Genomic DNA, 115343 nt, shown 5'->3' with positions numbered 1-115343 from the left:
TGTAATCAGCCATTCGCCCTTCGGCGACGACCGCCTGGCCAGTTGCCTGCGTTTGCTGGACACCCAGGACGCGCTGCTGCTGTGCGGCGATGCAACCTACGCCCTCAAGCCTGGCAGCGAACCTTACCGGGTGTTGCACGCTGCAGGCCTGGAGCAACGCCTGTTCGCCCTCGAAGAAGACCTACAGGCCCGCGCAATCCCCAGCGAGTTGGCAAAGGCCGTGGACTATCCCGCCTTCGTCGAGCTCTCGCTGCACTACGACAAGGTCAACACCTGGCTATGAGCAACCTGACTGTCGGCGATCGCTCGATCGCCCTGGACAAGGACGGCTTCCTGGTCGACTTGCAGGACTGGTCCCACGAGGTCGCCCAAGCCCTGGCCGCTCGTGAAGCGATCGCATTGACCCCGGACCATTGGGAAGTCCTCGAACTGCTGCGTCAGTTCTACGACGAATATCAGCTTTCGCCAGCGACTCGTCCGCTGATCAAGTACACCGCCCTGAAGCTGGGCCCGGACAAGGGCAACAGCCCGCACCTGAACCGTCTGTTCAACGGCACCCCCGCCAAACTGGCCGCCAAGCTGGCGGGCCTGCCCAAGCCGACCAACTGCATATGACCGAGCCGATGACCGACAGCCCAAGCCCCCTGACCCTGGAAACCCCGGCCGAACACCCCTTCGCCGAATTCGTGCGCATTCTTGGCAAGGGCAAGCGAGGGGCACGGGGCTTGACCCGCGAGGAAGCGCGCGCGGCGATGACACTGCTGCTCGAAGGGAAAGTCGAAGACACCCAACTGGGCGCCTTCCTGATGCTGCTGCGGCACAAGGAGGAAAGTGCCGAGGAACTGGCTGGTTTCACCGAAGCCCTGCGCAGCCACCTGCAAGCACCATCGATCGCCGTGGATATCGACTGGCCAAGCTATGCCGGCAAGAAGCGCCACCTGCCCTGGTACCTGCTGGCCGCCAAGTGCCTGGCTGGCAACGGCGTGCGTATTCTCATGCATGGCGGCGGCGCCCACACGGCCGGGCGCCTGTACACCGAACAGTTGCTCACCCTGTTGGACATCCCCCTGTGCCGCGACTGGCAAGCGGTGGCCAGCAGCCTGGACCAGCAGCAACTGGCCTTCTTCCCGTTGCAGGACTGGGCGCCGCAGTTGCAGCGGATGATCGACCTGCGCAACACCTTGGGCCTGCGCTCGCCGATCCACTCCCTGGCCCGTGTACTCAACCCACTCGGCGCCCGCTGCGGCCTGCAAAGCATCTTCCACCCCGGCTACCAGGCCGTGCACCGCGAAGCCAGCCGCCTGCTCGGCGATCACGCCCTGGTGATCAAAGGTGATGGCGGCGAGATCGAGGTGAACCCCGATGTCCTCAGTCACTTGTACGGCACTACTGGCAGCGAGGCCTGGGACGAAGAATGGCCCGCGCTAAGCGCACAACGCCACGTCAAGCCGGCAAAGCTTGAGCCTGAGCATCTGTTGGCGGTATGGCGCGGCGCGGCGCAGGACAGCTATGGCGAGCTGGCAGTAGTCGCGACCATGGCCCTGGCGCTGCGCGGTCTGGGCCAGGATCGCGAACTGGCGTTCAGCACCGCGCGCACGTTCTGGTCAAACCGAAACATCTAATCACTCGATCAATGACCGGCGATATTTGCGCTATTTATTCGAACGGTATGCCCTAGACTGAGCTCCAACGACAAACGACTTGTAATTGGAGCTCCACATGGGCCTTTTGATCGACGGCCGCTGGCATGACCAGTGGTACCAGAACAGCAAGGATGGCGCCTTCCGCCGCGAAAACGCCCAGCGCCGAAATGCGCTACCTGCGGCCGAAGCAGGCCGTTACCACCTGTATGTTTCGCTGGCATGCCCATGGGCGCACCGCACCCTGATCCTCCGCGCACTCAAGGGCCTGGAGCCACTGATCGACGTCTCTGTAGTGAGCTGGCTGATGGGCGAGCATGGTTGGACCTTCGACACCGCACAAGGCTCGACCGGCGATCATCTCGACGCTCTCCGGTACCTGCATCAACGCTATACCTTGGATGATCCGCACTACACCGGACGGGTGACGGTACCCGTGCTGTGGGACAAGCAAGAGAAGCGCATCGTCAACAACGAATCAGCGGAAATCATCCGCATCTTCAACAGCGCGTTCGACGAGTTGACCGGCAACCGTCTGGACCTTTACCCCGAACCACTGCGCGCCACCATCGATGCACTCAACGAACGCATTTACCCGGCGGTGAACAACGGCGTTTATCGCGCAGGCTTCGCCACCACCCAGGAGGCGTACGAGGCAGCGTTCGATGAGGTGTTCAATGAGCTGGATCACCTGGAGGCGCTGCTCGACACACAGCGCTACCTGGCAGGCGAATACCTGACCGAGGCGGATGTAAGGCTGTTCACCACGCTGGTGCGCTTCGATGCGGTGTATCACGGACACTTCAAGTGCAACCTGCGACGACTGGCGGACTATCCGAACCTCTCCAACTGGCTGCGCGAGCTTTATCAGTGGCCGGGGGTGGCGCAGACGGTGAATATGGAGCATATCCAGAAGCACTACTACATGAGCCACAAGACCATCAACCCGAACGGCATCGTGCCCAAGGGGCCATTGCAGGACTTCACGCTGCCCCATGATCGTGAGCGGTTGGCGGGCAAGGGAATATGGCAGGGTTGAAATCGCTGGGGCTGCTTCGCAGCCCATTCGCGGGCAAGCCCGCTCCCACAGGTTTAAAGCGGCGCCTTACCTGTGGGAGCGGGCTTGCCCGCGAATGGATCACAAAGTGGTCCCAGTGATCAGCTGTTCTGCGCCCCTTCGAACCAGGCCAGCTTGTCACGCAACTGCACCACTTCCCCAACGATCACCAGGGTCGGCGCATGCACTTCATGCCGGGCGACCAGGTCCGGCAGGTCTGCCAGGGTCCCGGTGAATACGCGCTGATTGCGGGTAGTGCCCTGCTGCACCAGCGCTGCCGGCGTGCTTGCCGCACGACCATGACGGATCAACTCGGCGCAGATGGTCGGCAAGCCAACCAGGCCCATGTAGAACACCAAAGTCTGGGCTGGCGCCACCAGGTCATTCCAGGGCAGGTTGCTGGTGCCGTCCTTGAGGTGGCCCGTGACGAAGCGCACCGACTGGGCGTAGTCGCGGTGAGTCAGCGGAATACCGCCGTAGGCCGAACAGCCGCTGGCCGCCGTGATACCCGGCACCACCTGGAAGGGGATGCCCTCATCGGCCAGTTCCTCGATCTCCTCGCCGCCACGGCCGAAGATGAACGGATCGCCGCCCTTCAGGCGCAACACACGCTTCCCTTGGCGGGCCAGATCGACCAACAGGCGGTTGATCTGGTCCTGGGGCACGGCATGGTCAGCGCGACGCTTGCCGACATAGATGCGCTCGGCATCACGCCGGCACATCTCGATGATGGCCGGAGCCACCAGACGGTCGTAAAGCACCACGTCAGCCTGCTGCATCAGGCGCAAGGCACGGAAGGTCAACAAGTCGGGATCACCAGGACCGGCACCGACCAGATAGACCTCACCGCCCTGTTGCACAGGGGCGCCATCGACCATGGCCTGCAACAGGCGCTCGGCTTCGGCGCCCTGCCCGGCCAACTGGCGCTCGCCGATCGGCCCCTGGAACACTGTCTCCCAGAAGCCGCGCCGCTGGTTGACGTCCGGGTACAGCGACTTGACCTTGTCCCGAAAACGCGCGGCCAGGCCTGCCAGCTCGCCATAGGTGGACGGAATCCAGGCCTCGAGCTTGGCCCGGATCAAGCGTGCCAGCACCGGCGCATCGCCGCCACTGGACACCGCCACAACCAACGGCGAGCGATCGACGATGGCAGGGAAGATCACTGTGCACAGGGCCGGTGCATCCACCACGTTGACCGGCAGGCTGCGCGCTTGTGCGTCTGCCGACACCTGCGCGTTGAGCGCCGGGTCATCGGTGGCAGCGATCACCAGACGGCACCCCTCCAGGTCAGCGACCTGATAGCCACGCACCAGCACCTCTCCGCTGCCTTCCCTGGCCAGCGCGGCCAACTGGCCGTCGACTTCCGGCGCGACCACCCGCAGCACACCCCCGGCATCAGCCAACAGGCGCGCCTTGCGCAGAGCGATCTCACCGCCGCCGACGACCAGTACCCGGCCGCCCTGCAGCTTATGGAACAGCGGCAGGTACTTCATTTAGCGGATAACCTCGACGCCGCCCATGTAGGGCTTGAGCACTTCAGGGACGCGAATCGAACCATCGGCCTGCTGGTAGTTCTCCAGCACCGCAACCAGCGTACGGCCCACCGCCAGGCCCGAGCCGTTGAGCGTGTGCACCAGCTCCGGCTTGCCGGTTTCCGGATTGCGCCAGCGGGCCTGCATGCGGCGGGCCTGGAAGTCGCCACAGTTGGAGCAGGAGCTGATTTCACGGAACTTGCCTTGGCTCGGCACCCACACTTCCAGGTCGTAGGTCTTCACGGCGCCGAAGCCCATGTCGCCGGTGCACAGGGCCAGCACGCGGTACGGCAGCTCGAGCAACTGCAGCACGCGCTCGGCGTTGGCGGTCAGGCCTTCAAGGGCTTCCATCGACTTGGACGGCTCCACCACCTGGACCATCTCGACCTTGTCGAACTGGTGCTGGCGGATCATGCCGCGGGTGTCACGGCCCGATGCGCCGGCTTCGCTGCGGAAGCACGGGGTGTGGGCGACCAGTTTCAGCGGCAGCTGCTTGGCGTCGAGGATCTCGCCCGCCACCAGGTTGGTCAGCGACACTTCGGCGGTCGGGATCAGGTAGAAGTCGGCCTCGCCTTCGCGGGTGATCTTGAACAGGTCTTCCTCGAACTTCGGCAACTGGCCGGTGCCCTGCAGGGCCGGGGCCTGTACCAGGTACGGGGTGTAGTGCTCCTCGTAGCCGTGCTCGCCGGTGTGCAGGTTGATCATGAACTGCGCCAGGGCGCGGTGCAGACGGGCGATCGGCCCACGCAGCACGGCAAAGCGAGCGCCGGACAGCTTGGCCGCGGCCTCGAAGTCCAGGCCACCGCTGACTTCACCCAGGGCAACGTGGTCCTTGATTTCGAAGTCGAAGGCCTGCGGCGTGCCCCAGCTGCGCACTTCGACATTGTCTTCTTCGCTGGCGCCGACCGGCACGCTGGCGTCCGGCAGGTTGGGGATGGTCAGCAGGATGCCGTCGAGCTCGGCCTGGATCTCGTCCAGCTCGGCCTTGCCGGCCGCCAGCTCGTTGGCCATGCGCTCGACGTCCGCCATCAGCGGGGCGATGTCTTCGCCCTTGGCCTTGGCCTGGCCGATGGATTTGGAACGGGCATTACGCTCGGCCTGCAGCTGCTCGGTGCGGGTCTGCACCGACTTGCGGCGCTCTTCCAGTGATTCGATGCGCGCGACATCCAGGCTGAAGCCACGGGAGGCCAGGCGTTCCGCCACTTCCTGAAGTTGGCCGCGTAACAGTTTGGAATCGAGCATATCGTTCTCTCGTTGTGTTTAGGTGTTGGTTCAGATTCGGGTCAGGGCCAGGCCAGCCCAGGTGGCGAGCAGCCCGCCCAGCACGCTGGCGGCGGCATAGCCGAAGGCCAGGGGCGCCTGTCCGCTTTCGAGCAGGCGCACGGTATCCAGTGAAAAGGATGAAAAGGTGGTCAACCCGCCGACGAAGCCGACGATCAGCCCCGCACGTACCTCGATCGGCACGCCGGGCTTGTTGAGGAACAGGCCGTACAGCACACCAATGATCAGGCAGCCCACCAGATTGACCGCAAGCGTAGCGAGATAGAAGTGCCGTGGCCAGTGGGCATTGACCCAGTTACCCACCGCAAAGCGAAGCAAGGTGCCAGCAATACCTGCGGCGCTCACCGAAGCGATCAGGGCAATCACGTTTTTCTCCGTTGACGGGGGCTGTTGCGGTCCAGTTCGGCAAGGTGGCGCAGTTTCTCGCCAATCTTCAATTCCAGGCCACGTGGCACTGGCTGGTAATAGGGGCGTGGCTCGAGCTCGTCGGGGAAGTAATCTTCGCCAGCTGCGTAGGCATCCGGCTCGTCGTGGGCGTAGCGGTACTCATCGCCATAGCCCAGTTGCTTCATCAGCTTGGTCGGTGCGTTGCGCAGGTGCAGTGGCACTTCGAGCGAGCCATGCTCGGCAGCCTCGCGCAAGGCGGTCTTGAAGCCCATGTAGACGGCGTTGCTCTTGGGTGCGCAGGCAAGGTAAGTGATGGCCTGGGCCACCGCCAGCTCGCCCTCGGGGCTGCCCAGGCGTTCCTGGACATCCCAGGCTGCCAGGCACAGACTCAGTGCACGGGGGTCGGCGTTACCGATGTCCTCGCTGGCCATGCGCACCACGCGACGGGCGATGTACAAGGGATCGCAACCGCCATCGAGCATGCGCGCGAACCAGTACAGCGCACCGTCAGGATTGGAGCCGCGCACCGATTTGTGCAGCGCTGATATCTGGTCATAGAACGCCTCGCCACCCTTGTCGAAGCGGCGGCGGCTGTCGCCAAGCAGGCTTTGCAGCATCTGCACGTCGATTTCGCTGCCATCCTCGGCAAGGTCGGAAGCGTTCTCGAGGAAGTTGAGCATGCGCCGACCATCGCCATCGGCGGCAGCCATGAGCATTTTGAACGCCTCATCGCCGATCCGCAGGTTGCGCTTGCCCAGCCCACGTTCTTCGGTCAGCGCACGGTTGACCAACTTGCGCAGGGCCGCTTCGTCCAGGCTCTTGAGCACATAGACCCGAGCCCGCGACAGCAAGGCGTTGTTCAGTTCGAACGAAGGGTTTTCGGTGGTGGCGCCGATGAACAGCAAGGTGCCGTCTTCGACGTAGGGTAGAAAGGCATCCTGCTGGGACTTGTTGAAGCGGTGCACTTCATCCACGAACAGGATGGTACGCCGACCATACTGGCCGGCCTGCTGCTTGGCCACCTCGACGGCCTGGCGGATTTCCTTGACCCCCGCCAGCACCGCCGAGACCGTCTCGAAATGTGCATCGCAAAACTGCGCAAGCAGCCGGGCCAGCGTCGTTTTGCCAACCCCCGGCGGCCCCCAGAAGATCATCGAGTGCAGCGCACCCTGCTCCAGCGCTTCACGCAGCGGCTTGCCGCGTGCCAGCAGGTGCTCCTGGCCCACGTACTCGTCCAGGTTGGACGGACGCAGGCGAGCAGCCAGGGGCTGGGCAACGGGTTCGCTTCGAAACAGGTCCATGATGCCTCGCGTTACTCCTGGATGACGTCGGCGCCTTCCGGGATCTTGAACTGGAACGTGCTCGCCGGGACAGCCTGGTTGGCCTTGACCCCGTTGAACAGGATGTTGGTGCGCTGACCGACGCTGTCGATCAGTTGCATGTCATTGATCAGCCCTTTGCGGAACGAGATGCGCAGGGAGTCGAACAGCGTGTCCTTGGTCTTGGGCTTGAGGGTGAAGTCCATGACCTCCCCCTGCTCCTTCGACGCGATGTCGAAGCTCTGGCTGATCTTGGAGACATCGCCGGACAGCAGCAGCGCCGGGGTCTGGCTCAAACGCACGTCAAGCTTCTTGACCGTGGCCTGTTCCAGGTCCGGGTCCCACAGGGTGACTTTTTGCCCATCGGACACCACCACCTGCTCCTGCGGAGCATCGGTGTGCCAGTAGAACAGCCCCGGACGCTTGACCGTCATCTTGCCGGTCGTTTCCTGCAAGCTGGTGCCGCTGGCATCCAGGGTCAGCTGGGAGAAGTTGGCCTCGATGGTCTGGGACTTTTCCAGCAATTGGGTCAGGCGCTGTACGTCTTGCTCACCGGCATGAGCCGTAACCGAGCCCAGGGTCAGGGCAGAAACCAACAGCATGCGAATCGCGCGCATGGGAATCCTCATTGAGCAGTGAATAGGCCGAACGCCGTCGTTGGCGCCCGGCAAAGTGATCATCAATCGCGCGGGCCACCCGGGGCAATCACTTCCCGCGAGCCGTTGCTGTTCATCGGGGTGACTACGCCGGCCATCTCCATCGCCTCGATCATCCTCGCGGCACGGTTGTAGCCGATCTTGAGCTTGCGCTGTACCGCGGAGATCGACGCCCGGCGGCTCTCGAGCACGAACTGCACCGCTTCGTCGTACAGGGCGTCGGTTTCCGCATCGTCACCATCGCCACCACCGCCGCCACCTTCGAAGCCGCTGCCGGCCTCTTCGACACCGTTGAGGATGTCGTCGTTGTAGTCCGGTGCGCCACGCAGCTTCCACGCCTCGACCACGCGATGTACTTCATCGTCGGAAACGAAGGCACCATGAACACGGATCGGTAGGCTGGTACCCGGCGGCATGTAGAGCATGTCACCATGACCGAGCAGCTGCTCGGCACCGCCCTGGTCGATGATGGTCCGCGAGTCGATCTTGCTCGACACCTGGAACGCCATGCGGGTCGGGATGTTGGCCTTGATCAGGCCGGTGATCACATCGACCGACGGACGCTGGGTGGCGAGGATCAGGTGGATACCGGCCGCCCGCGCCTTCTGGGCGATACGCGCGATCAGCTCTTCGACCTTCTTGCCGACGATCATCATCATGTCGGCGAATTCATCGACAACCACCACGATGGTCGGCAGGGTCTTGAGCGTCGGCGGCTCGTCTTCCATGCTCTCGCGACGGTACAGCGGATCGTGGATGACCTCACCCGCTTCCTGGGCGTCCTTGATCTTGCGGTTGAAGCCCGCCAGGTTACGCACGCCCATGGCAGCCATCAGCTTGTAGCGGCGCTCCATCTCGGCGACGCTCCAGCGCAGGGCGTTGGCGGCGTCCTTCATGTCGGTGACCACCGGGCACAGCAGGTGCGGAATGCCTTCGTAGATCGACAGTTCGAGCATCTTCGGGTCGATCATGATCAGCCGCGCATCTTCAGGGCCGGACTTGAACAGGATCGAAAGGATCATCGCGTTCACACCCACCGATTTACCGGAACCAGTGGTACCGGCCACCAGCAAGTGCGGCATCTTGGCAAGGTCGGTGATCACTGGCTTGCCGCCGATGTCATGACCCAGCGCGAGGGTGACCGGCGACTTCTGCTCGTCGTACTGCGGGGTCGACAGCACTTCGGAGAAGCGCACCATCTGGCGGTTCTCGTTGGGGATTTCGATACCCACGGTTGTCTTGCCGGGGATCACCTCGACCACCCGCACGCTGGTCACTGCCAGCGAACGCGCCAGGTCCTTCGCCAGGTTGGCGATGCGGCTGACCTTGACACCTGCAGCCGGCTGGATTTCGTAACGGGTAATCACCGGGCCCGGATGGATGGAGTCCACCGACACCTCGACACCGAACTCCTTCAGCTTGATTTCCAGCAGGTGACCGACGCCAGCCAGCGACTCGGGCGAATACTCGATCTTCTTCTGCTCGGCTGGGTCGAGAATGGAGATCGACGGCAGCGTGCCTTCGACGGCGCTATCGACGAACAGCGGCGCCTGCTTCTCCTTCATCACCCGCTTGCTCGGTTCGGGGGCCTTGGGCGGCGGCGTGGGTATGTTGATCACCGGGGCCGGCTGTTGCTCGCGCTGGGCCACGTGCTTGGTCAGTGCCTCGTCGCGCTCGATGATGCGCTCGCGGGCCTTGATCTGCTCGCGTTTGTCCGCGACCACAGGAGCAACCACCTCATCGACCTGGTCATCTACCTCGCGCAGTTGCGCCACCAGGCGCTTGCGCTCGTTGCGCGCCTCCCACCAGCGAGTGGCTGCGCCCTGCACCAGTTCGAACAGATCGAGGGTGATCTTGCCGGTGACATCCATCACCTTGAACCAGGACAGATCGGTGAACACGGTCAGGCCGAACAGGAACAGGGCGATGAACATCAGCGTGCTGCCCTGCACATTCAGCAGGTTGCGCGCCAGGTCACCCAGGCTTTCACCCAGGGCACCGCCCGCGGAGAACGGCATGCTCGCAGTAGGGTGGAAATGGATATGCGCCAGCGCCGCGCCCGACAGCACCAGGAACACCAGGCCGATCAAGCGCCAGGAGAACAGCCAGCCGCTCCATTGCCAGGGCTGATGGCGCTCGCGGAAGATCTGCCAGGTCTTGATTGCCAGCAGCAACGGGAAAATGTAGGCGAAGTAGCCGAGCACCATGAACAGGATGTCGGCGAAGAAGGCTCCGGCGCGCCCGGCAGCATTCTGCACCTGGTCGACGTTGCTGGTGTGGCTGAAGCTCGGATCGGACGTGTCGTAGGTCAGCAGCGCCATCCACAGGTACAGGCACAGGGCACCGACGGCGATCAGCGCGCCTTCCTTGAGGCGATAATGCAACTGCTGGCGCCACAATGGCACGGGCAAAGGGGTCGGGGTTGCGGTGGATTTCTTCAAAACGCGTCTATTCCTGCGCTCGCTGCGCGTTAAATAGTGATCGAGCCGATGACTGGCCGACGAACCACTACTTTTATCATTACTGCCCGCCTGCCGCCATGGCGGCACGCCGCATGGCGCATGAACGGAGGGCCGATTTCCATGGGTGCAATTTGAGCATGCATTTTGTTCTGTGACAAAGGCTTATGCTGTATTTTTGCACAGGTATGACAGCAAATGTCCGGGTTGGTGCCGGATGGCTCATTAATGCGTAGGAAACCGCCGTATACGCTGTGCCAAAACCACCCATGGCGGGCAGGAACCAATCCCATTCGCTGGCGGCCCCTCAGGCAGCACAAGGCCAGACGTTGACCACGTTTCTTTCAGCCGCCATGCTGCCCTCTCCCCTCCCCTACCGCCGAAAGACCATGCTCACCTGGCTGACCCGCGACTCGCTGACCTTCCCACCCCTGGAAAAAGCCCTGAACGAGCCCAACGGCCTGCTCGCCGCCGGTGGCGACCTGACGCCAGAGCGCCTGATCCAAGCCTATCGTCATGGCTGCTTTCCCTGGTACCAGGACGGCCAACCCATCCTCTGGTGGTCACCGGACCCGCGCACCGTACTCTTCCCGGACGAGTTGCACGTTTCGCGCTCACTGGCCAAGCTCCTGCGCCAGGGTCGCTATCAGGTCAGCTTCGACAGCGACTTCGAACGGGTCATCGCCGCTTGCGCCGCTCCGCGCGACTACGCCGACGGCACCTGGATCACCGACAGCATGCAGGCCGCGTACTGTGAACTGCATCGACGCGGCATCGCCCATTCGGTGGAGGTGCGCCAGGATGGCGAGCTGGTCGGCGGCCTGTATGGCTTGGCCATGGGCCAGCTGTTCTTCGGAGAGTCCATGTTCAGCCGTGCCGACAACGCTTCGAAGGTCGGCTTCGCGACCCTGGTCGAGCACCTGCGCCAGGCCGGCTTTGCCCTGATCGACTGCCAGATGCCGACCAATCATTTGCACAGCCTCGGTGCTCGCGCCATCAGCCGCGCCGAGTTCGCCCGTTATCTCGCGCGCCACCTCGACCAGCCCAGCAAGGCAACCTGGGTTCGCTAGGCGAGTTCCCATTGCTGGCATACACTTAAGACAACGTCTTGCCGAGGGGTCGATCATGACAGAGTTGGCGCGGTTGAAGTTCTATGCCACTCAACCTCACTCCTGCAGCTATCTGCCGGAGGAGCAGGCGACCACGCTGTTCCTGGACCCCAGCCAGCCGATGGACGTCCATGTGTACGCCGACCTTTCTGAAATGGGTTTTCGTCGCAGCGGCGATCATCTCTATCGCCCGCACTGCCAGAATTGCAATGCCTGCGTGCCGGCGCGCATCCCCGCGGCACGCTTCATCCCCAACCGCCAGCAGCGGCGCATCCTCAAACGCAACGCCGACGTCACCGTCACCGCTGCGCGCCCAGCGTTCAAGGAAGAGTACTTCGACCTGTATCGACGCTACATCGAACAGCGCCATTCGGACGGCGACATGTACCCGCCCAGCCGCGACCAGTTCTCCACCTTCCTGGTACGCGACCTGCCATTCTGCTGGTTCTACGAGTTCCGCCTCGAAGGCCGCCTGCTGGCGATCGCCGTGTGCGACCTGCTGCCCAACGGTCTTTCGGCGGTCTACACCTTCTACGAGCCCGATGAAGAACGTCGCAGCCTGGGGCGCTTTGCCATTCTCTGGCAGATCACCGAAGCGCTGCGGCAGAATCTCGAGGCTGTCTACCTGGGTTACTGGATCAAGAACTGCAAGAAGATGAACTACAAGACCCAGTATCGCCCCATCGAATTGCTGATCAACCAGCGCTGGGTCAGTCTCAACTGAAAGCATTGGCTTGAAACACAGTTTTCGGGCATAATCCACGCCACTTTTTTTGCCCGGTGCAGTCGTGCGTCGGGCCATCACTGGATACCGAGGGCTTTACTGCATGTCGAAAGAAGACAGCTTCGAAATGGAAGGCACTGTCGTCGACACCCTGCCCAACACCATGTTCCGCGTGGAGTTGGAAAACGGGCACGTCGTTACCGCGCACATCTCCGGCAAGATGCGCAAGAACTACATCCGTATTCTCACTGGCGACAAGGTTCGCGTCGAACTGACGCCATACGACCTGAGCAAGGGCCGCATCACCTACCGCGCCCGCTAAGCTCCAGCCATGAAAAAGCCCGGCCTATGTGCCGGGCTTTTTTGTATCTGCTTGAATGTAGACCGGCTGTGCCTGTGATCGCGACCAAAGCCGCTCCCACAGGCACAGCGCGACACCGCTGTTACGCAACCTCGGCCGTGGTCTCGAAATCGAAGACCAGCTCACCGTCACGCAACTCGACATGCACCACGCCACCGTGCTCGGACAGCTCGCCGAACAGGATCTCCTCGGCCAGCGGCCGCTTGATCTTGTCCTGGATGAGGCGTGCCATCGGCCGTGCGCCCATCTGCACGTCGTAGCCCTTGACTGCCAGCCAGCCGCGCGCCTCGTCGCTGACCTCCAGCAACACGCGCTTGTCTTCCAGCTGGGCCTGCAGCTCGATGAGGAACTTGTCGACGATACTCTTGATCGTCTCGTGACTCAGGCGGCCGAACTGGATGATGGTGTCCAGGCGGTTGCGGAACTCCGGCGTGAAGCTCTTGCGGATGACTTCCATGGCATCGGACGTATGATCCTGCTGGGTGAAGCCGATCGAGGCACGCGCCGCGGTTTCGGCACCCGCGTTGGTGGTCATGATCAGGATCACGTTGCGGAAGTCGGCCTTGCGCCCGTTGTTATCGGTCAGCGTCCCGTGGTCCATCACCTGCAGCAGCAGATTGAAGACTTCAGGATGGGCCTTCTCGATCTCATCGAGCAGCAGCACACAGTGCGGTTGCTTGGTGATCGCCTCGGTCAGCAGACCGCCCTGGTCGAAACCGACATAGCCGGGCGGCGCACCGATCAGGCGCGACACGGTATGCCGCTCCATGTACTCGGACATGTCGAAGCGCACAAGCTCCACCCCAAGCGCCTTGGCCAACTGACGGGCAGCCTCGGTCTTGCCGACACCGGTAGGCCCTGCGAACAGGAACGAGCCGACCGGCTTGTCCGGCGCCTTCAGGCCTGCACGCGACAGCTTGATGGCGGTGGACAGCGAGTCGATCGCCGCATCCTGACCGAACACGGTCAGCTTGAGATCACGCTCCAGGTTACGCAGCAGCTCCTTGTCGGAACTGGTGACGTGCTTCGGCGGAATCCGCGCGATCTTGGCGACGATGTCCTCGACCTGCGGCACCTCGATGCGCTTGACCCGGCTGGCTTCCGGCTGCAGGCGCTGGTATGCACCCGCTTCATCGATCACGTCGATGGCCTTGTCCGGCATGTGGCGGTCATTGATGTAGCGAGCAGCCAGTTCTGCAGCCGCGCGCAGCGCCTCATCGCTGTACTCGATGTTGTGGTGGCTTTCGAAACGCCCCTTCAGGCCACGCAGGATACCGACGGTATCTTCCACCGACGGCTCGCTGACATCGACCTTCTGGAAACGCCGCGCCAGGGCACGGTCCTTCTCGAAGATGCCACGGAATTCCTGGAAGGTGGTCGAGCCGATGCAGCGGATATCCCCGGAGGACAGCAACGGCTTGAGCAGGTTGGACGCATCCATCACCCCACCGGATGCCGCACCGGCACCAATGATGGTGTGAATCTCGTCGATGAACAGGATTGCCTGCGGACGCTTGCGCAGCTCACCGAGCAGCGCCTTGAAGCGCTTCTCGAAATCGCCGCGGTATTTGGTGCCGGCCAGCAGTGCACCCAGGTCGAGCGAGTAGACCACGCTCTGCGCCAACAGGTCCGGCACCTGGCCATCGACGATGCGCTTGGCCAGGCCTTCGGCGATGGCAGTCTTGCCGACGCCCGCCTCCCCGACCAGCAGCGGGTTGTTCTTGCGGCGGCGGGCCAGGATCTGCGCGACGCGCTCGACCTCCTGCTCACGCCCCACCAGCGGATCGATACGACCGGCACGGGCCAGTTCGTTGAGGTTGCTGGCATAGGCGTCCAGCGGGTTGCTTGACGAAGACGCCTCGCCTCCCTCCTCATCCTGCATTTCCTGGTCGCTGTCGGCATGCGGACCGTGCCCCGGCACTTTGGAGATGCCATGGGCGATGTAGTTGACCACATCGATGCGCGCCACGCTCTGCTGCTTGAGCAGGAACACGGCCTGGCTTTCCTGTTCGCTGAAGATCGCTACCAGCACATTGGCACCGGTCACTTCACGCTTGCCGGAGCTTTGCACGTGGAAAACGGCGCGCTGCAGCACACGCTGGAAACCGAGCGTAGGCTGGGTTTCGCGGTCCTCGTCGTGGACGGGAATCAGTGGCGTGGTCGAATCGATGAACTCCTGCAGGTCATGCTTGAGCTTGTCGAGATTGGCGCCACAGGCGCGCAGAACGGTCGCGGCGGCCTCATTGTCAAGGAGTGCCAGCAACAGGTGTTCGACGGTCATGAATTCATGACGCTTCGAACGGGCCTCCTTGAAGGCCAGATTGAGGGTGACTTCGAGCTCGCGGTTTAACATAGCTTCACCTCATACCCAAGTGGTCGGCGATTAACCGTCCTTCTCGATTTCACAGAGTAGCGGATGCTGGCTTTCTCTTGCGTATTGATTGACCTGCATGGCCTTGGTCTCGGCGATGTCGCGGGTAAACAATCCGCACACTGCCCGGCCCTCGGTATGGACGGTCAGCATGATCTTGGTCGCCAGCTCGCGGTTCAGACTGAAGAACGTCTCGAGCACTTCGACGACGAAATCCATCGGCGTGTAGTCATCATTGAACAAAACCACCTTGTACATCGGTGGCGCCTGCAGGATCGGCTTGGCTTCCTGCACTGCCAGACCTGCACCGTCGTCCTCATCGGACTTCGGATGATCCTGATTGAATGTTAGTCGAATCTGCCTGAGTGCATGCATGGAAAGAATTTCATCATATCGACAGGTTAGGGTAATGGATTGACCGCGCAGTCACCGCAGGAGCGGCCGCCGCATGACCTTGACTATCGGCAAAACGGTGTTACAACCAATAAGAACCCACCGTGGTCTATAAAGATCCGCGCAGTCAACCAGATTTTTCGCACGGTTCGTATGCGGATGAAGTGGATGATACTCCAGTGATGGAGTCCTTTGCAGAGGGACATAGGGATGGCAAGCGGTAAAGTCAAGTGGTTCAACAATGCCAAGGGCTATGGGTTCATCAACGAAGAGGGCAAGACAGACGACCTGTTCGCCCACTATTCGGCGATCCAGATGGACGGCTACAAGACATTGAAGGCCGGCCAGACAGTCTCCTTCGACATCGTCCAAGGCCCCAAGGGACTGCACGCGGTCAATATCTCCAGCCCCAGCACCACGGTAGGCACCTCGCAGGCGAACACGGCTGCCGAGGCCTGACCCCGACTCCTGTCCTATACGAAAAAACCGGCCGCCTCTTTAATATGAAGAGACGGCCGGTTTTTTTGTTACCTCACATGTGCTTGATCATCTCATCGCCGAAGCCCGAGCTGCTCACCAGCCTGGCGCCGTCCATCAGGCGCTCGAAGTCGTAGGTCACGGTCTTGGCGGCGATCGCGCCGTTGGTACCCTTGATGATCAGGTCGGCCGCTTCGGTCCAGCCCATGTGCCGCAACATCATTTCGGCAGACAGGATCACCGACCCCGGATTGACCTTGTCCTGCCCGGCATACTTGGGCGCAGTGCCATGGGTCGCCTCGAACATGGCCACGGTATCGGAAAGGTTGGCGCCCGGCGCAATACCGATACCGCCCACCTCCGCCGCCAGCGCGTCGGACAGGTAGTCGCCATTGAGGTTGAGCGTGGCAATCACGTCATACTCGGCCGGACGCAGCAGGATCTGCTGGAGCATGGCGTCGGCAATGGCGTCCTTGACGATGACTTCGCGGCCCGATTTCGGATTGCGGAACTTCATCCACGGGCCGCCATCGAGCAGCTCGGCGCCGAATTCGTCTTTCGCCACTTCGTAACCCCAGTCCTTGAAAGCACCCTCGGTGAATTTCATGATGTTGCCCTTGTGCACCAAGGTCAGCGACTCGCGATCGTTATCCACCACATACTGCAGGGCCTTGCGCACCAGGCGCTTGGTGCCCTCGCGCGAGACCGGCTTGACCCCGATGCCGCAGTCCTGGTCGAACCGGATCTTGGTGACGCCCATTTCCTCCTTCAGGAACTTGATCACCTTGTTGGCCTCGGGCGAGCCAGCCTTCCACTCGATACCGGCGTAGATATCCTCGGAGTTCTCGCGGAAGATCACCATGTCGACATCGCCAGGCTTCTTCACCGGGCTGGGCACGCCCTGGAACCACAATACCGGGCGCAGGCAGACGTACAGGTCGAGCTGCTGGCGCAGGGCGACGTTCAGCGAGCGGATACCGCCACCCACCGGCGTGGTGAGCGGGCCCTTGATCGACACCACGTAGTCGCGCACCGCATCGAGGGTCTCCTGGGGCAGCCAGGTATCCTGGTCATAGACCTGCGTGGCCTTCTCGCCGGCGTACACCTCCATCCAGGCAATCTTGCGCTTGCCGCCGTAGGCCTTCTGCACGGCGGCATCCACCACCTTGATCATGACCGGAGAGACATCGACACCGATGCCATCGCCCTCGATGTAGGGGATGATCGGGTTGTCGGGAACGTTGAGCGAATGGTCTGCATTGACGGTGATCTTGGCGCCATCCGTCGGAACCTTGATTTTCTGGTATCCCATGCTTGCACTACTCCGCTGTCGGGGGTGGTTGGACATCATGCGATCCAATGAGCCTAAACCACATCCGCCGACCTGCAAGCCGGACAGCCCCGACACCCTGCGGCATCACGCCACATTGCCCGTACATCTTTGGTCTTATAAAGGCGTCGATATCACTTCGCCTTGCTGATTAGCCCAAAGGGTTTGATATACTCCGGCCCTGACCGCAGGGTCATCGGGGCGAACCCTTGGAAAATGCGGCTCGCCCTCGGCCAGGAAAGGCCAGAAAGCCTGGGCTGTTACCGCATCCCAGCATTTGACGCTCGACTGATGCATCCACCATCACCGCTCGCAGCCTCTCGACCATCCGCTCATGGCGTCGCCAGGGCGAAGCGCCTACCCTGCGCACCTCGAGACTCGAGTACGCTCAGCACATAGAGAGTTAACCCGCATGCCCACCCGTTCCAAGATCATCTACACCTTCACCGACGAAGCCCCCGCCCTCGCCACCTACTCGCTGCTGCCGATCATCGAAGCCTTCACCGCTTCGGCTGACATCGCCGTCGAAACCCGCGACATTTCCCTGGCTGGCCGTATCCTCGCGGCGTTCCCGGAACAACTGGGCGCAGAGAAGCAGGTAGGCGATCACCTGGCGGAACTGGGCCAGCTGGCCACCACCCCTGAAGCCAACATCATCAAGCTGCCGAACATCTCCGCTTCGGTTCCACAGCTGAAGGCGGCGATCAAGGAACTTCAGGCCAAGGGCTTCAACATCCCCGACTACGCCGACGAGCCGGCCAGCGCCGAAGAGAAAGAGTCCCGCGCGCGCTACGACCGCATCAAGGGCAGCGCCGTGAACCCGGTACTGCGCGAAGGCAACTCCGACCGTCGTGCACCGCTGTCGGTCAAGAACTACGCTCGCAAGCACCCGCACAAGATGGGTGCCTGGGCCGCCGACTCCAAGTCGCACGTTGCCCACATGACCCAAGGCGACTTCTACGGCAGCGAGAAAGCCGCGCTGATCGAGGCTGACGACAGCCTGCGCATCGAACTGGTCGGCAAGGACGGTTCCACCAGCGTCCTGAAAGAGAAAACCGCCGTCAAGGCCGCCGAAGTCATCGACTGCGCCACCCTGAGCCGCAAGGCCCTGAAAGCCTTCATCGCCGAGCAGATCGCCGATGCCAAGGCTTCTGGCGTACTGCTGTCGGTACACCTGAAAGCCACCATGATGAAGGTTTCCGACCCGATCATGTTCGGCGTCATCGTCGAAGAGTTCTACAACGACGTGCTGACCAAGCACGCGGCTGCGCTGGCCGAAGTGGGCTTCAACGCCAACAACGGCATCGGCGACCTGTACGCCCGCATCAAGGACCTGCCAGCCGACAAGCAGGCCGAGATCGAAGCCGACATCCAGGCCCTGTACGCCGTTCGCCCGGCCCTGGCCATGGTCAACTCCGACAAGGGCATCACCAACCTGCACGTACCGAGCGACGTCATCGTCGACGCTTCGATGCCAGCGATGATCCGCGACTCGGGCAAGATGTGGAACGCCGCAGGCGAGCTGCAAGACGCCAAGGCGATCATTCCGGACCGCTGCTACGCCGGCATCTACCAGGCCACCATCGAAGACTGCAAGAAAAACGGCGCCTTCGATCCGACCACCATGGGCAGCGTACCGAACGTTGGCCTGATGGCGCAGAAAGCCGAAGAGTACGGTTCCCACGACAAGACCTTCCAGATCAAGACCGACGGCGTCGTACGCGTGGTCGATGGCAAGGGCAACGTCGTTCTGGAGCAGAACGTCGAAGCCGGTGACATCTTCCGCATGTGCCAGACCAAGGACGCACCGATCCAGGATTGGGTGAAACTGGCTGTCAACCGCGCCCGCCTGAGCAACACCCCTGCGGTGTTCTGGCTGGACCCGGCTCGCGCCCATGACGGCGTGATGATCGAGAAGGTACAGAAGTACCTGAAGGATCACGACACCACTGGCCTGGACATCCGCGTCCTGGCACCGGTCGACGCCATCAAGTTCTCCCTGGCTCGCATCCGCGAAGGCAAGGACACCATCTCGGTGACCGGCAACGTGCTGCGCGACTACCTGACCGACCTGTTCCCGATCATGGAACTGGGCACCAGCGCCAAAATGCTGTCGATCGTGCCACTGATGAACGGTGGCGGCCTGTTCGAGACCGGCGCCGGCGGTTCGGCACCCAAGCACGTGCAGCAGCTGGTCGAAGAGAACTTCCTGCGTTGGGATTCGCTGGGTGAATTCCTGGCCCTGGCTGCCTCCCTCGAGCACCTGGGCAACACCTACGACAACCCACGTGCCAAAGTACTGGCCAACACCCTGGACCAGGCCACTGGCAAGTTCCTCGACACCAACAAGTCGCCTTCGCGCAAGGTCGGCGGTATCGACAACCGCGGCAGCCACTTCTACCTGACCCTGTACTGGGCCCAGGCCCTGGCTGCCCAGAGCGACGACGCTGCCCTGCAGGCACGCTTCGCCCCACTGGCCAAGACCCTGACCGAGAACGAAGCGACCATCGTCGCCGAGCTCAACGCCGTCCAGGGCAAGCCGGCCGACATCGGTGGCTACTACGCGCCTGATGCCGAGCTGACCGCCAAGGTGATGCGCCCAAGCCAGACCCTGAACAGCGCCATCGCCGCCCTGTAAGGTTCGCTTGAAGTAACAGCACAAACCCCGGCCACGCACCGGGGTTTGTGCTTTCTGGATAAATGATATCTAGCGGCCAATGCGAACCCTTAGGGAGCTGTTCATGACCTGGCAACCCCACATCACCGTCGCCACCATCGTCGAACACGAGGGCAAATTCCTCTTCGTCGAGGAGTTCAAGGCTGGCAAGCACGTCTTCAACCAACCCGCCGGCCACCTCGAAGCCAACGAAACCCTGCCCCAGGCCGCCCTGCGCGAAACCCTCGAGGAAACCGCCTGGGAGGTCGAATTGACCGGCGTGGTCGGTATCTACCTCTACACCGCGCCGAGCAACGGCGTGACATACCAGCGTATCTGCTTCGCCGCCCGCCCCCTGCGCCACCACCCCGAGCGAGTCCTGGACAGCGACATCACCCGCGCCCTGTGGCTGACCCGCGACGAACTGCTGGCCGACCCCACGCGCTGGCGCAGCGAGTTGGTGCCACGCTGCCTCGACGACTATCTCGCAGGCCCGCTGCACAGCCTCTCGCTGCTGCGCGACTGACGCGGATGCGCCGTCCTGATAGAATCGGAATTTTTCCCCCAGATACACATCGGTAGCCATGACCAGCCCAACACCCAAAGACCCTTCCAGGACCCGCGTCATCGTCGGCATGTCCGGCGGCGTGGACTCTTCCGTCTCCGCCCTTCTGCTCATGGAGCAGGGCTACCAGGTGGAAGGTCTGTTCATGAAAAACTGGGAGGAGGATGACGGCACCGAGTACTGCACCGCCCGCGAAGACCTCGCCGACGCCCAGGCCGTGTGCGATCGCATCGGCATCAAGCTGCACACCGCCAACTTCGCCGCCGAATACTGGGACAACGTGTTCGAGCACTTTCTCGAAGAGTACAAGGCCGGCCGTACACCCAACCCGGACATCCTCTGCAACCGCGAAATCAAGTTCAAGGCCTTCCTTGACTACGCCCTGTCGCTGGGTGCCGACCTGATTGCCACCGGTCACTACGTGCGCCGCCGCGATACCGGCGAGCTGACAGAACTGCTCAAGGGCCTGGACCCGAACAAGGACCAGAGCTACTTCCTGCATGCCGTGGGCGGCGCGGAAATCGCCCGCACCCTGTTCCCCGTTGGCGAGCTGGAAAAGCCCGAAGTACGTGCCATCGCCGAAAAACACGGCCTGGCCACGGCGAAGAAAAAAGACTCCACCGGCATCTGCTTCATCGGCGAGCGTCGCTTCAGCGACTTCCTCAAGCAGTACCTGCCCGCCCAGCCTGGCGAGATCCAGACCACCGACGGCGAAGTGATCGGCCAGCACCACGGCCTGATGTACCACACCATCGGCCAGCGCCAGGGCCTGGGCATTGGCGGCCTGAAAGACGCCGGCGACGAGCCCTGGTACGTGCTGGAAAAAGACCTGGCGCGCAACGTGCTGGTGGTGGGCCAGGGCAACGAACACCCGTGGCTGTTCTCCCGCGCCCTGCTCGCCTCGGACATCTTCTGGGTCAACCCGCTCGACCTGAGCAGCCCACGTCGACTCACCGCCAAGGTGCGCTACCGCCAGAGCGACCAGCACTGCACCCTGGAACGCACCGCGAACGGCTACCGCGCGGTGTTCGACGAACCGCAACGCGCCGTGACGCCAGGTCAATCGGTGGTGTTCTATGATGGCGAGGTATGCCTGGGCGGCGGCGTGATCGAGAGCGCCGAGCCTTGGAGCCCACGCGCATGAGCAATCTGCAGGAGCAACTGATCGCCCTTGGCGGCGTGTTCCAGGCCGCAGTGCTGGTCGATCGCATCGCCCGCACCGGGCAGGCCAGCGAAGCCAATATCGGCTGCATGCTCGGCAGCCTGCTGGTACGCGACCCGAACAGCACCCTGGAAGTGTTCGGCGGCGACGACCTGAACCTGCGTGACGGCTACCGCGCACTGGTCGGCGCCCTGGAGCGCGACCCCAGCAGCTTGCAACGCGAGCCGCTGCGCTACGCCCTTTCGATGCTGGGCCTTGAGCGTCAACTGGCCAAGCGTGGCGACCTGCTCGACACCATCGGCAACCGTCTGCCGCAGATCCAGTCGCAAGCCGATCATTTCGGCCTGGTTCACGAAAACGTCATCGCTTCCAGCGGAGCCTTGTACCAGGACACCCTGAGTACCCTGCGTCAGCGCATCCAGGTGCACGGCGACATGCGCTTCCTGCAGCAGGCCAGCAACGCCTCGAAGATCCGCGCCCTGCTGCTGGCGGGCATCCGCGCCGCACGCCTGTGGCGCCAGCTGGGCGGGCATCGCTGGCAGTTGGTGTTCAGCCGACGCAAGTTGCTCAATGAACTGTACGACATGATGCGCGCGCCTTCCTGACCTGTAGGAGCGGGCTTGCGCGCGAATGCGATGCCGGACTCACCGCCGCATTCGCGGGCAAGCCCGCTCCTACAGGAACCGCGACACGCGTTTCGACGGCCGACCTTTGGTCAGCCACCCGACCCAGGCGCAATTTTCATGTATGATATGCGCCCTTCCAAAAGCCTGACTGTCCGAGAACACCCCATGCAGCTCTCTTCGCTCACTGCGGTTTCCCCTGTAGACGGCCGTTACGCCGGCAAAACCCAGGCCTTGCGCCCCATCTTCAGCGAATTCGGCCTGATCCGTTTCCGCGCCCTGGTCGAAGTACGCTGGCTGCAGCGTCTGGCCGCCCACCCGCAGATCGGCGAAGTGCCGGCGTTCTCCGCCGAAGCCAACGCTCTGCTGGACAGCCTGGCGACCGACTTCAAGCTCGAGCACGCCGAGCGTGTGAAAGAAATCGAGCGCACCACCAACCACGACGTCAAGGCGATCGAATACCTCCTCAAGGAGCAGGCCGCCAAGCTGCCTGAGCTGGCCAAGGTCAGCGAGTTCATCCACTTCGCCTGCACCAGCGAAGACATCAACAACCTGTCCCACGCCCTGATGCTGCGCGCCGGTCGTGACGAGGTGCTGCTGCCACTGATGCGCCAGATCGCCGAGGCCATCCGCGCCCTGGCCCACCAGCACGCCGACGTGCCGATGCTGTCGCGCACCCACGGCCAGCCGGCCTCGCCGACCACCCTGGGCAAAGAGCTGGCCAACGTCGTCTACCGCCTGGAGCGTCAGATCGCCCAGGTCGCCGCCGTGCCGCTGCTGGGCAAGATCAACGGCGCCGTGGGCAACTACAACGCCCACCTGTCGGCCTACTCGCAGATCGACTGGGAGCAGAACGCCCGCGCCTTCATCGAAGACGAACTGGGTCTGCAGCTCAACCCGTACACCACCCAGATCGAGCCGCACGACTACATCGCCGAGCTGTTCGATGCCATCGCTCGCTTCAACACCATCCTCATCGACTTCGACCGCGACGTCTGGGGCTACATCTCGCTGGGCTACTTCAAGCAGAAGACCGTCGCCGGCGAAATCGGCTCCTCGACCATGCCGCACAAGGTCAACCCGATCGACTTCGAAAACTCCGAAGGCAACCTCGGTATCGCCAACGCGCTGTTCCAGCACCTGGCCAGCAAGCTGCCGATCTCGCGCTGGCAGCGCGACCTGACCGACTCCACCGTGCTGCGCAACCTGGGCGTGGGCTTTGCCCATAGCGTCATCGCCTATGAAGCCAGCCTGAAGGGCATCGGCAAGCTGGAGGTCAACGAAGCGCGCATCGCCGCCGACCTCGACGCTTGCTGGGAAGTACTGGCCGAGCCGATCCAGACCGTCATGCGCCGCTTCAACATCGAGAACCCCTACGAGAAGCTCAAGGAGCTGACCCGTGGCAAGGGCATCACCCCTGAAGCGCTGCTGACCTTCATCGACGGCCTGGACATGCCGGCCGACGCCAAGGCCGAGCTCAAGCTGCTCACCCCGGCCACCTACATCGGCAACGCAGCCGCCCAGGCCAAACGCATCTGACCTGCGCCCTGCGTACAACGCCCGGCTCAGCCGGGCGTTTTTATTCCCGGACGAAAATTACGTTTTTTCAATAGGTTGAACATGAATCCTGATACTCCACTGCAGCTGCTTGGCGGCCTCACCGCTCGTGAATTCCTGCGCGACTACTGGCAGAAGAAGCCCCTGCTGGTGCGCCAGGCCTTCACCGACTTCGAAAGCCCGATCGATCCGGACGAGCTGGCCGGGCTGGCCCTTGAGGAAGAGGTCGAATCGCGCCTGGTGCTGGAGCACGGCGAACGCCCATGGGAGCTGCGCCGCGGCCCGTTCGAGGAAGACACCTTCGCCACCCTGCCCGAGCGTGACTGGACCCTGCTGGTCCAAGCCGTGGACCAGTTCGTTCCGGAGGTGGCCGAGCTGCTGGAGAACTTCCGCTTCCTGCCCAGCTGGCGTATCGACGATGTGATGATCAGCTTTGCCGCCCCCGGTGGCAGCGTCGGTCCGCACTTCGACAACTACGACGTATTCCTGCTGCAGGGCCATGGCAAGCGCAACTGGAAAGTCGGCCAGATGTGCAACAGCGACAGCCCGCTGATCGAACACGCCGACCTGCGCATCCTCGCCGATTTCGAGCAGAGCGACGAATGGACCCTTGAGCCGGGCGACATGCTCTACCTGCCGCCGCGCCTGGCCCACTACGGTGTGGCCGTGGACGACTGCCTGACCTACTCGGTCGGCTTCCGCGCCCCAAGCGCTGCCGAAGTGCTGACCCACTTCACCGACTTCCTCAGCCAGTTCCTGCCTGACGAAGAGCGCTACAGCGACGCCGACGCCCAACCTGTCAGCGACCCACACCAGATCCAGCACGACGCCCTCGACCGCCTCAAGGCCCTGTTGGCCGAGCACATGGGTGACGAGCGCCTGCTGCTGACCTGGTTCGGCCAGTTCATGACCGAGCCGCGCTACCCCGAGCAGGTGGCAGGCGAGGCGCTGAGCGAAGAAGAGCTGATCAATTATCTCGAACAGGGCGCGATCCTGGTGCGCAACCCGAGCGCACGCCTGGCCTGGTCGGACGTCGACGACAACCTGCTGCTGTTCGCCAGCGGCCAGAGCCGCCTGCTGTCCGGTCATCTGCGTGCTCTTTTGCAACTGATTTGTTCAGCCGACGCCCTGCACAGCGAAAACCTTGTAGAGTGGCTGGAAGACGAAGAAGGCCTCACGCTTGTCTGCCAGTTGGTTCAACAAGGAAGCCTGGGATTTGCCAATGAATAAGATCCGCGTTCGCCTCGCCGACTGGCATAAAGACAACGCCGATATCCATCGTATCCGCAGCGCGGTATTCGTCGCCGAGCAGCACGTGCCGCCAGAGCTGGAGTTCGATGCCGAAGATCCGACCGCGGTCCATTTCCTGGCCATGGAAGGTGACTACCCGATCGGCACCGCGCGCCTGTTGCCAGACGGCACCATCGGTCGAGTGTCGGTGCTCAAGGACTGGCGTGGTCTGAAAGTCGGTGACGCGTTGATGAATGCGGTCATCATCGAAGCGCAGAACCGTGACCTCAAGCAGCAGATGCTCAGCGCCCAGGTACATGCCACACCCTTCTATGAGCGCCTGGGTTTCAAGGTGGTCAGCGAAGAGTTCCTCGAGGCCGGCATCCCGCACGTGGACATGGTCCGCGATTCGCGCGAGATCGCCTGATCGGAAGGGGCCGGCACTGCCGGCCCCTCCGTTGCTCAGGCAATCACGATCTGCCCATCCCCAAGCTCCTGCCCCGCAATCCCCACCAACGTCACGCTATCGCGCCCGAACGACAGCACCAGGTCATCCCCCGCCCGACTCAGGTGGTCACGCCAATCCGGCGCTGCCGTCCCGCCTTCGACGCCCATGAACACCAACCGGTCCTGCCCGGTGAAGTCCAGCACCCGGTCCTGCCCGAAGTGCCCGCTGAACAGAAAGGTGTCTCGTCCACCGCCGCCACTGAGCACATCATTCCCGGCACCGCCCACCAGCACATCGTCGCCTGCCCCACCCACCAGACGATCATCGCCACCCAGGCCGAACAGCCACTGGCCCTGGTTGCCGGCCACCAACTGATCATTGCCTTGTCCGCCGCTGACCGACAGGGCGTAGGGATCCAGCTTGCCGCTGCTGAGCAGCCCATTGACGGTCACTGCGTGACTGACGTCCTTGCTGAAGAACACCAGGCTGCTTTCCTTGCTCACCAGCGCCTCGACATTGCGCACCTGGCTGATCCCACCCTCGGCATCACGCACATACAGCGTGCCCTCGCCATCCCGGGCTATCGAGAAGCGCGCCAGCGCATCCCCCAGATGCAGGGTGTCATGCCCGGCGCCACCGTCTATCAGGTTGAAACCGCCGTCGTCGCGGAAGGTGTCATTGCCGGCACCGCCATACAGGTAGTCGTTGCCGCGCCCGCCGCGGATCAGGTCGTCCTGGGCCGAACCGACAATGAAGGTACTGCCAATGTGCGGCTCGGCGTTGCGATTGAGGTCCTCTACCCAGGTCGAGCCACGGGTGGCGTCGGACAGGTTGCTGACCACCACGGTCGAGTCCCGGCTGGTCCAGGGGTAGAACGGCGAATCCACTACCCGACCCAGGCCATCGGCGTAGGCTGCCGGCAGGTGCGAGAGCCAGGTGGCGATATTGCCGATGGAAAACGGCAGCAGGTTCCACGCGTCGGAGGCGTAGTGGTCATTGAAATTGACGATGTTGTCAGTGGTCGAGGGCTTGGCGGCATCGTGCACGCCCAGGGTCGCCCAGGTCAGCGCCGTGCCGTCGAGCACACGGAACACAGGATCGTTCTCGTAACCGATATTGAGCACCTTGTCGGGGTCGGCAGCCTGCGTGGGCGAGGCGAAGGCAACATAGCGGGCATCCTGGTAGAAGCCGCCCCATCGCGAAGCACTGAGGTCGGCCAGGCTGTTGACCGCCAGCCCGCCAAGGCTGTGGCCGCTGACGGTGATATCGGCACCTGACAAGCCGTGGGCCCTGGCGAACGTCGCGACATCGCCCAGCAGGCGGTCGAAGGCATTACCGGCGTAGTTGCGTGAGTAGTCGGCTGGCCCCAGCGCTGCCAGCAGGTCGTTGATGGCATCGCCGAGGGTGTCGCCAATCAGATTCTCCCGCGGGCCGCTGGTGCCACGAAAGGCGATACCGAGGCCAATAAGCTGGCCATCGCCGGCATAACGGCCGAGCACCTCGACCTGCGCCGAGGTGTAGCCCGGTGCCTCGCCATGGAAGGTGCCACGCGCATCGGTTTTGCCCTGGTAACCCAACTGTGCGGCGCTGATTGGCGTCCAGCCAGCCGCCTTGACCTGCGCCAGGGCCTTGGCCTCGGAGTCGGGATTCCAGGGGATGCCGGGAATCACGCCCTGGCTGTCGGTGCCACCGATCAGAGCCTTGACCAAGGTTGCCGGCAACCCGAGGCCGAAGCCGTGCTTCTGGTAGCCAGCAGAGAAACCGTCGTCGATACCATGATAGGCATAGACCGCCAGGGCCATGGCATCCTTGTAGAGCGCGTAGGAGGCAGCACCGTCGAGCTGACGGTAATCGAACAAAGGCATGATCCGACTTCCTTGTTGTGATTGGAGTGAAGGCCCACAAGCGACATCGTCCATTGACACATCTGGCAGGCGAACGACAACGCTGGCACGGTACCGGCCGGTCATCCAAGCCCGATGTCGGGGCATTCATGCCAAACCTGCGGACATATTTCCTGGCAATAACCTGTACATGCATACAGATAAATCTTGCCTGCACGCGCTGTCTTGCGCATCCTAGTCGCCATCAACCTCGATGAAGCGTTCACGGCCATGCGCCTTTTTCTCTGTGAAAAGCCCTCTCAGGCAAAAGACATCGCCAAGGTACTGGGTGCCAACCGCAAGGCCGACGGCTGCTGGCAAGGCACTGATGTCTGCGTCACCTGGTGTATCGGCCACCTGCTCGAAACCGCACCGCCCGACAGTTATGACGCACGCTACAAACGCTGGTCGCTCGATGATCTGCCGATCATTCCGGAAAAATGGAAAATGCTGGTCAAACCCAAGACCGCCAGCCAGTTCAAGGCGGTCAAGCGTCTGCTCAGCGAAGCCCGGGAGCTGGTGATCGCCACCGATGCCGACCGTGAAGGCGAGATGATCGCTCGCGAACTGGTCGAGCATTGCCGCTACCGCGGGCCGATCCAGCGGCTGTGGCTCTCCGCGCTCGATGACGCCTCGATCCGCAAGGCGCTGGCCCGCCTGCTCCCCGGCAGCGAAACCTTCAGCCTCTATCACTCGGCCCTTGGTCGCTCGCGGGCCGACTGGTTGATCGGCATGAACATGAGCCGCCTGTTCACCCTGCTTGGTCGCCAGTCCGGTTATCAAGGCGTGCTGCCGGTAGGAAGGGTACAGACACCGACACTGCGCCTGGTGGTCGACCGCGACCGCAGCATCGCCGACTTCGTACCAGTTCCCTACTGGGCGATCGAGGTGCAGCTAGCGCATTCGGACCAGGTCTTCAACGCCCAATGGCGTGCACCACAAGACACCTGCGACGATCAGGGCCGTTGCCTGAACCAGGCAATCGCCCAGCAGGCCGCCACCCAGATGCAGGGCGCAGGTAGCGCACAAGTGCTCAAGGTACAGACCGATCGTGTGCGCGAGGCCGCACCCTTGCCTTTTGACCTCGGCACCTTGCAGGAACTGTGCTCGAAGAAGTTCGGCCTCGGCGCCCAGGAAACCCTCGACATCGCCCAGGCGCTCTACGAAACCCACAAGCTGATCACCTACCCGCGCAGCGACTGTGGTTACCTGCCGCTCAGCCAGCACGCCGAGGCGCCCGCCGTTCTCGCCGCCCTGCAACGCGCCGACACGAGCCTCGCCCCCTTGCAGGCGCATCTGGAGCCACACCGCCGCTCCCGTGCCTGGAACGACGCCAAGGTCAGCGCCCACCACGGCATCATCCCCACCGCCGCCGCCAGCGATCCTGCGCGCCTGCCACCCAAGTACAAAGCGGTCTATACCCTGATCCGGGCGCGATACCTGGCGCAGTTCCTGCCCAATCACGAGTACGACCGCACCCAGGCCGAACTGGACTGTGCCGGGCACGCCCTGCGTGCAGTGGGCAAGCAGATCGTCGAACCCGGCTGGCGCCGCGCCCTGCCCGAGGCACTGACCCCAACCAAGGGACGCGAAGCGCCACCCGCGCAAGTCCTGCCGCAACTGCGCGAAGGCGACGACTGCAGGGTCCAGGACCTGCAATTGAAAGACCTGTGGACCCAGCCACCGAAGCCTTTCACCGAGGGCGACCTGATCAAGGCGATGAAGAACGTCGCCAAACTGGTCGACGACCCGCAGCTCAAGCAGAAGCTCAAGGAAACCACCGGCATCGGTACCGAAGCGACCCGGGCCAGCATCATCCAGGGCCTGCTCGACCGCGGCTACCTGGTCAAGCACGGCAAGGCACTGTCCGCCACCCCCGCGGCCTTCAGCCTGATCGACGCCGTGCCACGGGCCATCGCCGACCCCGGCACCACTGCGATCTGGGAACAGGCACTGGACATGGTTCAAAGTGGCGAAATGAGCCTGGAAGAGTTCGTCACCCGGCAGTCGGCCTGGATGGGCAAGCTGGTGCAACGCTGCGCGGGAATGCGCCTGACCATCAGCGGCCCGCCCCTCGCTGCCGGTGGCAAAGGTGCACCCTGGAAGAAAAAACGCCGCAGCAGCGGTAAGGGCAAAACCGCCGGCAGCAAAGCCGCACCTCGTGCAAGCAAATCTCCAAGACGGCCTGCGGGGAAGTCCAGCTGACGATCACATCCTGGGGTGTGTCGCCGCCTCGCCAACGCTCGTCTTGTACAGCATACAAACCCTGAACCCGCTCCGCGCAGGCCCCCATGCAAGCATTACTGCAAGAAATCCTCGATCAGGTCCGCCCGCTGCTCAGCCAGGGCCAGGTCGCCCAGTACATCCCCGCCCTCGCCCAGGTCGACCCGCAACAACTCGGCATCGCCGTACAGAGCCTGGACGGCCAGCTGCATTGCGCCGGGGATGCCTATACGCCCTTCTCGATCCAGAGCATCTCCAAGGTCTTCAGCCTGGTCCAGGCGATCAACCACAGTGGTGAGGATATCTGGTCGCGCCTGGGCTACGAGCCCTCCGGGCAGGCGTTCAACTCGCTGGTACAGCTGGAAGTGGAGAAAGGTCGCCCACGCAATCCTTTCATCAATGCCGGCGCGCTGGTGATCTGCGACATCAACCAGTCGCGCTATGCCACCCCGCCCTTGTCGATGCGCGACTTCGTCCGCCGCCTGGCAGCCAACCCACGCATCGTCAGCGACCCGGTCGTGGCCGACTCCGAATACCAGCATCGCGCCCGCAACGCCGCCATGGCCTACCTGATGCAAGCGTTCGGCAACTTCCACAACGATGTCGACGCCGTGCTGCGCAGCTACTTCCATCATTGTGCGCTATCGATGAATTGCGTCGATGTCGCCCGTGGCTTTGCCTTCCTGGCCAACAGCGGCTACTGCCCGCACAGCGGCGAGCACGTGCTCAGCCCGCGCCAGGCGCAACAGGTGAATGCGATCATGGCCACCAGCGGGCTGTACGACGAGGCGGGTAACTTCGCCTATCGCGTGGGCCTGCCGGGCAAAAGCGGAGTGGGCGGCGGCATTGTCGCGGTAGTGCCGGGGCGCTACAGCATCTGCGTGTGGTCGCCTGCACTGAACGCCTCGGGTAACTCACTGGCGGGGCTGCGGGCACTGGAGCTGCTCAGCGAGCGGATCACCGGCTCGGTGTTTTCCGCGGTGCTGTAGGCCTGACGCTTCAATCGCAGCGCACCTTGAAAAACAAACCCCACCAGGGCGGTCCCTGGTGGGGTTTGTTTTACTACAACTACCCGTAGCCGGGCTGACCCGATGTCAGAAGAAGTTGTAGGTGTAGCTCACGATCAGGCGGTTTTCGTCCTGGTCACGCTGGCCCGATACGTCGGTGCGCAGCGCAGCGTTACGCCACTGCAGGCCCAGGCCCTTGAAGGTACCTTCCTGAACGACGTAGGCCAGGCTGAAGTCACGCTCCCACTCCGAACGGTCCGAGCCCGCCGAGTTGACGTTGGTGCCCTTCAGGTAGATGGCGTTGGCGGTCAGGCCGGGTACGCCGAGAGCGGCGAAGTCGTAGGCGTACTGCGCCAGCCAGGTGCGCTCGCCGGCACGCAGGAACTTGCCGATCTGCACGTCGGTGATCAGGTAGGCACTTGCACCGTCGCCCTGGTTCAGGAATGGGAAGTCGCTGGTGCCGTTGACACGCTGGTAACCGGCGCTCAGCGCGTGGCTGCCCAGCGAGTAGGTGAACTTGGCGCTCCAGGTGCGGTTGTCCACTTCACCGTTGTTCTGGTAGCCCGATGCGCGATAGCCAGCCAGGCGGCCTTCGGTGCTGGCGTTCTTGCCATCGGAATCGCTGTAGAAGTAACGCAGGTCGGACTTCAACGAACCCACTGGCAGCGCCAGGTTGTGGGTCAGACCCAGGAAGTGCTGTTTGTAGAAGTCGTCCAGGTTGCCGTAGTAGTACTGCAGCAGCAGGTCCTTGCTCAGCTTGTAGTCGGCACCGGCGTAGTAGAAGGCGTTGCTGCGACGGTTGGAGGTGGCGGTGGCCGGGTTGCCGTTGGAGCCGGCAATGGTCAGCGATTCCATGTTGGTGCTGTTACGGCCCTTGGCATGCTCGAGCTTGCCGCCGATCAGGGTCAGGTTGTCGATCTCGTTGGAGGTGATCTGGCCACCTTCAAACGTTTGCGGCAACAGACGACCGTCGTTGTAGGTGACTACTGGCAGCTTGGGCTGCAGTACACCGAGCTTGGCTTCGGTCTTGGAGATCTTGACCTTGCCGGTTACGCCCAGGCTGCTGAAGTCGTCAACGGCGCGGCCATCGGAATCGGTCGGGAACACAGTACCGCCCTTGGCGGTGCTAGTCGGGTTGTAGTGGGTACCCTTGCCCGAATCCAGACGGAAACCGGTCAGGCCGATGGCGTCTACGCCGAAGCCAACGGTGCCCTGGGTGTAGCCGGATGTGAAGTTGAAGATGAAGCCTTGGCCCCACTCTTCCTGCTTCGACGGGTTGGCAGTGCCATTGCGGTTGTCAGAGTTGATGTAGAAGTTGCGCGCAGTGACCGAAGCCTTGCTGTCTTCCACGAAACCTGCCGCCTGCGCCCCCAGCGACAAGCTGGCCAGTGCAACGGCCACTGGCAGTGTGCATTTGTACATGTGTGCTCCTTTCTAGCTTTTCTTATAGGCCTCTCGCTGAACGCGAGGGCCGAGTTTCGATACGTTTGAACGTCACGCGTTATTACTTTAACAACAATCGCAAAAGATTTTTATTCGATTGTGCTATAGGAACCGAATGCTAGCAAAAAACCACTATCGGCAGGGAGAAAGGTTTCAGTGCCATGACCTCAGGCAGGGCTTTTACAGATACGCTTGGACGCTACAGCACACCGCTGTTTCGGCTGCTCAGCAAAAAGGATGATGACATGCTGCGAATATTGGGTAAGGCGAGTTCCATCAACGTGCGCAAGGTGCTGTGGACCTGCGCCGAAATCGACCTTCCATTCCACCGCGAAGACTGGGGTTCAGGTTTCCAGCCCACCCAAACCGCTGAATTCCTGGCCCTGAACCCCAATGCCATGGTCCCGGTAATCCAGGACGGCGACCTTACGCTGTGGGAGTCCAATACCATCATTCGCTATCTCGCCAACCGCTATGGGCAAGCGGCAGGGATTTACCCGGCCGACGCAGTGGCCAGAGCGCGTGTCGATCAATGGATCGACTGGCAGGCCAGCGATCTCAATCGCTCCTGGAGCTACGCCTTCATGGCGCTGGTCAGGCAGTCAGCTGCGCATCAGGATGAACAGGCGCTCAATGCCAGCATCAGCGAATGGTCGCGACATATGCAGATCCTCGACCAACAGTTGGCAAAGACTGGCGCCTATGTTGCCGGCAAGGCGTTCTCCCTGGCAGACATTCCAATCGGGTTGTCGGTAAACCGCTGGTTCGAGACACCGTTCGAGCACCCGCACCTGCCTGCAGTGGCTGACTACTACGCGCGCCTGAGCGAGCGGGAAGGCTATCGGCTGCACGGCAGAAACGGAACGCCCTGACCAGGGCAATAACATTATTTTGCATATTAGAATATGCAAAAAATGAATTTCCATCATTTACAGCTGGCCGTTAGATTCTAAGAAGAAGCCCGGCCAGCTCGTTTTCTTCTAAACCGCTCAACGCCAGGCAACCTTGTCCCAGCAAAGGAACCCAGCAATGAGCGTCGAAATCCTCGGCATGATCACCGCCTCGCCCGGTTCGGAGGTCGACCAACCCACGGGAGATGCGGTCGATCCGGACTACGTGCGTCGCTTCGCCCAAGCCCATGAAGCGGCCGGTTTCGACCGCATCCTGGTCGGCTATTTTTCCAACGGGCCGGAAGGCGCAGTGGTCAGTTCGTTCGCCGTCGCTGCCACCGAACGCCTGGGCATCCTGCTGGCCTACCGCCCAGGGGTGATCAGCCCGCCCCTGGCAGCGCGGCAACTGGCGACCCTCGATCAATTCAGCAAGGGCCGCCTGGCGCTGAACGTGGTCAGCGGTGGCAATGACCAGGACCTGCAACGCGATGGCGATTTCCTCGACCACGATCACCGCTATGCGCGCACCGGCGAATACCTCGATGCCCTGAAGGCAATCTGGACCGCCGAACAACCGGTGGACTTCGCCGGCGACTTCTACCGTTTCAACGCCGCCTCGCCCGCCATAAGGACCGTGCAGCGCCCGCATATCCCGATCTACTTCAGTGGTTCATCGGATGCCGCGGTGCGGGTCGCAGCGCAACATGCCGACACCTACATGCTCTGGGGCGAACCCCTGGCCGCCGTCGCCGAGCATATCGCCAAGGTCCGCCAGGCCGCCGCTGTGCAACAGCGCGCCCCGCGCTTCTCGGTGTCGTTCCGCCCCATCGTCGCCGATACCGAGGAGGCCGCCTGGAAGCGCGCCGCCGAGATCCTCGAGCAGGTCCGCGATGCACGCCAGAAACTCGGTTTGCCGCTGCACGACCACCAGCCCGAGAACGTCGGGTCGCAGCGTCTGCTGGCCGCCGCGCAACAGGGCGAAGTGCTCGATCAACGCCTGTGGATGGGCGTTGCCCGTCTGACTGGGGCGCGCTGGAACTCCACCGCGCTGGTCGGCACCCCCGAGCAGGTCGCCCAGGCGTTGGGCGAGTACTACAAGCTCGGCGTGTCGACTTTCCTGATCCGCGGCTTCGACCCATTGAACGACACCATCGAATACGGCAAGACCCTGATCCCCGCCATCCATCACCAGATCGAACGCCTGGATACACGCCAGGCCAGCTGAGGAAACCCCATGAAACTGTCACACCTGATCCGAGTCACCCTCGCCGGCCTGTTCCTTGGTACCCCGCTGGCGCAGGCCATCGCCGCCGAGCAGGTCACTCTGCGCATCGGCGACCAGAACTACTACAACGTGCGCGCATCGCTGGAAGCCTCCGGGGCACTCAAGGATGCACCCTACAAGGTCGAGTTCAAGCACTTCCAGTCGGCCGCACCGGTGGCCGAAGGGCTGGAGGCCGGTGGCCTGGACATCGGCTTTCTCGGCGACTCGGGCTTTCTGTTCCTGGCTGCCAAAGGGGCGCCCGTCAAGCTGATCGGCGTCTCACGGCAGAACCTCGACACCATCGCCCTGCTGGTGCCCAAGGACTCCCCCGCCAAGACCATTGCCGACCTCAAGGGCAAGAAGGTCGCCTACTGGCCCGGCGCCTGGAGCCAACAGTTGACCTTGCGCGCACTGGACAAGGCCGGCCTGCCGCATGACTACGTCGAGTTCGTCAAACTGATGCCAATCGATGCCGCCGCCGCGCTGCCGCAGGGCAGCATCGATGCCTTCCCGGTGTGGGAACCCTACATCTCGCAACAGATCGTGTTCTCCGGCGCGCGCAAGCTGGTCACCGCCCAGGGCCTGATGCCTGGCTTGAGCAGCATCGCTGCGCGCAACGATTCGATCGATAGCAAGCACGCCGCCATCGAAGACTTCCTGGGCCGCCTGCAAAAAGCCCGGGCCTGGGTCGGTGAGCACAAGGAAGCTTATGCCGACCTCTGGGCCAAGAAAGCCAACCTCGACCAAAGTGTCTCGCGTCACTGGATTGGTCAGGCCGACATGAGCGTGAGCCCGGTCGATGCGCAGGCGGCGAAGGACTACCAGGATACTGCCGACTTCCTTGTGCAGACCGGCACGCTGCCCAAGCCCCTGGACACCCGCGCGATCATCGACACGTCGTTCGACGGCGCGTTCAGCCAGTAAGCTGCCGGGCGCACGAAGGATCAAGCCGCCAGCCGCACCGCATTGCGCCCGCCCGCCTTGGCCAGGTACAAGGCGGCGTCGGCCTTGGCGATCAGCCGTGCCGGGGTGTCATCCTCCCCCGGCACACCGCACCAGAGCCCGACGCTGAAGCACAGCTCGATCTCCAGCCCGGCGAAGCGTGCCGGATTCCTCGCGATGGCTTCGCGCAGACCGTTCAACGCCGCCAGGGCACCCTCGCCCTCGGTTCGCGGCAACAACAGCAGGAATTCCTCACCGCCATAGCGCCCCAGGCTATCGCCTTCGCGCAGCCGCTGCTGTAATTGACGCACGCAGTGGCACAGCACTTCGTCCCCCGCCAGATGGCCGTGCACATCGTTGATACGCTTGAAATGGTCGATATCGATCATCGCCACGGCCAAGCTGTACTGCGCCGCGCGCGCCTGCTCCAGCTCGAACTCGAAACGTTCGAGGATGGCGCGCCGATTGCCCGTGCCGGTCAGCACATCGTGTCCGGCAAGGTGCTGCAAGCGCGATTCGCTGCGCTCCTTGGCCATCAACACCAGGCCAATGGAATACATCATCACCGTGGCCGTGCCGATCGCCACCGACACCGTCTGCTTGAGGTTGCTGGTGTCGTAGCGCATCTCCTGCGCCGTGCCCGCCAGCACGGCAACCACCCGCATGCCCAGCCCCACCAGGCTGATGCCGGCACCGATCACCAGCAGCAGGTGTGCCCTGCCCTTGTGCAGGGCCCGTTGACGGGCCCAGTAGAGAATCAACACGCATTGCAACATCAGCACCAGGGCCGCCAGCAGCATGCGCGGCTCCACCGTCTCGAGCAGCGAGATCAAGCCCAGCAGCATCAACAGCGGAATGGCGAAGATCGGCCGCCACGGCACGGGGCGCTCGCGCACCCGGAACAGGCTCGCCGAATAGAACGCCAACGCCAATGACAGCAGGCTGTTGGCCAAGACATAGCTCACCCACAGAGGCGCATGGCCGAACAACGTGTAACAGACATAGGCCAAGGCATGGGCCAACAGTCCACAGCCGGTCAGCAGCAGGTTGTCGCCTCGATTGAACTGCCCGACCAGCAACAGACAGAAAGCCAGGATCGTCGCCACCAGCGCGACCGCAGCGAACAGCGTAGGAGTATGGGCGATCATCATGATTCACCGTGTGGCAGATGGCCGTCTTGATCGCGGCCTGCCTGACAGTCTAGGAGCCGTGCAGGCCCGCGACCATGACCCAACGGGACAGAACAGCAGCCCGCAGACACGCCGCCTATCCCTGGCGCGGTAATATTTTGTGCCACTTTGAAACCAAATGAATCCTCACCGGTCTCAGCAGTTATCCCGTAAACCGTTGCGGATCAAGGATTTCCATCGCCATGCCACGCCTTGCCAGTTTTTCGCTGATCGCCGCTGTCGTGCTGCTCGCCGGTTGCCACAGCCATCGTCACCATGATGACGATGGCTGGCGTGACGGCGACCGCGATCGTCACCGTCATCATCACCGCGATGATCGCGATGACGACGATCGCCGCTACCGTGACCGTTATTACCGCTGAAGCGTCTCTCCAATCCCTGTCCGCCGCACGCCTGCGGCATCCAATCCTGATGATTCCTTCGAGGTTCATGAAATCATGCGTCTGACTCTGCCTTCCCTCGCCCTGGGCCTGCTGCTGTGCCAGGGAGCGTTCGCCGGTGACGGCACCGCAGCCATTGGTGGCGGCCTGGGTGGCGCCTTGGGCAACGTCGTCGGCAAGCAGATCGGCGGCAGCACGGGCGCCGCCATCGGCGCAGGCCTGGGTGGCGCAGCCGGCAGCGCCGTTGGCGCACGCAAGGGCAACCGCACCGAAGCGGCCATCGGCGGTGGCCTGGGTTCAGCCGGCGGCTCGCTGGTGGGTGCCAAACTTGGCGGCAGCAATGGCTCGACCATCGGCGCAGGCCTTGGCGGCGCGGCCGGTGGTGCGATCGGCAACCACCTGGGCGACAAGAACAAGAAGCACCGTCGCCACTGATTGACGCACTCCTGCAGGAGCAACTGCCCTGCAGGAGCAACTGTCTTGTTCAAAATCTAAAGGCCAGCCCTATCTACTGGCTGCAAAGTATCCTGTGGGAGCGGCGGTTCGGCGCCCCGACTTGTCCCGCGAACACGGGCATAGCCCGTGCCAGGCAGCGCGGTGTCTTTTTCGCGGGTAAACCCGCTCCCACAGGGACCCGCGCTGCTTTTTTAGGAGCAACTGTCTTGCTCAAAATCTAAAGGCCAGCCCGCTCCCACAGGGATTGGGCTGGCCTCTACTCAGCCGTCTTTCAGCCCAGGCGGTGCCACTCGCGCTTGTCCCGGCTCAGCAATTCATTGCCGGCCTCGGGCCCATCCTCCCCCGCCTCGTACTCGTGCACTTCGCCACCACTGGCCCAGGCGTCGAGGAAAGGCTGTACCGCACGCCAACCATTCTCGATATTGTCGGCCCGCTGGAACAACGTCTGGTCTCCGGTCAGGCAGTCGTAGATCAAGGTTTCGTAACCGGTCGCCGGGGTCATCTTGAAGAAGTCCTTGTAGGCAAAACCCAGCTCGACGTTCTCCATCACCAGTTCAGGCCCGGGGCGTTTGGCCTGTAGATCGAACCACATGCCTTCATTGGGCTGAATCTGAATCTTCAGGTAGTTGGGCTTGGGCCGCTCCAGCTCCGACTCGCGAAACTGCGCGTAAGGTGCAGGCTTGAAGCAGATGGCGATTTCGGTGTCGCGCACGCTCATGCGCTTGCCGGTGCGCAGGTAGAACGGCACGCCCGCCCAGCGCCAGTTGTCGATCATCACCTTGAGCGCGACGTAGGTTTCGGTGCGGCTGCGCGTGTCGACATTGTGCTCCTGGCGATAACCGGCCATCCGTTTGCGGCCCTGCTTGCCCGCCACGTACTGCCCCCGCACCGAGTTCTTCAGCGCCATTTTCTGCGACCATGGGCGGATGGCACCGATCACCTTGGCTTTCTCGCCCCTGACAGCGTCAGCACCGAAGGCCGCCGGTGGCTCCATGGCGACCATCGCCAGCAACTGGAACAGGTGGTTGGGCACCATGTCACGCAAGGCACCGGTATTGTCGTAGAACGCGCCACGCGTCTCGACCCCGACGGTCTCGGCGGCAGTAATCTGCACGTGATCGATGTAGTGGTTGTTCCAGAACGATTCGAACAGGCCATTCGAGAAGCGGCTGACCAGAATGTTCTGCACCGTTTCCTTGCCCAGGTAATGGTCGATGCGATAGATCTGCCGCTCGCTCATCACCTTGAGCAGGCAAGCGTTGAGCGCCTCGGCGCTGGCAAGATCGGTACCGAATGGCTTTTCCACCACCACCCGGCGAAAGCCGCCCGCAGACTCGTCGAGCAAGCCCGCCTCGCCCAGGCGCTGGGCCACCTCAGGAAAGAAACGCGGCGAAGTGGCCAGGTAGAAGATGGCGTTGCCGTGACGGGTCTTGGCGATGCGCTTGCCGATCTCCGAATAGGTCGCAGGGTTCAGGAAGTCGCCGGTCTGGTAGTCCAGGCGCTTGGCCAGGCGCGACCACAGCCCTTCGTCCAGACACTTGCCTGCGCCCTCGCCGCCCTTGTCGCGCTCGATCATGAAGTCGTGCAGGCGCTCGGCGAACTGCTCGGCGCTGGCCTGGTTATGATCGACCCCGACAATCCGCAGGTTGCGGTCCAGCAAACCGTCACGGCTGAGGTTGTACAGCGCCGGCATCAGCAGACGCTTGACCAGGTCGCCATTGGCGCCGAACAGGAACAGCGTGCAAGGCGGCGCGGCGGGAATCGTCTGTTTGCTCATGAACCCTTCTTCTCGACATGGCCACCGAAGCCCAGGCGCATGGCAGACAGCACCTTGTCGCCGAAGGTGCCTTGCTGCTGGCGTGAACGGAAACGGGCAAACAACGCGCTGGACAACACCGGCACCGGTACCGCCTGCTCGACTGCCGCATCGATGGTCCAGCGCCCTTCACCGCTGTCGGACACCGAACCGCTGAACTGGGCCAGCTGCGGATCGGCGACCAGCGCATCGGCGGTGAGGTCGAGCAGCCACGAAGTGACCACACTGCCGCGCCGCCAGACTTCGGCGATCTCCGCCACGTTCAGATCGAAACGCTGGTCCTCGGGCAACTCGGTGCCGCCCTTGCTGCGCAGCAGGTCGAAACCTTCGGCATAAGCCTGCATCAAGCCGTACTCGATACCGTTGTGCACCATCTTCACATAGTGCCCGGCACCGGGCGGGCCGGCGTGAATGTAGCCATGCTCGGCACGCCCATGCTCACCCGTGCGACCCTGGGTGCGCGCAATGTCACCCACGCCCGGCGCCAGCGCCTTGAACAGCGGCTCCAGCCGTTCGAACACGTCCTTTTCGCCGCCGATCATCATGCAATAGCCCCGCTCCAGGCCCCAGACACCACCGGACGTGCCTACGTCCAGATAATGCAGGCCACGCGTTGACAGATGGGCGGCGCGGCGCATGTCATCTTTGTAGAAGGTGTTGCCGCCATCGATGATCGCATCGCCTGGCTCGAGCAGCTCGGCGAGCTGGGTGATGGTCTGCTCGGTGGGCTCGCCCGCCGGCAGCATGACCCAGACCGCCCGTGGCGCCTTGAGTTTCTGTACCAGCGCGCCCAGGTCATGGGCGCCCAGGGCGCCCTCGCTGCTCAGAGCGCTGACGGCATCACGGTTGCGATCGTGTACCACGGTCTGGTGGCCTGCGCGCATCAGCCGTCTTGCGATATTGCCGCCCATGCGGCCCAGCCCGACGATTCCCAGTTGCATGTGCCGATGCTCCCCTTGCGAAAATGGATGACGAACGCGATTCAGGTGTTCAGGTTAGTCCAGCGTACCGCACGAGGGTTCACCGACGAACGGCGTGACCACCATAAACAAAAAAGTTCCCAAGGACAGGGAAAGAATTCAGAATGCGCGCCGCACGAAGCGTCTACGCTTGTTACTGTCACCAGCCAAACTGCGAGGTGTTCTCTTGGGTACCTACATGCCTGCCACTCCCCCCCAGACCCTCTATGTCACTGTGCGCCGCGACGAATTGCGCCAATTGAAGGACGAGCGCGATCAACTGCGCCAGCAGGTGGCAGAGCTGAACCTGTTGCTCGAACAGGCGCGCCTGGGCAGCAAGGCTGCCGGCCTCTGACCTTTCGCCGCGCCGCGCAGCCCCTGCGTGCGCGGCGCCCTGACGTACCCGTCTGCTGCATAGCGAAAACACCTTCAAAGGTAGACGCGTGTGCCTATATGGGCTCGATCCAAGACTACCTAGATTGAGCGACGCCGCAGGCCCATTCCGGTGCCTGCTCCGCGTAGAAGACGCCCATGAATAAAATGATCCACTGGCTCCCGCTCGCGTTGCTGGGGAGCCTCAGCCTGCACGCCCACGCTGCGCCCCAGCCGTGCCAACCACTCGACGAGAAACAAGCCGTGGCGCTATTCGAGCGCTGGAACGACAGCCTGCGCAGCGGCGATCCAGAGCAGGTGGCCAACTTGTACGAAAACGATGCAGTCCTGCTGCCGACCGTATCGAAAATCCCACGCCTGACTACCGCCGAGCGCCTCGACTACTTCAAGCATTTCCTCGCCGACCAGCCCTCCGGCAAGCTCGATACCCATCACCTGAGCCAGACCTGCAACAAAGCCACACTGACCGGGTTATATACCTTCAACTTCGCCAAGACCGGGCAACAGGTCGCTGCGCGCTACACCTTTACCTACCGCTGGGACGGCCAGCAGTGGCTGATCAACCACCATCATTCTTCGCTGCTGCCAACCACCTGACACGGCCCGCCCTCCTCGTTCAGCGGGTGCCTGATCCGCCGCAGCAACACTGCGTTGCCGCGGCTCCAGCGCGCCAACGTTTGCGCAGATCAACGGTCGCGCAAATAGTGACCAATGGGTCACCCCACCTACCTTTCGTCCCCTACACTGAGGATTCGGCCCGTGTTTTGCTCCGAAACCAGTGACGCAATCAAGTCGAACTTTCCAAAACACGGGTAGGTCAGGAAGTAAGTAGGCCGCGCAAAGGGACTTCCTCACGCGTCAGCCCGCCCACCCCACACTGTCCAGGCGCCTGTTCGGCCGGAATGCCGCTCGCGCTGTGCCTGCGCGCACGACCATGGGGCAAGGAATGCACTACGAAGATGCTGAAAGTCAAAGCGAGAACAGACACGAGATAAACGCAACGGGTGCCAGCACCCGCATGAACAAGGGACGGAGAGAAGTATGATCAGTGCCGCTGTCGAGCCTCACGCAGAATCATTCAACCTGGAAAATCGCGAGCCTGTTGCACCTGGCTTCGCCACGACAGGCAAGGCACCCGCTACCACGCGCCGCAACAATCCGCACAAGCGCAAGGTGCTGTTCGTCACCTCCGAAATCGCCGACCTGGTCAAGACAGGCGGCCTGGGCGATGTCTCCGCAGCCCTGCCCAGGGCGCTGTCACACCTGCACGATGTGCGGGTCTTGATTCCGGGTTATCCGCAGGTGGTCGACAGCGACAACCCCATTCACATCGTCGGCGAACTCGGTGGCCATGCTGCGCTTCCGCCGTGCAAGATCGGACGCATGGACCTGGCGGATGGCCTGGTCATCTACGTGCTGATCTGCCCCGAGTTGTACGAGCGCGAAGGCACCCCGTATGGTGCCAACAATGGCCGTGACTGGCCCGACAACCATATCCGTTTCGCCCGCCTGGGCCTGGCCGCCGCAGAGATCGCCGCAGGCGATGCAATGGCGCACTGGCGCCCCGATCTGGTGCACGCCCATGACTGGCCAGCCGGTCTGGCGCCTGCCTACATGCACTGGCGCGGCCTGAACACACCGACCTTGTTCACCATCCACAACCTCGCGTACCAGGGTGTCTACAGCCGAGGCTGCAGCCCGGAGCTGGCCATTCCCGACCATGCCATGCAGCAGGAAGGCATGGAGTTCTACGGCAAGCTGTCGTTCCTCAAGGCCGGGCTTGCCTACTCGAGCCACATCACCACGGTCAGTGCCACCTACGCCCGGGAGATCACCACGCCCGAGTTCGGCTGCGGCCTCGACGGTTTTCTTGCAAGCAAGGCCCAGCAAGGCCTGCTAGGCGGCATCCCCAATGGCATTGACGAGAGCTGGGATTCGGCCACCGACTCGCACCTGGTGCACAACTTCAGCATCAACGACTGGGAAGGCAAGGCCCGCAATGCCGAGCAGGTCCGCGAGCTGTTCGGCCTGGAGCCGTGCCAAGGGCCTCTGTTCGCCGTGGTCTCGCGCCTGGTCTACCAGAAAGGCCTGGACCTGACGCTGAGCGTGGCCGACGACATCGTCCGCCAGGGCGGACAAATCGCGATCATCGGCCGTGGCGAGCCGGAGGAAGAACAGGCCATGCGCGATCTGGCCCTGCGCCATCCGGGCCGCATCGGCGTGCGCATCGGCTTCAACGAAACCGATGCCCGACGCATGTTCGCCGGCAGCGATTTTCTGCTGATGCCCTCGCGCTACGAGCCGTGCGGCTTGAGCCAGATGTACGCACAGCGTTTCGGCTCACTGCCGGTGGCGCGCAATACCGGCGGTCTGGCCGACACCATCGAAGATGGCGTCACGGGTTTCCTGTTCAACGAATCGAGCCCCGAGAGCTACCGCGAAGCCCTGAACCGCGCCTTCTACGTACACGGCAAGAAAGATCTGCTCAACGCCATGCGGTGCCTGTCGATGACTCAACCGTTCAACTGGTGCCAGGCGGTGGAACCCTACGCTCGCCTTTATGAGGAACTGGTCTGCCAGGCACATAGCCGCCACTACTGAACGAGGGCTACGAAGATGCACAGGCATGGCGCACAGCAACTGGACGCCACGTCGACGCGCTTCGCCCTCTGGGCGCCGGATGCGCGCAACGTGAGCGTGGAAATCGAGCGGCAGCCGTCTGTCGAGCTGCTGCCCGAAGAGGATGGCTGGTTTATCGGCATCGCCCCCTGCCAGGCGGGTGATCGCTACCATTTCAGGATCGACGGCCACCTGCAGGTGGCCGACCCGGCGTCGCGCTACCAGCCTGACGGCGTGCACGGCCCCAGTGAAGTCGTCGATCCCCAGCGTTACGGCTGGAAGCACCTCTGGCGAGGCCGCCCATGGCACGAGGCGGTGATCCAGGAACTGCACGTGGGCCTGCTCGGCGGCTATGCAGGCGTTTCCCAGCACCTGCCACGCCTGGCAGAACTGGGCATCACCGCCATCGAGCTGATGCCGATCAACCAGTTCCCCGGCGAGCGTAACTGGGGCTACGACGGCGCCCAGCCCTTCGCCCCACACAATGCTTACGGCAGCCCGGAGCAATTGTGCGCACTCATCGATCAGGCCCATGGCCACGGGCTGATGGTGATGCTTGATGTGGTCTACAACCACTTTGGCCCTGACGGCAATTACTTGCCGAAGTACGCCAGCGGGTTCTTCCGCGAAGACCGCCAGACGCCTTGGGGCGCCGCCATCGACTTTCGCCGCGCAGAAGTGCGCGAGTTCTTCATCCAGAACGCCCTGATGTGGCTGTGCGACTACCGCTTCGATGGGCTGCGCCTGGATGCCGTGCACGCCATCGACCAACCGGACTTCCTCATCGAACTGGCCCGCCGCGTACGCGCCGCTGTCGAGCCGGGCCGCGAAGTGTGGCTGGTGCTGGAGAACGAACACAACCAAGCGGCGCTGCTCGAGCAAGGCTTCGACGCGCAGTGGAACGATGACGGCCACAACGCCCTGCACGTGCTGCTCACGGGCGAGACCGAAGGCTACTACGCCGACTACAAGGACCGCCCGATCGAGCAACTGGCCCGGTGCCTGAGCGAAGGCTTCGTGTTTCAGGGTGAGCTTAACCGCCATGGCACACCCCGTGGCGAGCCCAGCGCTCACTTGCCACCGAGTGCCTTCGTACTGTTCTTGCAGAACCACGACCAGATCGGCAACCGCGCCTTGGGCGAGCGCCTCAGTCGCCTGTGCCCTCCCACGGCGCTGCGGGCCGCCACCGGCCTGCTGCTGTTGGCGCCAATGATCCCGCTACTGTTCATGGGGGACGAAGAAGGCAGTTGCCAGCCGTTCCTGTTCTTCACCGATTTCCACGATGAGCTGGCCGATGCCGTGCGCGAAGGTCGGCGCGGCGAGTTCGCTCACTTTGCAGCCTTCGCCGACCCCGAGAAGCGCGCGCACATACCTGACCCCAACGCCCTGCAAACCTTCGAAGCCTCACGCCCGATCAACACACAAGTCCTCGCTGGCTGGCACGGCCTCTATCACCAACTGCTGCACATCCGCCATCGCGAGATCGTCCCGCGCCTGGTGGGCAGCCGCGCACTGGGCGTCGAAGTGCTCGGCGACAAAGCCCTCAGCGCCCGCTGGCGACTGGGCGACGGCTGCGAGTTGCGCATCGATTTGAACCTTGGCGCATCTGCGCAGCCCATTACTTTGCCAGGCATGGATACACGCCTGTTCGACAGCAGTGACAACGCCCATACGGACTCCACCCTGGCCGCGTACAGCTGCGTGGTCAGCCTGCTTCCCTCTCGCCTGGAGACGCCATGAGCGAAATGCCCCTGCACCGTCTCGCCGCCCGCGCGGGCCTTTCCCGCGACTGGATAGACGCCAACGATCGTCCCCAGCAGGTATCTGACGAGGCTCTGCGCCGGGTCCTGCAAGAGCTTGGCCATCCGGCCGAGGATGACGCTGCCATCGCGCGCAGCCTGGCCGCCCTGGAGCAGCTCGACGACAGCGAGCACCTGCCGCCACTGCTCACTGCCGACCTCGGCCAGCCGCTGGCCCTGGCACGCTGGTTCAGCCCGAACAGCCAGGTACGTTGCACCCAGGAAGACGGCAGCGTGCACGCGCTGACCCTCGACCCACTGGCACAACTGCCCGGCGAACTGCCTACCGGCTACCACCGCCTGGAAATCGATGACCGAAAGCTCACCATCGCTGTCGCGCCGCCGCGTTGCCACAGCCTGCAGGACATAAGCGAGCAATCCCCGCCACGTCGCTGGGGCCTGGCCGTGCAACTCTACAGCCTGCGCCGCCCCGGCGACGGTGGCTATGGCGACTGCCTGGCCCTGGAGCAACTGGCGCGCAGTGCGGCAGAGCGAGGCGCCGATGCGCTGGCGATCAGCCCGATCCATGCGTTGTCGATGTACGACCAACAGCACTTCAGCCCCTACTCACCGTCCAGCCGCCTGTTGCTCAACACGCTCTACGCCAGCCCCTCGGTACTGCTCGGCGAGCGCGAGGTGCGCATGGCGGCCGAGGCTGCGGGCCTGACCCAGAGCCTCGAAGACCTGGAGCAGACGTCGCTGGTCGACTGGCCACGCGCGGCCGATGTGCGGCACAAGCTGCTCAAGGCGCTGTATGCAGATTTCAGCCAGAGCGAACATCCCCTGCGCCCGGACTTCGACAGCTTTCGCCAGTCCGCTGGCCAAGCCCTGGAGCACCATTGCCATTTCGAAGTGCTGCAGGCCGAAGCCGTGGAGCAAGGCCTGGGGGCCGACTGGCGCGCCTGGCCAGACGCCTGGCGCAGCCCCGAAGAGCTGGAAGTGCAGGCCATGGCGGCGGCCTATCCGGCGCGTGTGGAGTTTCATGCCTTCTGCCAATGGCTCACCGAGCGCAGCCTGCAACGCGCCCAGGATGCCGCGCGCAGCAACGGCATGGGCATCGGCTTGATCGCTGACCTGGCGGTGGGTGCCGACGGTGCCGGCAGCCAGGCCTGGAGCCGCCAGGACGAACTGCTGGCCGAACTCAAGGTCGGCGCGCCGCCCGACATCCTCAACCGCTCCGGCCAGGACTGGGGCATCTGCGCCTTCTCGCCCGAGGGCCTCAAGCGCAACGGCTACCGAGCCTTCATCGAAATGTTGCGGGCCAACCTCGCCCACGCCGGCGGCCTGCGCATCGATCATGTTATGGGGCTGCGACGCCTGTGGCTGATCCCGCGCGGTGCCAAGCCGAGCGAAGGTGTGTACCTGAACTACCCCGTCGAAGACCTGCTGCGCCTGCTGGCACTCGAGTCGGCACGCCATCAGGCCGTGATCCTCGGCGAAGACCTCGGCACCGTACCGTCCGGGCTGCGTGAGCAACTGACGGACAAGGGCGTGCTGGGCATGCGCGTGCTGCCGTTCGAGCAGACCTCGCCCGGCCACTTCAAGCCGATCCTCGACTGGCCCGATACCGCCCTGGCCACCACCGGCACCCACGACCTCGCCCCGCTGGCCGGGTGGCTGCGAGCACGGGACATCGACTGGAACCACCGCCTGCAACTGATCGACGCCGCCACCGAACTGCATTGGCGGCATGAGCGCGAGCAGGAGATTCACGGTCTGCGCCGCAGCCTGGAAGCGAACTATGGCCCTTTGAAGGATAACGACGCCTTGATCGACACCGCCATCCGTTATGTCGGCCACACCCGCGCACCGCTCGTGCTGGTCCCGCTCGAAGACCTGCTCGGCAGCGACGAACAACCCAACCTGCCCGGCACCACCGACGGCCACCCCAACTGGCGCCGACGCTTCGCCCTGCCGGTTGCCGAACTGCTCGACGACGAAGATGCCGCACGCCGCCTGGAACTGCTGGCGCAGGCGCGCGAACAAGCCTGGGAGCGCGACCGATGAAACCCTTGACCGCCACCCAGCGCCTGCAATTTCACAGCGACTTCACCCTCGACGATGCCGTGCCACTAGTGCCCTACTTCGCCCAATTGGGCATCAGCCACCTGTACGCGTCGCCCATACTCAAGGCCCGCGCCGGCTCTCGGCACGGCTACGACGTGGTCGATCCGACTCAGGTCAATCCCGAGCTGGGCGGCGAAGCGGCGCTGCAGCGGCTGGTGGCCGCGCTGCGCCAGCACGGCATGGGGCTGATCCTCGACACCGTGTCCAACCACATGGCCGTGGGCGGTGCCGACAACCCCTGGTGGCAGAGCCTGCTGGCCTGGGGACGGCGCAGCCCCTACGCCGAATTCTTCGATATCCAGTGGCACTCCAGCGACCCGCTGCTGGCCGGTCAGTTGCTGCTGCCGTTCCTGGGCAATGACTATGGTATTGCCCTGCAGAATGGCGAGATTCCGCTGACCTTCGACGCTGAGCACGGGTTGCTGCAGATCGAGCACTACGAGCACCGTTTCCCGATCTGTCCGCTGGATTACGGACGGATTCTCAACCACAGCGATGATCCTTCGTTGCAGGCGCTGGCCACACGTTTCAGCGCCCTGAGCGACTGCACCGACCCACTTTCCGAGGCCCTGCCATTACAGGCGGAACTGGCCCGCCTGGTACGCACCGGCGCCCACCTGGAGCAGGCCCTGGCCGCCTTCGACAGCCGCAGCGAGCCTGGTTTCAAGCGCCTGCATCTGCTGCTCGAACGCCAGACCTACCGCCTGGCCAGTTGGCGCACCGCCGCCGACGACATCAACTGGCGGCGCTTTTTCGATATCAACGAGCTGGGCGGCCTGCGCGTGGAACGGGCCACGGTGTTCGAAGCGACCCACGCCAAGCTGTTCGAGCTGATCGCTCGCGGCCTGGTCGATGGCCTGCGCATCGACCATATCGACGGCCTGGCCGACCCTCGGCGCTACTGCCGCAACCTGCGCCGCCGTGTCGATCACTTGCTGGCCCTGCGTCCGCCAGAAGCGGCACTCGAACATTTCCCGATCTACGTGGAAAAGATCCTCGGTACCGACGAGCACCTGCACCAGGATTGGCTCACCGACGGCACCACCGGCTACGAGTTCATGAACCAGGTCTCGCTGCTGCAACACGATCCGGCCGGCGAAGCGCCGTTGACCGAGCTCTGGCACAACGTCAGCGAGCGCCCCGCGTTCGACGAGGAAGTGCGCGTCGCAAGACGCCTGGTGCTCAATGCCAGCCTGGCCGGTGACTGCGAGTCGGTGGCCCAGGCGCTGTTGCAGGTCGCCCGCGACGACCTGATGACCCGCGACCTCACCCTCGGCGCAATCCGCCGTGCCCTGCAGGCGCTGGTCGAGCACTATTCGGTGTACCGCACCTACATCAATGCCTGTGGCCGCCCTGAGCAGGATGAGGCGTTCTTCCAGCGCGCCCTGGAAGGCGCCCGGCAGTCGCTCAGCGAAGCCGACTGGCCGTTGCTCGACCACCTCGAGCGCTGGCTCGGCGGACAGCCCTGGCGCCAGTTGCCTGTCGGGCGCGCGCGCAAGCACCTGCGCCACGCGTGCGTACGCTTCCAGCAACTGACCGCACCCAGCGCCGCCAAGGCGGTCGAGGACACGGCGTTCTACCGCAGCGCACGCCTGCTCTCGCGCAACGACGTGGGCTTCGAGGCCGAGCGTTTCAGCGCCACACCTGCGCAGTTCCACAACGAAGCGCAGCGCCGCCTGCGCGACTTCCCGGATAACCTGCTGGCCACTGCCACCCACGACCACAAGCGCGGCGAAGACTGTCGCGCGCGCCTGGCGGTGCTCAGTGAACACAGCCAGTGGCTCGCCAGCCGCGTCGAGCACTGGCGCGAACTGGCCGAGCCGCTGCGTGAAACCCTCGAAGACGGCCTGGCACCGAGCCCCGGCGACGAGTTGCTGCTGTTCCAGACCCTGCTCGCCAGTTGGCCCCTGGCGCTAGGCCGTGATGACCCGCAGGGCCTGGAGCACTTTGCCGAACGTGTGCGCCAGTGGCAGCAGAAAGCCCTGCGCGAAGCCAAGCTGCGCAGCAGCTGGGCCGCCCCCAACGAGCGCTACGAACAGGCCTGCGCCCGCTACCTCGATGGCCTCCTGCTCGACAGCGAAAACCAGCAACTGCGTCACTCGCTCGCCGACGCCGTGGCCCGCATCGCCTGCCCGGGCGCCCTCAACGGCCTGGTCCAGTGCCTGCTGCGCATGACCACACCCGGTGTGCCCGACCTGTACCAGGGCAACGAATACTGGGACTTGAGCCTGGTCGACCCGGACAACCGCCGCCCAGTGGACTACCCGGCAAGACGTGCCAGCCTGGACAACAGCCTGCCCGAGGCCGAACTGCTCGAACACTGGCGCGACGGGCGCATCAAGCAGGCCTTGATCGCCCGCGTGCTGGACCTGCGCCGAGCGCATCCCGAGCTGTTCCTGCGCGGTGCCTACCTGCCGCTCAACGCCCAGGGTCGACACGCTGACAAGGTGCTGGCCTTTGCCCGCCTCGGTGAGGGCGAGCGTGCCATCGTCATCGCGCCACGGCTGGCCAGCACCTTGCTGGGCGCAGCCCCGATACCCCTTATCCCGGCACAGAACTGGGACGATACCCGGCTTGTTTTGCCGTTTGCCTTGTCGCCTGCCACTTGCAAGGGACTTTTCGCACACACCGCTGTCAGCCCTTCTAGGGAGCTGATGCTGAGCGATGTGCTGTCGGATTTTCCGCTCAACCTGTTGATTGAACATGCATGAACTTCAGGAGCGTCGAAATGAGTGTCGATGAAAAACGTATCCGCGAATTCGCCTACCAGATCTGGGAGTCGGAGGGTAAACCGGTAGGCGAGGAAGAGCGCCACTGGGAGATGGCTCGCAAGCTGGCCGAAGCCGAAGCCCTGGCGCCCAAGGCTGCACCACGCAAGAAGGCCGCAGCCAAGCCCAAGGCACCTGCCGAACCCAAGGCTGCCGCGCTGCCGGCGGGCAAGCCTGTGACCGAGAAGAAACCACGGGCGCCGCGCAAGCCCGCCGCCGGCTGATACCCGCCTGCGGTTCAACCCAAGACCTGTGGAGCAGCTGCCTTGTTCAAAAGCCAAAGGCCAGCCCCTCCCTTTGAGAACAGCTGTCCTGTAAAAAATCCAAAGGCAAGCCTGTCCCTGTGGGAGCGGGCTTGCCCGCGAACACGGGCGTAGCCCGTGCCAGGCAGCGCGGTGTCTTTTTTCGCGGGCAAGTCGCAGCGGCGAACCGCCGCTCCCACAGCCGAATTCAATTCAATTCACCTGGCCAGACGAGGACTGTCATGACCCCACGCACCCCGAAGAAAACCCGTTCCGTCGCGCCAACCCGGATTCGCGAGGGCCTGCCCTTCCCGCTCGGTGCAACCTGGGACGGGCTGGGCGTGAATTTCGCGCTGTTCTCCGCCAACGCTACCAAGGTCGAGCTGTGCATCTTCGATGCGACCGGCGAAAACGAGCTCGAGCGCATCGAGCTGCCCGAATACACCGACGAGATCTATCACGGTTACCTGCCCGATGCGCATCCGGGGCTGGTCTATGGCTATCGCGTGCACGGCCCCTACGAGCCGCAGAACGGTCACCGTTTCAACGCCAACAAGCTGCTGATCGACCCCTACGCCAAGCAACTGGTGGGCGAGCTGAAATGGTCCGAGGCGCTGTTCGGCTACACCCTGGGCCACCCCGACGACGACCTGTCGTTCGATGAACGCGACAGCGCCCCCTTCGTGCCCAAGTGCAAGGTGGTCGACCCGGCCTTTACCTGGGGTCGCGACCAGCGGGTGCAGATTCCCTGGGAGCAGACCGTCATCTACGAAGCCCACGCCCGTGGCATCAGCATGCGCCACCCGGCTGTCCCCGAGCATCTGCGCGGCACCTTCGCTGGGCTTGCCAACGACGAGCTGCTGGGGCACATCAAGGATCTGGGTGTTTCCAGCATCGAGCTGCTGCCCATCCACGCTTTCGTCAACGATCAACACCTGCTGGACAAGGGCCTGAACAACTACTGGGGCTACAACACCCTGGCCTTCTTCGCCCCCCATCCCAAATACCTGGCCAGTGGCAAGATCGCCGAGTTCAAGGAGATGGTCGCGCACGTCCACGAGAAGGGTCTGGAAGTGATCCTCGATGTGGTCTACAACCACACCGCCGAGGGCAACGAGCGTGGCCCGACCCTGTCGATGCGCGGCATCGACAACGCCTCTTACTACCGCCTGATGCCCGACGAAAAGCGCTTCTACATCAACGATTCGGGCACCGGCAACACCCTCGACCTGAGCCACCCGTGTGTGCTGCAACTGGTCACCGACTCACTGCGCTATTGGGCGGGCGAGATGCATGTGGACGGCTTCCGCTTCGACCTGGCGACCATCCTGGGCCGCTACCACGACGGTTACAGCGAGCGTCACAGCTTCCTCGTCGCCTGCCGCCAGGACCCGCTGCTGCGCAGCGTCAAGCTGATCGCCGAGCCCTGGGACTGCGGCCCCGGCGGCTACCAGGTGGGCAACTTCGCCCCCGGCTGGGCGGAATGGAACGACCGGTTCCGCGATACGGCACGGGCATTCTGGAAAGGTGACGAAGGCCAACTCGCCGATTTCGCTGCCCGCCTGACAGGCTCAGGCGACATGTTCAACAATCGCGGCCGACGCCCCTACGCCTCGGTCAACTTCATCACCGCCCATGACGGCTTCACCCTGCGCGACCTGGTCTCGTACAACGAGAAGCACAACGAGGACAACGACGAGAACAACCAGGACGGTACCAGCAACAACCTATCCTGGAACTGCGGCGTCGAAGGCCCGACCGACGACCCCGAGATCAAGGCCCTGCGCCTGCGCCAGATGCGCAATTTCTTCGCCACCCTGCTGCTGTCGCAGGGTACGCCGATGATCGTCGCCGGTGACGAGTTCAGCCGCACCCAGCATGGCAACAACAACGCCTACTGCCAGGACAGCGAGATCGGCTGGGTCAACTGGGACCTGGACGACGAAGGCCAGGCGCTGCTGAAGTTCGTCAAACGCCTTACCCAGCTCAGGTTGCAATACCCGGTGCTGCGCCGCTCGAGCTTCCTGGTCGGCGACTACAACGAGGCGATCGGGGTCAAGGACGTCACCTGGCTCGCCCCTGACGGCAACGAAATGAGCGTCGAGCAGTGGGAAGACCCCCACGGCCGTTGCCTGGGCATGCTCATCGACGGCCGTGCGCAGGTCAGCGGCATCGCCCGGCCAGGAGCGGAAGCAACAGTGTTGCTGATCGTCAATGCGCATCACGACGTGGTGCCGTTCAAGCTGCCGAGCGTACCGGAGGGCGAGCATTGGAGTTGCCTGATCGATACCGATCGGCCGCAGTTGCGCAAGGCGCAGCACCTGGCGTTCGACAGCCTGTTCGAGGTGCAGGGCCGCTCGATGCTTTTGATGGTGCTGCAACGCGACGAGGAATGATCAGCCGGCGATACCCGCCCTCGCCCGCGTGACAATTGCCGATGGACTGCCCCGCAGCCCATCGGCACGTTCTCGAGTCACATCGAAGGCCCGAGGCCAGCGCCTCAATGCAAGGTACTGCGCGCCTTGAGCCGCGCCCGCTCGATGACCTCCTGCCAGGTATCGTTTTCGTCCTCCGATACCGTGAACCAGGGATATACCTGCACGCGCTGCTCGTAGTTCGCCCACTCGCCGTCGACATCCTCGCCATTGGCGCGCACGATCCTGCATTCGCGGCCCAACGCATCGTAGAAATGCGTGTCGGCATAGATCCCTTCACGCGCACTATCGTCGCTGACCCAGCGCCAGTCGTCGAGGTAGAACGGCAACCACTTTCGAACCGCCTGCCCCTTGTTGTCGAACTCGGTCTTGCCGGTGACCGCCCAGCGCACCTCGGCGTGGGCCAACACGGCGTGCCCGTCCTGATCCTGGGCAAGCCCTCCTTCCTCAGTGCGCACGAACGCCTCGCCGCCCGGATTGAGGATGGCGGCCTGCAACAACTGCGAGCCGCCTGTCAGCGACACCTGCACGCGCACCTGTTGCTCGGGGTCGTTGTCATAACGGTCGGGCTGGATCTGGATCACATGGGGTGGCGTACGTCCGGCCATGAACAGGTCGCCAGACACCTCGATGCCATCCCGACGCAAACGCTGCACATCCCGCTGCCAGGCCAATGCACCGCAACGGCGGGCGCCCGCGATACGACCATCGGCCTGCAGCGCCAATGGCATCCAGCTGTCGACCACGTTGGTGAATGCCATGGCCACCGGCACTCCCTTGCTCTCGTTGAGGGCCACGGCTTGCTCGACCGTGCGAGGGGGCGTGAAGGCAGCATCGGGGGAGAAGCCGCTCATCACGGCTTCATCGCTGCCCGCCGGGGTTTCGGTGCCATAGAAGCGCGTATGCATCACCCGTCCCAATGCATCGAGGCTGCTGGTGTGGGTGTTGTCATTGGCGTCCTTGATCTGCGCCGGCTGCATGAAGCGCCAGTCATATACCTCGACAGTGGAGGTCAGACCGGCAGCATCGGTCACCCGGCACACGGCAATGTCATGGGCGGTGTACTGCAGTTGACGGGGCCCAATCACCGTACTTTCCTGGACGGTGTCGGGCGTCCAGAAATGCTCGGCGCCGCGATACCCTGAAATGCCGTGATGGCCGCAGTACGCCTCTTCGACTGGCGGCGCCCACGGGATCGATGGCGCGCCTGCGCCGGAGGGATCGTGCGGCTCGGCCAGCTCTTCGGCGTCCTCCGCTCGGCTCATGGCGACATAGCCGCCACGCTTGAGCAGCTCGGTCAGGGATTCGGCCTGCACCCGGGTGTCCAGCAAGTGCTGGACGTCTTCCAACCATGCCTGCAGCTGGACAGGCCGGGATGAATCAGCGCCGCGCGTGGCAAGGTTGGCCAGCACGACTCGCCAGAACACGCTGTCAGCACCAGTCACGGCCAGTCCGTCCGCCACTGCGGCATGCAGCTGCTGCAGATCCGCGCTGCCTTGCGCCTGGCCGGCGAACCATGCCACCACTGCTGGCAGAGCCGCATCGGCCACACGGCTCTGCTTGCGCAACGCCGTCTGCAAGCCCTCCGGCAACGCCGCAGCGTCGGCCTGGTACAGCCGCTCGCGCAAGGCGTCCACCGAAATCACTGTCTTGAGCGCCGCGCGCAGAAGGCCGAGCGCCTGCGCGTCGTGGGGCGAGCACTGCAGATAAGCCATCAGCAGCGGGTACGAGGTCGCAACCGCCGTCACTTCCGGCAAGCGCTCGCGCACCCGACGCAACACTGCCGGGTCGGCATTCGGGTTGGCCAGCGCCTGCTCCACCAGATTGCCCAAGGTCTGCTCGAAGGTCGGACGCAGGACGTCCAGTGAAGCCTTGTCGAGCATCGCCGTGCGGGTATAGGCCAGCAGTGCCTGGCGCGAAGGGACCTTCGCGGCGCCTGTACCATCGGCTTGTCGCCAGACCGCCTTCTCGTAGCCGACCAGCGTCGTCCTCTGCGGATCGGCCACCAGCAGCTCCTCCACTGCCAGGTTCTCCACGCTGAAACCGTCTTTGGGCACGTCGCTGGCCGTCAACTTGATCACATCCCGACGCGTGCCATCGGCCAGACCGATGACAAAGTCATCGCCACGGGCCAGGTTGTGCACGCGAGCGCGGGTCAGGTTGATCCAACAGTCGTACTGCTGCTCATCGCAACTTGCCTCGATCAAGCCCGCCGGCAAGCTGTCGGGATAGATCTGCCGTTCCCCCTCCTCCTTGACCAGGTCCGCCTCGCTCAACTGACGCGGATAGTTGACGGCAGCACTTTGCAGCACGTTGCCATACAGGTCCTGCGCGAGAACAAGTGTCTGGGCGACCACCGGGTCCTCCGGTACCCGCTCGCAACTGAATGCCAGATGCTGGATCAGCGTCACCAGCGCACTCGGTCGTTGTGGATCGGCACTGGCCAGGGCCCGGATCTGCAGGCGCGAGCGCTCGAGCCTGTAGGGGTTTCCTGCACGCGGATGGCCATCTTCTCCATACACCTCGATGCGCATGACCTGGCCACGGGCCGCGCGGTACAGCCAGGCGCGCAGCGCCCCCGTCACCTCGAGCGCCTCCTCTGCCTCGTCGCGCCATTGGGTGAAACGCGGTGGAGCCGGAGGGAATCGGGCATCCATGTCGACAAAAGCACCGTCAGCCGCCGCATCGAGCGCCTCCACCCCGGTGTAGAACCAGGTGCAGGTACGCGAGGGCGGCGACAGATGTGCAGCCATCGACCGGGCCACTTCATGGGTGTCGGTCTGGATCAGGCGCCTGAACCCGGCAAATTCACGCTCGCGACCATCCCATACGCCGCCGAGATAGGTGGTCTCGCGGCCCATGCACAAGCCGGTGATTTCATTGAGCGTCGTGACCCGGCTCACGGTATGGACCGGGAACGGCAAGTAGCTGACCGGGGTCTGGCCGCGGGCCAGCTGTTCGGCCTTTTCATCGAGCCAGGCCTGGGCCGAGCTGCGGTACTGCAACTCGGTGCGGTTGCCGATGTTGTCGACGATGGTCGACAGCAACCACGGCCGGTGGTCGTTGAAGCGGTACAGCCAACTGCGGCGTTTTTTTTCAGGGCCATGATCCGGCGCCGTCACCAGCAAGTCGGCAGTACCTTGACCACGGATGTCGGCCACCTGCAGCTGGGTTTCACTGTCCAGCGTCACCCCCGGCGGCATCTCGATCGCAAGCCCCTCGACGAAACGGTTGCCGCACTGGCTGATGAATACACGGATACGGGCGGGTTCCAGGTAAAGGATATCGGTGGTGCCTGTACCGTCGGTGTCGGCGAGGTACACCCGCGAGGCGTTGAAATTGTCCACCTTGAAACCGGGGATACTGATGGCCTCGTCGAACCGGCCATAGCCCAGGGACGGCCAGAGCATCACGCCGTCGCCAGTGATGCGCAGCAGGTGCGACTGGCCACTGCCGGCAGGATCGGCGAAGGCCACCAGTTGACGGTCGGCCCTATCCAGTAATGGAAGCGCTTCGCGCCCTGCGTACTGTGCGGTAACCGCAGCCAGCCAGCCGTCGGCGCCTGCGCTGGGGTATAGTCGCACGCTCCGTGGACCGAGGGCGTGCAGCATGACCACATCGGAGCGGCCGTCGCCGGTGAGATCAGTCATCTGCGCAGCCTGATGACCATACTCGCTGGGCAAGCTCAACAGTGGTTTCCACGCCCCCCAGATACCGTCGGGCGCCAGCGTGAAACTGCCACGCATTCCCTCCTCGGTGATCAACCACTCGGGGCGACCATCACCATCCAGGTCGGTCAGGCTGCCAGTGCTATCGGCCGGACGCTTGGGCAAGGGCCACGGCGCTCCCCAGCTGATCGCATCCTGCTCCGCGCCTCGGGTCTTGCCCGCCCGCATCGGCGGCCGGTAATGCCAGGCGTCCTGATCTCGGTACAACAGGCCTGGCACGCCTTCGCCCAGCAAGTCGGCCATCTGCCATGCAGGGGCCCAGAATCCGTCGAGCGCTGGCAGCGCTTCCCAACCGGGCGTAGCCCTGCCCGGTCGGGTCAGCTCGAACTCCATCGGCGGCAAGCGACAGTCGGATACGCTCGACAGTTGTTGCGCCGACACCAGAATGCTGCTGACCGGGCTACTGTCGTACTGCAGGTGTAGCCGTGCCACCAGCTCTGGCGTGTCGTCGGCCTCGCCGTTCATGCGTGCGGTGCGGTGCCAGAGCAGCACATCGCGGCACAGCCGGCGGATGCGCACGTTGAACCCATAGCGCCAGAACGAATGGCAGTCGTCGCGCACTGGCCAGTCCTGCTCCGGCGCAAGCCCTGGCACGCGCTCGGGATCGGCGCCGCGCTCGCCATAGTCGAATTGGGTGAAGGTGAGAAAGTCCGTCTCGTCGAAGCCGTCTTGTGGAATCAGCAGCGCCTGCGAAGGCGTGGCGTTCATGGCGTAGACAGCATCGGCATAGAGGTTGACGACGTGCGGGTGGGCCTTGAGCTCCTGGTCGCTGCAGCCCTTTTCGTCTTCGGCGCGATAACGGTACACCAGATGCTCGCCACGAGCCGAAACCCGCTCTTCCAGATACCAGCCCGCCACACGTTCAGGGGCTGCGGGATCGTACAGACGTGCAGAGGCCGACCAGCCGAACAACGAAAGACTGCCATCGGGCTGCCAGTGCAGCCAGAAACCAGGGTCAGCCACGGCGCCTTTGACCACCCAGTGCTCCAGACGCTGCGAGGGCGCACCGCTGCGCAGGCACCAAGGGGTAACGCTGTAGCGCTCACCATCAGAGGTCTCGGCGAACGGCAAGCCTGCGCGATCATGGGGTGCACCTGCCTTGAGGACTTCCTCCCCGGACGGACCCACCATTCGGTCGTTGCCGTCATATTTAGGGAAACCGAAGCGGGTCATGCAGAAAATCGCCGGCAAATCGCAATCCCAGCCGGCGCCAAAGGCGCTGTTGCCGCCGCCGGAGGAATAGTGCAATGCCAGTTCCGCCGACAGCGCACGACCAGCCGGCGATGGCAGGGGCATTTGCCAACCAGCCGAACCATCTGGGCCACCCGCCGAAAGCATGCCGCCACCGACCGAGACCGTGCCGCCGCCCTTGGGGAGGGCTGGGGGGGTGTAGAAGGAGGCGTCTCCCTCTCCCGTCGCGGGAGCGGGGGCCTGACCCGAAGCAGCAGTCTGCTTTTCGTGTGAATACCCATCCAATGAGTCGGGCATGAACCCCTCCTGTGACCCGTTCCAACCTACCTATGCATGACGCGCAGCATTGATCCGCGCAGTTACTTCAGATCACCCGACCGCTCTTGATCAAACGGCGAGCTGTTTGGCAATGCATACAAAGCATCTCGTAACGAGGGTAAAGGTACGGCTCCGAACGCTCGTCATTTATCAAAAGGCCAGGAGGGCTTTTGCGAAACGCTTTTCAAACGCACCGTTAGCTCGGCCAGCCATAGGGAATGGAAGCCGGGCACGGAAAGTCGTCTCCTTCAACTGTCAGTATCGAGACCGTCCTCGAAAGAGGGCCCAGGTTCCACACCAGACCATATTGGCCTTTCAACTCCCTGGCGATATGGAATGGAGGATCTGGTAGGAACCCTGGATATAGCTTGCTGCTCGACAAGTATAATGAATACACCTTATCGTTAATTGGACTACCCTCGACGGGGACCGCGACAAGTACCATATCCGAGTCTGAGGTCGACAATCTAAGGAGTAACTCGTTAGCACCGGTGCTGGACAGCATCATATTCGGCACGAGCGTTATCGACGTATCGAAGCCGTCGACATGAACTGTCAAGTTGAAATAACCACTGGCCTCGCGACCTCGCGTATTCCAACGCACTCCCGCCTGTGAAAGTATTACTTTTGATCCGAACGCGGGTAATGACCCCATGTCGCCCTCTTTCAGCGTCTGCGGATTAAATTCCATCCAGGCCGAGAGGCGGGCAGCAACCAACGGGCTTCCCGGCTTTGCCTTCAATGTGAATGCCAGATATTCCTCGCGGTAGAATACCGCCGGATCAGGCGGGAAATGGGGTGTATGGGTCACCTCTGCTTCATCCGCCAATTTGCTGGATAACAGTACACATTTGGGCAGCGTCCGAACGGTGGAAATACCCGCGACATGAAAAACCAAGCCGAATGTTCCACTGAGGTCGGCCCCAGTCACCTCCCACTCCAACCCAGCGGAAGACATCACTCTTGACGCACCAAAATCGGGAGAGGCCGTTACATCCCCTTCCTTCACACTGTCTGCAGAGAATGTCATCCATACCTCTCGCTTAAGGTCCGCCAGAGGGCTACCCGGCTTCGGCACGAGCACAACGGTCTGGCCCACCGAACGCCGAAACACCAACAGATCCTCGACAACGCGACCTTCTACCTTCACATCCACTTCATCTCTCAGGTCTTGCGACAAAGCGATGCCCGAGGTCACTTTCAGTGGTGTTGGAAACGCGCCTGTATGAAGGGTCAACCCGAAGGTGCCAGACGCTTCGGCGGTCAACTTCCAGGCCAGGCCTGCAGTGGATATCGGTCGTCTGTCGTTGTAAGTCGGAAGCGTAATCAACTGCGCCTGGGGCAAACTTCCTTCGACGTACTCGATCCACGCCTCGCTCAGGAAATCTCGCTCTAGCGGACTGCCCATTTTCGGCACGATACTCAACGTGTGCTCTGCTTCAGATTGGATAACCAGCGGCTCGACCAGAGGCACCCCGTCTATCAACGCGTCGAACTCATCCTCCATACGTAGCGACAGCAGCAAGCAACTGCCCGTCACCAGGGGCTTCGAAAAACCCGCCACATGAATGGCCAACCCGAACACACCGCTTGCCTGTTTGCCCAGCATCTCCCATTGCGGCTCACCCTCCGTGAACCCCTGCTCAGCCCCATAGTGCGGATAGGCCTCCATCTGCTCTGGCGCCAGGTCATCTTCCACAAACGTCAACTTGGCCTTCAAACCGCTTTCAGCCAACGGGCTCCCGGTTTTTGGCTTGACTGCGACGTAGGACGGCACCATGCGCCGGAATATCCAGATCGATTCGTCAGTGCCACGCTCCTCGTCATAGATCAGCTCGGCTTCGTCCGCCAAAGCCCGGGACATCAGCAAACAAGTGTCGACGACCATCGGTTTGTCAAAGCCCTGCATGTGAACCTGCACCCCAAAGGTGCCACTCACCTGCGCACCGGTCAGGGTCCAGCTCAACCCGTCCTCCAACATCGCCCGCCGCTCACCGTAATTGGGCGCGGCAACGACACTGGTCGGTTTCAGGCTGCCGTCGGTGAAGGTCAGCCAGGCTTGTGTTTTCATCTTCGCCAGGGGGCTGCCGGGCTTCAGGTTGACCTTCAGCGTCTGCGCCTCCTCCCGCCAGAACAGCGCCGGGTTTGCCGGCACAGCGTCTGCAAGGGTCAGGTCGATCTCGTTTTCAAGGTCGGGCGCCAGGCGCAAGCCTTTGAGTGACAAGGGCAACGTCAGCGTCGACGTGGTGACTTCGAGCGTGAAATGATCCCGCTCTATACCAGGCGTGATGGTCCAACTGACACCAGCAGCAGTCATTTCCTGCGGCTCGCTCGGGCTGAAGGTGATGTCCAGCTGTGCTGTGCCGCCTGGCCAACCCATGGCCACCTGTTCGCCTATGAAAAAGTCGTCCGCAGACTTGGGCTTCAAGGTCAACGTATGCTCGCCGACACTGCCCAGCACCAGGTTGACCTCATCGAAATCAGTGATTGGCCTGTCGTCGAACAACACATCGAACTGGGCCGACCACGGTGAGCGGGAGTACACAGGGATAGCTTGTAGTTTGTCGCTTTCTGCGCCAAGGCCATCAGTGCATCGGGCGCTGAGCTCGGCGGTGTAGAAGTCGACACCATCCTTTTGCTCAGGGATGAATTCAAGTGTCGACTTGCCCTGCTCATCCGTTGGGACAGTCTTGTAGAGCACATCGTCGAGGTACCAATCCACATTGTGACCAACGATCGTTCGCGCTGATGCGACAAGGTTGCGCAGCGTTGCGGTCAACCGGGTACTGCTACCCCACTCCAGCACCGGCACCACGCCATCCCAGGCCACCTCACTCACTTCATAGCGAAAATCCCCCAACTGCGCCTGGAGCTCATGCTTTTCGGCCCGCCAGTAGCTACCCAGGCCCAGCGGTAGCGCGCCGGACATCACCTCCTTTGCCGCACTCGCACTCAAGCTCCAGGTACTGGTCCCGGCCTCCGGTTGCGGATAGCGGCTTTCCTCGTCGCTGTCGTCGATATTCAGCGACGGATTCGTAGTCAGCCCGTATGTCGTGGGTGACGTATCGGGATTCCCTGGCCACAGCACGCTCAGCTTCTGCCCCTGCCAGGCATCGCTGACGTGCAGGCTGTACGTGGCGCCATGGCACAGTTTGAACGGTGGCTGGGCTTGCGGAGCAAGCGATGGCTGATCAGGTCCCGGCGACAGCAACACGCTCCCTTCGAAGGGTGCCAGGTGCACTTCGGAAATGATGTTGCGCAGGCTGAGTTCCGTCGCCCTCGTGCCAACGGGGGTTTCGAACGCCACACGTATTGTCGATACGCCCGGGGGTATATCGATGATCTTGGGCGTCAACGTATGCCAGGTAGGTTCGGCTTCGGGTCTGGGATCTTGTTCGTCAGCCTGCTCGGCGGTCTCCGGGTTCTTGAGCGCTTGCTCATGAATAATCTGGCCTTGCGAACCGCCCGAGAGTGCGTAGACCCTGAGCCAGCAACTGTCGGTGAAGTACAAGACGTTGTACTGGCAGCCCAAGGCATATCCCTGTGCAACCCACTCGGGCAAACTGAAGTCCTGGTAGAGCCGACCCTCCTGGAAAAGTGAAAGGTACGTGCCGTCCCTGGCATCGTTTTCACGAAGCTCATAGCTGTCTTTCTTTTCGTAGCTCCACACACCTTCGAGGCCAGCGCTTTCCATTGGCTTCTGAATGAAGGGATCCTTAAGAAAGTCATGCCCTTTGGTAAGGCTTTGCGCACGCGTCGAAATCGACCGGATACCCTGCACCTCATCACTATTGCTCATGATCCTTCTCCCCCCCATTGGACGGCACGTGCAAAACTCCCGGCCGCGTCTTCCGACAACAACGCCTCGACTTGTTGCTCGAACAGTGCACCGCCATACCGTGCGAGGTAGCGCACCTCCATGACGATATCGCTCAGCCCCTGGAGCAGTTCGGTTTGCCGGGCAACTCGCGGGAACTTCAGGTTCCAGTCGGAGACGGCGCCAGTGCCTTCGAACGGCAAGTAACGGTCATCGCTCTCGGGGGCCGTGACCAACCCGATGTCCTGCGTGGCCGACGACAGGCAGACCTGTTGGCTGGGTCGCAAACTTCGCATGACGTAGCGCCCATCCCCTTCACCCTGGTCCAGCTGCGGCGACAGGTACTTCACCCCTTCGATATCGGCCTTGGTCAACAACCGGCTCTGCGTCTGGGTCAATGTGGCGCGGATGTTCTGGTAAGGCCCCAGCAAAGCAGGCAGCGACAGCGCCACGCTGTGCAGGCGCCGCAGGTAATGCCCGGGGTAATCCTGGTTGAACAGCGTTTCGCTAAGGCTGAAATCCAGTTCGCCGTTCTCGGCCAGCGCCTCGAGCAGCGCCGGCCAGTCACCAAGCGCAGCCCCATTCTTGTCGAAGACCAGGCCCTCTTCGATCAGTGCACGCAGCGACACGGTCTTGCGCAGTTCCAGATGACGCTCATTGCGCAACAACGCTTCGGCCTCCAGGCGATGCAGGTCCAGCCGCAGTTCACCTGCAGCATTGAGGCCATGCCGATCGGCCTGCCAGACCGAGGTACGTACGATGCGTTTGTCATAGTTGCCCGTCTCGTACTGCCAGCAGGCTTCGGCACTGTTGCACAAGCCCACCGCGACATCGAACAACGTTGCATGCCAGGCGGTCACCTGCGAACGCAGCCAGCGATAGAGCGATACGTTGGTCGATTTGCTCTGGTAGAAGGCGTACATCTGCTGGGCCTGGTCCAACACCTTGCGGCTGTGATCGAGCGAGTTCCTCGCGGCCTGGGTTGCGCAGGCTTGTGCCTTGCTCTGCTCGGCGATCACATCGATGTCCTTGCGGGCCAAGGTTGCCTGCAGCTCCCAATCCTGCCGGCGACGCTTGTAGACTGACGTCTCGCGCATGATGTCACCGGAGATCTGCAACAGCCCCCCTGCCATGAACGCAAGCTGAGCAACACTCATCATCGGGGAGGTCTTGTCCCCTGTGTCCTGCGCCGTCCCAAAGATTCTGGGCACCATCTGTGTCGCGTAGTAGGAGCTCGTCGTGCTGGTACCTTGGGCATTTATTAACCCACCTGAGTTATGGACAACCATCGTCGCGATTTCCAGAGCAGAGATGTCCTCTTCGACCAGCTTGGTGTAGTGGGCTTGCCGAGCCTCGGCACAGAGCGCCTGCTTGAGCAATACCCCTTCCTGCTGTTGCTGCTGCTCGAGCAACTGTTCCTGGATGGCAATGGTGTATCCAGCGATCTCGGCGGCATGTTGGTATTGCAACGCTTCAAGCCCGGTGCGCTCCTCCTGCTCCATGAGGACACGCAATTGCTCGGAGAACTGGGTCAGGGTCGCCACCACCTCATGAGCCTTGGCGATCAGAGTACGGAAACGATACGGCGGCACCACCGTGCGCTGGCCCATCAGGTGCGACAGGTTGGTACCGCCCCCCATGCGTGCCATCAGCAAATCGAAGGGGTTCGCAGGTGGTGCATACAGTGGCAGCACCATGGGGCGTCCATCGAGGGTCAGGAAGTGCCGCAGGTTGTAGAAGCGCTCCGCCAGCAATTGCCAGATGTCCAGCAACTGCTGATTGACCGGCAAGCGGAAAGCCGGATGTGCCGCCACCCCAGCCCAGAAGAAGGTGGACAGCTGCTTGGGCAGATTGGCCGGGACGATGTCCTGGCCACTAGCGGCCAACGGCATGTCGGCCGGCCCGACAGCGAGCACGTCGCGGACCGTTTTTGGTTGCCAGGTATTGATCGCCCGCGCATCCGGCACCTCTCCCATGAGGTCCGCGGCCATGCGGTACAACAGCCAGGCGTGGGCCAGGCCGTCACGGGTCTGGTAGCGATAGTGCTGGTCGGCTTCGCCGATCAGCATGTTCACGTACTGCACGAACACCGCCTTGCGATAATGGGACGGCGCGCGCAGCGCGATGACATGAGGCTCGATCAATTCGTGTTCGAGCCCTGCCGCCTCGGTGTCGTCCTGAAGCAACCAGGCGCAGTTCCAGTAGTCAGGGCCCGGGGTCGCCCTGGGCGGCTGCTTCTGGTACGGGTTGAAGATCAGCCCCAGCCAGCGCCGAGCATCGGCGAAGCGCTCCTCCTCCTGCAGACGTGATGCGATCAGGTGAGGGACATGGAAGAACAGCTCACGCAAGTAGCTGCCATAGGCAGCGAACATGTGCAGCAACGGGTCCGCCGCACTGGGATGCCAACCTTGATACAACGCGCCGGCCAGTTCCTTGCGGTATGCCGGCTCCTGTCGGTTCTGCGCATCCCAGGCGAATACGGCCTGGGGCGAGGCTTCGGCGCGATTGATCAAATCGGAAACATGCTGGGAGTTCAGCCGCACGGCCAAGGGCGCGTCGGCACCACCAATGGCATCGAAGACGAGGAAGTCGCTACCGTCGGACTGTTGGTGAATATACGGAATCCTTGTATCGGCCAGACTCGAGATGGCCCCCCAGTTAACCGTGAAGGTGGTGGTTGCTTCACCAGCGGCGGTAACTTCGAAGGTTGCCGAGCCAGTCGCAGCAACGTTCTCCAGACGGCTCCAGGTGCTGACGGCATGCCTATTGAGAACCCAGAGCCCCGACCAACAGGTTGTCGATTTCTCGCCTTGCTTATGTACGAGTTTCACTTCCGGCAAACAGACATTCTCGTTAAGAAGAACGCTTCGGTTTCCCGCCCCCACCAGCGCCACGCCCGCCGTTTCGTCGACAATGACCGTGAAACCCATGCCTTCACGGATGTACTCCTTGGTAAATGGACGCGAAAACTCCGGCACATCGATCTTTGCCTCAGCCTTAAAAAGGCTGGCGAAAGAATGGCTAGAAAAGTCGGACCGTTTCAATACAGCCACGTCTTTTCGATCATGCTGGAGTGTGACGGACTCAAAGTTCGGAGCCCCAAACGTAACGGCAGTAAAAGCAAGATAAGTTACACCTTGTGATTCAAAGGCTTGGAGTTGGAAATCAAAAAGAATGCCGTTGTAATAAAGAATCATTCGGTCAATCGACAAGACCACAACCTTAGCAACCGTGCGCAACTCGCTGGAGCGCGCACGTACTCGTAGTGAACGCCCCGACAAGCCCTGCTCGAACTCAGCATCGAGTGCAATGTAAGGATTGCCACTTCCCTTGATGCTTTTCACCTCGGCATCAACCGCTGCAATACGCTGCGAAAAGGGCAAGCGGCCCGCACTCCCTGTGAATCGCCGAGAAAGGGCTTCGCTGGCAGCAGAGTCGATAGCCCGCTCAGTACCACGTTTCAAGACATCCCGTTGAAGGACGAACTTCTCCGCCCAGGCTTCATCGTTCGAGGTCTCGTGAACAGAAACGAACAGTTGATCGTCATCGCCGTTCACGCGCCCCGCCGCAACCGCCATCACTCTGAACCTCTCCACCTCAGGCGGTATCTGCGACGGGGTGTCAGGGCCGGTAACTTCGACGTCGTACTTCCACAGTGGCTCCGGGGTAGTCCACTGGTTATCGAGTCCAAGATGAATGATATCCAGCGTCAGTGCATACGAACGCTTGTCGGTTGTTTCACCGTTCTCACCGAGGACCTTTGTCGGTGCGGTGAAGTACCACCAGATCACATGCAACCGACCACCGAACAACACCGGACACATCTGCAACACTGTCGTGCCCGGCGGAATGCTCACCGGTTTCCATTCCGTCCACGCATCGGGCTGGATATACGTGGAGGCCTCGTCCAGACGGACCTGGACCTTGCGCCAGTAATAGGCGCAAGGCGTCGCATTGTCCTTGCCCAGCAAGTAGTAATCCGCGTTGGCGTAGCCATACCCCGGGAACCGACCCTCATCGCGGTGCCCTTCGCGATAGTCGATGTAACCGGCCTGGACTCGGATGTTGTTCAGGAACTCATAACGTTTCAGATAGTTCAGCAGCGCCTTCTGAACACCCGCATCATCGATCCGGCCCTGCGCCAGGTCGTTCTCCAGGGTTTTGAACAGCTCCGTCTTGTCCAGGCGCAAGTCGGCCCGGATATAGTTTTCCGGGTAGTCTTCCATCATCTGGTAGGCCGCCCATAACGAGTAGGTCGACATGGCCTGCTGCCAGAAAAGGGTCAACCCGGGAGCGAAATCCTTGCCGTAGCCCTGTTCGATATTGTTGAGGATCGCATTGACGTAGGTCTGGACGCACGCGATTGCCTCGGCCAACGCAGACGTGGTGACCTCGGCGCTGACCTGGGTGTCGGTCATCAGGTAACGGTCCAGGTGATCGGCCGTCATCATGCCCAGGCTACCGGCTTGCAGCTTGTCCGGCAGTACGTGGTGAATGGCATACGCACTCAGTGCGTCGCGCCATTGTTCCGCGAGTCGGTGGCTCAATTCAGTCTTCATGTGGGCCTCGCTGCAAAAGCTCGAAAGTCGAAGGCGCGGCAGTCATTTCCGTACTCCCTTGATGACGACATCGGTCAGGTTCGACGGATAAGCGGCGTCATAGGAGAATCCGAACTTCAGCTCTACATCCGTCTTCAGGGCCACGGGGCGACTGGTGATGGTCCAGGTCACGCCGTCGTTGCCCAGTTCGTTGTCGGCACCCGGCGCAGGCGAGATCACCAAGCCCAACGAAGCTGCCGAGTTGCGACCACTGACGTGAAGAGACATCTGCTGGCCGATCAGCGAATGGCCGGCAGCTAGGCGATAGGTCAAGGTGTGCGTCGTTTCCCCTTCGGAAGGCGGCGTAAAGACGATCTCCCCCTCCAAAGGTTTGCCGTCGAATTCGATCATCAACCCGAGAGGCTCGATGAAAGTCACCTGTTCGAAGGAATGGGACTGCTCCTTGCCCCAGCTCGCGGTTACCCTGCGCTGGCCAGTCGTGGTGCTTTTGAGATCGAAGCGGGCAATACCATCGCTGCCTGTCAAGCTGACAGCGGGCTCGGCCGCACGAGTGCCACCTTCACTGACGCTCCAGGTGATGGGGTAACGCGCCACGGGGATCCCTTCGGTCGTGGCGATATGGATTTCGTACTCCACCGTGCTGATGCCATCGGCCAACGGCCAGCTCCCGATCTTCCTGTGCTGCCGTAACGTCGCATCGGCAAGCACGTCGAACTCGAGATCCTTGCTGTGATAGGCCTCTGCGGTTTCGTCGGCAGTACTGAGGGTCACGGTCACCTTCACCCGACGAGCCGTACCGACCTGCAGTACGGCTCTACCCAGCCCGGCTGCATCAGAGGTTTGGTCGGCACTGACCAGTTCGCCCCCTTCACACGACCAGGACATCGCCTGACCAACGACCGGCTCACCATCGAGCCCCAGGACTTTGGCCTGAACCGTGATCGGCTCGTCCACGACCAATGCAGATTGCAGTACGAGCGAATTGACGTAGGGCCTGTCGGCGAAGCCAACCTGCACCACTGTGACGTCATCGGGCTTGCCTGCGTACCACGCACGGATCACGCCCGAGCCTGGCTCCCGGCTTCTTAGCGCAATCCGGCTGTAGCCGGTGTGATCCGTCAGGGTTTCACCGGTGTTGTCCACAAAGTAGCCGATGGTGGTAGACCAATTGACCAGACGATCCACCCCATTATTGTCATAACGGTCTACAAGCAAGGCGGCCAGGCGATAAATGCCTTGTCCGCCTGCGAGCTCCAGGGGCGTCGTGTTACCCGGTCGCCCTTCGATACTGCGCACGCGCACCGTCTCTTCGTCACAGTCGATCACCACCGGCGGCGCGAACGCCTTGCCATCGAGCAGGTAGCTGGCCTGCACATGGGCGCTGCCCATCTTCATACCTGCCTGCAGTCGCACCGTGGCCACCCCCTCCTCGTCGGTGTAGCTGGAATGGGACTGCAAAATCCCGAGATCGGTGGACCAGGTGATGCGAATATCTGAAACAGGCTCGTTGTTCATATCGAGCAGTTTCAAGGCCACCGTGGTTTCCTGATCAGGCGCGCGTGCGATCAGGCGTGTTTCACTCACGGTGCAGCGCGAGGCCAGGCTCTGACGCAGCTCTGCCTCGTTGCCGCGCTCCGCGCTGTCGCTCTCAAGGCTGCTGAGCATCTCTTGTGCGGCATCGCGATAGTCCTGCGTGCCCGAATAGGCGGTCAGCCTGCTGAGTTTCATCAGTGATTCAGCACTCAGCCCCGTGGTGTCGCTCAGCAGCTTGGTGTCGACCACGATGCGCAACTGAGTCAGATCGCGAATGATGCCATCCGGCGAGACCCGGGCAGCCACGTCCAGCACCTCACGGATCCCCCAGCCCAACCAGGCCGCAATACGCTGGGCCGCCGCGTCCCTGAGCAGGCGCTGTTCATTTGCGCTCAGATCCTTCAATTCCTCGATTGCCGAGAAATAGCCCAGCAGCTGTGCTTCCGATTGCTTGGCCAGGCGCAGGCCACGGGCGTAGCGTTCCAGATGGTAGAGCGTGTGCAAGGATAATTCGAAGGCGTCGATGCCGAACCGGGCGCGATGCGCGCGTATCAGCAGGCTGGAGAACAAGGTGGGCGTCAACTCGAAACGTGTCGCGATTTGTGCGCAGCGCTGCATCCGCTGCACCAGCCCCAGCATGGCCTTCATGGTATCGGACTGGGATTGCTGCGGGTCGAAGGCCACCGCGCTCTCCAGCAGTTGGTGCACTGTGCCCTCGGCCCAGTAGACCATCGGGATCGCCATGTCGGCATTGACCCTCAGAAGCTGTGAAAGACTCTGCTGAACGACGCCCCATTGCTGCGAACGAATGCGCAGGACCACGCCGAGAATAATGCCGGTCAGGCGCTCCTTTTCAGCGCTATCCATATCCGCCAACTGGCCATGGTCGGCGCCGGCCAACTGATCGACCGCGGTCTTGACTTCCCGCTCGGCAAATTGCTCGTACTGCTCAGGGTCGAAGTCCTGTTCAGGGTCGCCAGTGTCCGCCAGCAGGCCGTTCTCATCGACGACCTGCTCCAAGGCTTTCAACCACTCACCCGCGGGCAGGGCCACAACACCGGCATCCAGCAAGGCCTGCTCGAAGGCCTGGAAAGGCAGCAACTGAGTCTTGAGTTCGCCGAACAGTGCAGAGATTTCCTGGGGCACCACATCGGGCGTCTCGACCGGCAGCAACTGCTGCACGAGCCAGCTGATCGGCAGGTCCTGCTCCTGACACCAGAGCACGCAGTGGCTGATGGCATGGATGACGCTAAGGGTGTCGGTCTGGGCAAAACTGCGGTACATGGCATTCTGCGGTGCTCCCCCCAGCTGCAAGGCATAAAGCCCCTCGGGGCTCAGGGTTTCCAACAGTGCCAGCAGCTCGATGGTGGTGATCGAAAGCAGACGGGCCAGCATCGTCACGCGGTAGAAGGCACTGACCACGCGCACAGAGCGCTGCAATTTGTCGCCCCCTTGCCCCTGCATCACCAGACGCGACAGGTAACGGAACGTCTGCACGTTGATGCCCAGCCCGCGGCATAACTGGTCGACGGTACGTTTGCTCGCGACATCGTCTCCCGAGAGGCTGAAGTCACTGCCGTCGAGCACCAGACGCGAAGTAGGGTCGCTGTTGAATACCCGGTCGAAATGGCTCGCAGTCGCGCCGATGCCGTGAACGGCCATATCCGAGAGCAGAACGGAAAAGTCTTCAGCGCTGCAGGCAAAGCGCTCTCGCAAGAACTGGAACACACCCAAGGCCCGATGGGTATTGACCGTCATCCATAGCGGCGAGTCATCGGACTTGATGCGCCTGACTTCGGCGACCGCGCGCTTTTCCGCATCGATTGCCGCACACACCACCTGGTCGGCCTGGGCATAGGTCAGCTTCAACGCGGTGGCCACGCGCACCAGGCGTTGGATGCGGTCAAAACGCATGTCGGACAGGTTTTCGAAGGTGTGCCGCTGTGGGTCCTGCGCATCGCTGACAACCCCAACCGGCGCGGCCCCGCCGCTGTTGATGAAGCGCGCGACGAACAGGGCCGGCGATACCTCCTCGGCCAGCACATTGCGGGTCACGTTGTCCGAACGCGTGGGCGCATAGGCCGCCAGGCCGAACAACGACTCCATCTCGTCCTGACTGATCTGCAGCACCTGACAGAAGCTCACCACCTTATGCAGGTGCATGGCATTCGGTACTCCGAAATTGTCCTCGTAGAACGCCTTGTACCGCTCCCCGGGCTCATCGGCCTGTGCCTTCGGCCCCGGACTCTGCGCATTGCCGCCCTGCGACGCCGCGGTGCCGAAGTAGGGAACCTCGATCAGTAGGGCACGCAGCACCGGGCCAAGCGTAGCTTCCTGCTGCAGCGCGGCATCGGACCAGGGTGAATGCGCGCCGGCCTGGATGAAGTAAGGACTGTCGATATCCGACAGGCGTGCCACATCGCCCATCAGCAGCGAGTTATGCGACAGCACCGTGTGGATCTGCTCCCAATACGCTTCATAGGGGAACTGTTTGATGGGATAGCGAACCTTGAGCAGCTTGTCTTCAGTCGCTGTGCGGTCACTGTCCGCTTGCTGGCGATGCTCTTCGATCAGCTGTTCCAGGACATGGATGATCACCTCGACCTGCGGCAGTTCACGGTTCATGAACGCCTCATCGATCAGGCGCTCGAACAGATCAGGGCGCCGAGTTTTCAGCGTCAGGATCATATCGGCATCGCCCTGGGCCTCGACGTGCTCCTGAACGAACGTCAGTAGATCGATGAGGTAGGCCACTGGCGAGGTGGTGGCATCCACGGCTTGCGGATGTGCGTTATTGCCCCAACTGGGCAAGAACTGATTTTCGAAGGTGGGGCCTCTGGACAAGTCCAGAGGGCCCCTTAGCTCATCCGAGGGGCGGCGCGCCGAGGCACTCAGGCGCTTTTCCCGGAAAGCACGCATCACCGCCGCTGCTGCAACATTCAGACGCCCCTTGAGTCGCCGGGCTTCCTCGCTGTGCATGCCCGGATAATGCGCCATCAGCGCATCGGTCGTCTTGCACTGCAGGTCGATGATCGAGTCTTGTTCCAGGGTCGCTGGCGCGATTTTGACTTTGATTCCCGGCTCGGTGTCCAACAGTCTCTCAAGCAGACCAACTTGTTTGCGGCTCTGGCGTTTAGCCATGGCGTCCCCCGGGCGGTGCTTAGCGTGAGCGAACGAAGCAGGCCTGTGTATACGTTGGCCCTTTCGTTGATGTCACTGGATGCTAGATACAAATACGCCCGCACGAAACTGACAGAAATAACAGGTAGCCAGCCGGGAAAAGAACCGCCGATACAGCAAAAACCTCGGCTAGCAATGTTTCGGCATAACCAAACCTAGGCAAAGAACCCCCATTTCTAAACGAACAATAATCACGTTTTCATTCAGCAAGTTATCTGTCACAACACAATTTTCTCATCCCGCCAACATTTTCTTGACGCAATGCCTCCGCTCTCCTTAGCTGAACATAACGCCCAATGCGAAAACTTCGCGCCGAGCTCTCTGGCCCGCGTCTTTACGCGCGCCAGCAGACTTCCGCGTGCTGGTTTGTGTCGCCCCCTGTTTCGTGTCGTACAGCTCGTGACAACAGGCCAGGCCTTGGCTGTTACCCACAAGAAACAGGAGATCCGCCATGAAACGAGCATCGAACCCTTTGCGCTTCGACCGGCTGTTCTGCGCGGTTTCCACGTCGCTGCTTCTGGCAACCCCGGTGGAAACCTTTGCGCTTGGTCTTGACGAAGACACCCCTTTTGCCAACCTGATGCAGCCACCGGCGGTACCGCTGCTGTCGCTCAATCCGATGAGCGCCAGTGGTCTGGGGATGGGCACCCTGCAGGCGTTCTCCGAGCGCATGAGCGCGCGCCACGGGGACGTGCCGATCGACCTGGTGGCCAGCCAATGGGCACAATTCTTCCCCGGCGCTGCACAACCGGCCTCCGCGCCGCCGGCGCGACTGGAGGCGCCCAGCCAGCAACTGATGATCGGCCCGGACCTGTTCGTACGCGAGACCGCCAGCGGAAACGTGCACCGCGCCGGGGTGTTCGTCGGCCACAACAATTTGCAGAGCAGCTTCAACGGCATGCGTCCGCTGCTCGGTGACAAGCAGCGCAACGCGGTCAACCTCAGCGGCGAAAGCCTGGGCGTTTACTGGAGCATGACCCACGACCAGGGCTGGCATGTAGATGCGGTGGCCATGGGCACGCGCATCGACGTCAACGGCCGCAGCCAGAGCGGCCAGCGCCTGGACGACAGCGGCCATGCGATGACCTTCTCGGTCGAGGGTGGTTTCCCCATCGGCCTGGGCAACCACTGGGTGATCGAGCCGCAGGCGCAGTTGATCAACCAGCAGTTCTTCCCCGGTAACCAGGCACAGGCCGAGACCCTGCAGGCATTCGACAGCCAGCCGAGCTGGAGTGGCCGGGTGGGCGCGAAACTGTCGGGGCGCTACGAAGTGCGCGGCATGCCGATCGAACCCTACGTGCGGACCAACGTCTGGTACGACTTCAACGACAGCGATGCGGTGAAACTGGATCAGGTCGACAAGATCTCCAGCTCGCGCAGTGCAGCGACCGTGGAACTGGGCCTGGGTTTGGTGGCGCGGGTCACGCCGACGGTGGCGCTGTTCGTCAGTGCCGACTACAGCAGTGATGTGGATGACAATGACCTGAACGGATTGATTGGCAGTCTGGGGGTGCGGATGCGCTGGTGATCAACGAGTACGGCGCATCCTCCTCCAGGAGGATGCGCCGCGACATCAGGCGGGCTTCATGACCAGAACCCCTAAAGGCGGCAGGTTCAAAGCCAGCGACAGCGGCTGCCCATGGCTTGCCACCGCCTCGCCGGCCACCGCCCCAAGATTGCCGACATTGCTCCCGGCATACAGCTCTGCGTCGCTGTTGAGCAACTCGACCCAGCGCTCGCCGAACGGCACACCGATGCGATAGCCCTCACGCGGCACCGGGGTGAAGTTGGCCACCACCAGCAGCGGCTCGCCGGCACTGCTCCAGCGCAGCCAGGCATATACGCTGTTGGCAGCGTCGTCGCCGATCAGCCACTGGAAGCCCTGGGGCTGGCAATCCTGCTCGTGCAGGGCCGGCAGCTCGCGGTAGAGCCGGTTCAGATCGCCCACCAGCTTCTGCACGCCCTGGTGCTCGGAATACTGCAACAGGTACCAATCCAGTTGCTGGTCGTGGTTCCACTCGCGCCACTGGCCGAACTCGCAGCCCATGAACAGCAGCTTCTTGCCCGGGTGCATCCACATGAACGTCAGGTAGGCGCGCAGGTTGGCGAATTTCTGCCAGCGATCGCCGGGCATCTTGTCGATCAGCGAGTGCTTGCCGTGCACCACTTCATCGTGGGAGATGGGCAGGATGAAATGCTCGGAGTAGGCGTAGATCAGGCCGAAGCTCATCTCGTTGTGGTGATGGGCGCGGTGCACGGGATCGTTCTGGATGTAGTGCAAGGTGTCGTGCATCCAGCCCATGTTCCACTTGTAGGCGAAGCCCAGGCCGCCCTGCTGCGTGGGTTGGCTGACACCCGGCCAGGCAGTGGACTCTTCGGCGATGATCAGCGCACCGGGCGCCTCGTGCAGCGCGATGTCGTTGAGCTGACGAATGAAGTCGATCGCCTCGAGGTTCTCACGGCCGCCATGGCGATTGGGCACCCACTCGCCGGCCTTGCGCGAATAGTCGCGGTACAGCATGGAGGCCACGGCATCGACGCGCAGGCCGTCGATGTGGAAGTGCTTGAGCCAGTGCAACGCCGAGGCGAGCATGAAGCCTCGCACCTCGTTGCGCCCGAGGTTGTAGATCAGCGTGTTCCAGTCCTGGTGAAACCCTTCCAGCGGGTTGTCGTACTCGTAAAGTGCGGTGCCGTCGAAGCGCGCCAGGCCATGTTCGTCGGTGGGAAAATGCGCTGGCACCCAGTCGAGGATCACGCCAATGCCGCCCTGGTGGCAGGCATCGATGAAGGCGGCAAAATCTTCCGCACTGCCGTAGCGGGAGGTGGGTGCGAACAGCGACAGCGGCTGGTAGCCCCAGGAGCCACCGAAGGGATGCTCCATGATCGGCAGCAGCTCGATATGAGTGAAACCCAGTTCCTGCACATAGGGCACCAGACGCTCGGCCAGCTCGCGCCAGTTGTAGAAACGCGCGACCTCACCGGCTTCGTCCAGCTCGCAGCGCCAGGAGCCAGCGTGCAGTTCGTAGATGGACAACGGTGCGCTATAGGCATGGCGTTGGGCACGTTGCTCCATCCACTGCTGGTCGCGCCAGTCGTGGCTGAGCGCACCTGCGACCTTCGAGGCCGTGCTGGGCGGCAGTTCGGTGGCGCGGGCCAGCGGGTCGGCCTTCAGCGGCAGTACGCCGTGCGCCCCCAGCACTTCGAACTTGTAGGTTTCGCCCACGGCCAGGCGCGGGATGAACAGCTCCCACACCCCGGCATCGTGGCGCAGGCGCATGGGATGGCGACGGCCGTCCCAGTTGTTGAAGTCGCCCACTACCGAGACGCGCCGGGCGTTGGGCGCCCAGACCGAGAAGCACACGCCGTCGATGCCGTCGACCTGGATCGGCTGGGCACCGAAGCGCCCGGACAGGTCACGATGATTGCCCTCGGCGAACAGGTACAGGTCCATGTCGCCAAGCTGCGGACCGAAGCTGTAGGGATCCTCGGTGACCTGCTCGCCTCCGGCCCAGCCGATCTGCAGCAGGTAGGGCTGGCGCTCGTCCAGGTACGCGCTGAACAGGCCCGGCAGGCTGCCCTGCTCCATCTCGGCGAGAATGCGCCCGTCGTGACGCGCCAACACCCGGGCGTTCAAGGCGCCTGGCAGGAAGGCGCGGATGACTTCGTCGCCCGCCTCGTCGACGTGCGGGCCGAGCACCGCGAACGGATCTGCGTGCGCGGCGCTCGCCAGGGCGTCGAGATCGCGTTGGCGAAGGCCGCCGTTGCTACGCGTTGATGCATTCATCTCACTGCCCCTTTCCATATTCCATATATTTTTCAAAGTAACGCAGTGCCTGGCACGGGCTGCGCCCATGATCGCGGGACGAGCCCGCTCCCACAGGATTGTCAGCGCCCCCCCAACTGCACCACAGAACCTGTGGGAGCGGGCTCGTCCCGCGATCAACGGCGCAGCCGGTGCCAGGCAACACTGCCTTCCCTACAGGGTTCATGCTTCGCCCCAAGTACTGATCAACCCATGCAGACCATGCAAAGGCACGGCCAGCCAGCCGGGTCGGTTGTCGGCTTCATAAGTGATTTCGTAGGCCGCCTTCTCCAGGCAGAACAGCTCCAGCGCCGCGCGCTCGCCCTCGGCGTGCTGCCAGGCATGGGCAATGGCGGCGGTGGCCAGGCCGTAGGCTTCGACGAAGGCATGACGCGACTGATGCAGGTACTGCCGGGCAACCCGTTGACGAGCCTGGCGCGCAGCATCGGAGAGGTCTACCGCCGAGGCGCTGCGCAGGATCATCGCTGCAGCATAGTCGAACGAGCGGAGCACGCCGCTGACATCCTTGTACGGGCTGTGCTTGGCCCGGCGCTCGTCCAGCGGCCGCGCTGGCTCGCCTTCGAAATCGATCAGGTAGGCATCGCCTTGCACCACCAGTACCTGACCCAGATGCAGGTCCCCATGCACGCGCATCAGCAGGCCGCCCTGGGCCTGGCGTGCGAGCATCTCGATGTGCTGGGCAAGGCCTTCACGTTGCTGTTGCAGATCATCGACCAACGCCTGGCTTTCGCTGTCCAGTTGCTCACGATGCTGGGCCAGCAGCTCGAGGGCGCGGCTGAGCTCGGCATTGATCTGCCGGCCCCAGCGCTCACTGTCCTGGGTGTCGCTGGGGCGCGGTGCAAAGGCTTGGTCGGCGGTGGGCGCGGCCAGCAAAAGGTGCATTTCACCCAGTCGCTGCCCCAACAAGGTGGCGAAACCCGAAAGCTCCGACAAGGCATCGGTGTGCGCCTCGGCACTGCCCTGCGTGGGCTCCATCTCGTCGCGGATCGCTCGCTCCAGGGTGTTCTGGGTCCATGACCAGGCATCGCCCTGGTTACTCAAGTAACCCTGGGCAATCATCAGCAGGTGGGATTGCGCCTGCTCATCCACCCGACTGACCCAGGCCAGCAGCGGCGAGATATTGGCAAAGCCGGCCGCGGTGAGGTACGCGCTCATTTCCAGTTCCGGGTGAATGCCGGGATTGACCCGTCGGATCAGTTTGAGCACCACGCGCTCACCGATCACCACCGAACTGTTGGACTGCTCGGCACTGAGGTAGCGCACCTCACTGTCCTCACCCAGCGCCAGGCCAGCGAGCTGCTCGGTACACTCGAAGCGCAGTTCGCCGGCACTCGAGGGCAGGCGGGTGTCATCCTGGCAGGCGCGTAACACGGCCCGCACGAACGACTCCTGCACGAAGGCATCGGTGATCAGCCCGACCTGTCGACCTCGGCGCACCCTCGACAACGCCAGCTGCTGGGGCAAGGCGCTGTGGATCTGCTCTTCAGGCAGCAGCCCGAACGGCAGTTGGTAATGGCTGGTCACACCGTCACTGAGCACCTCCAGCTCGCTGAGCAACACCGGGGTGGACGGCGTGCCGAAACGCACGCCATAGCGAATGCGCACCGCGTCTATCGGCCCTTCCTTGCCGGCGAACCAGCGCCGCTTGGGCAGGTACTGCGGCAGGATCGACGCCTGCAAGGTGTCTGCCGACGGCGTTTCGAGCAACTCCTCCAGACGCTTGCGCAGCACCAACGTGGTCAGTTCCGGCAAGCCTTCGGCAGGCTGGATGTGCCAGCTGGGCATGCGGTCGTGGGAGGCCAGCAGGAACCAGTAGAAGGCATACGGTGGCAGGGTCAGCAGGAACGGCAACTGGCCGATGGGCGGGAATGCGCTGCCTCCGAGCATTTCCACCGGCACCCGCTCGGCATATTGCGAGAGGTCCAGTTCGGCGGCCTGCGCCGCGCGCGAGACGTTGGCCACGCACAGGATGGTCTCGCTGTTGCCGTCGGCATCGGTGTACTCGCGCACGTAGGCGAGGATGCGCCGGTTGCTCGGGGTCAGCATCTTCAAGGTGCCGCGACCGAAGGCCTTCTGCTGCTTGCGCACCGCGAGCAGGCGCCGGTTCCAGTTGAGTAGCGAATGGGGGTCGTGGCTCTGGGCTTCGACATTGACCGTCTGGTAGCCATACAGCGGGTCCATGATCGGCGGCAGCACCAGGCGCTGCGGATCGGCCTTCGAGAAACCGCCGTTGCGGTCTGGCGACCATTGCATGGGTGTGCGCACCCCATCACGGTCACCGAGATAGATGTTGTCGCCCATGCCCAGTTCGTCGCCGTAGTACAGCGTCGGGGTGCCAGGCATCGACAGCAGGAGGCTGGTCAGCAGTTCGATGCGCCTGCGGTCGCGTTGCAACAGCGGCGCCAGGCGCCGGCGGATACCGAGGTTGATGCGCGCGCGGCGGTCCTCGGCATAGTAGTTCCACAGATAGTCGCGCTCGCGGTCGGTGACCATCTCCAGGGTGAGCTCATCGTGGTTACGCAGGAAGATCGCCCACTGGCAGTTGGCGGGAATCTCCGGGGTCTGGCGCAGGATGTCGGTGATCGGAAAGCGGTCCTCCATGGCCAGGGCCATGTACATGCGCGGCATCAACGGGAAATGGAAGGCCATGTGGCATTCGTCGCCATCGCCTTCGCCGAAGTACGGGCGGGTGTCTTCCGGCCACTGATTGGCCTCGGCCAGGAGCATGCGATCAGGGTAGTTGGCGTCGATCTCGGCGCGGATCGCCTTGAGCACGTCATGGGTCTCGGGCAGGTTCTCGTTATTGGTGCCGTCGCGTTCGATCAGGTACGGAATCGCGTCCAGACGCAGACCGTCGACACCCATGTCGAGCCAGAAGCGCATGACCCCGATCACCGCCTTCATCACCTGCGGGTTGTCGAAGTTCAAGTCCGGCTGGTGCGAGTAGAAGCGATGCCAGAAGTACTGGCCGGCGACCGGGTCCCAGGTCCAGTTGGACTTCTCGGTGTCGAGGAAGATGATCCGCGTGCCGTCGTACTTCTGGTCGTCGTCCGACCACACGTAGAAGTCCCGGGCCTTGCTGCCGCGCTTGGCGTGGCGGGCACGCTGGAACCAGGGGTGCTGGTCGGAGGTGTGGTTGATGACCAGCTCGGTGATCACCCGCAGCCCGCGCTTGTGCGCCTCGGCGATGAAGCGCCGGGCGTCGGCCATGCTGCCATAGTCAGGGTGCACAGCTTTGTATTCGCCGATGTCATAGCCGTCGTCACGGCGCGGCGAGGGGTAGAACGGCAGCAGCCAGAGCGTGTTGACACCCAGCTCGGCGATATAGTCGAGCTTGCTGATCAGGCCGGCGAAATCCCCGATACCGTCGTTGTTGGAATCGAAGAACGACTTGATGTGCAACTGGTAGATCACCGCATCCTTGTACCACAGCGGGTCGTCGATGAAGGCTGCCGGGCGGGAACGCTTGGCCATGTGCGACTCCTTTCAATTCTGGGTTCGGCACGCCCCTGTGGGAGGAGCGGCCTTGTAAGTGGCGGCGGGCCTGTCGGGTCACGCCCGTAAAAGCCCACCCCGGCACAGGGATCAGCCGAGCTTGCTGATTCGCCAGATGCCGAACGGCTGGTGCCAAGGCTCGATGCGCATCCACTGGGTCTTGCCATGCCAGGTCCAGCGGTGCCCGGTCATCAGGTCCTCACCCTGCGTATCGGCGCCGTCATCGAGCCCCAGCTCCCACAGCGGCAGTTCGAAATGCGCTTCCTGGGCGTTGTACGGGTCGAGGCTGATGGCGATCAGGATGAAGTTGTCACGCTCGGGCGTGCGCTTGGCGAAGTACAGGATCTGGTCGTTCCAGCAATTGAAGAAGGCCACGCCCAGGTGTGTCTGCAAGGCGCGGTTCTGTCGGCGGATGCGGTTGAGCTGGGCGATCTCGGCGACGATATTGCCAGGCGCGGTGAAGTCGCGCGGGCGGATCTCGTACTTCTCCGAATCCAGGTACTCCTCCTTGCCCGGCAAGGGCGTGCCCTCGCACAGCTCGAACCCCGAGTACATGCCCCACAGCCCCGAGCCCATGGTCGCCAGCGCCGCGCGAATGAGAAAACCGGCGCGGCCGCTGGTCTGCAGGAAAAAGGGGTTGATGTCGGGGGTGTTGACGAAAAAGTTCGGCCGGTAGCACAGGCTCCACGGCGGCTGGTTGAGCTGTTCGAAGTACTCGCGCAGCTCCTGCTTGGTATTGCGCCAGGTGAAATAGGTGTAGCTCTGCGCGTACCCGACCTTGCCCAGGCGCGCCATCATCGCCGGCCGGGTAAAGGCCTCGGCCAGGAAGATCACATCAGGGTACTGGCTGCGCACATTGGCGATCAGCCATTGCCAGAACGGCAGCGGCTTGGTGTGCGGGTTGTCGACACGGAAGGTGCGCACGCCCTCCTCGACCCAGCCGACCACCACATCGCGCAGTGCCAACCACAACGAGGGCACAGCCTCGGGCGCATAGAAATCGACGTTGACGATGTCCTGGTATTTTTTCGGCGGGTTCTCGGCGTAGCGAATGGTGCCGTCCGGGCGCCAGCTGAACCAGCCCGGGTGTTCGGTAAGCCAGGGGTGGTCCTGGGAACACTGGATGGCGAAGTCGAGGGCGATTTCCAGGCCGTGCTCGGCGGCGGCGGCGACCAGCCGACGGAAGTCTTCGCGGGTGCCCAGTTGCGGGTGGATGGCGTCGTGGCCACCGTCCGGGCTGCCGATGGCGTAGGGGCTGCCCGGATCGTCGGGGCCCGCCTGCAAGGCATTGTTGCGCCCCTTGCGGTGCTGCTTGCCGATGGGATGGATGGGCGGGAAGTACAACACGTCGAAGCCCATGTCGCGGATCATCGGCAGGCGCTGGTGCACATCGTCGAACGTGCCGTGGCGCGCCGGATCGTCGGTGACAGAGCGCGGGAACAGTTCGTACCAGCTGGCGAACAGGGCACGCTCGCGGTCCACGTCCAGCGGCAGCTCGGGTCTGCGGGTCAGGTAACTGCGGTGTTCGGCCTGGCTCATCAGGCTGGCGCTTTCGGGGCTCAGCAGCAACGCCACCTGATCGTACGGTGCCAGCGTCGGCAAGCGCTGTTGCAACTGCTCGAGCTGCTCGCGCAACGGCCCTTCGCTGCGCTCGATGCCCTTACCCAGCAGCAGCCTGCCCTCCTCCAGCTCCAGCTTGACCTCGACACCGGCGTGATACTTCTTCTCGAGGTCGTGACAGTACGTGGCGTAGGGATCGATCCAGGCTTCGATGCCGAACAGATGCAAGCCCAGCTCCACTGGGGTGAACTCGGCAACCCACAGGTCGTTGCCTGCCGAAGTCATCGGCACGCCATGCCAGTGACGGCTGTGGGCCTGGCGCCAGTGCAAGACCACCGCCAGGCGGTCATGGCCGTCGCTGTAGACCTTGCTGGTGACCTGCACCGCCTGCCCGCTTACCGCCTTGACCGCGAAGGTGCCGCCGTCGAGCACGGGCGTGGTGTCCTCGATCACGATGCGTGGCGCCAGCAAGGCCTGGGACAGGCTGATGGCCTGGTCGGGATGATCGTTGGCCTTGGGCACTTGCTCGAAAGGCGCTTTTGCGACGGGCTCATTACCAGACATCGAACCTTGCTCCCCTAAGCTGGTGGCGGTAAGGGTTCAGAGCCGTGGGTGCGCGGCGGGTTCAAAAAAATTGAGCGAATGGCTGGCACGGCAGGTCGAAGCCTGCAGAACCTCTTCATCCACCGCGCGAGGTCAGGCCATGAACATTCCCATTCCACCGGAGACGCCCGATCCGAACATCGACGACCCGGCGCTGCCGCCGCCGGTGCCCGAGGAAGATCCGGACGAACTGCCGATCAAGCCGACCGTGCCACCGACGGTAGGTGATCCGCCGAGCCAGGAGCCGCCGGTGAAAGCTTGAGGATAGCTGCATGTGGCGAGTTGCAAGCGCCAAGCTGCACCCGCCACTTATCCCTTACAGCTGCAGTTCTTCGACGCTGATCTCGCGCATCCGAAACTTCTGCACCTTCCCGGTCACCGTCATCGGAAACTCGTCGACGAAGCGGAAATGCCGCGGCACCTTGAAGTGCGCAATGCGCACCTTGCACCAGGCCTGCAAGTCCTCGACCGTGGCGCTGTGCCCGGGGTGGAGCTTGATCCAGGCGACGATTTCCTCGCCGTAGCGGCTGCACGGAATACCGATCACCTGGGCATCGGCTACCGCCGGGTGGGTGTAGAAGAACTCCTCGAGCTCGCGCGGATAGATGTTTTCGCCCCCGCGGATGATCATGTCCTTGTTGCGCCCGACGATACGCACATAGCCCTGCTCGTCCATCACCGCCAAGTCGCCCGTGCGCATCCAGCGCGCCGGATCGATCGCCTGATGAGTGGCTTCAGGGTTATTCCAGTAGCCGAGCATCACGCTGTAGCCGCGGGTGCACAATTCGCCGATCTCGCCACGCGGGACGATCACACCCTGCGCATCCACCAGCTTGGTCTCCAACTGCGGTTGGGTGCGTCCAACCGTCGTCACGCGTAGCTCCAGCTCGTCGCCAGGGCCGGTCTGCAGCGACACCGGGCTGGTCTCGGTCATGCCGTAGGCGATCTGCACCTCACCCATGTGCATCTGCTCGATCACCCGGCGCATCACCTCGATCGGGCAGGTAGCCCCGGCCATGATGCCGCTGCGCAGGGTCGAGAGGTCCAGGGTGCTGCGCGACGGGTGGTCGAGCATGGCGATGAACATGGTCGGCACGCCATAGAGGATGCTGGCACGCTCTTCGGCTACAGCCTGGAGCGTCAACTCGGGGTCGAAGGCATCGTTGGGGTAGATCATGGTGCTGCCGTGGGTGATGCAGCCCAGGTTGGCCATGACCATGCCAAAGCAGTGGTACAGCGGCACCGGAATTACCATGCGGTCCCGTTCGCTCAGGCCCAGGCTTTCGCCGACCATGAAGCCGTTGTTGAGGATGTTGTAATGGCTGAGCGTGGCGCCTTTCGGCGCGCCAGTGGTGCCGGAGGTGTACTGGATGTTCACCGCCTGGTCGAACTGCAAGCCCTGCTGCCTCGCCTGCAGCGTCTGGGGATCGACCTGCCCTGCCCGTTCGGCCAGCGCATCCCAGGGCAGGAAACCGCTGGGCGGGGTGGACGACAGGCTGATGACGCCGCGCAGGTCCGGCAGGCGTTCACTCGCCAGCGGCTGCGCACCCAGCTCGGGCACCAGTTCCTGGACCATCGCGTGATAGTCGGACGACTTGAAAGCATCGGCGCACACCAGCCAGCTGCAGCCGGACTGGCGCAGCACGTACTCCAGCTCACCCACCCGGTACGCCGGGTTGATGTTGACCAGGATCGCGCCCACCTTCGCCGTGGCGATCTGCAGGATGCACCATTGGGCGCAGTTCGGCGCCCAGATACCGACTCGATCACCACTGGCCACGCCCAGGGCAATCAGCGCTCGGGCGTGCACCTCGACCTGCTCGGCCAGCGCCCGCCAGCTGTAGCGCAGGCCTTGGTGCCGCACCACCAGGGCCTCGCGCTCGGGCCAGCGGGTGACGGTGGCGTCGAACGCCTGGCCGATGGTCTGGGTCAGCAGGGGCCGGTCCTGGCGGCCGCGGGTGTAGCTTGGTTGACTCATGAGTGTCCCTTCTTGTGGTTGTTCTGGGCATGACTGAAGCAAGCGAAGGGTACTGTGGCGCACATTTACGTTTACGTAAAGGTGATGATCCAATTGACAGCCCGAAAAGGCAGGTTTACGTTAACGTCAACCACGAGCACCGACCCTGTGGGAGCGGGCTTGCCCGCGATGAGGCCGGACCAGACAACATCGCTGGCCGTTCTGACGGGCATCGCGGGCAAGCCCGCTCCCACAGGGTCGTTGCAGTACCTCGAATTTCAAGAACAACAAGGTGCCCCCATGCATTACCCCAGCCTGAACTTCGCCCTGGGCGAGACCATCGACATGCTTCGCGACCAGGTGCGCACCTTCGCTGCCGCCGAACTCGCCCCGCGCGCGGCGCAGATCGACCACGACAACCTGTTCCCCGCCGACATGTGGCGCAAGTTCGGCGACATGGGTCTGCTGGGTATCACTGTTTCCGAGGAGTACGGCGGCGCGGGCCTGGGCTACCTGGCCCATGTGGTGTCGATGGAAGAGATCAGCCGTGCCTCGGCCTCGGTGGCACTGTCCTACGGCGCCCATTCCAACCTCTGCGTCAATCAGATCAACCGCAACGGCACTCATGAGCAGAAGCTCAAGTACCTGCCCAAGCTGATCAGCGGCGAGCACATCGGCGCCCTGGCCATGAGCGAGCCCAATGCCGGCTCCGACGTGGTGTCGATGAAACTGCGTGCCGAGAAACGCGGCGACCACTATGTACTCAACGGCAGCAAGACCTGGATCACCAACGGCCCCGACGCCAACACCTACGTGATCTACGCCAAGACCGACCTGGACAAGGGCCCGCACGGCATCACCGCATTCATCGTCGAACGTGACTGGAAGGGCTTCTCGCGCAGCAACAAGTTCGACAAGCTGGGCATGCGTGGCTCCAACACCTGCGAGCTGTTCTTCGATGGCGTCGAAGTGCCGGAAGAAAACATCCTCGGCCAGCTCAACGGCGGTGTGCGCGTGCTGATGAGCGGCCTGGACTACGAGCGCGTGGTGCTCTCGGGCGGACCGACCGGCATCATGCAGAGCTGCATGGACCTCGTGGTGCCCTACATCCACGATCGCAAGCAGTTCGGCCAGAGCATCGGCGAGTTCCAGCTGATCCAGGGCAAGATCGCCGACATGTACACCCAGCTCAACGCCAGCCGCGCCTACCTCTATGCCGTAGCCCAGGCCTGCGACCGTGGCGAGACCACGCGCAAGGACGCCGCCGGGGTGATCCTCTACACCGCCGAGCGCGCCACGCAGATGGCCCTGGAAGCGATCCAGATCCTCGGCGGCAACGGCTACATCAACGAGTTCCCGGCCGGGCGCCTGCTGCGCGATGCCAAGCTCTACGAGATCGGTGCCGGCACCAGCGAAATCCGCCGGATGCTGATCGGCCGCGAATTGTTCAACGAAACCCGCTGAGCACAAGGAACTGGCGTCCATGGCTACCTTGCACACCCAGATCAACCCGCGCTCGGCGGAGTTCGCCAGCAACAGCGCGGCCATGCTCGAACAGGTCGATGCCCTGCGCACCCTGCTGGCCCAGGTCAGCCAGGGCGGCGGGCCCAAGGCCCAGCAGCGCCACACTTCGCGTGGCAAGCTGCTGCCACGCGAGCGCATCGACCGCCTGCTCGACCCGGGCTCGGCGTTTCTCGAGATCGGCCAGCTCGCCGCCCATGAGGTGTATGGCGAAGACGTGCCGGCAGCAGGCGTGATCGCCGGCATCGGCCGCGTCGAAGGGGTCGAGTGCATGATCGTGGCCAACGACGCCACGGTCAAAGGCGGCTCCTACTACCCGCTGACCGTGAAGAAACACCTGCGCGCGCAGACCATCGCCCTGCAGAACCGCCTGCCGTGCATCTACCTGGTCGACTCCGGCGGCGCCAACCTGCCGCGCCAGGACGAGGTGTTCCCCGACCGCGAGCACTTCGGGCGGATCTTCTTCAACCAGGCCAACATGAGCGCCCTGGGGATCCCGCAGATCGCCGTGGTGATGGGCTCGTGCACCGCAGGTGGCGCCTATGTGCCGGCTATGGCCGACGAAGCGATCATGGTGCGCCAGCAGGCGACCATCTTCCTCGCCGGCCCGCCGCTGGTGAAGGCCGCCACCGGCGAGGTGGTGAGCGCCGAAGAGCTGGGCGGCGCCGACGTGCATTGCCGCACCAGCGGTGTGGCCGACCACTATGCCGATAACGATGAACACGCCCTGGCCATCGCCCGGCGCAGCGTCGCCAACCTCAACTGGCACAAGCTGGGCAAGCTGCAATGCCAGGCGCCGGTTGCTCCGTTGTATGGCGCAGAAGAGCTGTATGGCGTGGTCCCGGCTGACGCCAAGCAACCGTTCGACGTGCGCGAGGTGATCGCGCGGCTGGTCGACGGTTCGGTGTTCGATGAATTCAAGGCCCTGTTCGGCACCACCCTGGTGTGCGGTTTCGCTCACCTGCACGGCTATCCGGTGGCGATCCTGGCCAACAACGGCATCCTCTTCGCCGAAGCCGCGCAAAAAGGCGCGCACTTCATCGAACTGGCCTGCCAGCGCGGCATCCCGCTGCTGTTCCTGCAGAACATCACAGGGTTCATGGTCGGCAAGAAATACGAGGAAGGCGGCATCGCCAAGCACGGCGCCAAGCTGGTGACTGCGGTAGCCTGCGCCCAGGTGCCGAAGTTCACGGTGATCATCGGCGGCAGCTTCGGTGCTGGCAACTACGGCATGTGCGGGCGCGCCTACGATCCGCGCTTCTTGTGGATGTGGCCCAACGCGCGGATCGGCGTGATGGGCGCCGAACAGGCCGCCGGCGTGCTGGCCCAGGTCAAGCGCGAGCAGAGTGAACGCAGTGGCGAAGTGTTCAGCGCCGATGACGAGAAGCAGCTCAAGCAGCCGATCCTCGACCAGTACGAACGGCAGGGCCACCCCTACTACTCCAGCGCCCGGCTGTGGGATGACGGCGTCATCGATCCGGCGCAAACCCGTGAAGTGCTGGGCCTTGCCTTGTCCGCCGCGCTGAACGCCCCGATCGAACAGAGCCGCTTCGGCATTTTCCGGATGTGACCCATGAGCGATTTTGCCACCCTCGAAGTGATAAAGGACCCTCGCGGCTTCGCCACCCTGTGGCTGAGCCGGGAAGACAAGAACAACGCCTTCAACGCCCAGATGATTCGCGAGTTGATCGTTGCCATCGACCGACTGGGCGAAGACACCAGCCTGCGCTTCGTGCTGCTGCGTGGCCGTGGCCGGCACTTCAGCGCCGGTGCCGACCTGGCCTGGATGCAGCAGTCGGCGCAGCTGGATTTCAATACCAACCTGGACGACGCCCATGAACTGGGCGAGCTGATGTACGCGCTGCATCGCCTGAAGGCGCCGACCCTGGCAGTGGTCCAGGGCGCCGCATTCGGCGGTGCGCTGGGCCTGATCAGTTGTTGCGACATGGCCATCGGCACCGAGGATGCACAGCTATGTCTTTCGGAGGTACGCATCGGCCTGGCACCGGCGGTGATCAGTCCATTCGTGGTCAAGGCCATCGGTGAGCGCGCCGCACGCCGCTATGCCCTGACCGCCGAGCGCTTCAGCGGTGCGCGCGCCCGCGAACTGGGTCTGTTGGCTGAGGTGTACCCAGCCAGCGAACTGGAGACTCAGGTCCAGGCCTGGGTCGACAACCTGCTGCTCAACAGCCCGCAGGCCCTGCGTGCCACCAAGGAGTTGCTGCGCGAGGTGGACGATGGCGAGCTGAGCCCTGCCCTGCGTCGCTACACCGAGAACGCCATCGCCCGCATTCGCGTCAGCCCCGAAGGCCAGGAGGGCCTGAGCGCCTTCCTGGAAAAACGCCGCCCCGCCTGGCAGCCCGTCGACAAGGAACCTCGCCCATGAGCCACCCCACGCTGACCACCCTGCTGGTCGCCAACCGCGGCGAGATCGCCTGCCGGGTGATGCGCACCGCCAAGGCCATGGGCCTGACCACCGTCGCGGTGCACAGCGCCACCGACCGTGACGCCCGGCACAGCCGCGAGGCCGATATCCGCGTCGACCTGGGCGGCACCAAGGCCGCCGACAGCTACCTGGTGATCGACAAGCTGATCGCTGCAGCCAAGGCCAGTGGCGCACAGGCGATCCATCCCGGCTACGGTTTTCTTTCCGAGAACGCAGGCTTTGCCCGCGCCATCGAGCAGGCCGGGCTGATCTTCCTCGGCCCACCGGCCAGCGCCATCGATGCCATGGGCAGCAAGTCGGCGGCCAAGGCCCTGATGGAAGCAGCCGGGGTGCCGCTGGTGCCCGGCTACCATGGTGATGCCCAGGACCTGGAGACCTTCCGCGCCGCTGCCGAGCGCATTGGTTATCCGGTGCTGCTCAAGGCCAGTGCAGGCGGGGGCGGCAAGGGCATGAAGGTGGTCGAACAGGAGAGCGAGCTGGCCGACGCCCTGGCCTCGGCACAGCGCGAGGCGCAGTCGTCGTTCGGCGATGCGCGGATGCTGGTGGAAAAGTACGTGCTCAAGCCTCGGCACGTGGAAATCCAGGTGTTCGCCGACCAACATGGCCACTGCCTGTATCTCAACGAACGCGACTGCTCGATCCAGCGTCGCCACCAGAAGGTTGTCGAAGAGGCACCGGCTCCAGGCTTGTCGGCGCAACTGCGCCAAGCCATGGGCGAGGCTGCGGTGCGCGCAGCCCAGGCGATCGGTTATGTCGGTGCGGGCACGGTGGAGTTCCTGCTCGATGCCCGCGGCGAGTTCTTCTTCATGGAAATGAACACCCGCCTGCAGGTCGAACACCCGGTCACCGAGGCGATCACCGGGCTGGACCTGGTGGCCTGGCAGATCCGGGTAGCGTGCGGCGAGGCATTGCCGATCACCCAGGAGCAGGTGCCGCTGATCGGCCATGCCATCGAGGTGCGGCTGTATGCGGAAGATCCGGCCAATGACTTCCTGCCGGCCACCGGCACCCTGACGCTGTACCGCGAATCGGCGCCAGGCGAAGGGCGTCGGGTCGACAGCGGGGTCAGCGAGGGCGATGTGATCTCGCCGTTCTACGACCCGATGCTGGGCAAGCTGATCGCCTGGGGGCAGGATCGCGAACAGGCGCGTTTGCGCCTGCTGGCCATGCTCGACGAGTTCGCCATCGGCGGCTTGAAAACCAATATTGCCTTCCTGCGGCGCATCCTCGCCCATCCGGCCTTCGCCGCCGCCGAACTGGACACCGGCTTCATTGGTCGTCATCACGAGGTGCTGCTGCCCGCCACGGGCGAGCGCCCGGCGATGTTCTGGCAAGCCGCTGCCGAAGCCTGGCTGCAGAGCGGCTCACCACGGCGGCGCGCAGACGACGGTGACTCGCCCTGGGCCCACAACAATGGCTTGCGCCTGGGCCTGCCGGCTCGCAGCAGCCTGCATCTTTCATGCGACGGTCAGGACCAGGCCGTGGCGCTGCAGAACAGCGCGCCCTCGGCATTCCAACTGCTCGGCGAGCACTTGGTGCAGGATCAGGATGGCCTGCGTCGGCGCTACCTGGCCATTCGTCGCGAAGGGGTGCTGTACCTGCAATGGGCGGGCGAACTGCACGCGGTCATGGCGTTCGATCCGATTGCCGCCGCCGAGGCCAGCCAAAGCCATCAGGGCGGTCTGGGCGCGCCCATGAACGGCAGCATCGTGCGCGTGCTGGTCGAAGCGGGCCAGACGGTGGAAGCCGGAACAGCGCTGGTAGTGCTGGAGGCGATGAAGATGGAGCACAGTATTCGTGCACCGCAGGCGGGGACAGTGAAGGCGCTGTTCTGCCAGGAGGGCGATATGGTCAGCGAAGGGACGGTGCTGGTGGAACTGGAGGAGCGCTGAGGGCCCTGCAGGGGCAAACTGTCTTGTTCAAAATCCAAAGGTCAGCCCAATCCCTTGTGAAAGCGGCGGTTCGCCGCGGCGACTTGTCCCCCGAAGCAGACGCCGCGCTGCATGGCACCGGCTACGCCGGTGATCGCGGGACAAGCCCGCTCCCACAGACAACACCGCAGTATTCAGAAGTTGCGAAGCTCTTGTAGGGGCGACTGTCTTGTTCAAAATCCAAAGGTCAGCCCAATCCACTGTGGGAGCGGGTTTACCCGCGAACACGGGCGTAGCCCGTGCCAGGCAGCGCGGTGTCTTTTTCGCGGGTAAACCCGTTCCCACAGGAGACTGGCCGATTTTGAACCTTTGTAGGCCGTGTGCCGCCCCTGCAGGAACACCGGGCGGGGTCAATGCCGCCCGTGCGACCTCACCACCACGCCCAGCACTTCGAAATCCTCGCCGCACAGCAGCTTCGGGTAGGTCGGGTTCAACGGTTTGAGGTACCGCTGCCCGCCATCCTCGACCAGTTGCCGGAACATCGCCGAGGTGCCCTTCTGCCTGGCGATCACCAGCTTGCCTGGCGCCGCCGGCACGCCCGGATCCACCAGCACCAGCATCTGCTCGGGCACGCTGGGGCCGGTCGCTGCGCTCATCAGGTCGCCTTCGACCGGCAACCAGAAGGCCTTGCCCAGCGCCGCATAGTCGGTCTGCTCATAGACGATGGAGTCTTCTGGCCATGGCCCGTCCAGCTCGGTCCAGGCCAGCACGGGGTAGCGGAAGCACATGATGTACTGCTGCAGGTCGTCATCATCCCCGCCTGCCTCGACCGCATAGGTGCCATTGCGCTCGGCCAGTTGGTCAATGCGTACCATGCGCAGCGAAACATGCAGGTGCGCCATGCCCAGGGCCTGCAAGACCTGGTTCATCATGCCCACCTTCGGCTGGCGAGTGCCGCGCAGCCAATGGCCCACACCGCCCTGGGTCACCCCAACGCGTTCGGCGAGTTGCTCCTGCGAAAGCCCCAGCTCTCGCATCCTTTGCTTGACCAGCGCGATCCATTTTTCCATCGCCCGCACGATACGGACTGCCCATCAGCGCTCAATACACATATTGTATTATTAATCTGATAGTCATGAGTACTTTTCGTATTAGTATTCGAGTGTACTGATTTCCCTATCACGCTCAACAGGTAACAGGATGAAACCGATGACACATCCAGAAAAGGATTTGGACGGCGAAGCTGCGCGTCGCGCGCTCGACTACTACCTCAACCCAACACCCCCGCACACCAGCATCGACAGCGTGCCCTGGCGGCTGCGCGACGAGGTCTCCCCAGAGCAGGCCAACGCGCACGCTCTGGCCTTATTGCGCTGCGCAGCCGCCACGGCACAGCAAACCGGCAGCCACCAACAGGGCACGACCCGAGAGGTGCTGTTCGCACTGATGCATATGGTGAACATGGCCCGCGGGATGCTGGAGCAACGGCATGCGCCACAGGGACTATGAGAGACGGGAGTACGTGATGGCCGGGTAACGAACATTGCCCGGTTGCCGGACAGAGGAAGCGCACAGGAAATTATTTTTCTGGAGGACAGAAAAATCATTTGACTTGCAAATGATAACGATTATTATTGCACTCAGCAGGTCGCGAGACCCGCTGGATAACCTGAAGCCCTCAGGTCGGGCGCTCAGATTATCTCCTCATCAGGCTAATCACGGTTTTTGACCCGGCTTTTTGCCGGGTCATTTTTTTTGGCTCTTCAGGCTAATGAAGAAGGGTTACCGCGTTTAATGGCCGCGATGATAGCAAAGGTGTGTCAATTCGTGAATGCGTGTTACAGCGTTTTGCGCAAACAGCACTTGAGAATCAATCTCGTTAAGATTAAGCTGCCTGCGCATCAGGGAGGATGCCCCCTCTCCCCTCTTCTCGCGCAAGGAGCCGTCCATGACCCGTCTGCTGCTGCCCCTCGAGCATGGCCCGCAAGTCGCCCATACACCTACCGAAGACGCGCTGCTGCATGGCCTGAAGCGCTTGCCGCGCCGGGTTCAGCAGGTGTTTCTGCTCAGCCGCCTCGACCAGCTCGGCATCGCTGACATTGCTGCCCGTCTCGACCTGCCCCTGCTGACCGTCGAGCGCCATCTCTTCCAGGCCCTGCAAAGCGCATTACCGCGTGGCGAACCGCTGGCCAGCATTGCCGGGCAATGGTACGTACGCCTGCAAAGCCCGGAAGCGACCACCTGCGAACGCATCGACTTCCGTCGCTGGCTGGACGCCGCACCAGAGCATCTGCAGGCCTTCGAGCAGACCGAATTGCGCTGGCGCAGCCTGCTGGCTCCAGCCCGCCAGTTGGGCCAGGATGGCGGATATCGCAATGGCCGCGCAGCACTCTCGATGGGTGGGTGTTCGATCGCCGTCGGCCTGGGCGTTGTCGCATTGATCGCCTTCGGCCTGCTCGGCTGATACGCCAGCGCTGCGCGCGAGGGCTTGTTGCGTGAGGGCCCAGCACAGACACCCCACCTGTCGTTGAGCTACAGTAGCGTCACAACAAAGCCACAGGAGTCTGGCAATGACCGTGACGCTGTCCCCACTGCAGATCGACTGCGATTTCGATTCCGGCAATATCCAGGTACTGGATGCCAGTGACCCGCGCCTGGTGCGCCTGGCCATCCGTCCCGACACCAATAGCAGCCACTTCCAGTGGTTCCATTTCAAGGTGAGCGGCCTGACGCTGGGGCAGACCCACCGCTTCAGCCTCGACAACGCCCATGAGTCCTCCTACAAGAACGCTTGGGACGGCTACCATGCCGTGGCGTCGTACGACCAGCAGAACTGGTTCCGCGTCCCCAGCAGCTTCGACGGCAAAGCCCTGGCGTTCGATTTCACGGCCGAGCAGCCAGAGGCCTGGTTCGCCTACTTCGAGCCCTATCCGCGCGCACGCCACAACCAGTTGATCGAGCGCGCGCTGAAGATTCCCGGCGTCGAGTTGCTGGCCAGTGGACGTAGCGTCCAGGGCCGCGACATTCCTCTGCTGCGCGCCAGCAAAGGCGCAGGCGCAAAGCGCAAGCTGTGGCTGATCGCCCAGCAGCACCCCGGCGAGCACATGGCCGAGTGGTTCATGGAAGGCGTGATCGACCGTCTCGAAGGCAACGATGCGACGCTCCAGCGTCTGCTTGCCGAAGCTGACCTGTACCTGATTCCCAACATGAACCCTGATGGCGCCTTTCTCGGCCACCTGCGCACCAACTTCAAGGGCAAGGACCTCAACCGCGCCTGGCAGGATGCGAGCGTCGAGCTGAGCCCGGAAGTGTTCTTCGCCCAGAGCCAGATGAAACTGCAGGGCGTCGATGCCTTCATCGATGTGCACGGCGACGAGGAAATCCCCCATGTGTTCACCGCGGCCTGCGAAGGCAACCCGGGCTACACACCGCGCATCGCCAGGCTGGAGGAGCAGTTTCGCAGCACCCTGTGCAGCGTGACCAAGGACTTCCAGACCGTGCACGGCTACACCCGCGACCAGCCTGGCCAAGCGAACATGACGCTGGCCTGCAATGCGGTCGGGCAGACCTACGACTGCCTGTCGCTGACCTTGGAAATGCCGTTCAAGGACCACGACGACAACCCCGATGCCCGCTGCGGCTGGTCTGGCGCACGCTCCAAGGCACTGGCAGGCGCGGTGCTGGAAACGCTGGAAAGGATGGTCAAGGACCTGCGCTGATCGCCTGCACCGCGCAGGCTTGCCCGCCGGGCACCTCAGAACTGCACATCGAGAATCACGCTGTCTGTGTAGGTCGCCGCAGGCGGCGTCGCCTGGTCGGTGTAGACCTTGGCGTTGTAGTTGAACACCTGGCTGCCGGTACCTGTGCCGGCGCCAGGGTTGACGTTGGCGTCGCTGCTCGCGCGCCGGGCCGCGCCCACCGATCCCCAGCGCACGGTGCCGGCGCTCTTGAAGATGTCGTACGCCAGGTAGTTGTTCGCCGTGGACTTCATCCGCCGACGCCCGGCCGACACATTCTGCCCATCGTCCAGACCAACCGTATAGTTGCTGCCCTTGGTACAGGCGATGTTGATGCTCTGGTTCACCGTCGCGAACCCGGCCACCACCGGCGCACTGGCGAAACTGATGTTGGGGGTGGTGATCTGGCAGTCGTTGCTGACGGTCAGTGTCACTGTCAAGGTCTGCGTGCCGCTGCCGATGTCCCGCCCCAGGCAGATATTGCCCAGACCGATGCCTGAGCAATAGTTCCAGTCCCAGAAGATCGACAGGGTCTCGGTGTAGACGCCTGCCGCAACGTTGGCACCGACCACGGTGCGCAGGTACAGCGGCACCGACTTGGGCGAGGTCCCGTTGAGCAGCCCCAGGGCGTCGATGATGCCGTTGGGCGCGAAATCGAAACGGGTGCCGCGGCTGATCGGAAAGTTGGTGGTGTTGTTGGCGTAGATCGTATAAGGGATGACGTCGCCAGTTGGCCCGACCATCCCCGTGCGGGTGGAGGTGATGGTGGCGTAGAAATGGTCGTTGCTGGTCAACAGCGACAACAACGAACCGGTGCACGACAGCCCGGCATTGGTGGTCGAAGCCGGTTGCACCGTGGTGCGCACCAGCGTCGAATTGATCGTGCCGAAGGACGCCGGTACAGTGGCCCCCAGCGAACAGGCCGACCACGCCTGAGCGCAAACGGCACACAGGCCGACCCCCAGCACAACCCTGCCCAGGGCTTTCATCGGCACACCAGTGGGCCGATCAGTGGAATCGGCCCCTCCCCCTCAGGCAGGTCGAATTCGACCTGGCACTGTCCGCCATCGGCAACGTCCACCTGCAAGCGATTGTGCGCCGAGAGGTTCTCCAGGTAGACCAGCCCATCCCAGCCCACCACGGCCTCGCTGCCGCTCTGGGTGTCCCTCACCCGACTGCCCAGCTTGAGCTCCTGCTGGCTGGCATCGACCAGCACGATGCTCGCGGCCAGCACCCGCTTGAGCGGGAATTCCAGCAGATAACCACTGCCCCGACGCACCGCGACGCGTTGCTCGACCGTCGATGCCATCACATCGGCCGGCAGCTCCATGGGGTCGATTTCGTACTTGCCGCGGTAGTAGCCGCTGCTGTAAGGCACCAACAGGCGGCCATTGCGGTCGGTGCGACCGACCACCTGGTTTTCGTAGCGCACCGGCACATCGGCGTAGCCACTGGTGCTGACGACCACGAAAGCATCATCGATACGGTTGGCGGCGAACATGCCCGAGTCCATCAGCACCAGCGAGCCGCTGGCATCGGCCCAGCGCGTCATCTCGTCGCTGCTGCCGTAGACCCCCGCCTGCAACTGCACGGATTGCAGGCGCCAGGTGACATCGGCCTGCCGATAGGCGCCGCGATCACCACCATTGGCATAGCCAAGGTTGTACCCCACACCGCCACCCACCGGCACTGCGCGGCTGTAGTTGACCCGCTGCAGGTCCTGGCCGTCCTTGCTGCGCTCGGCGCTGAAGGCCAGGGTGCCATGGGTGTCGAACGGGACCACCAGCTGCGCCTGCACCGCCCACTGGCTGTCACCGACATCGCGGTTGGCCGACAGGTACAGGCTGCTGTTGCGCCACAACGGCTTGCTCCAGCTCAGGTTGATCAGCCGCGTGCGCGAGCCATCCCCTGCGCGTACGTCGAAATAGCCAGCACCGACGCTGCCGTAGCGATCCAGGTTCAGGCTGACGGTCGCCTGCTCGCTACGGGTGCTCAGGCGGGTGTAGGGGTTGTCGACCAACGTCAGGTCGGCGTAGTCGCCATGCCGCTCGATCCGCTGGTAATTGAAGCCGATACGCCGGCTGTTGTACTGGTAACCCAAGGCCACCTGCTGCCCGGTGTCGCCCTCGAAACGACTCTGCGCCACGGCGGCGTTGAGCACACCGAAGGTTCCCAGGCGCAGGTTGCCCCCCAGGCCACCGAGCATCATCGACTCGGCCGTTTCGGCATGGGTCTCGAGGGTGAAGTAGTCGGACACACCATGGCGCAGGCTCGCCGAGGCAACCGCCGGCCCGTAGCCGAAATCCTTCACGGCATAGTCGCGACGCAGGCTGCCGGCAGCCACCGAAAAGTCCGACAGCCCCTCGGCCAGCAAGCTGCTGGTCACGTAGAACGGCAAGGTCGTCGAGACCTGGCGCCCGAGCGCATCGGTGGTCACCACCACGGCTTCGCCAGCACCGTTGATGAACGGCACGTTGGTGAGGGTGTAGGGCCCAGGTTGCAGATCGGTGGTGCTGGTCTTGTAGCCGTTGATGAACAGGTCCAGCGAAGTGGGTACCGCCGCCTCGCCCGCAAAGGCCGGCAGCGGATAGGTGACCAGATCCGGGCGGGCGGCGAAGTCGCGGGACACCTGCAAGCCGCCGACCCGCACCGAGCTGCTCCAGGGCAAGGCGCTGGTGACCAGATCGCCTGCCTCGTAGGTCAACAGGCGCTGCTCGTCGGTGAAACGCCAGGTGGTGTCGTAGCGCAGGAAACCTTCGCGGCTCTGATTGTTGGGCGCGCCGTTGAACGATTCGCGCCACTGCCCGGTGGTGGAGAAGGTGCCCCAACTGTCGAACACCCGCAGCTCGTTCCAGGCGGCAAGATAGGTGCCGGCATCATCGGTGTCGTTCAGGTACAGATCGTAGTTGAGCAAGGCACCGAAACTGCTGCGCGCATCGCTGGCCGGGTACAGGTTGCGCCCGCCGAACTGCTGGTCGGGCAGCCAGGCCGGCGGCACCTGCAGCAGCAGGCGCTGGTTTTGGCTGTCGTAGTCCACGTGCAGGCCGGCGATACTCTCCAGCGCCACCTCGCCTTGAGGATCGCCCGGCACCAGGATGCCCGCCGCACGCAGCGCATCGCTGGCCACATACAGTCGCCCAGCGCGCTGCTGCACCGGCACCAGCTCAGCCTTGGGCACCTGGTTCACCAACAGATCCAGGTACAGGGTGGCATCGGCAATTGCCGTGCTCTCTGCCGGGGGTGGCGGCAGATCGCCGGCCACGCCAAACACCGGCCCGAGCATCGCTAGACCCAGCCACCATCGGCGCGCCGCTCGCCGCCAGCCACTCACACACGGTTTCCAACCATCGGCGGGTCCTCCCTGGCCCCTCCACTACCCGCGTTTGCAGGTCACTGCCCTTGGCTGATGGCCTGAGCCACCTCCTGGCCATTGACCCGTCCCTTCAGCACGCTGCTTGCGCCCAGTGCGGCCGGTGCCGGCCAGCGCATGCTGGCCCCCGGCAGCACATAACCCAGCAAACCCTCGACCAGCGGTTTCTGCTGGCCCCCTTGCTGCAGCACCACATCGGTGAGGCGCGCATGCACCGGCCCGGTGTTGCGCAGCTCGACATACGGCTTGCCCTGTACCGTCACTGCACGCCAGCTCAATTGAGGCTTGCCGACACCTTCGGCGCTACGCTTGCCCTCGGGGTCGGGCTTGCCCCACAGGCCTTCGCCATACACGAACAGCGGGACCGAATAGCGCATCTGCAGGCGAATGGCTGCCTTCGGCCCTTCGGTATTGCTATCGGGCGGAGTTGGCGAGGGGATCTCGTCGATGATGATCCGGTAGGCTTGCTCCTGGCCCACCGGCGAGGTACCCGTGCGGGTCAGCCGGATCAGTTGCTTCTGACCTGGCGGAATATTGGCCACAGGGGGGCTGCCGATGATCTCGCGCTGCGCCTGGAACTGCTCCTGATAATCGCCCTGACGCCAGGCGAACACCCGCACTTGCAGGCTGGCCGGCGCGCTACCGCGGTTCTCCAGCCATAGCGCGCCGGCCTTCTGGTCGGCCTCGAGCACCGGATCGATCGGCCAGATCAGCACCGACGTCGCTGCTGCCACCGGCAGGCTGGCCAGCAGCAATGCCCCGATGATGATGTTCCGCGCCGTGTTCGCCCCTGCCCCCATGCCGCTCTCCTCTGTCTTGTCGATAGCCGTGCCTGAACGTGCGGATCACCGTCACCAGGTCACTGTCACTTGCACTACATCGGTGTAAGTCCCCGCCGGCACATTGCCGGGCAACTGGATGCGGCCATACACCGGCAACTTGATCGCCGTCGGATCGCTATAGCTCACCGGCACGCTGGTACCGATGGTCAGGGCCAGGCTCAACGCCGCATCGCGAAACAGCTGGTAGGCCACCAACTGCGTGCCGCCACTGCGCTTGAGATTGCGCGTGCCGCTGGCACTGTTCTGCCCGCCATCGAGGCTCATGCTCAGGGTCACGCCCGGCGTACATTGAAAGGTCACCGTGGTGCCGCCCAGCGCGGTGCTCAGGGTGGCGGTGGACAGCGCCGACTGGGTGCCGAAATCGAGTACGCCGTAGGCGCTCACGCCGCCGACCACCAGGCAGCCTGCGGTGATCTGCGCGCTGACCTGGAAGGTACTGGTGGTCGCTGCCGTCGAGGGCGACGTCCACACCAGCCACAGGCCCGCCAGCAGTGCGTGGGGCCAACCGCGCATGGGTCAGAAGGTCAGCTCGACCGCGACCGTGTCGGTGTACACCCCGGCCGGCAGGCCCGCCTTGCCGCGCGCCTGACCGTACAGATTGACGGTCTGGGCGACACCCGTGCTGGTCGGCAGGGTGATGGTGCCGTCGATGGCCAGCAGTTGCGTACGACCGGTGTCGGTGTAGAAGTCGTACGGCACGAAGTTGCCAGCGCCATCGGCCAACGCGCGCGTCCCGCCGCTGGATGCTCCGTCGTGGGCACCGGCCCGCACACGAATCGCCGGCACGGTGCCAGCCGAGCAGAGAATGCTCATGGCCCCGCCGCCGCCACCGAGCACCTGGCCATTGGCAGTGGTGAACAGAGCATCCTGGGTGCCGAAGTTCAGGCTACCGAAATTGAGCCCGGAGGTGCCGGCGCTGCCATTGACCTGGCAGGCCGAGATCAACGTCAGGGTCGAGTTGATCGTCCCGGTCACGGTGGCCGCCTGGGCCTGGGCCGCCAGGGCAAGACCCAGGGCGGTGAGGATGCAGCGGATCGATGTGCTTGCCATGGGAATCTCCTTGCGTGTTACCAGTCCAGGGTTACTCGAAGGGTGTCGCGGTACAGCCCGGCCGGCAGCGCGCGCGGCTGCGCAACCACCACACCGTAGATCGGGACGGGCACCTGCTCGGTGCCTTGGATGGTGAAGGTGCGGGCCTGGCCGATGCCATAGCGGCTGTTGCCACCAGGGTCGACGGCCAGTTGATAAGGGATCAGCTCACGGCCATTGCTCAGTTGGCGTACGCCGCCACCGCCATTGAGGCCTTCGTCGATGCGCACGCTGAACGCACGCACCTGAGGCGTGCAACTGATCTGCAGGCTGCCCTGCCCGCCCGCCTCGTCGACACGGGTGCGCAACGGCCCGTCCCAGGTCGGCCCCTGTGCGCCGAAATCCATCAGTCCGGGATTGCCAAGGGTGGCCGGTTGCTGGTCGCTGCTGATCTGGCAGGCGCTGCTGATCACCAGCCGTGCCTGGATGAACCCGGTGGTGCTGCCATGCGCCGAGGTGCCGGGCAGCAACAAAGGCCCGAGGGTCAGCAGCAGCAATGAGGTACGGTTCATGTCGGCGCGTCCTTGTGCATGTGGATCCGCTCCCTACCAGGTGACCGTGACTTTCAGCAGGTCGGTATACAGACCGGCTTTCGGTACCCAGGCCAGACGGTCGATGCGGGCATACAGCGGGAGTTCCACCGAGCCGCTGTCCGGCACCCGCGCCGATTGTGCGACGTCTACGGCCAGCGGCTCACGCCAGGCAGCGTCGCGATAGAGACGATAAGGGATTGGGCGCAGTTGCCGATCATTGCCGCCCAGATAACGCACCTCGCCCACCCCGCCATGCTGGCCGCCATCGACCCTGACCTGATACGGCGTATCGGGATTGCATTCCAGGCGTGGCGGGCGTTGGGCAAGCAGTACGCCGCTCAGTGGCGCATCAGGGCCGTCCAGGCGCGCGGCACTGCCCAGGTCGATTCGACCCAGGGCCTGCGCACCCGCGTCGCGCGGTTGGTTCACCAGCATGCAGCCTCGCTGCACCTGGACCCGCACTTCGACGAGAAAATCCGCCGCTACGGCACTACCACTCAACAACAGGCCCAACAGCGAGGCCAGCAAGCGCTCCGTCACCGAATATCCCTTCCAGTGTTCCCTGTGCTGTTCTGAGCGTAGCAGTAGGATTGGATCCTGCTAGCGCGTGGGAAATTTCTCGACTCCTCAGCCCTCGGCCAAGCCTCGCCCTAGGGCCTGCGGTGGGGAACTTATACAAATTTCAAACTCACGTAGAACCTCCCCGAGCAATAGCCCTCAAATGGCCATAACCCCGGCGAACACGCTGACTTTCTGATACCTTGCACAGTGCACGACCTGTGCCAGACGCCTATGGCCACCGCTTGCGGCCACGACGGGAGAGCTTTTCTTGACCACCGCCCAGAACGCCTTCGATCAAGCCGTGGAACGCTGCGCCCAGGAGCCGATCCAGATTCCAGGCAGCATCCGGCCCCACGGCTTTCTGCTGGTACTCGACGAACAGGACCTGCGTATCCTGCAGGCCAGCGAGAACGCCCAGCGCTGGCTTGGCATCCCCACCCCGGCGCTGATCGGCTGCACCCTGCCCGAGCTGATGGATCAGGGTTTCGATGCCCGTCGCAAGTTCGCGCGCCTGCCCGAAGACGAAATCTTTCCCTTCCACATCGGCGACGTGAAACTGCGTGAAGGTGCGCCCTGTACCGATAATCTGCGCCTGCTGGCCCACCGCCACGACCAGGTACTGATTGCCGAGTTCGAGCCCTGTCGCCCGGCCGCCGCCCTGGGTGAGCACGACGACTACTATCCGCTGGTGCGCGCCTTCGTCAGCAGCCTGCACCAGGCCACGAGCATCGAGGAACTGCTCCAGCAGTCGGTGGTGCAGATCAAGCGCATCACCGGTTTCGGTCGGGTCAAGGCCTACCGCTTCGATGCCGAGGGCAACGGCCAAGTGCTGGCCGAAGCGGCCGATCCCGGCTATCCAAGCTACCTGGGCCTGTGCTTCCCTGCCTCGGACATTCCGCGCCAGGCTCGCGAACTGTACAAGATCAACCGTATCCGCCTGATCGAAGATGCCAACTACCAGGCCTCGCCCTTGATTCCCAGCCACAACCCTCGCACCGGCAAGCCTCTGGACATGAGCTTCGCGGCCCTGCGCAGCGTCTCGCCCGTGCACCTGCAGTACATGCGCAACATGGGCACGCTGGCGTCGATGTCGGTGTCGATCATGGTCGATGGCGAGCTCTGGGGGCTGGTGTCCTGCCACCACCAACAGCCGCGCGCCCTGGATTTCCGCACCCGCGCCGCCTGCGAACTGCTGGGCAGCGTACTGTCGCTGCAGATCGAGGCCCACGAGGCACACAGCGCGACCCGCACCCTGCTCGACTTGCGCCAACGTATCGTGCACATGCTTTCGGCCATGGCCGACTACGACAGCGTCAGCGACGGGCTGCTCAGCCTGCCCGATGTGCTGCTGGATTTCGTCGGCGCCAGCGGTGCCGCAATCATCAGCGCCGAACGTTGCGACCTGATCGGCCACGCGCCGCCCGAAGCGCTGGTCAATGAACTGGTGCAATGGCTGTCCAGACGCGGTGACGATGGCGTGTTCAGCAGCGACAACCTGGGCCGCGACATCCCCGAGCTGCCCGCCCTGGCCGAACACGCTGGCGGCGTGCTGGCGGTGGCCATCTCCCAGATTCATTCGCACTATTTGCTGTGGTTCCGCCCCGAGCAGGTGCGCACGGTCAACTGGGCCGGCCAACCGCTCAAGGAGGTCAGCGCCCAGGGCAACCTCAGCCCACGGCACAGCTTCGACAGCTGGCAGGAAGAGGTCAGCGGCTTCTGCGCCGCCTGGGACCCGTTGGTCATCGATGGCGTGGCCGAACTGCGCACCGCTGTGCTGGGCATCGTGCTGCGCAAGGCCGAGGAACTGGCGCAACTGAGCGGTGAACTGCAGCGCTCGAACAAAGAGCTCGAGGCCTTCTCCTACAGCGTCTCCCACGATCTGCGCGCCCCACTGCGGCACATTGCCGGCTACTCCGAACTGCTCAGCGAAGTCGAGGGCGAAGGTCTGTCCGAACGCGGCCAGCGTTTCCTCAAGCACATCGGCGAGGCCGCGCATTTCGCCGGCACACTGGTGGACAACCTGCTCAATTTCTCGCAGATGGGCCGCTCGGCCCTGCGTCTTTCGGATGTCGACCTCAATGCGCTGGTCGACAACATCCGCCTGGAATTCGCCCCGGATTACAGCGGCCGCGAGATTGTCTGGGAGATCGCGCGCCTGCCCAAGGTGATCGCCGATCCTGCCTTCATCAATCTGGTGCTGCAGAACCTGATCGCCAACGCGATCAAATACACCCGCGGGCGCGAGCCTGCACGCATCGAGATCGGTGCACACGAGCACGCAGACCGAATCGAGATCTTCGTGCGCGACAACGGCGTGGGCTTCGACATGACCTACGCCAGCAAGCTCTTCGGCGTCTTCCAGCGTCTGCACCGCATGGAAGACTTCGAAGGCACCGGCATCGGACTTGCCAGCGTGCGCCGCATCATCGAGCGGCACGATGGTGAAGTCTGGGCCGAGGGGGAGGTCGACAAGGGTGCCACCTTCCATTTCGCCCTGCCTGTCATCCGTTGAATACCTGAGGTAACCGTACTCATCATGCTCAAACCGATCCTGCTGGTCGAAGACAACCCCCGGGACCTGGAGCTGACGCTCCTGGCCCTGGAACGCAGCCAGTTGGCCAACGAAGTCATTGTCCTGCGCGATGGCGCCGATGCCCTCGACTACCTGCTGCGGCGTAACGCCTACGCGACACGCGACGACGGCAATCCGGCGGTGCTGCTGCTCGACCTCAAATTGCCAAAAGTCGACGGCCTGGAAGTGCTCAAGGAGGTGCGCGCCACGCCAGAACTGCGCAGCATTCCCACCGTCATGCTGACCTCCTCGCGTGAAGAACCCGACTTGCTGCGCGCCTATGAGCTGGGTGTCAACGCGTACGTGGTCAAGCCGGTGGAGTTCAAGGAGTTCGTCGCCGCCATTTCCGAGCTCGGGGTGTTCTGGGCCGTGCTCAACGAACCACCGCCCGGCTCGCTGCGCCTGAACCGGCGTGGCAGCAACTGAAGGCGCCGACGATGCAAGCCACTTCGCTGAAACTGCTGATGGTCGAAGACAGTTCGATGGATGCCGAGCTGAGCCTGTTGCGCCTGGAGCGCAGTGGTTTTCAGGTCCAGTCGCACCTGGTGTTCGACCATGCCGGGGTGGAGCACGCGCTGCTTGAGGGCAGCTACGACCTGATTCTCTGCGACTGCGTCCTGCCCGGTTCCTCCGGCACCGATGTGCTGGCCATCGCCCAGCGCCTGGCACCGGACGTGCCCTTCATCTTCCTGTCCGGCATCTACGGTGAAGAGCACGCGGTGGAGATGATCCGCCTGGGCGCCACCGACTATGTACTGAAGAAAAACCTGCCGCTGCTGCCCAAGGCCGTGCGCCGAGCCCTGACCGAGGTGCAGGAGCGCCAGCGGCGGCGCCGTGCCGAGGAAGCGCTGGCCGATGTCGAGGCACGTGCGCGCATTGCCATCGACGCCGCCGGCATGGGCACCTGGGACTACCGCCCGCAGGAAGACCTGCTGCTCTGGGACAACCGTTGCAAGGCCCTGTTCGGTCTGCCAGCCGACGCGGAGATGAGTCTGGAGGTGTTCTACGCCGGCATTCATCCCGAAGATCGGCCCCATGTCAGCCAAGCCGTGGAACTGGCGATGCAGCCAGACAGCGACGGCCACTACCGCGCCGAATTCCGCATCGCCGCTCCCGGCAACCTGGAACCGCACTGGCTGCTGTCCACCGGGCAGGCACAGTTTGTCGATGGCCGCTGCGTGCGTTTTTCTGGTGTGCTGCAGGACATACACCAGCAACGCCTGGCCACCCAGGCGCTCAAGCAGCTCAATGAAATGCTCGGCGAACGGGTCGAGCGCCGCACCCGCGAGCGCGACCGTGCCTGGGAGCTTTCGCAGGACTTGCTCGCGGTGCTGAACAAGGACCTGACGCCAGTGGCACTGAACCCGGCCTGGGAGGCTGTACTGGGCATCAGCCGCGAACGCCTGAGCCAGACGTCGCTGCTGCACCTGTTGCCCGAAGCCGAGCAGGAGGCTTTTCTCGAAGAGCTGGCCGCCCTCGCCCATGGCCGCACCAGCGCCCGTTTCATCGGCCGTATCCAGCATGCCGGCGGGCAGCAGCGCTGGCTGTCCTGGGTGGTGGTGCCGGAAGACACGCTGTTGTACGTGGTCGCCCGTGACATCAGCAGCGAGCGCGAATCGGCGCTGGGGTTGGCCGAGGCCAACCGCCGACTGCGTGACCAGATCATCGAGCGCGAACGCATCGAAGCGGCCCTGCAGCAGATGCAACGCCTGGAAGCGGTGGGCCAACTCACTGCGGGCGTGGCCCATGACTTCAATAACCTGTTGACCGTGATCCTCACCGGCACCAGCTTCGTCGAGCGCGACCTCGACAAAGGCGACCTGGCCAAGGCGCGCAGCCGCCTGAAGCATGTGCGCGAAGCCGGCGAGCGCGGGGCCAAGCTTACCTCGCAGTTACTGGCGTTCTCGCGCCGCCAGCGCCTGGAACCCGTGCCGCTGCACCTCAACCACACCCTGGCCGGCCTTGAGGAACTGCTGCGGCGCACCCTGGGCGGCAATATCTCGGTGCGCCTGGATCTGGACAGCAGCCTGTGGCAGGCCCTGACCGACCCGACCCAGACCGAGATGATCATCCTCAACCTGGCGATCAACGCCCGCGACGCCATGCCAACCGGCGGCCAGTTGACCCTGTCGACCCGCAACATACGCATCGAGGCCCTCGCCCAGCGCCCGGAAGACCCCGAGCCTGGCGAGTACGTGATGCTGTCGATCCGCGACACCGGGTGCGGCATGAGTGAAGAAGTGGTGGCTCGGGTCTTCGAACCGTTCTTCACCACCAAGGATATCGGCAAGGGCTCGGGCCTGGGCCTGGCTCAGGTGTTCGGCTTCGCTAAGCAGTCAGGCGGCGGCGTGCACATCGACACGGCACCCGGGCTCGGTACCCAGGTCAGCGTCTACCTGCCGGCGGTCAAGCAAGTCGACCTTGATGAGCCGCAGACGCTCGCAGTGCCGCAAGGTGCATCGCTCAACGGTCACGACCGAGTGGTGCTGCTGGTGGATGACGATCACCTGGTCCGCGACATGATCGGTGACGTGCTGCGCCTGCACGGCTACCAGGTACGCCAGGCCCACAGTGGCGAGCAGGCCTTGGCCTTGCTCGACGAACGCATCGATTTGCTGCTCACCGACTTCGCCATGCCCGAGTTCAATGGCGCCCAGTTGGCCCATGCTGCACGCGAGCGCTACCCTCGCCTGCCCGTGGTGTTTCTCACTGGCTACGCCGAACTGGAAGGGCTGGAGTTGCCCGGCAGCCTGGTCATGCAGAAGCCCGTGCAAGCCGAAGACCTGACCCGGGCACTGAACGATTTGCTGGGGGGAGCGGAGTAAGCCAGGATGGCGCGCCATGCGCGCGCCACCTGACGAGCAGACACAAAAAATCGCCAGGCTGACTTGCAGGCTGGACGCTTGAGAATGCTTGGAAATAATGGCAGGGGCGGCTGGATTCGAACCAACGCATGGCAGGATCAAAACCTGCTGCCTTACCGCTTGGCGACGCCCCTGTATCGAATTCGCTGACAGCTACGTGTGTTGCTGTGCTGGAATGGGCCGCACTTTACCAACATTCTTTTCGGCTGGGAACCCCCGAGTTGAAAAAAATTGCCGGAAAACAGCAAGTTAGTGTCCTCTACTCGAAGGTGATCCAACCACACCCGTTGCCTTGGGCGCCACTCGCCCTTGAAAGGGTTGGCACAGGCAACCGTCTGTCGGTTTTTTTCCGCCTCGCTTCAACGCATGCGCCTTTACCCATTCCAAGCAAGTAACCACCGCTTGCGCATCACAAGGAGGGCGCCATGCCAGTTTCACACGACCTGTATCAGGACCTGCACTACCCACGCGAAATCGTTCAACAGCGACGTCAGCAGGACAAGACACTGGATCGCCTGCTGGACGACTACATGGACCTCGACAACCAGGTGCTGGCTGCCGAGTCGATTTCAGCGGGCAACTTTGTGGACGAAGACCTGCGCCACCTCAAGGAAAAGCGCCTGGCCGTCAAGTTCATGATCGAACGGCAGCTGGAGCGCAAGGCCTGATCGGCGACCTATCGCGCCATGCGATCACTGTGGCGCACATTCTCGACTGGTCAAACGACGCAGGCTCGCGCAAGCTGCGTCTGCCCTCGTCATTCGGAGCCGTCGCCTTGTCCGCCTGGATTCAAAACCCCCTGCGCCACCTCGGCCAGCGCCTGCGTACCTGCCCCCCAATCGACACTACGCTGCTGACGCACTTCCAGGGCAAGGCCGGCGAACGCGGCTATACCCTGAGCGAAGGCCAACACCGGGTGATCGAGGCCATGGCCACGCAACTGGCCGCCCTCGAACAGGGCCAGGCGCGCAGCCTGTACCTGCATGGCTCGGTCGGTCGAGGCAAGAGCTGGCTGCTCGACGGGTTCTTCCAGGCCGTGCCGACCACAGCGAAACGCCGCCTGCACTTTCATGATTTCTTCGCCCGCCTGCACGAAGGCATGCACCGCCACCGCGCCCTGGACGATGCGCTGGGGGCCACCCTGGATGCGTTGCTCGGCGATTGCCAGGTGCTGTGCTTCGACGAGTTCCACGTTCACGACATTGGCGATGCAATGCTGCTCACCCGCTTGTTCGGTGCACTGTTCGAGCGGGGTGTGTTCTTGCTGGTAACGTCCAACTACGCCCCGGAAGGGCTGCTGCCCAACCCGCTGTATCACGAGCGCTTCCTGCCGGTGATACGCCTGATCAACAGCCGCATGCAGGTGCTGGAGGTCGGCGGCGACACCGATTTTCGCAGCCTGCCGGCCAACCGCGAGCAACAGCGCTTCACCCAGGGCCACTATGTCTGGCCAGCCGATGCCACGCAGCGCCAGATCCTTGCCGTGCCCGCCGCGCAGGCACTCACGCTGGAGGTGAATCGCCGTCCGCTGCGCGCGCTGCACAGCCATGAGCGACAGGTGATGTTCGCCTTCGACGACTTGTGCGAACAGCCCACCGCGGTCATCGACTACCTGGCCCTGGCCGAACGTTTCGACCACTGGATCATCGATGGCCTGGATGATCTGTCGGCCTGTTCACTGGCGGCGCAGCAGCGCTTCGTCAACCTGATCGATGTGTTGTACGACCAGGACAAATCACTGCTGGTGCTGGGCAAGCGCAGCCTGGAGCAAAGCCTGGGCGGGGCGATCAACGACCTGATGCGCACCCGCAGCCGGCTGGGGCAACTTCAGCAGATGGGGCCTGCGGCCTGATGGGCCGCGCCTGCCGGTGACACCGCGGCCTTATCCCGCCCGCGGCAGGTCCGCCAGCACACCCTCTATCTCAGGCAGTACCGCCGGGTCATCCAGCGTGGACGGCGCCACGTAGTCCACGCCATCGGCAATCTTGCGCAGCACCGCACGCAGGATCTTGCCCGAGCGTGTCTTGGGCAGGCGCTTGACCAGACGCACTCGATTGAAACAAGCCAGCGCCCCGATCTGCTCGCGCACCTTGGCCACCAGTTCGGCCTGCAACTGCTGTTCGGCAATGCCCTGCCCGTCCTTGAGCACCACCAGCGCCAGCGGTACCTGGCCCTTGATCTCGTCGTGCACGCCGATCACCGCGCACTCGGCCACCGCAGGATGCTGCGCCACCAGGTCCTCCATCTCGCCGGTAGACAGCCGATGCCCGGAGACGTTGATCACATCATCGGTGCGCCCCATGATGTAGACGAAGCCGTCATCGTCCAGGTAGCCGCCGTCACCGGTGTGGTAATAGCCCGGATAGCTGTGCAGGTAGGCCTGCAGGTAGCGTGGGTGGTCGCCCCAGAGCGTCTGGCTGCAACCTGGCGGCAACGGCAAGGCGATCACGATGGCGCCCTGCTGGTTCGGCCCCAAGGGGCGCCCCTCATCGTCCAGCACCTGCACGTGATAGCCCGGCACTGCACGATTGCTCGAACCCGGGCGTGCAGCGCTGCCCTCGAGCCCCACGCACGGCGCGGTGACCGGCCAGCCGGTCTCGGTCTGCCACCAATGATCGTGCACAGGTTTGCCACTGACCCGCTCCAGCCACTGGTGCGTGCTGGAGTCGAGTTTCTCGCCGGCAAGGAACAACTGACGCAGCGAACCCAGATCATGACGGCGGATCAGTTCGCCATCCGGATCTTCCTTGCGGATCGCACGCATGGCGGTCGGTGCGCAGAACAGTGCATTGACCTTGTACTGCTCGACCACCCGCCAGTACGCCGAGGCATCCGGGGTGCGAATCGGCTTGCCTTCGTAGAACACCGTGGTGCAGCCGCTCATCAACGGCCCGTAGACGATCAGCGAATGGCCGACCACCCAGCCCACGTCGGAAATCCCCCACCACACATCGCCCGCCTGCATACCGTAGACGTGACGCATGGCGTAGCACAGCGCGACCGCATTGCCGCCATTCTCACGCACGATGCCCTTGGGTTTCCCGGTGGTGCCGGAGGTGTACATGATGTACAGCGGGTCGCCTGCGTCCAGTTCGACCGGCGCCACCGGCTCGGCATCGGCCACCGCCGCCTGCCAGTCCAGGTCGCGCCCAGGCTGCAGCTGCGCGCGGGCCTGGGGACGTTGCAGCACCAGCACATGCCCAGGCTGGTGCCGGGCCAGTTGCAGGGCGCGATCGACCAACGGCTTGTATTCGATCACCCTGTCGAACTCGAGGCCACAGGACGCGGTGAGCAGCAGGGTCGGACGCGCATCGTCGATACGCAGGGCCAATTCGTTGGCGGCAAAACCGCCGAACACCACCGAGTGCACCGCGCCGATCCGCGCGCAGGCCAGCATGGCCATGGCTGCCTGCGGCACCATGGGCATGTAGATGATCACGCCATCACCCTTGCCCACGCCGAGCGCGCGCAGCAGACCGGCCAGGCGCGCGACCTCGTCGCGCAATTGAAGGTAGGTGAAGGTCTGCGCGGTGCCGGTCACAGGCGAGTCGTAGATCAGCGCCAACTGCTCGCCGCGGCCTTGCTCGATCTGATGGTCCAGGGCCAGGTAGCTGCTGTTCAGGCGCCCGTCAGCGAACCAGCGGTGGGTGCCGTCCGGGTTGTCCTGCAGGGTGAGCGAGGGTTTGCGGTGCCAGGCGAGCTGCTCGGCCTGGGCTTGCCAGAAGCTGGCGGGATCGGTGATGGAATGCGCGTAGCTGTGCTGATAGGTCATTGGTTCGCAACCCGGTACTTGTTGTTATTGAAGGGCGAGCCTTGAGTATGGACCGGCATTGCGCCCCTGCCATCGGACTTAAGTCGCAACCCTTGTGCAGATTTGCAATGGCCTGGCGCAGCTCTAGAATGGCGCCCTTTCCAAGCCATAGGCACGCACCATGCACAGCCTCGAAGACCTCAAAGCCGGCCGACTCCAAGGCATCACCCGCCTTGACCTGTGCGAAGGCCTGACCTGCTTCCCGCCAGAGATCTTCACGCTCGCAGACACACTCGAGGTGCTGAACCTGACCGGCAACGCCCTGAGCGCATTGCCCGACGACCTGCACCGACTGACCCGGCTGAAAGTGCTGTTCTGCTCGGAAAACCGCTTCACCCGCCTGCCCCACGGCATCGGCCGCTGCGCGCGTCTGGAAACCGTGGGCTTCAAGAGCAACCGCATCAGCCAGGTCGACTCGCAGGCGCTGCCAGCCAGCCTGCGCTCGCTGGTACTGACCGACAACCTGCTCGAAACCCTGCCGCAACAGATTGACAAGTGCACCCAGTTACAGAAGCTGATGCTCGCAGGCAACCGCCTGACCGATCTGCCCGAGAGCCTCGCCCGTTGCGAACGCCTGGAACTGCTGCGCGTCGCCAGCAACCGCCTTACCGCCCTGCCCGACTGGCTGCTGCGCATGCCGCGCCTGGCGTGGCTGGCCTATGCCGACAACCCGCTACCCCAGGCGCTGCGGGCGCCCACAGCGGAGGCCGTCGCCCAGCGTATCGACTGGGCGGATCTCACACTGGGCGAAGAACTCGGTCGTGGTGCCTCGGGGGTGATTCACCTGGCGCATTGGCGCGCACAGCAGGCACCGGTGGCGGTCAAGCTGTACAAGGGCGAGATCACCAGCGATGGCTCACCCCTGGCAGAGATGAGGGCCTGCCTGGCAGCGGGCGACCATCCGCAACTGGTGCGGCTGCTCGGGCGTATCGACAACCATCCCCAGCTTCGCCCGGCGCTGGTGATGCAACTGATCGATCCGAGCTGGTTCAACCTTGCAGGCCCACCGAGCCTGGACAGTTGCACGCGCGACCGCTACCCCGCAGAACGCCATTTCAGCCTGGATGCTGTGCAGCACCTGCTGGCCGGTGTCGCTTCGGTGGCCGCGCACCTGCATGCACGGGGCGTGAACCATGGCGACTTGTATGCACACAACATCCTCTGTGCAGCAGCCGGTGACTGTCTGCTCGGGGACTTCGGCGCGGCGTCGTTCCACTCGCCGACAGCAGGCGCGGCTAGCGAGGCAATCGAACGCCTGGAGGTTCGCGCCTTCGGTATTCTCATCGACGAACTGCTGGACTGCTGCGCAGAAGACGAGGCCAGACTGCGCGTCCTGGCCGAGCACTGCCAGCAGGCGGATGTACTGCGCCGCCCAGCGTTCGCGCAGGTGGCCGAGGCGCTGCGCAGCCACTGAGAGCATGGGGCCGCTGCGCTGCCTTGGCGCAGTAAAGCGCCCAGCGCCCTGGATCATTTACCTGCCCCAATCCGGTGCAAAGCCCCTAGAATGACGCACTGACCCACAGCCGAGCACCCAATGGACATCGATCAGGCCCGTACCTTTCTGGAAATCGTGCGCTGCGGCAGCCTGGTGGCCGCAGCCGAGCGCCTGTTCGTCTCACAGACTGCCATTTCGGCCCGAGTGCAGCGCCTGGAGCAACAACTCGGCTGTCAGCTGTTCGTGCGCAGCCGCAACGGCGCCAGCTTGACCGGCGACGGCGAGGCCTTCGTCACCTACGCCAACCAACTGGTACACACCTGGGAAGCGGCACGCCGTGACCTGCCGCTGCCACAGGGCTGCCAGAAGGTTCTGCACCTGGGGGGCGAGGTGAGCCTGGGCAATCCGCTGATGCTCGATTGGGTCAGCGCACTGCATGGGGCCCTGCCCGACCATGCGATCCGCAGCGAAGTGAGCGACGGCGAAGCGTTGCTGCGCAAAGTGGAAATGGGCTTGCTGGATGCGGCGCTGGTCTATCAACCGACCTATGTCCCGGGGTTGCAAGTCGAACAGTTGATGGAAGAAAAGCTGATCCGCATCCGCCGCGTCGACCTGCCCGAGCCTTACATCTATGTCGACTGGGGCGAAGCCTTCCGACGCCAGCACGATGCGGCCCTGCCCCACTGCGCGCGGCCGGCGCTGAGCTTCAACCTCGGCCCCCTGGCGCTACAGTTCATCCTCGACCAGGGCGGCAGCGGCTATTTCCGTACCCGTGTGGTGCAGGCCTATCTGGATAGCGGCGTGCTGGAGCGCGTGCCACAGGCGCCGGAGTTCACCTACCCGACGTTCCTGGTCTATGCCCGTGAACGTGACAGCGAGGCGCTGCAACAGGCGCTCGCGCTGCTGCGCCGTCAGGTGGCCGACGGCGCCAGCGACTGGTCACAACGCTGGGACCCGCTGGTCTGAGCGCTGCGTTGCAGCGTTGAGCAGGTGACGTTTCAGGCCGGCGATAAGGTCGGTCTGGGTGATCACTCCAACCAGTCGCCCGTCGTCCAGCACCGGCAAGCAGTGCAATCCGTGCTCGCTGAGCAGCGGCAGGAGACGTTCCAATGGATACTCGCTACCGACGCTGACCACTTGGCGGCTCATGACCTGCGCCATGCGTGTCGACGGGCGACGGAACAGGCCTCGCCAACTGAAGCGCCCCCGGGCCATCGCAGGGCCAACCAGGTCGCTGAGACTGACGATACCGACCAAACGCCCGTGTTCCAGCACCGGAAGCGTCTTCAGGTGATGGCTGGCGAGCATCTTCCAGGCCTGTTCCAGGGTCGTGTCCGGCGAGGCGAACTGTACGTCGCGAGACATCACCGCGGCCGCCGTGATCCCGCCCAGGCTGCGCTGCAGGGCGTGCTGCTCGGTGGCCAGGATGATACGTTCGAGCTCATCGCGGGTGACATCGACGAACTCCCCCAGCTCCTCCAGCGCCAGATCCAGGTCTTCTGCGCTGATGCCGACGCGTGCACCGGGCAGTGGGTCATGGGTGTGATGCGGGTCTTTGCGCGGTACGGCGCCCTTGGGATAACGCACCCCGGTCAGGCGGTTGTAGAGCACCGCAACGGCCACCAGAATCAATGCGTTGAGCAGCACTGGCTCGAGCAAATGGTCGCCCATCGCCACCAGCCCTGGGTCAGCCAGCACCACGCTGGCCGCCACACCGCCGCCCGGAGGGTGCAGGCAACGCAACCCGCACATCAGCAGCAGCGAGCCCCCCAGGGCCGCTGCGGCCACCCAGAGCTCGCTGCCCAAGCCCTGGCGCATCGCCAACCCGAGGATCCCGGCCAGGGCATAGCTGCCGAGCACCGGCCAGGGCTGCGCCAGCGGGCCGGAATGCACGGCAAACACCAGTACCGCCGAGGCGGCCAACGGGCCAAGCAGGTGCAAGGCGACGGAGGGGCCGTACGCCATGCTGCACAGCCATCCGGCAAGGAACAGACCCAGCAGCGCGCCGACAGCGGCACGCAGCCATTCCCGCGGGGGAATATTCAAAGGCGCCGGCAACAGGCGCTGCAGACGGTTTTCAGGACGCGAGGCAGGCATCGAATCAAGCGCAATCGTATTGGAATAGTTAAAAAGAAAGCCCAGCCGAGAGGGTCTGGGCCCTGCATTACCAAGGCAATGACAATGGGCTCCGTCCGTGGAGAGATGGAAACCGGAGGGTTTCTTGGCGAGGATTGTGCCGAACGCACCGTTTTGGGGCCAATTCAAAAAAATGCGCCTGGACTGCAATTTTTTTGCTGGATCTGCCCTTGATCGATCTTTCAAGGGCCAAGAGGCGTGTCAGCGTCCCTTGCGTGGCAACTCGATGCTGACGCGCAGCCCTCCCAGCGGGCTCTCAAGCAAGGTGATCCGTCCCTCCCAGGCCTCGACGATGTCCCGCACGATGCCCAGCCCCAGGCCATGCCCGTCCACCTGCTCGTCGAGCCGCGAACCGCGCTCCAGCACGTGCTCCCGTGCCTCACCGGGAATTCCAGGCCCGTCGTCGTCGACCCAGAGCTGGTAACCCTCGGCGGTTGCCTCGATACCCAGGCGTACCTCGCTGTCAGCCCATTTGCAGGCGTTGTCGAGCAGGTTGCCCAGCAGCTCCAGCAGGTCCTCGCGATCCCAGGGCAGCAACAACCCCGGTGGTACATCACGCGCCAGCAGCAGCCCCTCGCCATGGATCATGCCAAGCGTGGAGAGCAGCCCAGGCAGCTCCGCATCGCAGTCGAACTGCGCGCCTGGCAAGGCATCGCCCGCCAGGCGTGCGCGGTTCAGTTCACGGGCCAGGCGCTGCTGGATCTGCTCCAGTTGTTCGCGCAGTTGCGCCTGCACTTCAGGCAGATCGCGCAGGCGCTCGCTCGACGCCAGGCTCAGCAGCACCGCCAGAGGGGTCTTCAAGGCATGGCCGAGGTTACCCAGCGCATTGCGTGAGCGACGCAGGCTGTCCTCGGTGTGCGCCAGCAGGTGGTTGACCTGGTCCACCAGCGGTTGCAGTTCGCTGGGCACCTGGGCATCGAGTTGGGAGCGCTGCCCCTGTTGCAATTGGGCGATCTGCTGACGGGCGCGCTCAAGCGGACGTAACGAGCGGGTCACAGTGATGCGCTGCAGGACCAGGATCAACAGCAGCGCCAGCACACCCATGCCCAGGCCGATCTGCTGCAAGCGCCTGAACCCCTCGCGTACGGGTGAATAATCCTGAGCGACGCTGATCGAAATATCCTGGCCCAGGCGCCGGTAATCTCCGCGATAGGCCAACAGTTGCTGGCCTTCCGGGCCCAGCTCATGGCCATCCTCCAGCCCCGGGCGCGCGAGCTTGGGCATGTCCAGGTCCCATAGCGAACGGGAGCGCCAGGTGCCCTGCTCGAAATCGATGCGAAAGTAATACCCTGAAAACGGCCGTTGGTAGGCCGCCGAGATACGCCGCTCGTCCAGTTGCAGGCCGTTGGGGCCCCGGACCAGCGCCACCAGCAGGTTCTCGCTCTCCTTGCGCAGCCCGGCTTCGAGATAGCGCTGCAACCCGGCCTCGAACAACCACAGGGTCACCTGCGCCATCACCACGCCGACCACCACCAGCACGGCCACCAGGCCGAGGCTCAGGCGTGCCTGGATCGACTTCACCCGTTGCTGCTCCCGGCGTAGACATAGCCCTGGCCGCGACGGGTCTCGATCACGCTGCGTCCCAGCTTGCGCCGCAGGTGATTGACGTGCACCTCGAGCACGTTGGAGTCACGCTCGGTTTCCCCGTCGTAGAGATGCTCGGCCAAGTGGCTTTTGGACAGGACCTGCTGCGGGTGCAGCATGAAATAGCGCAGCAGGCGAAACTCGGCGGCGGTCAGTTGCACATCCACACCCTCGCGCACGACGCACTGGCGCCCTTCGTCCAGGTGCAGGCCCGCCGCCTCCAGGCGCGGCTGGTTGGCCAGGCCACGGGCACGGCGCAGCAGGGCCTGGATGCGCAGTTGCAGTTCTTCGGGGTGGAAGGGTTTGGTGAGGTAGTCGTCGGCTCCGGCCTTCAGCCCTTCGATGCGTTCGGCCCAGGAACCGCGAGCGGTGAGAATGAGCACGGGGGTGGCCAGCGCAGCGGCACGCCACTGCGTCAGTACCTCCAACCCCGGCAGGCCGGGCAGGCCGAGGTCGAGGATGATCAGGTCATAAGGCTCGCTCTGCCCCTGGTAGACCGCGTCACGACCGTCGGCCAGCCAGTCCACGGCATAGCCCTGGCGTTGCAGGCTGGCGATCAATTCGTCGGCCAGCGGCACATTGTCCTCGACAAGCAACAGGCGCATTCAGTCGTCTTCCTCGTCCTTGATCAAAACGCCGGTACGGGCGTCGTACTTGATTTCACGCACCACACCGGCCGGGGTCAGCAGTTCGACCTCGTACTCGTAACGGCCGTGCTTCTCTTCCAGCTCGGCCTCCAGCAAACGCGCCCCGGGGTAGCGCCCCAGGGCTGCGTCGAGCAGTTGCTCAAGCGGGAGGATGATGCCCTGCTGACGCAGCTCCAGGGCTTCGTCCTGGTCCAGGTCGCGGGCGGTCGCCGGCGAGCAGGCGACCCATAATGCCAGTGCCAGACAGGGCACCGCTCGCGGCAGGGTGTTCATCAGTTGTCTCGTTCGTCCTTCAGCACTTCACCGGTCTTGGCGTCCAGGGCCACGTCCCATTCGACGTTCTGCGCATCGCGCAGTTCGACCTTGTAGACATAGCGGCCGTATTCGTCTTCGAGCTCGGAGTCGGTCACGGTCGAGCCGGGATGCTTGGCCACGGCAGCGGCCTTGAGCTCATCCAGCGACTTGATGGTCTTGGCATTCACCAGTTTGACCACTTCGTCGGGCTGCACGTCCTTGGCGAAGGCGGCAGTGGCACCGAAGGTCAGGGCAGCGGCGGTGAACAGGGCAGTCAACGTTTTCATAGGGTCTCTCCATCGAGGTGCGTATGTTGTCTACGGGGTTAAGATTAACCACCGGTCCTTAACTCAACCTGAAAACAGCTGGCGACATGATAGCGCCGTTCGCAGCCTCCGAGCGCCTGTCGAACCCCAATTGCCTATAATGCGTCCCTGCCCTTCAAGAGACAGCCATGAGCGCCATCCATATCAAGTATCCCGCACTGACCTTCAAGGCCGGCCGACGCGCCCTGGCGCAGATCCGCGAGCGCGGCCTGCGGGCTGTCGATGTCGGGGTGCTCCCGGGGGCGGCCGGCGGCCCCAAGCCGCTGGGTATACAGGGCCTGGACCTGGCATTGTTCGGCCAGTTGCTGCCGTCGGCACCGCGGCAGCGCTCGCTGATCGGCGCCTCGATCGGCTCCTGGCGCTTTGCCAGCGCCTGCCTGGACGACCCCGTGGCCGGCCTGCGGCGCCTGGGCGAACTGTACACGGAGCAGGATTTCGCCAAGGGCGTAACCCCTGCGCAGATCAGCCAGAGCTGCCAGCGCATGCTCGACGATCTGCTACAGGGTCGTGACGGCCAGATCCTGGCCAATCCGAACTATCGCCTGAATATCCTGGTGGTGAAGAGCCATGGCCAGCTTGCCCATGATCACCCCGCGCGGCTGGGCATGGGCCTGTCCTCGGTGATTGCCAGCAACCTGCTCGGGCGTTCGCGCCTGGCCCGTCACTTCGAACGCATCATCCTGCATGACGGCCGTAGCGCACCACCACTGGACGCACTGACCGACTTTCCCTCGCGCTGCCTGCCCCTGGACCTGGGCAACCTGCGACAGGCGCTGCTCGCGTCGGGCTCGATCCCGATGGTGATGGAGGGCGTGCGCGATATTCCCGGCGCTGGCAACGGCACCTACCGTGACGGCGGCCTGCTGGACTACCACCTCGACCTGCCCTATCGAGGCGACGACCTGGTGCTCTATCCGCACTTCACCGACAAGGTCGTGCCCGGCTGGTTCGACAAGGCCCTGCCCTGGCGTCGCGGCGATGCCACACGCCTGCACAATGTGCTGCTGATGACCCCATCGCCGCAGTACCTGGCCTCCCTGCCCTATGGCAAGCTGCCAGACCGCAACGACTTCAAGCGCTTCATGGGGGATGCGCCGACACGCAAGCGTTACTGGTACAAGGCCATCGCCGAAAGCCAGCGCCTGGGCGACGAGCTGCTGGAGCTGGTCGCCACCGGGCGGCTGCATGAACGGTTGCAAGCCTTGTAGCAAGCATGCTGGTAGACTGCGCGCATTCCTGATTCACACAGAGTTCTGCCAGCGTGGAAATTTTCAAAGAGTTCACCTTCGAGTCCGCTCACCGCCTGCCCCACGTCCCCGAAGGACACAAATGCGGTCGCCTGCACGGCCATTCGTTCAAGGTCGCCCTGCACCTGACTGGCCCGCTCGACCCGCATACCGGCTGGATCCGAGACTTCGCCGAGGTCAAGGCGATCTTCAAGCCGATCTACGATCGCCTCGACCACAACTACCTGAACGACATTCCCGGCCTGGAAAACCCGACCAGCGAAGTGATCGCCAAGTGGATCTGGGAACAGGTGAAGCCGCTGCTGCCGGAACTGTCGAAAGTGCGTATCCACGAGACCTGCACCAGTGGTTGCGAATACACCGGCGACTGACCACCCGGCCGTCAGGGCTGTGGGTTGCGATGAGGCGGAACGCCAGACTGACTGACAATCAGCGTAAAGCCACCGCGCTTGCCGATCTGGTCGTTGAGGTAGGCGACATTCTCCACCTGACGCCTGACCTGGCGTCCCTTCGGGCTGTAGAGCGTCAGGTTCGGCAACACATCGTTGTCTCGCAATGCGGCGGGGTTCAGGCCCGGAAT

General features: G+C 63.4%; 85 protein-coding genes and 1 tRNA gene (2 of these 86 only partly in view). 48 read left to right on the top strand and 38 right to left on the bottom strand.

Annotated elements, in window-relative coordinates:
* The 4 genes from tusB to ACTYOL_RS09905 form a co-directional block, all read left to right on the top strand.
* A protein-coding gene (gene tusB / locus ACTYOL_RS09920) for a sulfurtransferase complex subunit TusB (RefSeq protein ID WP_153773019.1) crosses the window boundary here: on the top strand, window positions 1–283 show its 3' portion. It extends 14 nt beyond the left edge of the window; 283 of the gene's 297 nt are visible here — the last part of the coding sequence; its start codon lies beyond the left edge, outside the window; the stop codon is at window positions 281–283.
* Window positions 280–615, top strand: a complete 336-nt coding sequence (locus tag ACTYOL_RS09915) for a TusE/DsrC/DsvC family sulfur relay protein (protein WP_054892321.1) — start codon at window positions 280–282, stop codon at window positions 613–615. The genes tusB and ACTYOL_RS09915 overlap by 4 nt, the downstream gene beginning before the upstream one ends.
* An 8-nt stretch (window positions 616–623) precedes the next feature.
* Window positions 624–1622 carry a glycosyl transferase family protein gene (locus ACTYOL_RS09910; RefSeq protein ID WP_153773018.1) on the top strand — a complete coding sequence of 333 codons (999 nt, stop codon included), beginning with the start codon at window positions 624–626 and terminating at the stop codon, window positions 1620–1622.
* Between the two features lie 97 nt (window positions 1623–1719).
* Complete coding sequence (locus ACTYOL_RS09905) at window positions 1720–2679, top strand: glutathione S-transferase family protein (RefSeq protein ID WP_444757844.1); 960 nt, start codon at window positions 1720–1722, stop codon at window positions 2677–2679.
* Between the two features lie 119 nt (window positions 2680–2798).
* Here the strand turns inward: ACTYOL_RS09905 and cysG are convergent, their stop codons facing one another.
* From cysG to ftsK, 6 genes are all read right to left on the bottom strand, one after another.
* The gene (gene cysG / locus ACTYOL_RS09900; RefSeq protein ID WP_200603738.1) at window positions 2799–4190 is read right to left on the bottom strand and encodes a siroheme synthase CysG; all 1392 of its coding nucleotides are present in this window, start codon (window positions 4188–4190) and stop codon (window positions 2799–2801) included.
* Window positions 4191–5471, bottom strand: a complete 1281-nt coding sequence (gene serS / locus ACTYOL_RS09895; RefSeq protein ID WP_444757843.1) for a serine--tRNA ligase — start codon at window positions 5469–5471, stop codon at window positions 4191–4193.
* Between the two features lie 30 nt (window positions 5472–5501).
* Window positions 5502–5876: a fluoride efflux transporter CrcB gene (crcB, locus tag ACTYOL_RS09890; protein WP_444757842.1), complete on the bottom strand. Its 375-nt coding sequence runs from the start codon at window positions 5874–5876 to the stop codon at window positions 5502–5504.
* Window positions 5873–7198, bottom strand: coding sequence for a replication-associated recombination protein A (locus tag ACTYOL_RS09885; protein ID WP_444757841.1), 1326 nt, complete (start codon window positions 7196–7198; stop codon window positions 5873–5875). The genes crcB and ACTYOL_RS09885 overlap by 4 nt, the downstream gene beginning before the upstream one ends.
* A gap of 11 nt (window positions 7199–7209) precedes the next feature.
* Window positions 7210–7833 (bottom strand): outer membrane lipoprotein chaperone LolA, encoded by a 624-nt coding sequence (gene lolA, locus ACTYOL_RS09880; protein WP_054892328.1) that lies wholly within the window; start codon window positions 7831–7833, stop codon window positions 7210–7212.
* A 62-nt stretch (window positions 7834–7895) separates the two neighbouring features.
* A complete protein-coding gene (gene ftsK, locus ACTYOL_RS09875) occupies window positions 7896–10313 on the bottom strand; it encodes a DNA translocase FtsK (RefSeq protein WP_065864366.1) in 2418 nt (805 codons plus the stop codon).
* Window positions 10314–10720: 407 nt separating this feature from the next.
* Here ftsK and aat point away from each other — a divergent pair, with 407 nt between their 5' ends.
* From aat to infA, 3 genes are all read left to right on the top strand, one after another.
* The gene (gene aat, locus ACTYOL_RS09870) at window positions 10721–11401 is read left to right on the top strand and encodes a leucyl/phenylalanyl-tRNA--protein transferase (protein ID WP_153773013.1); all 681 of its coding nucleotides are present in this window, start codon (window positions 10721–10723) and stop codon (window positions 11399–11401) included.
* Window positions 11402–11456: 55 nt separating this feature from the next.
* Window positions 11457–12164 carry an arginyltransferase gene (locus ACTYOL_RS09865; protein ID WP_054892331.1) on the top strand — a complete coding sequence of 236 codons (708 nt, stop codon included), beginning with the start codon at window positions 11457–11459 and terminating at the stop codon, window positions 12162–12164.
* A gap of 103 nt (window positions 12165–12267) precedes the next feature.
* Window positions 12268–12486 carry a translation initiation factor IF-1 gene (gene infA / locus ACTYOL_RS09860; protein ID WP_002553999.1) on the top strand — a complete coding sequence of 73 codons (219 nt, stop codon included), beginning with the start codon at window positions 12268–12270 and terminating at the stop codon, window positions 12484–12486.
* A 121-nt stretch (window positions 12487–12607) separates the two neighbouring features.
* Here infA and clpA read toward each other — a convergent pair whose 3' ends face one another.
* Together clpA and clpS are read right to left on the bottom strand one after the other, a co-directional pair.
* Window positions 12608–14878, bottom strand: coding sequence for an ATP-dependent Clp protease ATP-binding subunit ClpA (clpA, locus tag ACTYOL_RS09855; protein ID WP_054892332.1), 2271 nt, complete (start codon window positions 14876–14878; stop codon window positions 12608–12610).
* A gap of 30 nt (window positions 14879–14908) precedes the next feature.
* Entirely contained in the window at window positions 14909–15271 is a 363-nt protein-coding gene (gene clpS, locus ACTYOL_RS09850) for an ATP-dependent Clp protease adapter ClpS (protein ID WP_054892333.1), read from the bottom strand.
* Window positions 15272–15499: 228 nt separating this feature from the next.
* Here clpS and cspD point away from each other — a divergent pair, with 228 nt between their 5' ends.
* Complete coding sequence (gene cspD / locus ACTYOL_RS09845) at window positions 15500–15748, top strand: cold shock domain-containing protein CspD (protein ID WP_063544259.1); 249 nt, start codon at window positions 15500–15502, stop codon at window positions 15746–15748.
* Window positions 15749–15821: 73 nt separating this feature from the next.
* On the opposite strand, the gene icd is transcribed toward cspD, so the two are convergent.
* A complete protein-coding gene (gene icd / locus ACTYOL_RS09840; RefSeq protein WP_054892335.1) occupies window positions 15822–17078 on the bottom strand; it encodes an NADP-dependent isocitrate dehydrogenase in 1257 nt (418 codons plus the stop codon).
* Window positions 17079–17508: 430 nt separating this feature from the next.
* Here icd and ACTYOL_RS09835 point away from each other — a divergent pair, with 430 nt between their 5' ends.
* The 7 genes from ACTYOL_RS09835 (at window position 17509) to ACTYOL_RS09805 (ending at window position 25316) form a co-directional block, all read left to right on the top strand.
* Complete coding sequence (locus tag ACTYOL_RS09835; protein WP_153773012.1) at window positions 17509–19734, top strand: NADP-dependent isocitrate dehydrogenase; 2226 nt, start codon at window positions 17509–17511, stop codon at window positions 19732–19734.
* Window positions 19735–19837: 103 nt separating this feature from the next.
* Window positions 19838–20278, top strand: coding sequence for an NUDIX hydrolase (locus ACTYOL_RS09830; protein ID WP_153773011.1), 441 nt, complete (start codon window positions 19838–19840; stop codon window positions 20276–20278).
* 58 nt (window positions 20279–20336) lie between these two features.
* On the top strand, window positions 20337–21461 hold the full coding sequence (gene mnmA, locus ACTYOL_RS09825; RefSeq protein WP_054892338.1) for a tRNA 2-thiouridine(34) synthase MnmA: 1125 nt from the start codon (window positions 20337–20339) through the stop codon (window positions 21459–21461).
* The gene (hflD, locus tag ACTYOL_RS09820) at window positions 21458–22084 is read left to right on the top strand and encodes a high frequency lysogenization protein HflD (RefSeq protein WP_054892339.1); all 627 of its coding nucleotides are present in this window, start codon (window positions 21458–21460) and stop codon (window positions 22082–22084) included. The genes mnmA and hflD overlap by 4 nt, the downstream gene beginning before the upstream one ends.
* Window positions 22085–22270: 186 nt before the next feature.
* Complete coding sequence (gene purB / locus ACTYOL_RS09815) at window positions 22271–23641, top strand: adenylosuccinate lyase (RefSeq protein ID WP_444757840.1); 1371 nt, start codon at window positions 22271–22273, stop codon at window positions 23639–23641.
* A gap of 81 nt (window positions 23642–23722) precedes the next feature.
* Complete coding sequence (locus tag ACTYOL_RS09810; protein ID WP_444757839.1) at window positions 23723–24889, top strand: ribosomal protein uL16 3-hydroxylase; 1167 nt, start codon at window positions 23723–23725, stop codon at window positions 24887–24889.
* Window positions 24882–25316 (top strand): GNAT family N-acetyltransferase, encoded by a 435-nt coding sequence (locus ACTYOL_RS09805; protein WP_054892342.1) that lies wholly within the window; start codon window positions 24882–24884, stop codon window positions 25314–25316. Before ACTYOL_RS09810 ends, ACTYOL_RS09805 begins: the two co-directional genes overlap by 8 nt.
* 35 nt (window positions 25317–25351) lie before the next feature.
* Here ACTYOL_RS09805 and ACTYOL_RS09800 read toward each other — a convergent pair whose 3' ends face one another.
* Window positions 25352–27202 carry a polyurethane esterase gene (locus tag ACTYOL_RS09800; protein WP_444757838.1) on the bottom strand — a complete coding sequence of 617 codons (1851 nt, stop codon included), beginning with the start codon at window positions 27200–27202 and terminating at the stop codon, window positions 25352–25354.
* 249 nt (window positions 27203–27451) lie between these two features.
* Between ACTYOL_RS09800 and ACTYOL_RS09795 the strand changes: the two genes are divergently transcribed.
* Both ACTYOL_RS09795 and glsB read left to right on the top strand, forming a co-directional pair.
* A complete protein-coding gene (locus ACTYOL_RS09795; RefSeq protein ID WP_444758141.1) occupies window positions 27452–29425 on the top strand; it encodes a DNA topoisomerase III in 1974 nt (657 codons plus the stop codon).
* Window positions 29426–29511: 86 nt separating this feature from the next.
* On the top strand, window positions 29512–30432 hold the full coding sequence (gene glsB, locus ACTYOL_RS09790) for a glutaminase B (protein WP_153773007.1): 921 nt from the start codon (window positions 29512–29514) through the stop codon (window positions 30430–30432).
* A 105-nt stretch (window positions 30433–30537) separates the two neighbouring features.
* Here the strand turns inward: glsB and ACTYOL_RS09785 are convergent, their stop codons facing one another.
* Window positions 30538–31872, bottom strand: coding sequence for an OprD family porin (locus ACTYOL_RS09785; protein ID WP_063544244.1), 1335 nt, complete (start codon window positions 31870–31872; stop codon window positions 30538–30540).
* A 266-nt stretch (window positions 31873–32138) separates the two neighbouring features.
* Here ACTYOL_RS09785 and ACTYOL_RS09780 point away from each other — a divergent pair, with 266 nt between their 5' ends.
* The 3 genes from ACTYOL_RS09780 (at window position 32139) to ACTYOL_RS09770 (ending at window position 34971) form a co-directional block, all read left to right on the top strand.
* The gene (locus ACTYOL_RS09780; protein WP_054892346.1) at window positions 32139–32765 is read left to right on the top strand and encodes a glutathione S-transferase family protein; all 627 of its coding nucleotides are present in this window, start codon (window positions 32139–32141) and stop codon (window positions 32763–32765) included.
* Window positions 32766–32943: 178 nt separating this feature from the next.
* A complete protein-coding gene (locus ACTYOL_RS09775; RefSeq protein WP_197891542.1) occupies window positions 32944–34008 on the top strand; it encodes an LLM class flavin-dependent oxidoreductase in 1065 nt (354 codons plus the stop codon).
* A gap of 9 nt (window positions 34009–34017) precedes the next feature.
* A complete protein-coding gene (locus ACTYOL_RS09770) occupies window positions 34018–34971 on the top strand; it encodes an ABC transporter substrate-binding protein (RefSeq protein ID WP_444757837.1) in 954 nt (317 codons plus the stop codon).
* Window positions 34972–34991: 20 nt separating this feature from the next.
* On the opposite strand, the gene ACTYOL_RS09765 is transcribed toward ACTYOL_RS09770, so the two are convergent.
* Window positions 34992–36137, bottom strand: coding sequence for a GGDEF domain-containing protein (locus ACTYOL_RS09765; protein WP_197891541.1), 1146 nt, complete (start codon window positions 36135–36137; stop codon window positions 34992–34994).
* 224 nt (window positions 36138–36361) lie between these two features.
* On the opposite strand from ACTYOL_RS09765, the gene ACTYOL_RS09760 reads away from it, so the two are divergent.
* Window positions 36362–36541: a hypothetical protein gene (locus ACTYOL_RS09760; protein ID WP_054892350.1), complete on the top strand. Its 180-nt coding sequence runs from the start codon at window positions 36362–36364 to the stop codon at window positions 36539–36541.
* A 75-nt stretch (window positions 36542–36616) separates the two neighbouring features.
* On the top strand, window positions 36617–36994 hold the full coding sequence (locus ACTYOL_RS09755) for a glycine zipper domain-containing protein (RefSeq protein ID WP_054892351.1): 378 nt from the start codon (window positions 36617–36619) through the stop codon (window positions 36992–36994).
* A gap of 292 nt (window positions 36995–37286) precedes the next feature.
* Here ACTYOL_RS09755 and zwf read toward each other — a convergent pair whose 3' ends face one another.
* A complete protein-coding gene (zwf, locus tag ACTYOL_RS09750) occupies window positions 37287–38792 on the bottom strand; it encodes a glucose-6-phosphate dehydrogenase (RefSeq protein ID WP_197891380.1) in 1506 nt (501 codons plus the stop codon).
* Entirely contained in the window at window positions 38789–39817 is a 1029-nt protein-coding gene (gene gnd / locus ACTYOL_RS09745; RefSeq protein WP_256673967.1) for a phosphogluconate dehydrogenase (NAD(+)-dependent, decarboxylating), read from the bottom strand. Before gnd ends, zwf begins: the two co-directional genes overlap by 4 nt.
* Before the next feature lie 160 nt (window positions 39818–39977).
* Here gnd and ACTYOL_RS09740 point away from each other — a divergent pair, with 160 nt between their 5' ends.
* The 8 genes from ACTYOL_RS09740 (at window position 39978) to glgX (ending at window position 52074) form a co-directional block, all read left to right on the top strand.
* Window positions 39978–40145 (top strand): DUF6026 family protein, encoded by a 168-nt coding sequence (locus tag ACTYOL_RS09740; protein WP_226938273.1) that lies wholly within the window; start codon window positions 39978–39980, stop codon window positions 40143–40145.
* Between the two features lie 176 nt (window positions 40146–40321).
* On the top strand, window positions 40322–40780 hold the full coding sequence (locus ACTYOL_RS09735; protein ID WP_153773002.1) for an SgcJ/EcaC family oxidoreductase: 459 nt from the start codon (window positions 40322–40324) through the stop codon (window positions 40778–40780).
* Between the two features lie 444 nt (window positions 40781–41224).
* Window positions 41225–42784 (top strand): glycogen synthase GlgA, encoded by a 1560-nt coding sequence (gene glgA / locus ACTYOL_RS09730; RefSeq protein WP_197891378.1) that lies wholly within the window; start codon window positions 41225–41227, stop codon window positions 42782–42784.
* Window positions 42785–42799: 15 nt separating this feature from the next.
* Window positions 42800–44542: a malto-oligosyltrehalose trehalohydrolase gene (treZ, locus tag ACTYOL_RS09725; RefSeq protein ID WP_444757836.1), complete on the top strand. Its 1743-nt coding sequence runs from the start codon at window positions 42800–42802 to the stop codon at window positions 44540–44542.
* A complete protein-coding gene (gene malQ, locus ACTYOL_RS09720) occupies window positions 44539–46608 on the top strand; it encodes a 4-alpha-glucanotransferase (protein ID WP_444757835.1) in 2070 nt (689 codons plus the stop codon). Before treZ ends, malQ begins: the two co-directional genes overlap by 4 nt.
* Window positions 46605–49379 carry a malto-oligosyltrehalose synthase gene (locus tag ACTYOL_RS09715; RefSeq protein WP_444757834.1) on the top strand — a complete coding sequence of 925 codons (2775 nt, stop codon included), beginning with the start codon at window positions 46605–46607 and terminating at the stop codon, window positions 49377–49379. Before malQ ends, ACTYOL_RS09715 begins: the two co-directional genes overlap by 4 nt.
* Window positions 49380–49396: 17 nt before the next feature.
* On the top strand, window positions 49397–49660 hold the full coding sequence (locus ACTYOL_RS09710) for a DUF2934 domain-containing protein (RefSeq protein WP_151924021.1): 264 nt from the start codon (window positions 49397–49399) through the stop codon (window positions 49658–49660).
* A gap of 260 nt (window positions 49661–49920) precedes the next feature.
* Window positions 49921–52074 (top strand): glycogen debranching protein GlgX, encoded by a 2154-nt coding sequence (gene glgX / locus ACTYOL_RS09705; RefSeq protein WP_444757833.1) that lies wholly within the window; start codon window positions 49921–49923, stop codon window positions 52072–52074.
* A gap of 104 nt (window positions 52075–52178) precedes the next feature.
* On the opposite strand, the gene ACTYOL_RS09700 is transcribed toward glgX, so the two are convergent.
* The 4 genes from ACTYOL_RS09700 to ACTYOL_RS09685 form a co-directional block, all read right to left on the bottom strand.
* Complete coding sequence (locus tag ACTYOL_RS09700; protein WP_444758140.1) at window positions 52179–57179, bottom strand: SpvB/TcaC N-terminal domain-containing protein; 5001 nt, start codon at window positions 57177–57179, stop codon at window positions 52179–52181.
* Window positions 57180–57546: 367 nt separating this feature from the next.
* On the bottom strand, window positions 57547–61149 hold the full coding sequence (locus tag ACTYOL_RS09695; RefSeq protein WP_444757832.1) for a hypothetical protein: 3603 nt from the start codon (window positions 61147–61149) through the stop codon (window positions 57547–57549).
* Window positions 61146–65726, bottom strand: coding sequence for a neuraminidase-like domain-containing protein (locus ACTYOL_RS09690; protein WP_444757831.1), 4581 nt, complete (start codon window positions 65724–65726; stop codon window positions 61146–61148). Before ACTYOL_RS09690 ends, ACTYOL_RS09695 begins: the two co-directional genes overlap by 4 nt.
* A gap of 42 nt (window positions 65727–65768) precedes the next feature.
* Window positions 65769–70400 (bottom strand): Ig-like domain-containing protein, encoded by a 4632-nt coding sequence (locus ACTYOL_RS09685; RefSeq protein WP_444757830.1) that lies wholly within the window; start codon window positions 70398–70400, stop codon window positions 65769–65771.
* 490 nt (window positions 70401–70890) lie between these two features.
* Between ACTYOL_RS09685 and ACTYOL_RS09680 the strand changes: the two genes are divergently transcribed.
* Entirely contained in the window at window positions 70891–71967 is a 1077-nt protein-coding gene (locus ACTYOL_RS09680) for an autotransporter domain-containing protein (RefSeq protein WP_444757829.1), read from the top strand.
* 45 nt (window positions 71968–72012) lie between these two features.
* Here the strand turns inward: ACTYOL_RS09680 and glgB are convergent, their stop codons facing one another.
* The 3 genes from glgB to ACTYOL_RS09665 all read right to left on the bottom strand — a co-directional run bounded on the left by glgB (window position 72013) and on the right by ACTYOL_RS09665 (window position 79881).
* Window positions 72013–74223 (bottom strand): 1,4-alpha-glucan branching protein GlgB, encoded by a 2211-nt coding sequence (gene glgB / locus ACTYOL_RS09675; protein WP_200603842.1) that lies wholly within the window; start codon window positions 74221–74223, stop codon window positions 72013–72015.
* Window positions 74224–74424: 201 nt separating this feature from the next.
* Window positions 74425–77736 (bottom strand): maltose alpha-D-glucosyltransferase, encoded by a 3312-nt coding sequence (gene treS / locus ACTYOL_RS09670; protein WP_200603843.1) that lies wholly within the window; start codon window positions 77734–77736, stop codon window positions 74425–74427.
* A gap of 111 nt (window positions 77737–77847) precedes the next feature.
* Window positions 77848–79881, bottom strand: coding sequence for an alpha-1,4-glucan--maltose-1-phosphate maltosyltransferase (locus ACTYOL_RS09665; RefSeq protein WP_444757828.1), 2034 nt, complete (start codon window positions 79879–79881; stop codon window positions 77848–77850).
* A 139-nt stretch (window positions 79882–80020) separates the two neighbouring features.
* Here ACTYOL_RS09665 and ACTYOL_RS09660 point away from each other — a divergent pair, with 139 nt between their 5' ends.
* Window positions 80021–80182: a hypothetical protein gene (locus tag ACTYOL_RS09660; RefSeq protein WP_172964780.1), complete on the top strand. Its 162-nt coding sequence runs from the start codon at window positions 80021–80023 to the stop codon at window positions 80180–80182.
* 54 nt (window positions 80183–80236) lie between these two features.
* On the opposite strand, the gene ACTYOL_RS09655 is transcribed toward ACTYOL_RS09660, so the two are convergent.
* Window positions 80237–81898 carry an AMP-binding protein gene (locus ACTYOL_RS09655; protein WP_444757827.1) on the bottom strand — a complete coding sequence of 554 codons (1662 nt, stop codon included), beginning with the start codon at window positions 81896–81898 and terminating at the stop codon, window positions 80237–80239.
* Window positions 81899–82177: 279 nt separating this feature from the next.
* Between ACTYOL_RS09655 and ACTYOL_RS09650 the strand changes: the two genes are divergently transcribed.
* Genes ACTYOL_RS09650 through ACTYOL_RS09635 form a run of 4 tightly spaced genes read left to right on the top strand, consistent with a single transcriptional unit; the run spans window position 82178 to window position 87736 of the window.
* Complete coding sequence (locus ACTYOL_RS09650) at window positions 82178–83341, top strand: isovaleryl-CoA dehydrogenase (RefSeq protein WP_153772985.1); 1164 nt, start codon at window positions 82178–82180, stop codon at window positions 83339–83341.
* 19 nt (window positions 83342–83360) lie between these two features.
* Complete coding sequence (locus ACTYOL_RS09645) at window positions 83361–84968, top strand: carboxyl transferase domain-containing protein (protein WP_153772984.1); 1608 nt, start codon at window positions 83361–83363, stop codon at window positions 84966–84968.
* A 3-nt stretch (window positions 84969–84971) separates the two neighbouring features.
* Window positions 84972–85784 (top strand): gamma-carboxygeranoyl-CoA hydratase, encoded by an 813-nt coding sequence (locus tag ACTYOL_RS09640; protein WP_444757826.1) that lies wholly within the window; start codon window positions 84972–84974, stop codon window positions 85782–85784.
* The gene (locus ACTYOL_RS09635; RefSeq protein ID WP_444757825.1) at window positions 85781–87736 is read left to right on the top strand and encodes an acetyl/propionyl/methylcrotonyl-CoA carboxylase subunit alpha; all 1956 of its coding nucleotides are present in this window, start codon (window positions 85781–85783) and stop codon (window positions 87734–87736) included. The genes ACTYOL_RS09640 and ACTYOL_RS09635 overlap by 4 nt, the downstream gene beginning before the upstream one ends.
* A gap of 389 nt (window positions 87737–88125) precedes the next feature.
* Here the strand turns inward: ACTYOL_RS09635 and ACTYOL_RS09630 are convergent, their stop codons facing one another.
* A complete protein-coding gene (locus ACTYOL_RS09630; protein WP_054894739.1) occupies window positions 88126–88785 on the bottom strand; it encodes a LexA family protein in 660 nt (219 codons plus the stop codon).
* A gap of 130 nt (window positions 88786–88915) precedes the next feature.
* Here ACTYOL_RS09630 and ACTYOL_RS09625 point away from each other — a divergent pair, with 130 nt between their 5' ends.
* From ACTYOL_RS09625 to ACTYOL_RS09615, 3 genes are all read left to right on the top strand, one after another.
* Window positions 88916–89224 carry a DUF6124 family protein gene (locus ACTYOL_RS09625; protein ID WP_444757824.1) on the top strand — a complete coding sequence of 103 codons (309 nt, stop codon included), beginning with the start codon at window positions 88916–88918 and terminating at the stop codon, window positions 89222–89224.
* Window positions 89225–89663: 439 nt separating this feature from the next.
* Entirely contained in the window at window positions 89664–90179 is a 516-nt protein-coding gene (locus tag ACTYOL_RS09620) for a DUF4880 domain-containing protein (RefSeq protein ID WP_444757823.1), read from the top strand.
* Window positions 90180–90285: 106 nt separating this feature from the next.
* The gene (locus ACTYOL_RS09615) at window positions 90286–91434 is read left to right on the top strand and encodes a M14 family metallopeptidase (protein ID WP_444757822.1); all 1149 of its coding nucleotides are present in this window, start codon (window positions 90286–90288) and stop codon (window positions 91432–91434) included.
* 35 nt (window positions 91435–91469) lie between these two features.
* On the opposite strand, the gene ACTYOL_RS09610 is transcribed toward ACTYOL_RS09615, so the two are convergent.
* From ACTYOL_RS09610 to ACTYOL_RS09580, 7 genes are all read right to left on the bottom strand, one after another.
* Window positions 91470–92441: a Csu type fimbrial protein gene (locus ACTYOL_RS09610; protein WP_197890254.1), complete on the bottom strand. Its 972-nt coding sequence runs from the start codon at window positions 92439–92441 to the stop codon at window positions 91470–91472.
* Window positions 92438–94735, bottom strand: coding sequence for a fimbria/pilus outer membrane usher protein (locus ACTYOL_RS09605; protein ID WP_444758139.1), 2298 nt, complete (start codon window positions 94733–94735; stop codon window positions 92438–92440). Before ACTYOL_RS09605 ends, ACTYOL_RS09610 begins: the two co-directional genes overlap by 4 nt.
* 107 nt (window positions 94736–94842) lie before the next feature.
* Window positions 94843–95622 carry a fimbrial biogenesis chaperone gene (locus ACTYOL_RS09600; protein WP_054894733.1) on the bottom strand — a complete coding sequence of 260 codons (780 nt, stop codon included), beginning with the start codon at window positions 95620–95622 and terminating at the stop codon, window positions 94843–94845.
* A 51-nt stretch (window positions 95623–95673) separates the two neighbouring features.
* Entirely contained in the window at window positions 95674–96177 is a 504-nt protein-coding gene (locus ACTYOL_RS09595; protein WP_197890252.1) for a Csu type fimbrial protein, read from the bottom strand.
* Window positions 96178–96180: 3 nt separating this feature from the next.
* Window positions 96181–96714: a Csu type fimbrial protein gene (locus tag ACTYOL_RS09590; RefSeq protein ID WP_054894731.1), complete on the bottom strand. Its 534-nt coding sequence runs from the start codon at window positions 96712–96714 to the stop codon at window positions 96181–96183.
* A gap of 17 nt (window positions 96715–96731) precedes the next feature.
* On the bottom strand, window positions 96732–97265 hold the full coding sequence (locus ACTYOL_RS09585) for a Csu type fimbrial protein (RefSeq protein WP_063544175.1): 534 nt from the start codon (window positions 97263–97265) through the stop codon (window positions 96732–96734).
* Window positions 97266–97298: 33 nt separating this feature from the next.
* Window positions 97299–97826, bottom strand: coding sequence for a Csu type fimbrial protein (locus tag ACTYOL_RS09580; RefSeq protein WP_054894729.1), 528 nt, complete (start codon window positions 97824–97826; stop codon window positions 97299–97301).
* Between the two features lie 289 nt (window positions 97827–98115).
* Here ACTYOL_RS09580 and ACTYOL_RS09575 point away from each other — a divergent pair, with 289 nt between their 5' ends.
* From ACTYOL_RS09575 to ACTYOL_RS09565, 3 genes are read left to right on the top strand one after another with little or no spacing between them, the layout of a single operon-like run.
* On the top strand, window positions 98116–100359 hold the full coding sequence (locus tag ACTYOL_RS09575; RefSeq protein WP_444757821.1) for an ATP-binding protein: 2244 nt from the start codon (window positions 98116–98118) through the stop codon (window positions 100357–100359).
* Window positions 100360–100383: 24 nt separating this feature from the next.
* Window positions 100384–100845: a response regulator gene (locus ACTYOL_RS09570; RefSeq protein ID WP_054894727.1), complete on the top strand. Its 462-nt coding sequence runs from the start codon at window positions 100384–100386 to the stop codon at window positions 100843–100845.
* An 11-nt stretch (window positions 100846–100856) separates the two neighbouring features.
* Window positions 100857–103244: a response regulator gene (locus ACTYOL_RS09565; RefSeq protein WP_125930317.1), complete on the top strand. Its 2388-nt coding sequence runs from the start codon at window positions 100857–100859 to the stop codon at window positions 103242–103244.
* 98 nt (window positions 103245–103342) lie between these two features.
* On the opposite strand, the gene ACTYOL_RS09560 is transcribed toward ACTYOL_RS09565, so the two are convergent.
* Window positions 103343–103417 (bottom strand) — tRNA-Gln (locus ACTYOL_RS09560).
* A 291-nt stretch (window positions 103418–103708) separates the two neighbouring features.
* Between ACTYOL_RS09560 and ACTYOL_RS09555 the strand changes: the two genes are divergently transcribed.
* Complete coding sequence (locus tag ACTYOL_RS09555; RefSeq protein WP_054894725.1) at window positions 103709–103951, top strand: hypothetical protein; 243 nt, start codon at window positions 103709–103711, stop codon at window positions 103949–103951.
* A 107-nt stretch (window positions 103952–104058) separates the two neighbouring features.
* On the top strand, window positions 104059–105135 hold the full coding sequence (gene zapE / locus ACTYOL_RS09550; RefSeq protein WP_200603249.1) for a cell division protein ZapE: 1077 nt from the start codon (window positions 104059–104061) through the stop codon (window positions 105133–105135).
* A 30-nt stretch (window positions 105136–105165) separates the two neighbouring features.
* On the opposite strand, the gene ACTYOL_RS09545 is transcribed toward zapE, so the two are convergent.
* The gene (locus ACTYOL_RS09545) at window positions 105166–107055 is read right to left on the bottom strand and encodes a propionyl-CoA synthetase (RefSeq protein ID WP_200603248.1); all 1890 of its coding nucleotides are present in this window, start codon (window positions 107053–107055) and stop codon (window positions 105166–105168) included.
* 160 nt (window positions 107056–107215) lie between these two features.
* On the opposite strand from ACTYOL_RS09545, the gene ACTYOL_RS09540 reads away from it, so the two are divergent.
* Window positions 107216–108508: a leucine-rich repeat-containing protein kinase family protein gene (locus ACTYOL_RS09540; RefSeq protein WP_200603247.1), complete on the top strand. Its 1293-nt coding sequence runs from the start codon at window positions 107216–107218 to the stop codon at window positions 108506–108508.
* 120 nt (window positions 108509–108628) lie between these two features.
* On the top strand, window positions 108629–109495 hold the full coding sequence (locus tag ACTYOL_RS09535) for a LysR family transcriptional regulator (RefSeq protein ID WP_054894721.1): 867 nt from the start codon (window positions 108629–108631) through the stop codon (window positions 109493–109495).
* Here the strand turns inward: ACTYOL_RS09535 and ACTYOL_RS09530 are convergent.
* From ACTYOL_RS09530 to ACTYOL_RS09510, 5 genes are all read right to left on the bottom strand, one after another.
* Window positions 109469–110626, bottom strand: a complete 1158-nt coding sequence (locus ACTYOL_RS09530; RefSeq protein ID WP_153772970.1) for an HPP family protein — start codon at window positions 110624–110626, stop codon at window positions 109469–109471. The genes ACTYOL_RS09535 and ACTYOL_RS09530 overlap by 27 nt on opposite strands.
* 240 nt (window positions 110627–110866) lie before the next feature.
* A complete protein-coding gene (locus ACTYOL_RS09525) occupies window positions 110867–112186 on the bottom strand; it encodes a sensor histidine kinase (protein WP_444757820.1) in 1320 nt (439 codons plus the stop codon).
* Window positions 112183–112854 (bottom strand): response regulator transcription factor, encoded by a 672-nt coding sequence (locus tag ACTYOL_RS09520; RefSeq protein WP_153772968.1) that lies wholly within the window; start codon window positions 112852–112854, stop codon window positions 112183–112185. The genes ACTYOL_RS09525 and ACTYOL_RS09520 overlap by 4 nt, the downstream gene beginning before the upstream one ends.
* On the bottom strand, window positions 112855–113169 hold the full coding sequence (locus ACTYOL_RS09515; RefSeq protein WP_054894717.1) for a PepSY domain-containing protein: 315 nt from the start codon (window positions 113167–113169) through the stop codon (window positions 112855–112857).
* Window positions 113169–113477, bottom strand: coding sequence for a PepSY domain-containing protein (locus tag ACTYOL_RS09510; protein ID WP_054894716.1), 309 nt, complete (start codon window positions 113475–113477; stop codon window positions 113169–113171). Before ACTYOL_RS09510 ends, ACTYOL_RS09515 begins: the two co-directional genes overlap by 1 nt.
* Window positions 113478–113644: 167 nt before the next feature.
* On the opposite strand from ACTYOL_RS09510, the gene ACTYOL_RS09505 reads away from it, so the two are divergent.
* Together ACTYOL_RS09505 and queD are read left to right on the top strand one after the other, a co-directional pair.
* On the top strand, window positions 113645–114724 hold the full coding sequence (locus ACTYOL_RS09505) for a patatin-like phospholipase family protein (RefSeq protein WP_444757819.1): 1080 nt from the start codon (window positions 113645–113647) through the stop codon (window positions 114722–114724).
* A 53-nt stretch (window positions 114725–114777) separates the two neighbouring features.
* Complete coding sequence (gene queD / locus ACTYOL_RS09500) at window positions 114778–115134, top strand: 6-carboxytetrahydropterin synthase QueD (protein WP_028634508.1); 357 nt, start codon at window positions 114778–114780, stop codon at window positions 115132–115134.
* Between the two features lie 11 nt (window positions 115135–115145).
* Here the strand turns inward: queD and ACTYOL_RS09495 are convergent, their stop codons facing one another.
* Window positions 115146–115343: the 3' end of a hypothetical protein gene (locus ACTYOL_RS09495; protein WP_153772967.1), read on the bottom strand. 555 nt of this gene lie beyond the right edge of the window; only the last 198 of its 753 coding nucleotides appear in the window; the start codon falls outside the window, past its right edge; its stop codon occupies window positions 115146–115148.

The sequence above is a fragment of the Pseudomonas sp. A014 genome (assembly GCF_052378495.1).
Classification (GTDB): domain Bacteria; phylum Pseudomonadota; class Gammaproteobacteria; order Pseudomonadales; family Pseudomonadaceae; genus Aquipseudomonas; species Aquipseudomonas machongensis.
This window is presented reverse-complemented; position numbering and strand designations above follow the sequence as displayed.

Bases quoted from the DNA above. Each gene is read 5' to 3' on its own strand.
- ACTYOL_RS09605 (WP_444758139.1), bottom strand. From the start codon at position 94,735: ATGCTCGGGCCGGTGTTTGGCGTGGCCGGCGATCTGCCGCCACCCCCG.
- cysG (WP_200603738.1), bottom strand. From the start codon at position 4,190: ATGAAGTACCTGCCGCTGTTCCATAAGCTGCAGGGCGGCCGGGTACTG.
- treZ (WP_444757836.1), top strand. From the start codon at position 42,800: ATGCACAGGCATGGCGCACAGCAACTGGACGCCACGTCGACGCGCTTC.
- infA (WP_002553999.1), top strand. From the start codon at position 12,268: ATGTCGAAAGAAGACAGCTTCGAAATGGAAGGCACTGTCGTCGACACC.
- lolA (WP_054892328.1), bottom strand. From the start codon at position 7,833: ATGCGCGCGATTCGCATGCTGTTGGTTTCTGCCCTGACCCTGGGCTCG.
- ACTYOL_RS09520 (WP_153772968.1), bottom strand. From the start codon at position 112,854: ATGCGCCTGTTGCTTGTCGAGGACAATGTGCCGCTGGCCGACGAATTG.
- ACTYOL_RS09685 (WP_444757830.1), bottom strand. From the start codon at position 70,400: ATGGCTAAACGCCAGAGCCGCAAACAAGTTGGTCTGCTTGAGAGACTG.
- ACTYOL_RS09585 (WP_063544175.1), bottom strand. From the start codon at position 97,265: ATGAACCGTACCTCATTGCTGCTGCTGACCCTCGGGCCTTTGTTGCTG.
- ACTYOL_RS09665 (WP_444757828.1), bottom strand. From the start codon at position 79,881: ATGTCTGGTAATGAGCCCGTCGCAAAAGCGCCTTTCGAGCAAGTGCCC.
- purB (WP_444757840.1), top strand. From the start codon at position 22,271: ATGCAGCTCTCTTCGCTCACTGCGGTTTCCCCTGTAGACGGCCGTTAC.
- ACTYOL_RS09595 (WP_197890252.1), bottom strand. From the start codon at position 96,177: ATGCGCGGTTGGCCCCACGCACTGCTGGCGGGCCTGTGGCTGGTGTGG.
- ACTYOL_RS09830 (WP_153773011.1), top strand. From the start codon at position 19,838: ATGACCTGGCAACCCCACATCACCGTCGCCACCATCGTCGAACACGAG.
- glsB (WP_153773007.1), top strand. From the start codon at position 29,512: ATGCAAGCATTACTGCAAGAAATCCTCGATCAGGTCCGCCCGCTGCTC.
- ACTYOL_RS09835 (WP_153773012.1), top strand. From the start codon at position 17,509: ATGCCCACCCGTTCCAAGATCATCTACACCTTCACCGACGAAGCCCCC.
- ACTYOL_RS09620 (WP_444757823.1), top strand. From the start codon at position 89,664: ATGACCCGTCTGCTGCTGCCCCTCGAGCATGGCCCGCAAGTCGCCCAT.
- ACTYOL_RS09510 (WP_054894716.1), bottom strand. From the start codon at position 113,477: ATGAAAACGTTGACTGCCCTGTTCACCGCCGCTGCCCTGACCTTCGGT.
- icd (WP_054892335.1), bottom strand. From the start codon at position 17,078: ATGGGATACCAGAAAATCAAGGTTCCGACGGATGGCGCCAAGATCACC.
- ACTYOL_RS09680 (WP_444757829.1), top strand. From the start codon at position 70,891: ATGAAACGAGCATCGAACCCTTTGCGCTTCGACCGGCTGTTCTGCGCG.
- ACTYOL_RS09540 (WP_200603247.1), top strand. From the start codon at position 107,216: ATGCACAGCCTCGAAGACCTCAAAGCCGGCCGACTCCAAGGCATCACC.
- ACTYOL_RS09865 (WP_054892331.1), top strand. From the start codon at position 11,457: ATGACAGAGTTGGCGCGGTTGAAGTTCTATGCCACTCAACCTCACTCC.
- ACTYOL_RS09710 (WP_151924021.1), top strand. From the start codon at position 49,397: ATGAGTGTCGATGAAAAACGTATCCGCGAATTCGCCTACCAGATCTGG.
- ACTYOL_RS09700 (WP_444758140.1), bottom strand. From the start codon at position 57,179: ATGCTTTCGGCGGGTGGCCCAGATGGTTCGGCTGGTTGGCAAATGCCC.
- ACTYOL_RS09515 (WP_054894717.1), bottom strand. From the start codon at position 113,169: ATGAACACCCTGCCGCGAGCGGTGCCCTGTCTGGCACTGGCATTATGG.
- ACTYOL_RS09905 (WP_444757844.1), top strand. From the start codon at position 1,720: ATGGGCCTTTTGATCGACGGCCGCTGGCATGACCAGTGGTACCAGAAC.
- ACTYOL_RS09650 (WP_153772985.1), top strand. From the start codon at position 82,178: ATGCATTACCCCAGCCTGAACTTCGCCCTGGGCGAGACCATCGACATG.
- ACTYOL_RS09735 (WP_153773002.1), top strand. From the start codon at position 40,322: ATGAATAAAATGATCCACTGGCTCCCGCTCGCGTTGCTGGGGAGCCTC.
- clpA (WP_054892332.1), bottom strand. From the start codon at position 14,878: ATGTTAAACCGCGAGCTCGAAGTCACCCTCAATCTGGCCTTCAAGGAG.
- ACTYOL_RS09635 (WP_444757825.1), top strand. From the start codon at position 85,781: ATGAGCCACCCCACGCTGACCACCCTGCTGGTCGCCAACCGCGGCGAG.
- ACTYOL_RS09910 (WP_153773018.1), top strand. From the start codon at position 624: ATGACCGACAGCCCAAGCCCCCTGACCCTGGAAACCCCGGCCGAACAC.
- ACTYOL_RS09615 (WP_444757822.1), top strand. From the start codon at position 90,286: ATGACCGTGACGCTGTCCCCACTGCAGATCGACTGCGATTTCGATTCC.
- cspD (WP_063544259.1), top strand. From the start codon at position 15,500: ATGGCAAGCGGTAAAGTCAAGTGGTTCAACAATGCCAAGGGCTATGGG.
- ACTYOL_RS09570 (WP_054894727.1), top strand. From the start codon at position 100,384: ATGCTCAAACCGATCCTGCTGGTCGAAGACAACCCCCGGGACCTGGAG.
- zwf (WP_197891380.1), bottom strand. From the start codon at position 38,792: ATGAGCAAACAGACGATTCCCGCCGCGCCGCCTTGCACGCTGTTCCTG.
- ACTYOL_RS09610 (WP_197890254.1), bottom strand. From the start codon at position 92,441: ATGAAAGCCCTGGGCAGGGTTGTGCTGGGGGTCGGCCTGTGTGCCGTT.
- mnmA (WP_054892338.1), top strand. From the start codon at position 20,337: ATGACCAGCCCAACACCCAAAGACCCTTCCAGGACCCGCGTCATCGTC.
- ACTYOL_RS09660 (WP_172964780.1), top strand. From the start codon at position 80,021: ATGAACATTCCCATTCCACCGGAGACGCCCGATCCGAACATCGACGAC.
- ACTYOL_RS09760 (WP_054892350.1), top strand. From the start codon at position 36,362: ATGCCACGCCTTGCCAGTTTTTCGCTGATCGCCGCTGTCGTGCTGCTC.
- ACTYOL_RS09715 (WP_444757834.1), top strand. From the start codon at position 46,605: ATGAAACCCTTGACCGCCACCCAGCGCCTGCAATTTCACAGCGACTTC.
- clpS (WP_054892333.1), bottom strand. From the start codon at position 15,271: ATGCATGCACTCAGGCAGATTCGACTAACATTCAATCAGGATCATCCG.
- ACTYOL_RS09545 (WP_200603248.1), bottom strand. From the start codon at position 107,055: ATGACCTATCAGCACAGCTACGCGCATTCCATCACCGATCCCGCCAGC.
- malQ (WP_444757835.1), top strand. From the start codon at position 44,539: ATGAGCGAAATGCCCCTGCACCGTCTCGCCGCCCGCGCGGGCCTTTCC.
- ACTYOL_RS09645 (WP_153772984.1), top strand. From the start codon at position 83,361: ATGGCTACCTTGCACACCCAGATCAACCCGCGCTCGGCGGAGTTCGCC.
- ACTYOL_RS09565 (WP_125930317.1), top strand. From the start codon at position 100,857: ATGCAAGCCACTTCGCTGAAACTGCTGATGGTCGAAGACAGTTCGATG.
- glgX (WP_444757833.1), top strand. From the start codon at position 49,921: ATGACCCCACGCACCCCGAAGAAAACCCGTTCCGTCGCGCCAACCCGG.
- ACTYOL_RS09810 (WP_444757839.1), top strand. From the start codon at position 23,723: ATGAATCCTGATACTCCACTGCAGCTGCTTGGCGGCCTCACCGCTCGT.
- ACTYOL_RS09885 (WP_444757841.1), bottom strand. From the start codon at position 7,198: ATGGACCTGTTTCGAAGCGAACCCGTTGCCCAGCCCCTGGCTGCTCGC.
- ACTYOL_RS09555 (WP_054894725.1), top strand. From the start codon at position 103,709: ATGCCAGTTTCACACGACCTGTATCAGGACCTGCACTACCCACGCGAA.
- ACTYOL_RS09795 (WP_444758141.1), top strand. From the start codon at position 27,452: ATGCGCCTTTTTCTCTGTGAAAAGCCCTCTCAGGCAAAAGACATCGCC.
- ACTYOL_RS09780 (WP_054892346.1), top strand. From the start codon at position 32,139: ATGCTGCGAATATTGGGTAAGGCGAGTTCCATCAACGTGCGCAAGGTG.
- ACTYOL_RS09690 (WP_444757831.1), bottom strand. From the start codon at position 65,726: ATGAAGACTGAATTGAGCCACCGACTCGCGGAACAATGGCGCGACGCA.
- ACTYOL_RS09915 (WP_054892321.1), top strand. From the start codon at position 280: ATGAGCAACCTGACTGTCGGCGATCGCTCGATCGCCCTGGACAAGGAC.
- ACTYOL_RS09695 (WP_444757832.1), bottom strand. From the start codon at position 61,149: ATGAGCAATAGTGATGAGGTGCAGGGTATCCGGTCGATTTCGACGCGT.
- treS (WP_200603843.1), bottom strand. From the start codon at position 77,736: ATGGCCAAGCGTTCCCGCCCGGCAGCCTTCATCGACGACCCGCTGTGG.
- hflD (WP_054892339.1), top strand. From the start codon at position 21,458: ATGAGCAATCTGCAGGAGCAACTGATCGCCCTTGGCGGCGTGTTCCAG.
- ACTYOL_RS09755 (WP_054892351.1), top strand. From the start codon at position 36,617: ATGCGTCTGACTCTGCCTTCCCTCGCCCTGGGCCTGCTGCTGTGCCAG.
- aat (WP_153773013.1), top strand. From the start codon at position 10,721: ATGCTCACCTGGCTGACCCGCGACTCGCTGACCTTCCCACCCCTGGAA.
- ACTYOL_RS09630 (WP_054894739.1), bottom strand. From the start codon at position 88,785: ATGGAAAAATGGATCGCGCTGGTCAAGCAAAGGATGCGAGAGCTGGGG.
- ACTYOL_RS09785 (WP_063544244.1), bottom strand. From the start codon at position 31,872: ATGTACAAATGCACACTGCCAGTGGCCGTTGCACTGGCCAGCTTGTCG.
- ACTYOL_RS09535 (WP_054894721.1), top strand. From the start codon at position 108,629: ATGGACATCGATCAGGCCCGTACCTTTCTGGAAATCGTGCGCTGCGGC.
- ACTYOL_RS09775 (WP_197891542.1), top strand. From the start codon at position 32,944: ATGATCACCGCCTCGCCCGGTTCGGAGGTCGACCAACCCACGGGAGAT.
- ACTYOL_RS09770 (WP_444757837.1), top strand. From the start codon at position 34,018: ATGAAACTGTCACACCTGATCCGAGTCACCCTCGCCGGCCTGTTCCTT.
- ACTYOL_RS09655 (WP_444757827.1), bottom strand. From the start codon at position 81,898: ATGAGTCAACCAAGCTACACCCGCGGCCGCCAGGACCGGCCCCTGCTG.
- ACTYOL_RS09600 (WP_054894733.1), bottom strand. From the start codon at position 95,622: ATGGGGGCAGGGGCGAACACGGCGCGGAACATCATCATCGGGGCATTG.
- glgA (WP_197891378.1), top strand. From the start codon at position 41,225: ATGATCAGTGCCGCTGTCGAGCCTCACGCAGAATCATTCAACCTGGAA.
- ACTYOL_RS09505 (WP_444757819.1), top strand. From the start codon at position 113,645: ATGAGCGCCATCCATATCAAGTATCCCGCACTGACCTTCAAGGCCGGC.
- ACTYOL_RS09590 (WP_054894731.1), bottom strand. From the start codon at position 96,714: ATGGCAAGCACATCGATCCGCTGCATCCTCACCGCCCTGGGTCTTGCC.
- ACTYOL_RS09625 (WP_444757824.1), top strand. From the start codon at position 88,916: ATGAAACCGATGACACATCCAGAAAAGGATTTGGACGGCGAAGCTGCG.
- ACTYOL_RS09765 (WP_197891541.1), bottom strand. From the start codon at position 36,137: ATGATCGCCCATACTCCTACGCTGTTCGCTGCGGTCGCGCTGGTGGCG.
- ACTYOL_RS09800 (WP_444757838.1), bottom strand. From the start codon at position 27,202: ATGCCTTTGTTCGATTACCGTCAGCTCGACGGTGCTGCCTCCTACGCG.
- glgB (WP_200603842.1), bottom strand. From the start codon at position 74,223: ATGAATGCATCAACGCGTAGCAACGGCGGCCTTCGCCAACGCGATCTC.
- ACTYOL_RS09640 (WP_444757826.1), top strand. From the start codon at position 84,972: ATGAGCGATTTTGCCACCCTCGAAGTGATAAAGGACCCTCGCGGCTTC.
- ACTYOL_RS09530 (WP_153772970.1), bottom strand. From the start codon at position 110,626: ATGCCTGCCTCGCGTCCTGAAAACCGTCTGCAGCGCCTGTTGCCGGCG.
- serS (WP_444757843.1), bottom strand. From the start codon at position 5,471: ATGCTCGATTCCAAACTGTTACGCGGCCAACTTCAGGAAGTGGCGGAA.
- ACTYOL_RS09805 (WP_054892342.1), top strand. From the start codon at position 24,882: ATGAATAAGATCCGCGTTCGCCTCGCCGACTGGCATAAAGACAACGCC.